Here is a 115,343-nt window from a genome sequence, read left to right as displayed (position 1 = left end):
CAAAACACAGGGGAGCTGTCCAAAGGACGGAGGGGTTAAATATACAAACAAAAATCCCTTCCTATCTTTTTACTCCCACCCCGAAGAAGTGTTGATACCCTCGGTAACGAGTGCAGAGAGGAATAGTACGATTACCGGACTTATGGCTATTTCGACGCCCTTCGATTTGATATATACTGTTAGAACTCGTGTATTTTGAAAGGTTTGTTACCAATTTGGGAAGCTAAGCGAGGAAACCCGCTATTGTACATTTTACCGGTCTTAAAGAGAACAAGACTTTCAGCACCGCTCAATAGGAACATATCGAGGAAGGTTTTCATATAGGCCGAAGTATCGGTCGTTTTGTATCTGATGTGAATCACTTTTCCGGGTATAATATAGGTGCGGGGTAGTGTACTCGCTTTTGCAAGGAAACGTTCACTGTCGGAGGTTACTAATATTTTGTAAAATTCGGGTAAAGTATCTATGAATTTTTTTAATTCGATATAGCATTGTTCTATTAGTAGCTTCTGTTCTCTGGAAGGAAGCATTTCGTCCATACCCTCTGAGTCTTTGAAATCACCGAGTAATTCGAGGAATCGGAAGGACGCGGCCACATATTTTTCGCCGATGTTTTTCTGATGTAAATCAATGAGCGATTGTAGTTTTTCGGAGGGTGTGAAAAGTTCTCTGAATAAGTTTGGAAACGCTTGGGTATGTATGATGCTGTTGGTGTAGATGTGATGTTGTAGATATTGAGAGTTTAGAACGGTATCGTCGAATATTTTTTTATCGATGATACTTTGTCTGGAAGCATGAATATTAGGCAATGTGTCGATGACTACGATTTTAGAGTCGGATAGAGAGTATTTGATTTTTTCTTGTTCTATAATCCAGTTAATTTTATTGGGGAGCAAGTATTCGGTCAATTCGAACGGATAGGTCCAGTTGATTTTGAAGTCGATGTGTTTTTCCTTGCATAAGGAGTAAATAGACAATATTCCCCGTAGCTTGTCTGCCAATCCAGGATTGTAAATGGTATTGTCTACCATTATGATTACGCATTTGTTCCCTGTATGAATGCATGGTGAGTCGCTTGTTCCCGTTGAATAACGTTGTTGCAATAAATCGATAAACCATCTTGCAGACTCCTCTTTCATCTTTTTTACGGTTTTGGAAGATGGAGATTTATAGACCGAGTTGCAATAGTTTAGAATACGATTATATATGGAGGTAAACATGAACTTGCAATTCTTATGAAATGATTGTTGGGTATACTTAATCATTGAAAATGGGTGTTTGTATCATATTGATTTTTCTTAGACAAATATATAATATTATATTTTAAAAGGGAACGACTTTCTATATAGTTTATAAAATCTATTAAATATTTTTATACGGGTTGTCTTGTTTTGAAAATATGTTTACATTTACAAATAAATTGTGAAATATAGTGCTATGAGACGGATAAATGCCATGGGAAAGCAAATCTTATTTTTATTGTTCATTTGTAGTATTTCTATTGTTCAAGCCGAGGAAAACCGTGTTATCGTAGGGGCTGAAAGAACGGCTGAATATTATCCTCTTTTGGAAGGAAAACGAGTAGCCGTTTTTTCCAATCATACGGGTATGATTGGTAATAGACATTTAGTAGATGTTCTGGTCGGAGAGGGTTTGAATGTGGTAACTATATTCTCTCCCGAGCATGGGTTTCGAGGAAAAGCCGATGCCGGAGAGCATGTGTCGGGGTCGATCGATCCTAAGACAGGAATAAAAATAAGTTCGCTGTATGATGGAAAATCAGGACGTCCGTCGGACGAATCTATGCGTATGTTCGATGTTTTGGTAGTCGATATTCAAGATGTGGGACTACGGTTTTATACCTACTATATTTCAATGGTTAAGTTGATGGATGCATGTGCCGAACATGGTCGTATGGTGATTGTTTTGGATCGTCCGAATCCTAACGGTCATTATATCGACGGGCCTATTCTTGATATGAAATATAAATCAGGAGTAGGTTGGTTGCCTATACCGGTAGTGCACGGTATGACTTTGGGAGAATTGGCTCGTATGGTAAACGGGGAGCGTTGGCTCTCCGAGGGTCGCATTTGTGATTTGACTGTGATACCGTGTAAAAATTATACACATCGAACTATGTATGAACTTCCCATTCCTCCTTCTCCTAATTTGCCGAATATGAAATCGATATATCTTTATCCGTCGACTTGTTATTTCGAGGCGACTCCGGTAAGTTTGGGCCGGGGAACCGATTGGCCGTTTCAAATTTATGGACATCCCAACATGGTAGGTTATACATTCTCTTTTACTCCTCGTAGTGTGCCGGGAGCGAAAAATCCTCCTTTGTTGAATAAGAAATGTTACGGTGTGGATTTGACTCGATTATCCAATGAAGAAATATGGGAAAAGGGTATTAATTTCGATTATGTGATAGATGCTTATCGCAACCTTAATTTAGGAGATCATTTCTTTCGCCCGTTTTTCGAGAAATTGATAGGTGTGGATTATGTACGTGAAATGATAAAGGCGGGGAAATCGTCCGAAGAAATAAAGGCTATGTGGCATGATGACGTAGAAAAATTCAGAGAGCAACGTCGTCCTTATTTATTATATGAAGAGTAATAACCATTAAATTTAATAAAAACAAATGACACCTGCTGTTGTCTTGATCGCCATTTTTGCTTATTTCATTGTGTTGTTCGGTATTTCCTATATAGTAGGACATAGAGCCGATAACCAGGGCTTTTTTGTGGGTAATCGTAAATCTCCCTGGTATGTTGTAGCTTTTGCCATGATTGGCTCTATGATTTCAGGCGTAACATTCATTTCGGTTCCGGGTATGGTTGCGGCCAGCGGCTTTTCCTATTTACAAATGGTTTTAGGTTTCGTGGTCGGACAGATACTGATTGCTTATGTGCTGGTTCCGCTATTTTATAAAATGAACTTAGTTTCCATTTATGAGTATTTGGAGAACCGGTTCGGCATGTCTTCCTATCGTACGGGAGCTTGGTTTTTCTTCATATCCAAGATGCTCGGTGCTGCGGTAAGATTGTTTTTGGTCTGTGTGGTTTTGCAGTTACTCGTTTTCGGGCCGATGAAGTTACCATTTCTTTTAAATGTAATTTTTACAGTTGGATTAGTTTGGCTTTATACCTTTCGAGGTGGAGTAAAGTCATTGATTTGGACCGATACGTTGAAAACCGTGTGTCTCATTGTTTCTGTCATATTGTGTATTTATTATATCGCTACCGATTTGCATTTGGACTTTGGCGGTTTATGGCAGACGATAAATCAATCGGATATGTCGCGCATGTTCTATTTTGACGATGTGGACGACAAGCGATATTTCTTTAAACAATTCTTGGCAGGGGTCTTTACGATGATTGCCATGAATGGTCTCGACCAAGACATGATGCAACGAAATTTGAGTTGCAAGAACTTCAAGGATTCTCAAAAAAATATGATAACTAGCGGTATTTCGCAGTTTTTCGTAATATCCCTGTTTTTGATGCTGGGCGTTCTTTTGTATGTATATGCCGAGATAAACGGCATTCAAGCTCCACAAAAGAGTGACGAATTGTTTCCTATGATTGCGACGCAAGGATATTTTCCTGTAATTGTCGGAATTTTGTTTGTCGTCGGACTTATATCCTCGGCATATTCGGCGGCAGGCTCGGCTTTGACCGCATTGACAACTTCGTTTACAGTCGATATTCTGGGTGTGAAAGGTAAAAGCGAAGACCAAGTTGTCAGGCTTCGTAAGCGAGTGCATGTGGGTATGGCCGTGGTTATGGGTATTGTGATTTTTGTTTTTAACTTGCTCAATAATACGAGTGTCATCGATGCCGTTTATATTTTAGCCAGTTATACCTATGGTCCTATATTGGGGTTATTTGCTTTTGGTATATTTGTAAAGAAGCAGGTAAAAGATAAGTACATACCATTGGTTGCCATACTTTCCCCTATTCTTTGCTTTATATTAGATCGGAATTCTCAGACTTGGTTCGGAGGGTATTCGTTCAGTTATGAATTACTGATATTGAATGCTCTGTTCACATTCATAGGTTTATTGTTCCTGATAAGGAAACAGACCCCTGGATCCACAAAATCATAAGGTGTATGAAGTACAGTATTTCCGGTATCATAATAGGGCTTGTTTCTCTTCTTTCATCTGTGTCTGCGGGCGAATGGATTCGTATCAATCAATTAGGTTATTTGCCCGAATCTCCTAAGGTAGCGGTATTTATGAGCGAAGGAAAAGCTGCTGTGGAAGAATATGTACTTGTCGAGGTGTTTACCGGGGAGATTGTGAAGCGGTTTGATAATCCGAAAAAGGCGAATACATGGGGACGTATGCAGTCTGTTTATCGTCTCGATTTCAGCGATTTTAAAACAGAGGGAACTTATGTGTTAAGAGTAGGGGAAACTATGTCTCCTCGGTTTGTCATAGGCAATCGGGTATATGACGGAACCGCCGATTTCATCTTGCGGTATATGCGACAGCAACGTTGCGGTTTTAATCCGTTCGAACAGGACAGTTGCCATATCCACGATGGGTATATCGTTTATCACCCGACGAGAAATGGCGAACGAATCGACGTTCGGGGAGGTTGGCATGATGCGAGCGACCAGTTACAATATGTCACCACATCGGCTAATGCTACCTATCAAATGATGTTTGCCTATTTGAAAAATCCGGAGGTCTATGGAGATGCGTATGATGCATACGGTTTACCCGGAGCAAACGGCATTCCCGATATTGTCGATGAGATTAAATGGGGGTTGGATTGGCTTAATCGTATGAATCCCTTGAAAGGCGAAATGTACAATCAAATTGCCGACGACCGAGATCACAAAGGCTTTAAATTACCCTCGCAAGACCATATAGATTATGGTTGGGGGAAAGGTACGGGACGTCCTGTTTATTATTGTTCGGGAAAGCCTCAGGTGCGAGGCGAGTTCTCCAATGCAACGACTGGTGTTGCCAGTACGGCTGGGAAATATGCATCTTGCTTCGCATTGGGAGCCGAGATATTGAAAGATTTTTATCCCGATATGGCCGATACTTTGCTTGTTAAAGCTCGTGAGGCCTATTGGCATGGAGCGAATAATCCCGGAGTTTGCCAAACAGCTTCGGTCGTTTCTCCATACATTTATGAGGAGTGTAACTGGACTGACGACATGGAATTGGCAGCCGTTCAATTATATGTATCTACGGGAGAAACCTCTTTTTTACAAGAAGCTGTCGAATATGGAAGATTCGAACCGGTTACACCGTGGATGGGAGCCGATAGTGCTCGTCACTATCAATGGTATCCTTTTATTAATTTAGGGCATTATCATTTGGCGAGTGTGAGCGATTCGCGCATAAGTAAGGAGTTTGGACGCAATTTGCGTAGTGGTATCGAACGAGTTTATGAACGGGCGCAGGGAAATCCTTTTTTGAATGGAATCCCGGCAATATGGTGTTCCAATAATTTGACAGTCGCTATGGCTACACAATGTCGCCTTTATCGTGAATTGACAGGTGATAACCGATATCGGGAGATGGAGTCCTCGTTGATCGATTGGTTATTCGGGTGCAATCCGTGGGGTACGAGTATGATTACCGAGTTGCCTTTATGGGGCGATTATCCCGTCGATCCGCACACGCCGTTAGTCGCTTTGGGTGTTGGTACGACGGTCGGTGGATTGGTCGATGGCCCCGTATATTCGTCCATCTTCGATAGTTTGAGGGGCGTTCGTTTGACGAGAAGAGATCCTTATGCCCGTTTTCAATCAGAGATAGTATATCATGACGATATACAAGATTACTCTACGAATGAACCTACGATGGACGGAACGGCCAGCCTCAGTTATTTGCTGTCATCTCTGCAAAAGGAGGGTATGAAATCTTGCGGATTGGATAGAAACGAGTATGCTTATGGAGGAATCGTCCGTACCGATGCCGAGAAGAAACAAATTTCGCTTGTTTTTACGGCTGCTGATAAGAGCGATGGTGCTCGGCGTATTTTAGAAGTTTTGGGAAAATGCGATGTGAAAGGTTCATTTTTCTTCACCGGCGAATTTTATGAGCGTTTCCCCGAGACTATACAGACTTTGTACAATACCGGACACTATGTAGGGGCTCACGGCGATGCGCATCTGTTATATTGTGCTTGGGAAAATCGGGACTCTACTTTGGTAAGTCAAGCACAGTTCGAGCAAGACATGTTAGATGTATATGCTCGCATGCGCAAATCTGGTATAGATGTATCGCGATCCAATCTGTTCATTCCTCCTTATGAATATTATAATGAGAAGATTTCAGCTTGGGCGAGAGGATTAGGGTTAAGGCTTGTGAATTTTACTCCCGGCACATGGACCAATGCCGACTATACGACTCCCGATATGAAGAATTATCGTAGTAGCGAGTCTATATACGATAGGGTAATGGAGGTCGAAAAACGCAATGGATTGAATGGTCATATTATGTTGTTTCATTTAGGAACCGATGACAAACGTACCGATAAGTTTTATGAGCGCTATCTCGAACGGCTTATTCGTGTATTGCAGAGAGAAGGATATACATTCGTCGCACTTCCCGAAGCCGTGGGAAAATAAAAGACGATTCGGAATTTTTATAAAAGAATTTGGTTCGTAGCGAATTTAGACCCATCTTTGCACCCGAAAAATAAGGAAAATCCTCATCGGAGGGTATTATAATGATAGTTGTAATGCCGGATAAGATGAATGGTGAAAATCATTCTCTTGTCCGGCTTTTTCTTAAAAGTGGTTTTATGAAAGAATTGGATTTGACGAAAGGGAGTGTACTCAAAACGCTACTTCAATTTGCCGTTCCTTTTTTGATTGCGAATCTGCTTCAAGCTCTTTATGGCGGAGCCGATCTGTTTGTAGTAGGGTGGTTCGACGATGCCGCCAGTGTCGCTGCCGTTGCCATTGGTAGTCAGGTTATGCAGACGATTACAGGGATTATTTTAGGACTGACCACCGGTACTACGGTCGTTATAGCTATGGCAACGGGTGCGAAGAATTATCGCGATGTCGTGACTTCTATCGGTACGTCCATTTGCCTATTTGCTTCGGTCGGTTTGTTCTTGACGTTGATTATGGTTGTTTCTCATAATTATATTGCTGTTCTCATGCACACGCCGGTCGAGGCCATGCGTGATGCAAAACATTATTTACTGATTTGTTCGATAGGCATTCCGTTTATTATGGGATATAACGTTGTATGCGGGATTCTTCGAGGATTGGGCGATTCGAAAACTCCGCTTTATTTTGTCGCTTTGGCTTGTGTTATCAATATCGTGTTTGATGTCGTTCTTGTCGGTTTTTGTCATTTGAGAGCGGCAGGAGCAGCGATTGCCACGGTATCTTCACAAGGCATTAGTTTTTTAACGGCACTCTGGTTCCTTCATAAACGAGGATTTCATTTCCCTTTTTCCCGTCGGGATATTCGATTAAGTCCTATTCTTTCTCGCCGGATTTTTGTATTAGGAGCGCCTATCGCTTTACAGGATGCTTTGGTGAATGTATCATTTTTATTGATAACCGTTATTGTCAATCAAATGGGTGTTATTGCTTCGGCAGCATTGGGAGTCGTCGAGAAAATTATCGTATTTGCCATGTTGCCCCCGATGGCCATATCGTCGGCAGTAGCTACGATGACGGCTCAGAATTATGGGGCGGGATTGTTGTTGCGAATGAAACGCTGCCTTTATTCGGGAATTGGTATGGCATTGATATTCGGGGTATCGGTCTGCGTTTATTCCCAGTTTTTGCCCGATACGCTAACCGGAATCTTTACAAAAGATCCGGCTGTAATTGCAATGGCTTCCGAATACTTGCGTGGATATAGTATCGACTGTATTATCGTCAGTTTCGTGTTTTGTATCAATTCTTATTTCAGTGGGCAGGGAAATTCGTTATTCCCTATGATTCATAGTATAATAGCGACTTTCGTTTTTCGTGTCCCGTTATCTTATCTGTTCGGGCAGATAGACTCGGCATCATTACATCTGATGGGATTTGCTCCTCCTATTTCGACATTTGTTTCGTTGCTGATTTGTATTTGGTATATCAGACGAACGAACTGTAAATTGGAGTATAAATTCCGATCGTTGTAAACGATAAAATCTATTTTAGATTTTCATTGGTTTGACTAAATCAGTTGAGAAATAAAATTTTAGTGAATTAATTGAGTGGTGGCAGTAACGATTTGGCAACCGTGCGAATTTCAGTGCTTTTGTGTTGCTATGCTGTCAAATAACTCTTCTAAATGCAAAGTTGGAACAAATGTTCAACTGCAATATCTCAATCGAAAAACTATATGCAGTCAATGTCAATTTGATAAGTATCATTAATCAGAATGTGGTTATAGTTTCGTGACACACATTGTTCTAAATTATACTCGTTTGTTTTTATTATCTCTCCCAAAATTACATCAGAAGACAATCGTTTTTCTATGATTTTTTCAAATCGCAGAATATCATCAAAATGGGTTTCTATATATTTGCTACTGAATATTAAGCAAACATATTTGATTTGCCGCAAATCTTCAAGAGAGAAATCTTTTTCCCAACCAAATGGAATATAGCATCCTTCGACAATTAGATTTTGGGAATTTTCAAGACAAGTTGTTATCATTTCCCGAACAATCGGCCATAAATATTCTGTCAGTTCCGCAGTGTTACTATCAGCGGAAAGTTTGCACTGCCCGCTTCTGATAAGACCCATTTTCAAATGGTCTATCGACAAATAGGGGTATTTATATCTTTCCAACAGCCTTTGTGCCAATAAGGTCTTCCCCGTATGGGTATCTCCTGCAATAAGAATAATCATAGATATGTTTTTTCTATAAAGTGAATGGGGATTTCTATCATAAACGTTCCAAAACCCATTCTGCGCGTTTTTGTGGAGTTAAAAATGGAACATCAACAGTGTTATAGCCAAATTTTTCATACTCTTTTTTCAATGCCCAAAATGTTCTTTCTGCTTCGTCTATATTCTGTTTTCGTTCCGAATCATTAACATAAATCTCTTTCCAAAAGGGAAATACGAACACTTTGATATTATAGCGGTATTTGTTTGCTGCATCTACCATTCCGCTTGTTATCGGAATTCCTATCAATCGTGCATAGCCTAATGTATCAATAATGCCCCTATCGAAAAAGCATGGCTTGTCCATGTGTATAAACTCTTCAAAATCAACGATGGAACGTAGCAGCATCAAATTGGAATATCTGACTGTATTATTCCATGGGACAGCATCACCATTTGTCCTAACCTGATTTTTGATAATATCTCTTGCTACTTCCCGTACCGTCATATATCCCATATTTTCCAATATATTCAGTACAGTTGATTTACCGCTACCCGGTCCACCTGTAAAAATATAATAATTTGCATTTCCTATAATTGCCATATATATTATTATTGTAATTTTTGGAATAAATGGTTGCTTTTCACATTGTAAAATTACACAAAAAGCCATATACAGGAGTAAAATCGTACATGCTTTATTATAGTTGTTCGCAAAATCTTCAGATTATATACTTCTGCCTTTTTCTATGGGTTTACTTATAGCGAAATTTTTCATACCGTTCCCTAAACTACTCCCCGATAGGTGTTCCGCCAATGTGTAACACAAGTTGTTTCGATATCGGCTTCCGCTTGACCTGTGCTGTTGTGTCCTTTACCATAAAACTCCGCTTGTATCAGTTCTTGATGGCGGTGGTTTACCTCCACACGGATTTTATCTATCGCAAGGTTGATTCTCTGCGCTTCGACGCTCTTACCCGAAGCACGGTTGTTTTTCACGTCCCACAACCGTGGGGAAACTTAAATTGTTTAATTTTGCCGTTCACTGTGATACGGCACATCAGAGGCAGATTGCCGTTGGGCTTTGTATTGGCTTTTTGTTGGCTCTGTCTTATTTAAAAAAATAAAGTGTAATTATCTATTTATCATATAATTATATTCGATTTGCTCAAATTTATTTTTTCGCTATGTGTCTATTTTATATGAAGCATTTTGTATTTTTGTGAAAAATGAGTGGAAAGAGAAGTCTGTATGGAAATAGAACTTAGAAATGAACGTTTCTCGGACTATCCCGAAACAGAAAATGTAGTTCGGGAGGCTTTTTGGAATCGTTATTCTCCCGGGTGTTACGAACATTATTTGATTCATATCATGCGGTATAGTCGGGCGTTTGTACCGCAGTTGGATTTTGTTGCCGTATTCGATGATAAGATCGTTGGGAATATAGTCTTTTTGAAATCGGTCATTCAAGCCGATACCGGAAAAGAATACGAGGTTTTATCTTTGGGGCCTATTTCGGTGTTGCCGGAATATCAGAACATGGGTATCGGGAAAAGATTGATCGACCATACTCGAAATTTAGCCAAATGTATGGGCTTTCGTGCAATCTTATTATGCGGGGATCCCGACTACTATTTGCGAAGGGGATTTGTGCCTGCCGAGACCTTAGGAATACGGACAGCAGACGACATGTATGCCGATGCGTTGCATGTGTGCGAGTTATATGAAAACGCATTATCCGATGCAAGAGGACGTTATATTGAAAATCCTGTATATAATATAGATGAATCTCAGGCTATTGAGTTCGATAAAAAATTTGAACCGAAAGAACTTGTTGTCGGGATTCCTTCTCAGAAACGCTTTGACCGAATAGTAGCCATGCGAAGAAAGGCTTGATTGGGAATTATCGTAGTTTTGAAATAAATGATGACGGTGTTTGTTTTGTAATTTTTGCGGAATCGATAAAAAAATCTTAAATTTGTATTTTTAATAGAAATACCTTTGAAACAGTTGCTCTATAAAATAGCGAGATATTTTCTGCCTGTACTATTCATTTCGTACATAGGCTGTATTTCGCTGTTCACACACTCGCATGTAGTCAATGGAGTGACGATTGTCCATTCTCACCCGTATAAACCGGGAACGGAACACGAACATACAACGGCTGAGTTTCAGTTGATACACATGTTGTCCAGTATCGAGACGGAGAATCCGTCGATGTGGGCTTTTGTATCGGTGATTTTGTTTTCTTATTGCAGCCGGTTGTTTTTCCCGTCCAGATATTTCTGTCTCATTTCCGAGAAATGGGGCGCTCATGGTTTGCGAGCTCCGCCCGTTTCGGTTCTGTAATATGATATATTTAGGAGAAAAGAGTTGTTGTCCTTATCTTATTTCAAGGTAGGGACAACAGATTGTATTTTATTATTTAGAATCGAAAAATGAAGAATTATATATTATTATGGGTATGCCTGTGGTGTGCCGGGCAGTTATGTGCCGAAACTGCCGTATCGAAATCTTTGGACATCAATATTGTCGGTCATGTATTGGATAAGAACACACGAGAACATTTACCGTATATTTCAGTTGTTTTGAAAGGTACGACTATCGGTGTAATGACCGATGCATCGGGTCACTATTTTTTGAAAAATTTGCCGGAGGGAGATTTCTTTCTCGAAACCTCTTCCGTAGGATATAAGACAGAGCGTCGTAAGGTTTCGCTGAGGAGAGGGACGACTTTGGAAATCGATTTTGAAATCGAAGAGGATGCCGTTGTTTTAGACGGGGTTGTCGTTTCTGCCAATCGTAGTGAAACCACACGCCAATTAGCGCCGACTTTGGTCAATGTTTTGAATATAAAGACGTTTGAAAATACCAACTCCAACTCTTTGGCACAAGGCCTTAATTTTCAGCCGGGTGTCAGGGTCGAGAACGATTGTCAAAACTGCGGTTTTCAACAAGTCCGTATAAATGGGCTCGATGGTCCGTATACACAGATATTGATGGATTCTCGTCCCATATTCAGCGCATTGTCGGGTGTATATGGGTTGGAACAGATTCCGGCCAATATGATAGAGCGAGTGGAAGTGATGCGGGGAGGAGGCTCTGCATTATTCGGAGCTTCGGCAATAGCGGGGACAATCAATATTATTACGAAGGAACCGTTGCGTAATAGCGGTTCGATAGCGCACAGTATCACTTCTATTGGTGGAAGCGGCGACTTCGACAATAGCACTTCGCTGAATGCTTCGCTCGTAACCGACAATAATAAAGCCGGTATTTACATTTTCGGGCAGAATCGTCAGCGAAGCGGTTACGACCACGATAACGACGGGTTCACAGAGTTGCCCGAATTAAAGGCTCAGACATTGGGCTTTCGCTCTTATTTGAAAACCAGCAATTATTCCAAACTAACGTTTGAATATCATCATATCAGTGAATATCGACGAGGTGGCGATCGCCTGAACCGTCCGCCGCACGAAGCCGATATAGCGGAGCAGTTGAATCATTCTATCAACGGAGGAGGTTTGAATTATAGCCTGTTTACTCCCGATGAAAAACATCGGGTTAATGTATATGCTTCGGCTCAGCATATCGGCAGGGACAGTTATTACGGAACGGAACAAAATCTTAACGCATACGGCGAAACGGAGGACTTGACTGTCGTGGCAGGTACTCAATACATATACAGTTTCGATAAATGTTTGTTTATGCCTGCCGATTTAACAGCCGGTATCGAATATAATTATGATAATTTGCGAGATGAGATGAAAGGGTATAATCGCAAGACTCGTCAAGAGGTACATACCGAGAGTGCTTTTTTGCAAAACGAATGGAAGAACGATCGTTGGAGTATCCTTGTTGGAGGACGGTTGGATAAACATAATCTGATAGATCATGTCATTTTCAGTCCGAGAGCCAACTTGCGTTTCAATCCTGTTAGAGATGTGAATTTGCGTTTAAGTTATTCTTCCGGGTTTCGGGCTCCCCAAACGTATGATGAAGATTTGCATGTTGCTGCGGTAGGAGGAGAAGCTACGATGATAAGACAAGCTGAGAATTTGAGGGAAGAAAAATCCCACAGTGTAAGTCTTTCGGCCGATATGTATCGTCGTTTCGGGGCTTTTCAATGTAACCTGTTGTTGGAAGGTTTTTATACTCGATTGAATCATGTTTTTGTTCTTGAAGAGATAGGGAAAGACGAAGAACACAATGCGGTGATAAAAGAACGACGTAACGGACAGGGTGCGGAGGTTGCAGGGGTGACGGTCGAAGGCAAGGTAGCCTATCTTTCTTTGGTGCAGTTACAAGCAGGTGTGACTTGGCAGAAAAGTCATTATACAAGGCCTGAAAAATGGAGCAAAGATAGTTCTGTTCCGGCAGAAAAGCGAATATTCCGTACCCCCGATTGGTATGGTTATTTTACGGCCACATATTCTCCGGTAAAACCTCTGAACATAGCTCTTTCGGGAACTTATACCGGTTCTATGATCGTCCAGCACATGAAAGGTTACATACCGAAGGATATAGCTGTAACTACTCCCGACTTCTTTGATATGAACCTGAAAATATCTTATGATTTTTCGTTGTATAAATTTATCACTTTGCAACTGAATGCTGGCATTCAGAATATTTTTAACGCTTATCAAAGAGATTTCGATCAGGGAAAGGAAAGAGATTCGGGTTATATTTATGGCCCCTCTATGCCTCGTAGCTATTTTGCCGGAGCAAAGTTGATGTTCTGAAACAATTTCTAATGTTTATAAACACTTAAAAGCCACAGTTTTGCTGTGGCTTTTATTTTTTATACAAGAGACATGTTTTGTAGGTGTTTGATTATTAGCTATATGTGTTAATGTAAAATTATAATTTAACAGATTTTGTTTAATCTATGTAATTTCTGAGTGGTAAATTATCTTTGCATTCAGAATAATTAACATAAGAGGGACCGCAAAAAATCTTTTGAATTTTAATATTAAATGAAATCACGGAGTGAATAAGTGTAATCACATAAAAAGGGGAATATTGCTAATCTTTTTGGGGATATTGCTTGTGAGCTTGGTTCAAGCTCAAGAATCCAAGTCCCCTATATTTTCATTTTCTAAGAGTTACCCGGATTATGTCGTTTTTTTACCCGAGGGGAAAATAGATTCGGTTTTTTATCATGCGCATTCTTCTATTATACCGGTTATATTTAAAGTGAATAAATACGATTTGTTCCCTAATAAACAATTGGATAGTATCGTCGAAGTGTTGAGCCGAGTACAAAAAGACGCTTCGGTACGTATAGCCTATCTTTGGATCGGAGGAAGCGCTTCTCCCGAGGGGCCTTCTAAATGGAACCATAAGTTGGGGGAGTATCGTTCGCAAGCGTTGGCGAAATATTTATCGAAAGAGACAGGATTTCCGAAGGATTTGATGAGGGTGGAAAATCTGTGGGAAGATTGGTACTCTTTTGAAGTTGCATTGAAGAATGGGGCAAAGATTCCCAATAAAGAAAAGGTTCTCGATATTTTGGGGAAAGAGAAAGACAATGAACGGAGAAAGTCGCAGATTATCGCTCTTGACAAGGGTTATACATGGCATAGAATTATTCGCGATATATTCCCTCCGTTCCGCAATGCACGTATGGCTATCGTATGTCATGAACGGCCTGAACGTATTCCGGTAAATGTCGAGAGGTTATCTTTCGACTATTCGTTGCCTGTAAGGGAACCGGTATCTTCGTTTCCGATGAATACGACAGAAAATCGAAGAAGAGTGATTGCCGTTAAGACCAATTTGTTGTTTGTCGCTGCGCTGACCGCCAATCTCGGTTTTGAGGCCGAGCTGTGGCCTCACTGGTCGATAGACCTTCCGGTATGGTATTCGCCTTACGATATTACATCGACTCGTAAGTTGCGTTTGCTGGCGGTTCAACCCGAAGTACGGTGGTGGCCGGGAGCGGTTATGAATGGTCATTTTATAGGGTTGCATACTCATGTGGCGGGGTTCAATGTCGCCATAAACGATAAGGCGCGTTATCAAGATCCTAACCATGCGCTTTGGGGTATGGGGCTGAGCTATGGATATGCCTTTTCATGGGGAAAGGACAATCGGTGGGGAATAGAGTTTAACATAGGAGTCGGTTTTGCCGAGTACGATTATGATGCCTATCGTAATCGCAGAAATGGCGCTTTATTTAAATCCGGTTCCGATGTCTATTGGGGAGTTACGCGTGCAGGAGTAAATCTGTCGTATAAATGGTCTTTCGCTCGTAGGAATAAGAAAAACAGATAGGAATAGAGATGAAAGAGTACGGTTTTCATATCATAGCGTTTGTTTGCATTGTGTCGTTATTCGTAACGGCATGTGACAAAACGATCCATCAATATCCCGAGTCGGAGAAAACATGGGTAATGGTGGAACTGAATGCCGATCGTACACCTCCTGTGTATTATAAAGAATTGACGTATGATGCTGAGGGTGAATCTTCGATAAATGATTTAGAACCTGTCCTTTCGGGAAATTACACAGCCGATGAGCGATTGTGTTTGCGCTTTGTTGTCGAGCTGTATAAAATGCCGGGGGCGACGGACGATGTGAATAAAGGCAATCTGGTAGAACGCCGTGAAATATCGGTAGAAAGATTGACAGACGCTCCGCAAGATACATTGTATTTCTGTTTGGCAGATGGAATTTATAAAGTGTTGGCATGGGCCGATTATGTGCCGAAGGAAGAGCCTGCCGACTGGCATTTCAGTACCGATAAACTCGATGCCGTTAGGGCGAATGTATCTCATAAACCGTTGGATAATCATCATAAAAATTCGGCTGCCGGGAATTGTGATTTTATAGTCGATTCGAGCCGAGATGATAAAGCAGGTCCGGTTAGGTTGTCGGGAAATGAGGCTTCTGGGGCAGCTGTCGATGGTCGTATGGTTTCGGTATATATGGAGCGAGCCTCTGGCCGTTTTCGGTTATGGGCTACCGATTTACAAGAGTTTAGAAAGAAAAGGAGTGCTGTGGACGATTTGCATATTAAAATCATATACAAGCAATATGTCAGTGTCGGATATAATGTGGGAACAGAAATGCCCAATGCTTTTGTCGAGACTCGTACAATGGAAACCGCTCCCACGACACTGACCGATGATGGAACGCTTCTTTTGGCTTATGATTATGTGCTTGCTTCGGATCGTCGGGAAGACCACGTGCTGGTAGATGTCTTTGTATACGATGGAAATGGGAAAGAAATAAATCATTACCAGAATATCGACGTACCTCTTTATCGCAATAGAGAGACCGTTATTAAGGGGCCGTTTTTGACAAAGACCATAGGAAGCGGCGATATCGGTATTGACGATGATTTCGATAATGAACATGTTGTGGTGATACCCGATTGAGAATATATTTTTAACCATTTTATATTATTTCATCATGAAAAAGAGTTATTATTTTTTAGCGGGAATGGCTTTGTTGGGACTGATGACAGGCTGTTCCAATGAATTGGACGAACCCGGGGCGAACCCGAACGGCGACGCAGTGCGTATCATGTTCGAAGCTCCCGAAGCCTTGCAGGTGACACGTGCGGTGACCGGTACGAATAGTGCACAAGGAGGATTGACAAACGTAGATTGGAGTAAGTACGATCTTCGTTATCAGGTGGCTGTTTATTCCGAAGATGGTGCGACATTGCTCGTTGCACCTCAGACTCAGGTAGTTGATACCTATGGACCTGTTTCCTTCGAATTTCGTCTTACGCCGAACAATACCTACAAATTTGTAGCGTGGGCCGATTTTGTAAAACAAGGAGAAACGTCCGATTTGCATTATAACACGTCCGATTTTACCGACATTTCGATAAAAGATGGGCTTGATGCTCAATTGAACGACGAGAGTAGAGATGCCTATTTCTTTATGAAAAATATCTCGGTGACACAAACGTTCGGTGAAGCCATGACTTTGAAACGCCCGTTTGCAAAACTTCGTGTGATTACCACCGATTGGGCCTCCGAAGGCATGGAGATGCCCGATAATTTCAAGGTCGCTTATCACGATTGTGTACGTTTCTCTGCTTTAAATGCTGTTACCGGCGAGGCTGTCGGTAGCGCCGATGCCGAAAGTTCGAAGGTTTATACCGCATCGATTATGCAAGATGAAACAGGTGATAAATTTTATGAAGGGGGATATGATGCTACTGCGAATAATCGTACGTTGGTAGTCGACTATCTCATTACTGGCGACGAGCAACGTGCCATACATTTCAGTTTGGAGATGTTGAAAGGAACAGCCTCGGTCGTTACAAAAGATTTTACAACCAATATACCCGTACAAAGGAATTATCTCACTACGATTTTGGGAAATCTGTTGACTGTGGGCGGAACGATAGATGTAGATATCCAAGAAGGTTTCAAGAACGAATGGATCGAGGGCGAAGAATGGTGGAACCCGGAGGAAATCACACCTTCTCAACCGGCTTACGATGAACAGACCAATACCTATTCGGTCTATACGAGAGAAGAGTTTGCTTGGCTGCCTACTCATATCGACGATATGCTTGCGGCTACCCCCGGTTTTACTTTGCGTATCTGCAACGATATAGATATGAGCGGTGTCGAGTGGAGCCCGATTTATCCCGGTTCCAGCGGTAGGACATATACGGTCGACGGACAAGGTCACACGTTGCGCAATTTTTCCATGAGCGGGAAGTTCGGGGCGGTCTATGAGTATAAGCTGGGTTCATTTGTTTTGGGTAGATATAATGCATATACCGGCGTATGGGGTAAATTCGACGGAATCATGAAGAACCTTACTTTCGAAAATATAACGATCAATGGTCTTGCCTATGCGGAGTTCCCGGTAAAAGATGTAGACGGAGAACCCGTCGATCACAGCAAAGAGTTCTCTTATTTTGCAGGGTGTATCGGTTATACCGGAGGTAATCAGTGGAGTATGAACAGCAAGTTCGAGAATGTACACGTCAGACACATACAGATTAAGTCGTCTGCTACTCCTTCTCAAAATCTCGGAGGTCTGGTCGGTTGGATTGGTTCAGGCGGAGGAAGTGCCGGGAATAGAGTCGCCGCTTTAAAAAACTGTTCTGCGACAGATGTACATCTCACGGGATATCAGGCCGGCGGTCTTGTCGGACAAGTGTTAGGCGATCGAGGCGTATCGTTTGACGATTGTCAGACGGAAAATGTCTATATACGTTATTCGAGTATTTCGTCATCATCAGGTTTTATAGGGAATATTGGCGACGGTGGAATTAACATCAGTTGGTCGGCAGCCATAGAAATCAATAATTGCAACCCGGCTCAAAACGTTTATTACATCAATGACAGAACCGGAGAGCCCAATACTACTTATAAACCTCAGAGTCCTTTCTACGGGCATAAAAACAGTGTCGATGTGGTAACGATTACTCCGGAGGAAACGACAGAACCGTAACGATCATCGGGAACAATTTTGTAACAGAATATTATTGTTTGGTAGAATCCAATATAGAAAATGGGGCTGTGTCAAGACATCGACACAGCCCCATTAAAAAAATGACAGTTTCTGACCACGCATACAGAAGTACTCTAAGCAAAAGGGTTAGAAGCTATTTGAATTGATATCTTTAATTTTCTCCTCCCCTGCGCAGTCATTCCCCGTAATGCTGAGGCGCGGCAGGGGAAATTCTGAAATAGGAATACCGCTTGCCTCTCTCAGAATCGCCCTTTATTGGGCTTTCCTCTCTGTATTGTCGCCATACTTCCTCTTCCTTTACTCGCAAAATGCGAATAGGTTTGGTTTTATTATTTGGTCATTAGTTTTAAAACGATATAGCCCCCGAATATTTGCAGAAGCATGCCGGGAATGCCTATTCGAAAATCTTGTATGGCGGTGAAAAAATTACCTGCAATAGCCCATTCTACAAGGCTCCCTGCTACTTGATAGGAGAGTACGACTCCTGTTAAGATGAGTAGAGAGACTTTCCCGAATCGATATGCGGCATATCCGGCGGCTGCGGCCAATAATATCGATTTGGAGAGAATCGCGGGTAGGACTTCGGGTAAAGGCATCCCGAACAGCATGGAGTTTATGAGGGGCGAGAGTACTGCCGTGAGCAACCCCACGCGCCACCCGTATTTATAGGCTCCGATAAGCGTGAAGAAATAGATGGGCAATAGCATGGGGCCACCCAGATGAATCGTATGACACAATTGGGGAAGAAGAATATTCCCCGCTATGAACAGGGCGGAAAAACCGTAGGTTCTCGCATTGTTATACTCTAAGGAATAGAGTTTTGCCGTGGTCGTTTGCATAGTCGTTTATTATTTATTGTTGTTAATCCAGTTTTACCAGTTCGTATTTTTGACTGCCCAAACCTATTTGTTCACCGTATTCCAACGTATGCATGCCGTGACGGGAATCGATACGTTCGATGAGGTGGATTTTTCCGTGGTCTTCCGATGCTCTCACCAAATCGGTACAGGCCTTGTCGAGAGCGACCGGGTCGAGTGATGCGAGGATACCTATGTCACCCATTTTCGGATCTTCGGGGGAGGCATCGCAGTCGCAATCCACAGATAGGTTATTGGCTACACTTATATAAATGATTTTCTCACCGCAATGTTCAGCCACCGATTTGGCGGCTTCGGCCATCGACTCCAAGAAATCGTCTTGTGCAGGCAGGTTTTCCCACGGGTTCCCTTTGGTTTTCCCGGCAGAATGTATCCATGCTTTTCCGGTAGATGAAGCGATGCCGATGGACATGTTTTTTATTGCTCCGCCGAATCCTCCCATAGCATGGCCTTTGAAATGAGAGAGGATTATGGTAAAGTCGTAGTTCGGGTAATGGGCTCCCACATAATTCTCTTTAAGGTGCTTACCGCCGTGTACGGGTAGGGCTGTTTCTCCTTCCGAATCCATGATGTCGACAGGGGCGATAGCCGTGAAACCGTGGTCGGCGGCAGCTTTCAGATGGCTTTCTGTGTCGGCTCTTCCACCCCCGTAGGCCGTGTTGCATTCGACGATCGTTCCGTTTACCTTCTGTACGAGGTCTTTGATAAGAGCCGGTTGTAAGAAGTTATGACCACCCGGTTCTCCGGTAGATAGTTTTACTGCGACTTTTCCGGTCGCTTTGCGGTTCAACGCTTCGTATATTTTCACCAAGTTTTCGGAAGAAATCTCTTTGAACATGTATACTTTGGGCTTTTCATTGTCCTTCTTGGAAAGTTGAGTTTCCGAATTTTGTGCGCGGGTGTTACAGCTTATCCCTATAAGGGCGGATAAGAAAGCGCATAGGGCGATATTGATGTACTTTTTCATATATGTGTGTGAATGAAAGAAATTAAAATTTTACGTTTATACCGGCCATGATTGTAGCTTTGGGCATGGGGTATCCGGCATTTATTTCGTATCGTTGTGCCAAGAGGTTTTCTCCACGTGCCCAAATGTCGAACCATTCGGTGACTTTGAATGACCCGTTGATGTTCCATAGTACGAAATCTTCGGTTTGAACATGGTCTACGTCTGTGTAGAGATTGGCTACATATTGGAGCCCGGTGGAGACAGTCCAGCGATTTTTGGAGAACATGGCTCCGGCGTAGAACTTATGTTCGGGTGCGCCGAGTACCGGATTGTCCATGTGCAGATAGCTGTAATTGGTTTCGACCGACCAATGGGGGTGAATACGGTAAGCAGCTTCCGCTTCGACTCCGGTGTTGTCTATTTTCCCGGTGTTCATGTTCAAGGGTGTCGCTCCCGCACGAGGCACGGCGACGATCAGATTTTTCCCGTCGATATAAAAAACGTTGATACCATACGACAGCCTTCCGTCGAGTAGACGTTGGGCGAAGGCCAGTTCGTAATTCCACATGGACTCTGGTCGAAGATCGGGGTTTTTGGGAGGGAACATATACATTTCCCGTATGGTAGGATAGCGAAATCCTTTGCCTGCACTTGCTTTCAATTCGATGGAGCCGGGTAAATGGAACGATAATCCCGCTTGTGGAATCCATTCCGTACCGATATGCGAATGGTGGTCGATACGGATACCGGCATCGAGGGTGAGCCAATGGCTGATGTCTTGCCGAAAATCGATATAACCGGCTATTTCGTGCTGTACCTTATCGACGATGTGTTCACGTTCTCCGTTTCGTTCACCTTCGACGTAACGGTTTTGTGCTTTGCCACCGAAGCGGTAGTAGTCAACTCCGGCAGTCAGGCGGTTGCCGGTAAAAAGCTGTGCGCTTTGATACCACGATATGCCCATCATGTCGTCGTGCGAGTCGAACCGGTATGGTTTGGGGTTATTCTTGTCATCGGGGTTGGCGGTATAACCGTCGTTGATCCAATGGTCTCCCCAGTTGTAGAAAAAGCTCACAGCTCCCGATGTGCGTTCGTAGCGGTTTTCTACGGCAACCGAGGTCATACCGCGGGTGATACTTTGGTCTGCGTCGATCATCGGGTCGGTTACCTCACCCGGTTGCGAAGCGTTGAAGTGGGTGACATTTACGTCGCCGCGGATATTCCAATAGGGAGAAAATTCATAACCCAGTTTGGCATATCCCCCGTATTGCTCGAATCCCATATTTCGGCGATGTCCGTCGGTTCGGTTGTACGAACCGCTTATCAGGCTGGTAAATCCGCCTTTTCGAATGCGGTTCGTGACTTCGCTCTGTAAAGTGTTGAACGAACCGTATCCTAAGTTGAGGTTGGTTTTTACTCCCTCTTCATGTAATTGGCGGGTAACGATGTTGATAACGCCCCCCATGGCGTTCGAGCCGTACAATACCGAGGCCGGTCCGCGCAAGACTTCCACTCGTTCGGCCATTAGCGATTGGTAAGCATCGGCGATAGGGTGTCCCATTAGTCCCATGTATTGGGGGTGTCCGTCGATGAGAACCATCAAGCGACCCGATCCGCTGCCTATTCCCCGTAACGACATGCCACCGGCCGCACCTCCCGATACACCGTAACCCATGATACCTCTGGCTGTGATGAATAGTCCGGGTACTTGTTGGGTAAGTATAGGGAGAATCGACGGTTGCATGCTCTGCTCGATTTGTTTACGGTCTATGACGGAAATCGTCATGGGCAGATGACGAATATCTGTCTCATTGCGAGTGCCGGTAACGACCACTTCATGGATTTGTATCGGGTCGATCAGTTTTCCATTTGAGGTTTTCGTTATATTTGGCAACGAGTCGGTTTGAGCCGATGCCGTTATTTCTCCTAATGCAAAAAATAAAAGTAAAAGTTTTGTCCTCATGCGTTTATATATTCTTCATCGTGTTCATGAAATCGTCTATCTCTGCGAGACAATCTTCCGGAGTTTCCAAATTTTTACAACGACTCTCCAACGGACACCAGCCGGTTCGGGTACGGTTGATAATGTATTCTGTCTCGATTTTGTATTCGGGTTCTATGCCGTGAGATTGAAATAAGGAGAGTGCCGGCCGACTGATGACACCGGCGAACACTTCTTTTACGCCTCCCAAGATCATCAAGGCCGCTGCGGCCTTTCCTATGACTTTGTCGGCAATGAATGATCCGTTGAGAAAATCCGGTTCTTCTTTCAATAATCGGTAAATATCTTTTACGCCTCGTTCGTGAAACAAGCGTATTTCGTGATTATTGCAAATAATGCAGGAACATTGTTCGGCAAAGAGCCGATTGATGATTTCTTGTTTTTTTTCGGTAGTCATTTTTATTACTGTGTTTAGAACCCGAACCGTTGAGCTGCCTGATGCATGGACTCTATGATTTTAACTCCGAACGGGCAACGGACTTCGCATGCGCCGCATTCGACACATTCCGAGGCATGGTGTGTGAGTGCCTTGTAATGTTCTCGCACGGTTTCGGGTATTTCTCCTTGTGCAACAGTTAAGTTATAAAATTTGTTCACGGCGGCAATATCTATTTTTGAAGTACAAGGTGAGCAATGACCGCAATACATGCAATGACCCTTCCACGAGAATTTCTCCAAGCCGGTCATTACGGCGGTATAGTCGCGTTCTTGTGGAGTGGCATGGCTCCAAGCGACTGCCTCGGCGATTTCTTCCCTACTTTTGCAGCCTACCATGACGGCTGCCACACCCGGACGCGTCAGTGCATATTCGATGGCCTGCACGGGTGTCATGGCCCGGCCGAAGGGGGAATTTTCTTTATTCAATAAGTCGCCTCCGCCATAAACTTTCATTACGTCGATACCCACGCCTTCCCTTTCGCACAAGGTATAGAATTGTTCCCGAACCGGGTCTATATTCTGCAAAGCGTTGGTATAACTTTCTTCTGCCCACAGCGTGTCGACATCTTCGTTGGGAGGTAGCAGGTCGTAACAGGGATTGATGGAAAATAAAACGACATCTATCAGCCCCGTTTTGACCGCCATGCTCGCCACGGTCGGATTGTGGCTGCTCATGCCGATGGCCCGTATCTTTCCCTCGGCTTTCAACCGTTGCGCGATTTCGATGATTTCGTGATCGAATACCGTGTGAAAATCTTTTTCGGCATCCACGTAATGTATCATACCGATGTCGAGATAATCGGTGCGCAGTTGTTTCAAAAGCGCTTCGAAAGAGGCTATGGTCTTTTGTGGGTTGCGGGTACGCAGGTATTGGTCGTTTTCCCATGTGGTACATAGGTGACCTTGTATGACGAAATTTTCTCGTCTTCCCTCTAAGGCAAATCCGATATGGCTCCTAAGGTCGGGATTCGAAGAATAGATATCCACGAAATTGATTCCGTTTTCTATGGCGAAATCGAAATCGGCCTTGACCTCTTCGGCGGTTTTGTGCATGAACCCTTCGCAACCAAGAGCGATGGTACTTACCCGGATTCCGGTTCTTCCTAATGTTCTATATTCCATAACGAGGCTTTAAAATTCTCTTCCTTGTTTCAGGTCTTCGACAAACTTGTCGATGCGTTGCATTTCTTCCGGGATATGAATGTTTTGCGGACAATGGTGCACGCATTGGTTGCACCCGATACAATGGTTGGCTTGGCGCAGTTTGGGAACACTTCGGTCATACCCGACAAGAAACGCCCGGCGGGCTTTGCTATAATTGGCATCTCGGGACGATGAAGGCATGTTTCCCTCGTTTATGCATTTATTGAAATGCAGCAGAATACCCGGAATATCCAGTCCGTAAGGACAAGGCATGCAATATTTGCAATCGTTGCACGGTATGGTCGGGTAACGCAATAATTGTTGTGCCGTCTCTTCCAGAAATTCTTTGTCGGCATCGCTCAGTGGATCGAGCGGACAAAACGTGCGCAGATTATCTTGCAGGTGTTCCATGTAAGTCATGCCGCTCAGTACGGTCAATACACCGGGAAAAGAGCCGGAAAAACGGAATGCCCATGATGCCACGCTCGATTCCGGTTTCCTCTGTTTCAGTTTGGCGGTTATGTGGTCGTGGACATTCGACAGGCGGCCGCCTAATAACGGTTCCATGATAATGGCGGGTATTCCCCGTTTCGATAATTCTCCATAGAGATATTCGGCGTTGGTGTTCCGTTCGTTTACTTCTTTGGCATGCTTCCAATCGACATAATTGAGTTGTATCTGTACGAAGTCCCATTTGAATTCATCGTGGCGGGAAAGAAGATAGTCGAATACCTTGATGTCTCCGTGGTAAGAAAATCCGAGGTTCCGTATTCGTCCGGCTTGTCGTTCGGCGAGGAGGAAATCGAGGACCCCGTTGTCGATGTAACGGGCGTTGAACTCCTGTAATCCGTTCCCCATGCCTACGCCATGCAGCAACAAATAGTCTATGTAGTTTACTTGTAGTTCTTTGAACGAATTGTGATACATGGCTATCGAAGCCTCCCGGCTCCAAGTCGAGGGTGCGAAATTCGATAGTTTCGTGGCGATGAAATATTTGTCTCTCGGATAGCGGCTGAGGGCGATTCCGGTAGCCCGCTCCGAGCGGCCTTTGCAATAGGCGGGAGATGTATCGAAATAATTTACTCCGTGGGCAATGGCGACATCGACCAGCTTATTGACAGTTTCTTGGTCTATATCGTCGCTGCTGTCTCTGGCGCTGTTGTTCGAGACGGTCGGCCAGCGCATGCATCCGTAACCCAGTAGAGATACTCGGTCTTGGGTCGATGGGTTTATCCGGTAGGTCATCTGGTCGGTGGGAATATCGGTTGTCGCCGTGTATGCCGATTCTTGTTTGTTTTTGCAGCCGGGAAGAAGGGTTGCCGATGTGACGGCAGCCGCACCACCCAATACTTTCAGGAAATCCCTTCTGTCTAAATTCTTGTTATGTTCGTTTTTCATTGCTTTTCGTTTTGGAGATTAGATGATACGATGGTGTTCGTGACCTTCTACATAGATTGCGCTGAACGGACGTGCCGGACACAGGTTTTCGCAAGTACCGCAACCGATACAGCGTTCCGTATTGATGACCGGGATCATTATGGTCTTGTCCTGTTCGCTGTTTTCGCGACCTCCTCTATGTCGGTGACGGCCGTGGAACGGAACCATTTGTATAGCTCCGACAGGACAATGTCGAGCACAATTCCCGCAATCTACTCCGTCGGTAAACGGTATACAATTTCTTTTCACCCACACGGCGTGGCCTATCTGTATGCTCGATTTTTCGGCAACGGTGATGGGGCGTATGGCCCCTGTCGGGCACACCTCCGAGCACTTGGTACATTCGGGACGGCAATATCCGCGTTCGTACGACATTTCGGGCTGCATGAAAGTCATCAGATTACCCGATGGCCGCAAGACTTGATTAGGACAAGCCGATATGCACAACTGGCATGCCGTACAATGCTGGGCTATGTTCGATGCGCTTAGCGAACCCGGTGGGGTAATGGGAGTGATTCGGTTGGGAATTTTTTTATCTTCGATGACCGCTAGACCTCCGTCTACTTTTTTCTCCTGAGCTTTCAATAAGGCAGTACCGGCCAACAATCCGGCGAACGAGAGGAACTCTCGTCTGGGATTTTCCTTTTTGTCTTCATGTGCTGGTTTGACAGATGCCGAAGTAGTCTTTTTTCGGGGAATGTATCGTATCGCTCCCTGTCTGCACTTTTCGATGCAATCCATGCAAGCCACGCAACGGCTGTAATCGATGAGGTGGTTTTTGGCATCGATGCACGAGGCTTTGCAGTTGCGGGCACACGATTGGCAACCGTTACATTTTGTCGTGTCGATAACGGGGCGGAAAAGAGAGAATCGGGACAATAGCCCCAGAACCGTACCCACCGGGCAAATCGTGTTGCAATAGGCGCGTCCGTTTTTCCATGCTAATATAAGTAACGAGACGAATGTGACGAGGGCAATGATAAAAGTGGGTATGCTTTTCAGCCACACGTCGGTGGAATAGAACGCGTAACTGTCGATATGCTCGGCAAAGTAAGCGAGTAAATTGTTTCCCCATTGATAGAGCGGAGCGAACAGATTGAATGCGATTCGTCCGTATGCGCTGTATGGAGCGATGAGGGCCGCAATAGCCGTGAATCCGGCAAGCAGGGCGACGATGAACAAGGCCAACATGCTGTAACGCAGCCATGAGATAGCCGGTGAATAACGGAATCGGTTCTTTTTCCGTTTACCCGATATCCACGAAACGATATCTTGGAATACACCGAGCGGACAGATTACCGAGCAGTAGACACGTCCGAACAATAAAGTGAGGATAACGAGGAATGCGACGACTCCTACGTTCAAAGCTAATACGGCCGGGAGGAACTGTATTTTAGCGAGCCACCCGAACCACAGATGCAGAGTCCCCGTGAAATCGAGGAATAATAAGGTGATTAGCGTGAAACAGATAGTCGCTGCGACTATCCTGATTTTTCTTAACATAAAGGTTTGTTTTTAGCTGTTAAATGACATATTTCGATAAATCTGTTGGGCATAGTACAGAAAATCGCTACGAAAATACACAAAGATTTTTTAATCTTTTTTGCTCATAATCAATAAAAAAGAGTTTGTTATATTCTTTTTTCCCTTCTCGATTTTCCATTTGCAATGGAAGAAATAAGACGATATGATTCGAAAAGTAACAGCCTATGGTGTAAATGTCGATTTTATAGGCATTCTTTTTTCCGAGCTTAGATCACCTTCATTTCAGAATACAAAGATAAATGGGAATATTAGTGATATATGTAGATAAATTACGGATAGTTGTACCAATTTTACAGATACATAGCAGCACCTTTCCCTTTGCGAACATACTCCTTTATTGCTAATGCAGAGTCCCCCGTAATACTACGGGACATAGCAAGGAGAGAAGGGATAATACTTTCGATAACGGGAACAGAGTGATGCATATCCCTCTCCCCCTGTGTTTCCGTTAGGGAATATAGGGGGAGTGCCCGTAGGGCGAGGGGGGGTGAAATAGAAAAATGTAGCCCACTCCTTCTGCTCATCGCAAATGAGATAGAGAGTTCCTTTTAACACCTCCCCTCTGCTCACGTTTAGCGCGATAGGGAGTGCCACGTGGTGGGAAAATATAGGGGGGATAAGTGTTTGAGTTTGGGTTACAGGCTGCTGGCGAATATCCCGACAGTAGCTATCGATTCCAATTCCAACAAATACTTTTTGGCTGTGAGCCCGCCTCCGTAACCGGTGAGAGACCGGTCGCTACCGATCACTCTATGGCAGGGAACGAAAATGGAGATGGCGTTTGCTCCGTTGGCATTCGCTACGGTGCGAACGGCGTTCGGTATGTCCAGTCGTTTGGCCATTTCACCATAAGAAAGAGTTTGTCCATAAGGGATTTCCAATAATTTGTGCCATACTTTTTTCTGGAAATCTGTACCGGTAAATAGTATGGGAATATCGAACGTTGTCCGCTCTCTTTTGAAATACTCGTCTAATTGTCGGGCGGCTTCTTGAATGATATCCGATTTCCCTTCTTTATAGTCCGCATTCAACAGGTTTTGTAATCTTTTGTCCACTCTGCCCTGATGTTTTTCTATCACCCAGTTGCAAAGGCAAAGTCGGTCTTCGTATGAACCGAGTATTAAATCCCCGCAAGGAGAGGGATAGTGTTGTGTTAGAATCACATGTTTTGTATTCATGATCGTTTCTTTTTAGAAGCTGTTTAAAATTTATTCCGAGACAGATTGAGACCTATGTTGAAGCAGATTGGAGTCCGAGATATGCAGTCAATAGCGGGCCATTGACAAAAATCAAGGGATTCTAGATGCGAGACTGGGGCTCAATATGGCCGGAACATACCCGCTTGCAATGATAATATGATTTCTCAATAAATTTAAAACAGCTTCTTAGTCGTTGCGTAATCTTTCATTCCTTCGATGGCTCCACCGGCTACCGCCCACAGGTATAGGCTGGCCACACTGCTGTAAGGCGAATAACGTCGGCGATATTTTTCAAACAGTTTACGGGTTATGTCGCGATGGTGATATACCATTCGCAGCCCTCTTTGAATGGCGAGGTCGCTATAACTTAGAATATCTGGACGTTGCATGGAAAATAACATGAGCATTTCGGCACTCCATATGCCTATCCCGTCGAGTTTTGACAAGCATTCGATGACCTCTTCGTCGGTCTTGTCGTAAAGCCCGTGAATGTCGAACTCTCCGTTCAATATCTTTGTGGTTGCGCGTTTAATGTAGGTCACTTTTTTGAATGAGATGCCAAAGCGTTGCAATTCTTCATCGGTCAGGCTTATGACTCTTTGGGGTGTAATTTCTCCTAATGAAGATTGTATTCGCTGCCAAATGGTCTCATGAGCCTTTGTTGAAATTTGCTGCCCTACGATGGAATGTACCAATGCTGCAAAAAGGTTCGGAATGACTCTCCTTTTTACCCAGCCTACCTTGTCTATGATTTCAGACAGGCGTTTGTCCCTCTGTTTCAAGTAAGTGAGTTCTTTTTCTCCGTATTGAAAATATTCTGTCATATCTGTTATTTTGTTGTCAAATAACGGTTGGAGTCTTCGGGGGCCTCTTGGCGGTCGTCTTTTGTATATTGGCGAATGACTTCGGCTACGGAAATTTTGTATTTTTCGAATAGCAAGTCGTGCCCTTTCTTTTGGCAGTTACGATGGTTCATCTTATTACGCCAATTGGAGGCTGCTTCTTCGTTTTCCCAAAAAGAGAGGCTGAGTAGTTTCCCCTCTTCGTTCAGACTTAGAAATCGTTCTACGCTGATGAATCCGGGCATATTTGTCAATTCGGATTTTAACATAGCTCCGAGTTGCAAGTAGGTTTCCTTATATTCTTTTTTAGGTGTTACTTCGAACAATACAGCGACTTTCGAAGAGGTTGTTAGGGGCGCATTTTCTTTTGCTTTCATCTTATTATCGATTTGAGGGTTTTATGTTAGGTAAAAATCCGGCGATGATACCCAATAGAGGCAGCAGTGTACTGACTTTGAAAATAAATTCTATACTCGTTTCATCGGCAAGCCAGCCGAAGAATGCGGAACCGATTCCTCCGAGGCCGAACATAAGTCCGAAGAAAATACCCGAGATCATTCCTACTTTATCCGGCTTTAAATCGGTAGCATAAACCAGTATGGCAGAAAAGGCCGATGCGATGATGAAACCGATGATAACGGCTATGACGAACGTCCAAAACAGATTGAGGTATGGCAGTACGAGTGTGAAGGGGGCTGCACCGAGGATAGAAAAGAGAATGACGTATTTTCGTCCGTACCGGTCGCCGAGGAACCCTCCGAGCAAAGTCCCTATGGCCAGTGCCGCGAGAAAAGCGAATAGGCAAAGTTGCGATTGTTGTACCGTGATGCCGAATTTTTCGATTAAAAAGAAAGTGAAATAACTCGTCATGCATGAGATAAAAAAGTATTTCGAGAATAGCATGATTACCAGAATAATCAGAGCATTGCGGATTGCTTTCTTACTCAAATTACAACTTGTCGTTTGTTGAGCTCGATGCGACATTCCGGTTTGGGAAAGCGTCAGCTTGTACCAATATCCTACCCGTACCAGTATGGCAGAGGCGAGCAATGCTGCGATTGAAAACCACCCGACGGCATGTTGACCGTAAGGAATAATAATCAATGCGGCGAGTAGTGGCCCGATGGCGCTTCCTCCGTTTCCGCCGACTTGAAAAATAGACTGGGCCAGACTTTTCCTGCCCCCCGATGCTATTTGCGCCACTCGGGATGCTTCGGGGTGGAATACCGAAGAACCGCAACCGATAATCGCGACAGCGAGGAGAATCAAGAAAAAGTTCGAGGCGAAAGCGAGCAGCAATAACCCCGTTAGGGTAAAACACATGCCAGCGGACAACGAATAGGGCTGCGGTCGGCGATCGGCATATTGTCCTACAAAAGGTTGGAAAACGGAAGAGGTAAGTTGGAATACCAGTGTGATGATGCCTATTTGTGCGAATGTAAACCCGAAATTATCTTTCAAGACAGGATACATGGCAGGGATAACCGATTGGATCATATCGTTCAATAGGTGGCAAAAACCCATGGCGAACAATATCGTATAGGCTGTACCTTTTTGGACATGGGGATGCCCTTTGAGTTTAATTAAAATGCTCTTCATCGGATTCCTTTTCTATGTTTACGTCCTTCCATAATAGTTTGGCCGCTCGCATGGCCGACTCTATATTCCCTGTTTCGATGTGGTGCAACAGCCTTTCATGCAGCGGTTGCGATTTCATAAGATAAGTGGTGTCCTCATAAATGTAGTCGTATCCGGAGGTAAGGTGAACCGTCATGCTGTGGTAAAGCTCGGACAATATCTCGTTATGCGTAGCTCGGGCTATCGAGTTATGAAAATTTATGTCGGCGGCGATACACCGTCCGACGTCGCCCGATTTTGCGGCTTCTCCTCTTTCTTGGATATATCGTTTCATATTTTCCAGATCGATCTTTGTTCTCCTTTGTGCGGCCAGTCGGGCAATGGGAGCCTCGATGATGTCCCGTACCTCCCGCAGTTCCTGTATGTCTGCTCGTTTCAATCGTTGGTGGAATGGTTCATTGGTTTCTGTAACGCTTTCCACGAAAGTACCCCGTCCCTGTTGTACACTCAGGTATCCCATGTTTACAAGCATTTTGATGGCTTCTCGTACAGTGGAGCGCCCTACGCCGAACAGCTTCATTAGCTCCGGTTCGGTAGGTAGCTTTTCTCCTTTGGTCAATTTCCCGTCGTTTATTTGTTCCCTGATTAGGGAGGAGACTTCCTCTGCGAGCGATTTCTTTTGAATGGTTGTATTTATATCCATAATAAGTCTTATGATAATATCATCTGATGAATTTTTGCGTTGGCAAACATACTTATTTTTTAGAAAACAAGAAAATAAAAAGTAAAATTTAACTCGGTTTTTCGATGTGTCGGTTCTCAAACTACTCCTTTTTGCGAGGGAAAAAATAACATTGATAACTCCTTATCTGCCGTTTCCCGTAGCATCATGGGGTTGGGTAGAATAGATATGGAAGGGGTCGCAGGGGGGAGGTATTGAGGTCTTTAAAGTCAAAAGAAATATCATATACGTGTCGTTAGCGGTGGTATGGTTTGGGAAAGAGACTGTTTATCCTATACACTATTCGGCTGGATTTGCCGTTTAATATATGTATAATAGCAAAACGAGTATCATGGAAAAACGACAGGAAGAGAGTTTGGTATGGCTCGATTGGGCCAAAGAATTACAGTTTATCGCACAAGCGGGTTTGACCTATTCAAAAGATCCGTTCGATTTGGAGCGGTTTCAACGAATACGCGAAATTTCGGCGGAGATAGTGAGTCGGCAGACCGGATTGTCTTTTGAACGAGTGACGGATCTTTTTTGTGGTGAGACCGGATTCCAGACTCCCAAACTCGATACGAGGGCTGCTATTTTTCAAGACGGAAAAATCCTGTTGGTCGAGGAGAGGGACGGTACGTGGTCGTTACCCGGAGGGTGGGTCGATGTGAACCAAACCGTCAAATCCAATACCGAGAAAGAGGTGCTCGAAGAAGCCGGGCTCGAAGTCGAGGCTGTCCGTCTGCTTGCTTTGCAAGATCGTAATCTCCATAACCGTCCGCCCTATGCCTATAACGTATGTAAAGCCTTTGTCTTGTGCGAAATCAAAGGCGGCTCGTTCCGTCCCAATATAGAAACACAGGGTAGTGCCTATTTCGCTTTGGACGAACTGCCGCCACTCTCTGAGGACAAAGTTACTCGCGAGCAAATCGTCCTCTGCTTCGAAGCCGTGCAAACTGACGATTGGGTAGTTCCTTTTGACTGATTTGAATAACGATTGGAATCCGTTTCCCGAGACTTCGTTTTTAGATGTCTTTCCCTTTTCCCGCTTTTTATCGGATAGGCCTCGGAGAGAATTAAGATTGGATCGTTTTCTTCAAATCTTATTTCTTTGTAATGTATTATAAAGCGTCGATAATACGAATCGCATTCAACGCATTTGGAAATCCTATGTAGGGAAGGCATTGTATCATCGCTGCGATTTGGGTGGCTTTGTCGTTTCCAGCCTTGATATTGCCCTTGCTGTGCGAATGTATTTGAGATTCGGCTCCGATAGCTGCTAATACACAAAGAGAAAGTAGCTCCCTTGTTTTGATGTCGAGTCCAGAACGGGTATAGAAATCGCCGAAACCTACTTCGGTGAGAAACCGAGGGAGACTTTCATTCATTTCGTCGGGTAAGTTACTAAATGTTCGGGCTATTTCGTCGCCGTATAGAGGGTATTGTATCTCTTTCCCTTTTTCGTATCGGTTGTCTTCATTCACCGTTCCTTGTGCTTCCAAAGGTAAAGGTATTCCTTTTTCTTGAAAGACTTCATTAATTGTCGAAATGGCATTCAATGTTTTGGGGAATCCGATAAATGGGGCGCATTGATAGATGGCTTCGCGCAATTCTATCGGAGATACTCCTACGTTGAGTGCCGCTGCTGCATGAGATTTCAACTGGGGGAGTGTTTGCATGGAGGCTAAGGTGACACACGTAATCATCTCGCGGGTTTTGTGGTCGAGAGAACCGGTTTCGAATACTTCGCCGAAAATGAATTTTTGAAGTATATCCATCAACTCGGGGTCACTTCCTTTTCCTGTGAGAGCTTCACCACCGAACAATCGGGTATAATTTTGTTTACATGTTTCTATTCTGTCCATCGTCGTATCTTTTTTATCGTTTTCAGCTTCGACACCAAATGCTAAGCTTAAAGATATTCCTATTATCAGAACTATTTTTTGTTTCATAACATAATCATTTAATTAAGGCGTTTTAGTGTTTGCAGCCATTTAACTACATCTTGACGATTGTCGTTTACATAACTGTCTCTGATTGCCAAACCTTCTGAGAAAGATGCATCGGGGCATAATTTCTTCATGTCGGAAATAGAATGCCCGAATCGGCCTCCTCCATGGGTCATGAAAGGAACGATGGTTTTTCCCGAGAAATCGTGTCTTTCCAAGAATGTAGCCATCGGTGGCGCTATGGTGCTCCACCAGTTGGGCGAGCCGACGAATATTATGTCGTATTTATCGAAATCTTGTACATCGTTTTTCAGTGCAGGGCGATGGTTGGTATTTATCTCTTTTTTAGCTTGATCCACGACTGAATGGTAGTCGGTGGGATAGGCTTCTTGGGGTTGTATTTCGAACAAGTCGGCTCCGGTCGATCGTGTAATTTGTTCTGCAACGGTACGGGTATTACCGCTGTGTGAGAAATAGACGACAAGTATTTTCTCATCGATCTCCTTTTTCTGAGCGGGAGTGGATAGGCATGTGAGCAACATCATGATTAATATTATTTTGTTCGTCATAATTATTTGATTGTTTATTAAGAAGCTGTTTTAAATTTATAGAGAAATAATATTATCATTGCAGGCAGGTATGTTCCGGCCATATTGAGCCCCTGTCTCGCATCTTGAATCCCTTGATTTTTTTCAATAGCCCGCTATTGACTGCATATCTCGAACTCCAATCTGCTTCAATATAGGCTCAATCTGTCTCGGAATAAATTTAAAACAGCTTCTAAATTTTTTCCCCGATTTCATAGGCTTCTTTCAAAATGGGTTTTCCTTCTATCTCTCCGATTTTCCATACCCCGGTTCCATAGATAATCCCTTTTTCACGAGCTCCTTCGAGACAGTCGAGAAATCCTCGGAATCCGTCAATCGTGCGTTCCATAGCCGGGATACTCGGTTCGGCGGCCGTTACGATAAAATAAAAATTTTTGTTTGTGATTTCTGTGTAACGGGCGCAACAACGGTCGATGAGGGTTTTCATCTGTGCACTCATCGTATAGAAATAGACGGGCGTTGCCATGACTATGACATCGGCGGCAATCATTTTTTCGATCACTTCGGCGGCATCGTCTTTTTGCGGACAAGGTTTGCCGTACATGCTACATATACCGCAACCTGTGCAGTAGTTTATGTGTTTGTCTTTTAGAAATATTTTTTCGACCGTGTGCCCGGCATCTTTACAGCCTTGTAGGAAAGCATCGCATAGGCGGTCGGAGTTGCCGCCTCGCCGCGGGCTTGAAGAAAGTATCAATACATTTTTGTTCATGTTTCTTTACCATTAGATTCGTGAGACAAAATTAGAAGGGAAATCGTAAGTGCTTTGTATATAGATTACAGATAGATATACCATTTTTACGGATTCGGGAGTTGAGGTATGAAACCTATTTGGAAAAGTATTAACTTTGTTTTCGTAAAACAGAGAATGACTGCGTTTCGTATGACTAAATATTTTTGAGAGTGTATTCTTTTTTTGTGGAATTTTGAAAGACAAACGATTATGGACGAGATTTTGAAACTTGACAATATATTCCAATATAACGATATGATGGGACAGGAAACTTTGCACCCGTTAGTCAGCGTTGTCGATTTTTCGAAATGCAAGCCTATGTTGCATTCTCTTCAACGGTTTGGTTTTTATGCTGTTTTTTTGAAAGATGTGAAATGTGGGGATATTCGTTATGGTCGGAATTATTATGATTATCAAGAAGGAACGCTTGTTTTTCTGGCTCCGGGACAAGTTGTAGGGATTGTCAATAATGGAGAATATTTCCAGCCTAAGGGCTGGGCTCTTTTGTTCCACCCTGATTTGATACGGGGTACTTCGCTTGTACGCGAGATGAAGAATTATACTTTCTTTTCTTATGAATCGAATGAGGCGCTTCATTTGTCGGAACAGGAACGAAAAGTAATTCTCGATTGTTTTCATAATATAGAGTCGGAATTGCAACATGCTATCGATAAGCATAGCAAGACATTGATTGTAAATAATATAGAATTGTTCTTGAATTATTGCGTTCGGTTTTATGACCGGCAATTTATTACTCGCAGCCATGTGAATAAAGATATTTTGACTCGCTTCGAGAATTTGTTGAACGATTATTTTCAATCGGAGAAACCTCAAATCATAGGGCTTCCATCGGTTCAATATTGTGCCGATTCCTTGCATTTGTCGCCTAATTATTTTGGTGACTTGATTAAAAAAGAGACCGGAAATTCTGCACAGGAGTATATACAAGCTAAGTTGATCGGAGTAGCGAAAGACCGTATTTTCGATACCAGTCTTTCGGTCAGTGAAATTGCTTATAGCTTGGGGTTCAAGTATCCACAACATTTCAGTCGTTTATTCAAGCAGAAAGTGGGTGTTACCCCTAATGAGTATCGCATGCGGAATTGATTTCCGGGATACTTTTTTATTGGAATTCGGTCGGAGGTTTTGAAATATTGATTTTGAGAATGGTTCGAAACAATTTGGACCTGTTTCTGAGCGAGGTTTTATTTACGTTTCTTTTTCCTTTTTCCTTTGGGATTGCCGGGCGTTGTTGCCTTTATCATTTTAGGTAATTGATTTTTTACCGGTCGGACGAGGGGGATTTGATGGGGCGATGTTTCTTTGACAATTGTCAGAGGATTGACTATTGTTAGATTACAAGGGTCTTGTTTTGGGTCGTTGTCAGGTATGGAATCTATGTTTTCGTTATCGCTGCGTGCCGATTGCTGTGTTGCCGAAGAGGCTTGTGTCGTATCGTTATGTTTCTTTTTGGAATCATATTTACGGGCGTAACGTTCGAGCGTGTTGATACAGCTCATCAGGGCTTTTACCTCTTGGGGTTGCAAAAGGGGATCGAGTTCGAGGAGTTGTGTGTAATATTGTAACAACACTTGATTACGCAGCAGTTCTATTTGCATTCGACTTGCCGATAGTTCTTGTTCAAATTGTTTTTCGAGATTTTCCATACCTTTGTTTTTGGTACAAAAGTATGTGACGGTATGTACGATTTTATGGCATGATTGAACAAAGTTTGAAAAGATCTCTTGTTTGTCAATTCTTTTCAACAGAGAGAAGAATGTATCAGGGGGTACTTGATATAGGTGGAATTGATGGGACTTAACCCCTCCGTCCTGCGGACACCTCCCCTATATTTTGCTGAACAAAACACAGGGGAGGAGGTTAAAAAAGCACGCCGATAGTGTCATACTAATCTTTCGCTGTTCTAAGAGTTAGACAAGGAGTATTGCGGCTCTCTTTTGTCGTGTGATTTTTGCCGGTAAGATAAAAAGTATTCAATCTTCTCCCCTGTGTCGCAAAGCAATATTTGATTGTATATATTAACCCCCTCGCCCTACGGGCACTCCCCCTATATTTTGCTGCGCAAAACACAGGGGGAGAGGTTGAGACGTATTCCCTTTTCGTTTCTGTTCCGATTTTATATGCGAAGCCCCGCAATGCTGCGGGACACGGCAGGGGAGGAGGACAAACACGAACAATCCCCGTTAATTATCGACAGAGCCGTTTTGGCGGGGTGGACATTTTTGGTGTTTAAAATAAAAAAGGCTGTTAATCGTAAGATTAACAGCCTTATGCAGTACCCGAAGGGGGTGTAACACCGTGAAAAAATGATATTAAAATCTGAATATAAGTGCAAGAAAATCAGATATGAAAATAATTTTGTATTATCTTATGTATTCAAATTTAAGATTATATTTTCATGTTTTTGGCTACCCTTTGGCTACCCAGAATAAAAAAATTCCTATATTTGTAAACAAAGGAATTTAAAAGAAATGGCTACTAAAAAAAAGTTGAGGAGCGATAATACATATATTATTAGTCAAGATACGACAGATAACCCCAAACTTGGGGCTAAGGTATTATCGGACGGTAGAGAAAGTTTGTTTCTCGATTATTATTTGGGGTATCAAAGAATATATAACGAAAAACTTGGCAGAGAAGTTACGAGGAAAGACCGGAAAAGGGAGCATTTGTCTTTGTACCTCTGGCAAGCACCGAGGACACCGATAGAGAGGCAACAGAATAAAGATACGTTGGAATTGGCAAAAAAGATAAGGTTTGAGAAGGGGCAGGAACTGTTAGAAATGACAGAAGGATATAGACTTAAAAGCAATAGAAAAGTAAATTTTTTAGACTATTTCCAGACATATATAGATAATTACACTAAGAAAGATATTAGAATGGTCCGGATTGCATTTGGGCGGTTTGTCGATTTTCTTAATGAGACACCGGAATATAACAAGTATAAGGATATGATTAGGCCAGATCAGATTACTAAGGATATGATTCTATCCTTTTCAGAGTATTTGCAAAGCAGGAGTGTCGGGGAGGGGGCGAGAAGCCTATATGCACGTTTTAAGAAAGTGATAAAACATGCAGTCGAGCATGGTGTAATGCGGATAAATCCGTGTTCCGGGATTTCTATAAAAGTAGATGACAGCCAACTAAGGAAAGAAATACTATCACAGGAGGAGATGCAACTTTTGATAAGCACAAAACGGGAAAATGAGAATCCCAATATAAGAAGGGCATTTATTTTTTGTCTCTACTGCGGTTTGCGATTTTGTGATGTTAAAGAGCTTACATTTGCCGATGTGGACTATTCTAATAAGCTGTTGAGGTTTGAGCAGAATAAGACAAAAGGACATAGTACTAAAAGCGGAGTTGTTATACCTCTTAACGATAGTTTGTTAAAGTTGATAGGTATGCCGGCAAACACCAATAGCAAGGACGATTTGATATTTCCTTTGCCGAGTTATGAAATGTGCTTAAAATCATTAAAACGTTGGGTAAAAAGAGCCGGTATCAATAAAAATATTAGTTGGCACTGTGCACGACATAGTTTTGCTGTCAATATCCTTAATAACGGAGCTAATATAAAGACGGTATCGAGCCTTCTGGGGCATAGTAGCCTACAAATGACAGAAAAGTATATGCACGCCATAGACAAGCTAAAACAAGACGCTATAAACAGCTTGCCGGAACTTGATATTTAATAAACTTATTTATACAGAACGATATGGAAAACAGGGAGTCAGAAGTTGATATGCGGCAGCTTTGCAAAGAGTATTATTCAAAGATTCTATTATTAGAAAAAAAAGGTTTTACACGTTGTTATTATAGGTTAGATGAAAATATAGTCTTTGTTAGAAGATTGTCTAAAATTGGATCAAAATTCTCGGATTTTGAAAATATAATCTTGGGGCAAATTCGCATTGAATATCAATTTGAACAGATAGAAAACAGCCCAATAGATTTAAAAACAAAGGCGGAAATTTTGTTTGCTATGAGTACAAAATCAAAGATGTATATAGAAAAGTATATAGATTATACGGGTTATGCATATATGAAATTTGGAATGCATGATCCTGTTAATGACTTGTATCATTATTTACAGGATATAAATACGAAAATTTATAAATGTTTGCGGAAAACAATGTGCCAAATAAGCATAATAAATGAGTATAGCAATTCAACTAAAATAACGGTTGATAAGGATAAGGATATTATGCTTATTGAGAACGAAGAATTAAAGGATATAATTGACATCGCATTTGATAAGGGGCTTATTGACAAAAATAACAATTGGTTAGCCACAAAACAATTACAAGATTACTTTTGCCAAGAGGTATCATCAAAATTGAATCTTTCAAAAAAATATTCAAACGGGAGTCCGACTACAAATTGGAACTTTTTTAAATTAAAATTTGGGTGGAAAAATTTAGGGAATGCAAGAAAAAGCTGGTTACAAATCAAGGGAATGGATGCACATGGTAGAGATGGAGATAATAATTTTTTACCACAAGGACATGATGTGGTAGATGATATTTTCAATGAATTGTGTTATACTTCCACAGAATAAACGTTAAAAATACTCTTATATACTGGTAGTAATAAGTAAGTTTTCTGTTTTTTTTGTGTGATTTTGGTTCAAAATGACTAAACACACCGGTGTGTTACCGGTGTGTTTTTTTATTTCTTATACCCTATATCTTTGCCTGTGTATTCATTGAATAGTGAGTGTAAGCCTATTTTGATGAATACGATTGGCAAAGACGGGATAGTCTTACACCTATACCCTGAAAGCCTTAATTCTCAAATCAAAAAAATATGAAAGAGAATACAAAGGAGGTTGCCGATTATATTGCGGCAAACATTATCAGTACTACAAAAACAGTATTGACAAGTGAAGAAGCAGCCCGGTACATGGGTATATCGATGAGTTATTTGTATAAGTTGACAATGGGGCGTAAAGTTCCTCACTACAAAAGCCCAACCGGTAAAATGTGTTATTTTAATAGATCCGAGCTTGAAGAGTGGATGCAGAGTAACCGGGTATCTACCGACGATGAGGTCGGGCAAAAAGCGCAAGAATATTGCATGAAAGGGGGTGTAAAATGATAACCCCCAATATTATCTATTATGCCCGTTTGTCGTTGGAGAGAAACGGCAGTAAAACACCTAAGTATGTGATTACGGCGACCGCCGGCAACTATGCGCCAATGGAGAAATTAAAAGGCCGTGACGGTCGTGTATCTATGTTCCTCGTGCCTAAGACGAGCTACAAATCAAGTGCGCCACAGATGAGGCTACAAGCCAAAGACAGCCTAAATTTTACAGGATTGAAGGATTATTTTATGGACGGTAAAATGAGCGGTTATGCGTATGGCTATGCCCCGACGGTGCGAACATACACTGTAAAAGGGAAAGAAAAGCCTAACCCGCTATATGGGCATGAAAACGACGGCTTTCTGTTCATAATCCACCAAGATGAGACCGCCACATCGGAAGCCGAGAAAATCATACCGTCGGAAATAGAGCTTATAGTGTTGGAGGGTGCAAAAGTGCTCATACCCTCGTATTGCAAGCAGTTATGTATGGGTGGTTTTAATGAGATTCTTAGTTATTTAAGGAAACAATCAAATGTATTATAATTATACAAGGCGATGAAAAGAAATGCAAAAACAATAGAAGAAACGAGCAAATACAAAATAGTTGTCGAGAACAGATTTGATAACATACCGCTCACCTTTAAGATATGGAAAAATAAGAATCTGAAAGAGCTGAAAATAGACGACGGATTTGCGAGGGCTGTCGGGTTTAACTCACTGGAAGATATGAAGGATAAGGTGGGTGAGAGCATTATAAAATCTATTGGATATTTCCCTGAATGGACGATTTTAGAGGAAGCGGATCCACTTAATAACATAGGATTGAATTAGAGCAACAAACCGGACAAATCGGACACTTAAAAAAAGGATATTATGAATAATAATTCAGACAAGGAAAACCCGAAACGAGATGCTTTTTCGTTCTTTTGGAGTTTCAAGGATGCTATAATGGGACTTGAAGATGAAAATGAAAAACTCGCCATTTATGAGGCTTTGACCGATTACGCCTTTCTAGGTATTGAGCCTACCGATTTAACCCCGATATGTAAAATTATTTGGAAGTTGGTAAAACCAAATATCGACTCATCGATTAAACGTTATGATGCCTGTGTAAATAACGGCAAAAAGGGAGCGGAATATGGTTCTTTGGGGGGTAGGCCAAAGAAGAAAAAAGAAACCCCAGAGGAAACCCCAAAGGAAACCCCAGAGGAAACCCCAAAGGAAACCCCTAAGAAACCCCTTAATAAGAATAAGGATAAGAATAAGGATAAGAATAAGGATAAGAATAAGGATTTAAAAGAAAATCTATGTATAGACATAGATGAAAGAAAAAATTTTCTTTCAACCACCGTCTCGGAAGATTTTTTGAAATTCAATAACTGGTTAAAGGAAAATTGCCCCTTTGTTTTGAAGGTGGCAACTCAAATGACGGAGAAACAGTATAACCAAATTTTGGGACAATACAGTAAAAAAGACCTTTGCGAGGTGCTTCAAAACCTAAACAACTGGAAAGATTTTCCCAAAAAGAGAACATCGGTATATATCAGTGTTATCGACGAACTGAAAAAGAAAGGAGGAAATAATGGGACTGCACGAGGATTCAAGAATGCTGTATGATACCGAATGCGAGAAGTTGGTATTGGGTACTATCCTGTCAAAGCCCGGAGAGCTTGAAGAAGTCCGGGAAATATTAACGGCGGATTGTTTTTATAATAGCCGCCATAGGGATATTTACAAAGCTATTTTGTCGGTATGCGACAGAGGCGAAGAAGTAAGCATGATTTCCGTATTGCCGGAGCTTCAAAAATCCGGATCGGAAATAAGCCCTTTTGAGTTGTCGGAAATATCCGGCCATATATCCGTGGATAACCTGTACCAATACGCAGCACGTTTATACGACCTTTCCCGGCGTAGAATGTTCTGGAAAATCGGGCAGTACCTCATCAAGGCCGGGACGGAGGAAAGCGAGGATATAGCCGACGTACTGAATCATGCAAAAAACAAATTGGATTCTGTTTTTGAAGATTCAACCGTGGAAATATACAAAGTCCGAGATACCATAAGACAGCTTTACGAGCAAATTAACAAGAACAGCAGCAACAACCACGGGATAACGGGAGATAAGACGGGGTTCTATCAGCTCGACGATAAAGGAGGGCTTCAAGGTTCCGACCTCATCATAATAGCGGGCGAGACCTCGCAAGGTAAAACCTCTCTTGCAACCTCGATAGCCTTACATGCTTCTGTTTCGGGTGGTAGAGTCGCTTTTTATTCCCTTGAAATGACAAAGTTGCAACTAACCGCCCGCCTCGCAGCAATGGAAAGCGGAGTTCCCTCGACCCAGATATTATACAGGAAGTTGGCAAGCGACCAAATAACCGATGTCGATCGAGGGGTATCTAAATTCATGAACGCAGAATTATATTTTGACGACAGAAGCAACAGCAACATAGACGCCATAATCAACTCTATACGGTCGATGAGGCGTAAATACAACATTACCGGAGCCGTAATAGATTATATCCAGATTCTTAACGTCAACATGAAAGGAGCCAACAAGGAGCAGCAAATGGGCGATGTGTCAAGAAGGCTTAAAAATCTGGCAAAGGATTTAGGGATTTGGATAATAGCCTTATCGCAGTTGAGCCGGGACAGGGCAAACCCTATACCGACAATACACCGTTTGAGAGATAGCGGGCAAATAGCAGAGGCGGCGGATTCCGTTATACTTGTTTACCGGCCGGAGCTAAACGAAACGACCAAAAAGATATACCCGGAACCTTTTTCCGATATAGACCCCAAAGGCACGGCGATGATAGACGTTTGCAAGGGTAGGAACACGGGAATAATCAAATTTATAGTCGGTTTTGACAGTCAAACCACAAAATTTTATCCTTTGTCGGAAATGCCGATGTTGGCAGACGGCAAAGAGGATAATATGCCGTGGTAATTAGATGAAGCGAAATAAGGCGATTTAAGAGCGTTTCTTTCCTGTTTGGTATAATTTATCGTTTTCAAGGAGAAACCTCCGCAAATCTAAAAAGAATAGGCAATAAGACGCATTTGTGATACAATTAAACATTCAAGCTATGGAAGTAATAAAAGAAGATTGCAATTACCGGATTGTCGTTAAGCGTTTGTGCGGCTATCCGATAACGTTCCGTCATTGGAAACGGGGCGATGTGGTTGAAATTAAGGTTGACGACAATTTTGCCAAAGCAAACGGTTATCAATCCGCTACACATTTCCTTGAAAATATACAATGTTTCAAGGAATATTTAACCCGAATAGGCCGAGTCCCGGAATGGGTTATAATAAGCCCGAAAGGGGAATTTTATTTTAGAGACATAAGCATGTTAAATTAACTAACCAAAAAAATAAAAAAATGAGAGAAAAAGAAATTCTTATCGGAGTAAAAATCCAAGTGAACAACGAGAAGGCAATACGGAAGATTGTCGAGAGTCAGAAACAAATCGACGAGCTCAAAAAAAAGCAGACGGAATTAACCGAGGCTTTCAAGGAGGGAGCGATTAGCGAGGAGGAATATAGAAAGGGAATGGAGGAATACCGTACCCAAATCGAGCAAAGCGCATTCAAAGTGCGAGCCCTACGGAAAGAGATACAAAACAACCTCCGAATCGAGGAAGAACAAAAAGGGTCGTTGAAACAACTGCGTGCGGCACTCTCGAACCTTACGGCCGAGTACGACCGATTGAGCCAAGCCGAGCGGGAAGCCACCAAAGGCAAGAGGCTTGAAGATAAGATAAACGGGGTAACCAAAGCGTTGAAAGGAGCGGAGGAGGAAACCGGTCGGTATTACAGGAACGTCGGCAATTATGACAATGCCATAAAGGAGGCTATCGGCTTAAATTCCGATTTTGCCAAAACCCTGTTTGAGATAGCGGAAGGCGGCACGGGGGCGACGACGAAGATAAAAGCCTTTGGCAAGACCCTTTTATCCCTCATCAAGAGCCCCTCATTTATGGCTGTCGCCGGCATTGTCGGTGTAGGCTCTGCCTTCAAATGGTGGTATGATTATAACGCCGGACTTGTGGAGGCAACCCGATTGACAAAGCAGCTGACAGGTTTGTCGGGGAACGAGCTAAAACAGTTCAGAAACGAGGTGCAAGCCATATCGGACACATTCGGGAAAGATTTCCGGGAGACACTGAACACGGCCAACGCCTTGACGAGACAGTTCGGCATATCTACCGATGAGGCTGTTTCCTTGCTGAAAGAAGGGCTTATCTCCGGTGCGGACGTATCGGGAGAGTTTTTACAAAACGTCCGTGAATACTCGACATTCTTCAAAGAGGCCGGATTGAATGCCGATGAATTTATAGCCATAGTCAGCCAGACGAACAAAGACGGCCTGTTTTCCGACAAGGGTATCGACGCAATCAAGGAGGCAACGATCCGTTTGCGGGAAATGACGACCGCCACGTCCACGGCGTTGGAAAATATAGGCTTAGACTCGAAGCAGGTACAAAAGGATCTTGTAAGCGGAAGCAAAACGATATTCGATGTTATCCGGGAAATATCGGCCAGACTTGGAGAGCTGCCGGAAAACTCCGCCGCCGTTGGAGCCGCAATAGCCGACATATTCGGAAGTCCGGGAGAGGATGCCGGGCTTCAATATCTGAAAACCTTGAAGGACATAGATACGAGCATGCAAACCGTGATGAAAAGCTCCGGCGAGCTCGGAGAATTGCAGAGGGCACGAATAGACTCTGAAATAGAGCTTCAAAACGCCATATCGGAGTTTGCAGACATAACCGGCGGCACGTTTGAGGCGCTGCAATCCAAGATAAAAACAGGTTGGAATGCGACTATGACGGACATAGTTAAAACAATTAACTCACAGATAAAAAGGGTAAAGGGAATGTTCGATTTTGTCGGGGGGCTCATAGACGGACTTAAAGGTGAGCCGACATTTACCATTCAAGAGCCAAAGGAGGAAGTCCTCAACGATACCGATCCGAACAGGTTAACACCTTCACAACAGGCGGCTCTGAATTCTCAAAATAAATGGAAGAAGAAGCAACAGGAAAACCTAAACCGTCAGGAGAGGGAAGAAAACGAGAAAAGAATGAAGATGTTACAGGAACGCCAAAAGAAAGAGATAGCCGCCTTGCGAGCCCTCAGAGACGCAGAAAACTCGCTCATCGAGGACAGTGCGGAAAAGCAGCGAGCCACCATAAACGCAAGCTATGACGACCAAATCGAGGACTTGAAAAGATACCTTGAAACCGAGGGCAATTTGACCCCCAAAGCCAAAGCCGCCGTAAACGAGACTATCGACCGACTGAATAAAAAGCGTACCGCCGACCTCGCTAAGGTGAATGAAAAGGAGATGAGGAACCAGTTGCAGCAAGAGGCCGACTACATACGGCAGAAACTCGAACTTTCCACGGAAGGCGATTATCAAGAGTATGATTTGAAAGCCAAGTTGCTCAAAAAGGAAATGGAGATAGAGCTATCCAATACCGAGCTTACGACCGAGCAGAAAAAGCTAATCGAGGAACGTTATCAAAAGAAGCTCGACGAAATGACATCGGAGCATGAGCGGGAAAAACAGGAGAAAGCCATGAAAGCATTTGAGCTCGAATTGTCCAACAGGTTGGCGGAAGCCAAGATAGCCGGAGAAGATGAGCTGCAAGTCGAGCTTGAAAATGCCAAGAAACGGCTTGATTCCTTACAGCAGTTAGAGGGAGAAAGCGATGCCGAGTTCAAAGCCCGACAACTTGAAGCCCAGCAGGAATATTTGGATGCCAAAGAGGAACTCGCCCAGAGGGAAATAGAGATAGAACAGGCGAAACTGGATGCGGCTTCACAGATTACGGGAGCTCTATCGGGTTTATTCGAGCAGCTCGGAGAGAGCAACAAGGCGTTTTTGATATTGTCAAAGACATTAGCCCTCGCCGAGATAGCCATAGAAACAGGAAAGGCAATCGCCAAACTGACATCGGCAAACGCATGGAAAGGAATAGCCGGTATAGCAGAGTCAGCCGCCGGAATTGTTCAAATTATCTCCAATATGACAACCGCTATCGGCATAATCAACTCGGCCAAGTTCGCCAAAGGCGGTCTTGTAGAAGGCCCCGGAACAGGGACGAGCGACAGCATACCCGCTATGTTGTCTAACGGTGAGAGCGTGATAACGGCGAGAGCGACCTCCATGTTTTCCCCGATATTGTCGTACATAAATCAAGCGGGCGGAGGTGCGCCTATTGTGGTGGAAAAGGGTAGCCAAGCAATGGGCGAAGATATGATTGCGAGGGCTGTCGCCAAAGGAATAAAAGGGATTCAACCGGTCGTTTCCGTAACGGAGATTAACAAGGTTGGCTCACTGGTTAATGTGGTAGAGAATTTGGGTGACAGGTAGAGAGTGAAAATAAGCCGTTTTAGGGTGTTTCTTTGTCTTGGTAAATCTACACGAGAACAAAGAAATGCTCTCAAACGGGCTAAAAGGCATATAAGGCAATGTTAAATTTAATAACAAGGATATGAAAGAGGAATTGTATATCAAGGGCGAAAGAGTCGATTTGAGCGACGATGAGATAACACTCAATTTCAAGAGCAATTTGTTGGGGGACATTTCCAAAATAACAGCCTCGAACAGCTATACGATAAAGCTACCGAGGACGAATAAGAATATACGGCTATTTGATTTTCCCGATGTTGCTGGGCATGAGAGTTACATGATGAGGGACTATTTCAATGCGGAGTATTACAGGAATGGACTCAAACTGTTCGACGCAAAAGCCGTTCTTATATCGTGTAGCGAATCCGGCTTTAATGTGGCCTTGACTTGGGGAATGAGTGAGAAATTTATTCAGCTCATGAACGATGATAAGAGCATACAGGAGTTTGCCGATATGGCTTTGCCGTGGAACAGCTCTACGACCTACGACAACGGACTGGTTGACGGTCAACTGTCACACGGTTATATCCGTCATAATGCGGGTATAGATGTGGATTCCAACCGAGACAAGATATTTATACACCCGTCCGTAAATTGCATGAGGCTGTTGGAAGAAATAGCCTCATATTACGGTATCGCAATGGATTGGGGAAGCTATAAGCAATATATAGAACTGTTGTACTTGCCCCTCATCTCCCAGAAAGCAAACCCCAAATACAATTGGTTTGAAGCGGAAATAACAGGAATTGACGAAGATACACAAGGGGTTCAGTTGAGGCAAGTAAATGCGATTCAGAATATACGGATTATCACGGGTAACGATTGGAATGATATATTTATTCGCAATACGAGTAACTGGAAAGATTGGGAGATGGATTTGTGTATATCGACGACCGCCCCTGCCGGTAAAAATGCGGTTGAAGTCATGATTTTTAATTCAACTCATGTTTTGGGTATATATTACCTTAAAGCCGATGAACTGGGCGTTTGCAGACATAAAGGCAGTATGCCTTTCAGATTGGAAGGATATAGCGATATTACGATACAAATAACTTCGATTTATAGATTAGGGACAATCAAAAGCTATGTGAAGATAACCGACCCGGATATAACCGAAGATGTTGCTTATGGAGGTGTTTACCCGATCGGCTCTAACCTGCCGGATATATCGGTAGTCGATTTTATAAAGCAAATATGTTGGTTGTTCGGTCTTTTTGCCATAAAAAGCGATATGGGAGTATCTTTCATACCGGTAGAAACGATAATAGATAACAAGGGAAATGCAGTCGATTGGAGTAAGAAATTAGTACCGACAGGGTGGACGGCCAAAGAGACCTCATACACGTTTGGGGACTTTGCACAGAAGAACTATTTCCGTTACGAGGAGAACGAGAACGCCAAGAGTGCCGACGGCTATATGGTTGTGCAAAATAAGACTCTCGACTATGAAAAAGACTTATTGAAACTTCCTTATACTGCCGGGGGTGACAATGGGGACATGAGAGCCGTTCCATATTTCAAATGGAGCGACGACGGTACGATCGTGGAGCTTGTTGATTGTGGAGACAGGATTATGCAGCTTGTAATCTCTTTTGATAGTCAAGGCAAGGAGGATGCCCGTTTAGACTTTTCAGACCTTAAATTTCAAAACCGGGTATCACGTTTCGGCTTGTCTTCTTATCAAGACCTCATCAAGTCGCCGTTTGTGATTAAGGACACATTCAGACTTACGGAGATAGATTTGAAAAACATCGATTACACGATACCTGTGTATATAGAGCGATATGCGGCATTTTTCGCTATTATCTCTATAAGGTCGCAGGGCGATTATTCAGAATGTGAATTGTTGAAGTTGTTATCGTAAACGATTGGAAATAATTAGAATAATGTGTATCTTTATAAAAAAATAGGGGTATGGAAAGAGGAAAATACAATGAAGTTAAAGATGAGGTGATAAGTTATATTCGGGAAGGCGATACCGTAAAAATGGCCTGTAAGAAAGCCGGTATTATTCGAGATACGTTTTATCGTTGGCAAAGGGATAAGCCGGAATTTGACGAGGCTTTGAAGAAAGCCAGAAAAGAGTTTCGTGAAACTATCGTTCAAACGTTGGAGCAATCACTTTGGAAGCGTGCTGCCGGTTATGAGGTTGAGGAGGTTAAAAACGAGTATAGGACTTTAAAGGACGGGAGTAAAGTGCTTGTAAAGTCAAGCGAAATAACGAAGCACTTCCCACCAGATACAGGCGCACTTATATTTGCTTTGACGAACTTAGACCCTGAAAATTGGAAAAACAAACAGGATAATAGGCTTTCTGTCGATGAGAGTGTAGGCGGATTTAAAATATCTGTTGTACACAGAGACGGTACGCCACCGATAGCCAACAGTGAAGATGACATCGCCGATTAGTCGGTTTGTTGTGAAATTTGTATATTTGTATTTAATTGTAATCTCTTTTTGCTAAACCAAGACCCCCCTTTTGTATGGTGGTGTAAGTGGAAACACGAGATCGGCGTTTTTTTCTCCTGCCATGTACGCCAAGCAATAGGGGGCTTTTTTTTGAGAATGTAATGAAAGTCCACGAATGTATGGAAATAAGCCGTCCTGTGTTGGAGGCGATGAGGCGTGTCGGGGTTAGGCTGGACGATGTTCGATACCTTGACATGTACAAACGTTTCTTATCGATGAAAAGGGATTGTTTGAAAGTAACGTATATCGCCGAGAAATTGAGCGAGGAATATAATATAAAGCCGAGGCAATTTTACTACATTGTAAAAAAAATGGAGTCCGTTATAGAGTGACTCGAATGTGATCTAATGGGGTGTGCTGAAAATTCAGCTAACCCTATGTTTTTGCCGTTTCTGTCGCTTCTATGGCGTTTTTACCTCTTTTCCGATATAGTTATCAAATAAATATAGAAACGCTCTTATAACGCAAATATTTGTGCTGTTTTTTAATACCCCTTTTTGGGGGATTTAAAAGGGCGTTTTTTTAATTCCGTAAAATCTACGGATTTAACATTAAGATTGTAACATGTTGATTATTAGTTTGCGGGGATTTTTCCTTTCTAACAAATGGAATATTTTAATATAAAATGTTGCCGGAAAACGGAATATTTTTTACACCTTTGTTACCGGCAAGCGGTAGAGTTTATAAATACCCTGTCGGAAATCCGAAAAAACTATGAATCAAATGTTTAATTATATACCTCATCAAAGATGTATTTTACATACCCCAAAAATGGTATATGTAAAAACATAATACCGGGGAAATGGGTATTTAAGGCTCCGCAAGTTTGTAAAATGGCTGAAAATCAATGTAAAGGATATTTTGCGGACACATCGATTCAATCTAAAACATGTTATAAAACATATTTACCTGTCTAATAGAAATGCAATCGGGCTAAATAATACGCATGAAATTGCGTGTTTATAACGGTCGATCGATGAGGGGTAAATTTATGGATATGGGCAAAGTGCGGAAAATCTTCCACACTATTTTACGCTCATTGATGAGGTATAAAAAAAAGGGTCTCACCAAAATTGGACATACCCCCTAAAATACCTCTGTGTTATATACCCTATTCTGTCTTTTTTATGGCTGCAAGAGCCTCTGACAAATACGATATATCCTTCAATGTAAATTCATACTGACTTAACAAATTAGACTCCCTACATTCAGCGATAAATTTAACTTCTCCCTTACCCTGTTGTAAGAAGGCTTTTAGTTTTTGTATATATTTTGTGCGTACAGAATTATATCCATACTCGTCGTTAATAGTTTCAAATTCCAAAATTTCCCCGTCGCTTCTCTTTGCTTTGAACTGGAATGTGTCTAAATAGCCTTTTACGGGGTGGTTCCTGTTGTATTCATACAAAGGTATGTGAATATTTGATTCATCGATTATAAACTCAACACCTAACTCTGAATTTGTAGTTGCTGAATTGCTAAATTTTCCGGTGCAACGGGTAAATACATATCCCTCTTTTGTCGGTTCTCCAAAGTCGTCAACGTAATATGAGACTTTCCAAATGCCATACTCGCCTTTGTCCTTGTTTATTTTGGGGAGTTCGTTTTTGGGGGAATCGGCTTGTTTTTGTTCCTGTTTGTCCGTTTGCGGGGTTGATGTACAGCTTATAAATGAAGCAAGCACCAACAAGAAGCATAATTTTTTCATGATACGATTTTTTTAGTTGAAATGAATGCTCAAATGTAATAAAAATCTTAATTCTCTTTAATTCAAATTCAGACAATACTATCCTACAATCGAGAGATACCGGCTTAAAGATTCTATTTCAGCCCGTATAACGACCTTTTGGAACTCTACCGGGTTGTTCTCCGTATGAGAGGCTTCCAATGCCTTGTAATAGCTTATTTTGCCCTCGTTGCTGCCTTTGAGATTTACCAGCGTATAACCGTTGCGGAGTAAGTATAGATTCATCAGAAGCCGAGATGTGCGCCCGTTCCCGTCTATAAACGGGTGTATGCGTACCAACTCATCATGAAGGTAAGCCGCAATGAGTACCGGGTGAATGCTTTGCTCCTCCATTTCGGCAAACCTTGTCATAAAAGCCTCCATTTGTGGTTGTATCAAATACGGCTGTGGAGGGACATGTGTACTTCCCGAAATCATAACAGGCACGCCCCGATAACGTCCGGCATTCTCTCTGTCTATTCCATGTAGCACAATAGCGTGTATTTCCTTTATTGTGCGCTCCGATATTTCCATACCTCCCTTTGCAAAGTCTTTTATGTAGTCTATCGCCTCAACGTGGTTAATCGCTTCAAGGTGTTCCCGCATTGACTTTCCGGCGATAGTAACTCCCTCGTTCACTACTAACTCCGTTTCTTGCAGTGTGAGCGTATTTCCCTCGATCCGGTTGCTTTCATAGGTGTATTCAATGGCAAACGCATTCTCTATCTTTTGCAGGGCATCCGGTGGTAATGGGCGCAGCCCCAACAAACGGGCTTTCAACGTGTCGCATTGAAGCAATAACTTTGTTATTTCCTCGTTCATGGCTTAATCTTTTGACTCGGTTACCTTTAACTTGGTTCCACATTTAGGGCAAACTATTGTATTACTTAGCTCGTCCGCAAAAAAATCCCCGACACTGCATCCTATTACATCGGCAATCCTTTGTAGCGTGTCGATAGTTGGATTATTGTTAATAGATTGAGATAATGCGCCACGAGTTATTGACTTGCCGTGTTTACTCTCCCATTCGTTCGCTATACGTTCAATAGTATAGCCATGCATTTTAATTACTGATTTAATATCCATAAAAATAATGTTTAGTTATTACTAACGGCAAAGATAAGTATAAATAATATATAATTTAGAAATAACTACTCAATAATTATAATTTGACATGGTTTAACTAAATGCTTGTTTTGTATTAAATATTAGTTAAAGCTAACGAATCGTTTGTCGGTCGTTAGTTTTAACTATACATTTGTACCAACAAAGTCAAACAAAAACAAACAAGGATATGAAAACGAAAATCGACAAATCGCAACTTTTCAAAATGGCATGGGTAATGTATAAACGCTCTATCTCGGTTCTCGGCCGTGAGTTCTGCCAATCGTTCAGTGCTTGTTTGAGGAATGCATGGTTTAAGATGAAAGCGGAAGCCCGCAAAGCCGAAAAAGAGGCTCGCCGGTTAATGAAAAAGTCGGAACCCGCACAAAAGCCCGAATCGGTTGTATTTGACGCAACAATGGAAAGAGGGATAACGGAGTATTACAGAAGCCAAAGCGGGCGTTATTGCGGAGATTGATACACCAAATACACGTGCTCTTCCAAAACAGCATGAGACGGTGGACCGGTCACTGGGGAAACAAAAACCGGTCCACTTTAATAGAGACCAACAAAATAAATAAAGATATGAGTACACGGAACAGAACACAATTAAGCGAGATTATGAGCCTTGCATGGCAGTTTGTAAAACGCAACGGATATACGATGTCGGAGGCTCTCAAAACGGCATGGGCAAATATGAAGTTAAAAGTACAAATGAAACATCGGATCGTTCGGTTTTATTTCCGCAAGGTAGACGGGACGATTAGAGAGGCATACGGGACACTGAAAGAGTCTATACTACCGCCGACACAGGGCACAGGAAGAAAGGCAAATGAGACGTTGCAAACGTACTATGACACCGAGAGACAGGAATATCGCTCTTTTAAGCGGGCGAACTTGGTAGAAGTATGCAGCTAAAAGGGGCGGTTTATTCGCTCCGGGGTTCCCTATCCCCTAAAATAGGGTTTACCCTTTTTTTATTTTTATGTAGGGATTGTTTTGCTTGCAAAAGTAACCCAGTCCGTCGATAGCGGACGTGTCCGGGAGGATTCCCGCTATTTCAAACATAGGTTAAACAATAAACTTTTTATTATATGGAAACAAATGAATTAAAACAGACCACCACCGTAGAGGATTTACTAAACACAAATGAACAATTAACACAGTCTTTAAGAGATGCTCTTATAGGAGCTGAACAATTCCGCAAGGAAGCAGAAAAGGAACGGGAAAGGGCAAATATGCTTGAAGATAGGCTATATCGTCAATCTGTGGCAGACGATAAGATTAAAAGGAAAATTGTAGATGATGATGAGGTAAAGAGTTTGCAACATCTATGTAAAAACATAAACAAGTACAATATTCAAAAGCTGTTAGAGCTGTTTGTTGAAATTGACAATCCGCAAGGTTGGTGCGAAGGGATAGCAAAAATTTCCATGATAATATCCGACCTTATTACCCGTAAGGCTCTTGAAAACGATGATGAGGAATATATATATCCGCCGGACTATGCAGGGGCATTTTACACTCTTAAAATACTATATGATGCCTTTTTAAGCATGGATAAAAAATATACACCAAAATCCTTTGATATTCAGTTTTTGGTAACAACCCAGTGCAGAGAATCTATTATTCAGTAAAATGTTCAGTCAATGGTGACCCCGTCGTCAATCCGGGCGGCGGGCACAATACACAGCGATGATATGGAGCATAATATTTTTAATATTAACATAGAGATACCGATGTTTATAATATATCGGCTCTCTATGGAGTTGCAAGACCCCGAACAGCTATTGCAAACGGTGATAGATGTAATTAAATACGCCTCATGTGGCATAAGCCCGGATAGGCTAATAGTCTCGCCGGAGCTGTGGGAATGGATAAAAACAGAGATAGCCAAATACAACTCTTTTCAATCGCCAATGTAAAAACATAATTTATTGATTATCAGTTTGAGCGGAATTTTTCGCCTTAACTAAAATACTGGTTATCAATTTGTGCTCAATTTTGAGAGAAAAGGATATTTTCAATATGCCCTTTTATTTTGTACATATATAAATGGCTTTGCCCTTGACCTCCCTGCACCATATCTGCCCTAATTTTGCCCTTAGATTTGCCCCTCATCGATGAGGCATAAAAGAAGGGGGTAGCCAAATTTGGACATACCCCCTCTTTCTAATACCAGACAAAAAAAGGATAACTAATAAGGACATACAAATATACAAATAATACTGAATAGCGCAGAACTTCATGCACTATTATGCAAATCTAAATAGGGGGAATTTCCCCTATTATTATATGATCTTCATAGGGGTATTACCTGTATGATAATCTTCTGCATACGTATATAAGAATGGAGATAAAACAGGGGGATAATGTGTCGATTTTGGCTACCCTTTGGCTACCTGTAAAAATAAATAGAGCTGAAAATCAAATGATTAACAGCTCTATACAGTACCCGAAGGGGGACTTGAACCCCCACAGCTGCAATAGCCAAAGGATTTTAAGTCCTTCGTGTCTACCATTCCACCATTCGGGCAGCCTTAGAGCGAAAAACGGGACTCGAACCCGCGACCCCAACCTTGGCAAGGTTGTGCTCTACCAACTGAGCTATTTTCGCAATTGCGAGTGCAAAGATAAAATGCTTTTTTGTTTTTGCAAAATTACGGCTCGAAAATCTAATGGAAAGTTTTATTTGAGACTTTCCCGCCCGATGGAGGGGAATTTTAAGTCGTGTTTTTGCTGTATTTCTTAACTTTTCTCCTCTTGTTTACATTAAAGCAGGGGTGGAGTTCTTAGCTAAAAGTCGATATCAACGGTATATTAACTGGCCTCCGGCTGAGCCATAGGGAGCTATATTGTAACTTTGCAAGAAATAACGACCGTCTTTTGCCGTCCCTGTCATGGGACCTCCTGTGGTGATGTCGTAGGTGGAACCGCATTTGGGGCATCTTAGGCAAAGATTGTTCTCGTCGAATTCGATTCTTATGTTGGAGTTGATTTCTACGGGACAACAGAGGTCGTAGACGTAGGGCACACCATGTTCGTTAGTAATAAGCATGAGCCCTCCGTATCCTGTGGCCGAAGATAGGGTGTAGGGAAATCCTGCCGGAATTTTCTGGTTGAGAATGAACCGGCGGTGTATGAAACTACCGCTTACACCGTATTGGTCCCACATGGCTTGGTTGGCAAATTCTACCCGGACGGCGGCAGCTGGGATGCGGTCGCGGTCGCCTCCGTCGCAGCTTGTAGCGATGATTGTGATAAGGAGGAGAATGAGAATGCTGCCTGTTCGTTTCATTTCAATATGTTTTCTATGAGTTCTATTTCGGACGGTGAGAGGGACAAATTGTCCACTGCATGCAAACTGTCTTTCAACTGGTCGAGGTTACGGGCTCCGATAATTACACTACCGATTTCTTTGCGGCGTAGTATCCAAGCGATCGCCAATTGCGATATGCTTTGTCCTCTTTGTTCTGCGATTGGCCGAAGGCGGGCTACCTTAGCGATTTTATCCGGAGTGACATCGGATTGTTTCAAGTAACCTTCGGGACGGGCTGCTCGTGAATCGGCCGGTATGCCGTTCAGATATTTGGAACTGAGTATGCCTTGTGCCAACGGGGAGAATGCCACTACCCCGATGCCTTTTTCCATACAAATTTGCAGGTGTTCTTTTTCTATGTGACGGTCGAACATGTTGTAGCGATCTTGATAGGCCAAACACGGAACGCCGGCATCGTGCAAGTAGTTCAAAGCATACAATAGCTTGTCGACCGGATATTTGGATAGTCCTATGTATAAGGCTTTGCCTTGCCGGACGATATCGACGAGGGCTTGCATGGTTTCATCGATGGGGGTAATTCCGTCGTATCGGTGGCTGTAAAAGAGATCGACATAGTCGAGGTTCATTCTTTTCAGGCTTTGGTCGATACTTGCCATGAGATTTTTGCGGGAGCTGCATCCTCCGTAGGGGCCGGGCCACATTTCGTGCCCGGCTTTCGACGTAATGAACATTTCGTCGCGATGTGCGGTGAAACTTTGTTTCATCATGCGCCCGAAGTTTTCTTCGGCACTGCCTGCCGGGGGGCCGTAGTTGTTGGCTAAATCGAAGTGGCATACTCCGTGGTCGAATGCATATTCGACCAATTCCAATCCGGTGGCATAACAGTCGGTGTTCCCGAAGTTGTGCCAAAATCCGAGGGATATGACGGGTAGTTGTATGCCGCTGTCTCCACATCGGCGATAAAGCATTCCGTTGGTATAGCGGTCCGGTTGAGGTTTATATTCCATAATTGTCGTATGTTTAGAAGCAGTTCGATTTACTGCTATGAAAAGCTCGTCTACGATAATTTATTAGCGACCCAAGAGTCGAGCTTCTGCCGCTTCGGTACGAGCGAAGTCGAAAGAGTCGATCGTTTTTCGCATGAGTTCCGTGATGCGGTCGTTACACAGATTACCGATGCTGCCTTCGTGGGTATGATGGATATGCTTGTCGGGGGAGAATTTCCCGGCTTCGATTTCCAATCCCACTTGTTTATAGGCATCTCGGAAAGGTGTACCTGTTTGTACTCGCCGGTTTACTTCTTCCACGCTGAACATATAATCATATCGTTTGTCGTCGAGAATATGCTCATTGACGGCAATTTGAGAAATCATGAGGTCGACCATGTCCAAGCACTCTTCCAATTCGTCGAACGAGGGTAGGAACAGTTCTTTAATGATTTGTAGGTCTCTGAAATAACCCGATGGCAAGTTATTGGCGATGAGTGTGATTTGATAGGGTAATGCTTGTAACTTGTTGCATTTGGCTCGTGTCAATTCAAAAACATCGGGGTTTTTCTTATGGGGCATGATACTCGAACCGGTCGTGAAGGTATCGGGTAATTTAATGAAGGCGAAGTTTTGCGAATTGTACAGACAGGCGTCGAATGCCAGTTTAGCGAGAGTCGCAGCAATAGATGCGATAGCGGAGGCTACGATACGCTCGGTTTTCCCTCGTCCCATTTGAGCGTACACGACGTTGTAATCCATCGTTTCGAACCCGAGGCTATCGGTGGTTTGCGTACGATTCAGCGGGAATGAAGAGCCGTATCCTGCGGCCGACCCTAACGGATTGCGGTTGCACACCCGGTAGGCGGCTTGCATGACGATGAGGTCGTCTACCAGACTTTCGGCATAGGCGGCGAACCATAGTCCGAAAGAGGAGGGCATAGCGACTTGCAAATGGGTGTACCCCGGCATGAGTACTTGTTTGTATTTCTCGCTTTGGGCGATGAGGGTATCGAATAGTTTCTCTGTCTTTTTTACGATATTCTGCAAGCGAGAACGGGTGAAGAGTTTGAGGTCGACCAATACTTGATCGTTACGGGAGCGTCCGCTATGGATTTTTTTTCCGATGTCGCCCAATTTGCGGGTTAATAAGAGTTCGACTTGCGAGTGCACGTCTTCGACACCTTCTTCGATTAAGAATTTACCGGTTTCGGTATCTCGATAGATGTTTCGTAACTCTTCGGTGAGTTGTTTCAGTTCCTCGGCGGTAAGCAACCCGATGGATTGCAACATGGAGATATGAGCCAGCGATCCCAGTATATCGAAAGGAGCCAAATATAAATCCATTTCCCGGTCTTTCCCGACTGTGAACCGTTCGACGTCCCGATCGACTTGTACCGATTTTTCCCAAAGTTTTTGCGCCATTCGAGTTACGTTTTTACTGTCAGATGAAAAAATTAAAATAACTTTTTATTCGTAGGGCAATATGACAAGCATATCGGCCATTTTATCAACACCTTCCTGCAATGGCTTGGAGACCATCGGCTTAATGAAAGGGTTAAGTTCTGCTTTGACCGTGATACGCGATGCCGTTTCGTTTTCTCCGGTTGAGACCAGCTGTATCCACAGATTGAGAGGAAGCGGGGAGTTTTCGGCTTCGAACTTTATCGTTTTATTGGGTTCCCGATCTATGATTCTGAAAGTGATAGATCCTATGGGGCTCACTTCGATAGAGAGGCTGTCCTTGTCGTAACCTGTAATTTTCAGCTTTTCGTTTCCGGGAGCATTCAAGGCTCCTTTGAACCTTTCGAGGTTGGAGAGGTCGGAAAGCAATTCAAAGACCCGCTCGGAGGAGTGGGCTATTCGTACCGTTTTACTTTCGAAACTTGTCATACCGAAGGCGTGTTGTTATTGGGACCTTGCCAGCTTGCCGGGTCTTTACGCCATTCCTGCAATGTTTCAAGGTCTTCGGGTTTGATATAGTTGGTTTCCAATGCGGTTTCGAGCATTGCATTATAGTTGCTCAATGTAATCAATTCGACTTGTGCCGATTTGAATTTGCGGGCCGCTACGGGGAATCCATAGGTGAAGATGGCGGCCATACCGATTACTTCGCAGCCTGCGTTTCGTATGGCTTCGACTGCTTTTAAGCTACTGCCTCCGGTAGAGATGAGGTCTTCGATGACAACTACTTTTTGACCGGGTTTTAAATTTCCTTCGATGAGGTTTTCCAAACCGTGGTCTTTCGGTGCGGAGCGTACATAAACATAAGGTAATCCTAAGGTTTCGGCGACAAGCGCCCCTTGTGCGATTGCTCCGGTGGCTACACCTGCAATGGCATCTACTTCACCGAAGTTTTCCATAATTACCCGGCAGAGCTCTACTTTAATAAACGTCCTGACTTCGGGGTAGGAGAGTGTTCTGCGATTGTCGGTATATATGGGCGAGTTCCAGCCCGATGCCCAAACGAAAGGATTTTCGGGTTGTAGTTTGATAGCACTGATTTTTAATAGTTTTTCAGCAAGTAATCGTTCTACCGTTTTCATGACGAATAATGTTTAGAATTTTAAAATACAAAGGTAAGAAAAATGGCAGATAAACGGTCGAATGGCAGGTGAAAAATATGAAAATATTTAGACACTGTTTTAAATTTATAGAGAAATAATATTATCATTGCAAGCAGGTATGTTCCGGCCATATTGAGCCCCTGTCTCGCATCTAGAATCCCTTGATTTTTGTCAATAGCCCGCTATTGACTGCGTATCTCGGACTCCAATCTGCTTCAACATAGATCTCAATCTGTCTCGGAATAAATTTAAAACAGCGTCTTATAGTACCGCAGCGAGTGTGAGACAGCTGATTCGGGGCTTCCCGTGGAGATAGAGTGCCTGTGCGCAAGCCAGAAGAGTCGCACCTGTGGTTACAACGTCGTCGACTAACAGGATATGCTTGTCGGATAAATCGAGCTCTGAGTCCGTTTCGTAAGCGGTGCGGGTGTCCAGCCAACGTTCGTAAATATTTTTCCCGGTTTGCGATTTAGTGTTTTGGGAGTGGTATAACCATTCTGTACAGACTTCGATTCCGGTGACTTGTTCGATTCCCCGAGCAATCCATTCGCTTTGATTGTATCCTCTGCGGCGTAATTTCGCCGGATGCAAGGGGACGGGAACCAACGCGTTTATGTCGTCGAAAAATCCGCTGTGCAGCAATTCGTTCGCGTAAATTTTCCCTAAGGTGAAACCGCATTGTTTTCCTCCGTGGTATTTGATGTGGTGTATGAGTTGCCGGGCGTTGCTCGGCGTGGAGAAAAAGAAAAATGCCGCACATTTTTCAATGGGAACTTTTCCGAGAAAAAGTTGTGCCATCGGGCTGAGCGGGTCGAGGTGATAACCGGTGCGCGGTAATCGATGCAAACAGGTGGTGCAAATGTTTTCTTCATTCCTGTTCAACGCCCGTTGACAGACCGGGCAGAGCCGGGGAAAGAACAAATCGATGAAATCTTTGAGGAGCGGGGGCGTTTTCATGATTCGATTTCTTTAAGGATGCGAAAAACTAATTCGGTTTCGAACCCTCGGGATGCGGCGAAACGAAGTAATTTGGAGCGTCGAACCTCGACATCTTCGTCGTTAATCGAACGAGATTTCTTTTCGAGCAGGTCGGCGAGGTGGGTCGTGTATGCTTCCTCGTCGATGAGAGATAAGGCATTGACGATGTCACTATTCCCGATTCGTTTCTGTTGCAGGGCATAACGGATTTTTATTCGTCCCCACCCGGAAAAACGGAATTTGTCTTTGGCTAAAGCAATGGCGTATCTTTCTTCATCGATGAATCTTTCTTGCACGAGTCGTTCGACGATTGTTCGGGCATCCGGCTCTCCGATACCCCATCGGGAGAGCTTTTCCCGTATGTCGGCTATACAGTGTTCCGATGAAGAGCAGAGGGCGGCCGCTCGGTGGAGGGCTTCGGGCGGAGTTAGTGTTTTAGCCATGTCGTATGGGTTTTATAGCAGAAACGAATCGATTTTTCTCATACAGGTCTTTGATGACTCTGATGTGCTTATATCCCGCTGCTTCCAACATACGGGCGCATGCTTCGCCTTGTGCCTCGTTGATTTCGAAGTAGAGCTTGCCTCCGGGGGATAAAAGCCGAACGCTGTCCATAGCTATTTTTTCATAGAACAGAAGAGGGCTTTCGTTCGGGACGAACAGGGCTATATGAGGTTCGTATTCCAGCACATTGGCACTCATGGACCGGCTCTCGCATCGGCGGATATAGGGCGGGTTACTGACGATGATGTCTAATGATTCCTCTGGTAGTTCTGATACATCGTAACGGAGAATATCCCGTTGAAAGAAGTTTACATGGGCATTGTGTTTTCGGGCGTTACACTGTGCAATTTCCAAAGCCTCTGTCGAGATGTCCCATGCCTCGACCTTGCTGTCGGGCAACGAGAACGCAAGAGTAACGGCAATACAACCGCTTCCGGTTCCCAAATCGGCTATGCGCAAGGGCTGACCGGAGTTTTCCGTTATAACGAGTCTTGTCAATTCTTCTGTTTCGGGGCGGGGAATGAGGGCTCCGGGGGCAATATCGAAACGCCGCCCGCAAAAATCGGTATATCCCAAAATGTATTGAATGGGTTCTTGCTGCGAGAGCCTGTCGGTTATACGTTCGATTTTACGGTGTATATCCTCGGATAAAATCGTATCTTTGTGCAGCAGAATATCGGTGGGGGTATAGCCGCACAGGGATTCGAAAATCATTCGGGTGAATCCGATGATTTCTCCGGGTGGATAGATTTCTCCCAGTTTGCGCCGTAACAGATCGATACTTTGTTGCATGGGTCGGTCGATATTTGTAAATCCATGCAAAGTTAAGAAACTGTTTTGATTTTTGGGAATAGATATTTCGTGCAGAAAAACTACACCGATCAAATCGGGCTTTAATTAAAAAAATCGGAATATGGATAAAACAGATATGGATGCCGTTTTCATGCGCCGTTGTTTGCAGTTGGCTTCTCTGGGTCGAGGACGCGTGTCACCCAATCCGATGGTGGGTGCGGTCGTCGTACATCGGGGGCGAATTATAGGAGAGGGGTATCATCGGTGTTACGGTCAACCGCATGCCGAGGTGAATGCCATAAATTCGGTGCGGGATGCAGGACTGTTGCCGGAATGTACATTGTATGTTTCTTTGGAGCCTTGTTCTCATTACGGGAAAACTCCTCCTTGTGCCGACTTGATTGTCCAAAAGAAGATACCGAGGGTCGTTGTCGGCTGCCTCGATCCGTTCCCGAAGGTGTCGGGGCAAGGTGTCGCCCGGTTGCGGGAGGCCGGTATAGAAGTTGTCACTGGGGTATTGGAAGAAGAATGTAAGGCATTGAACCGAACTTTTATGACCTGCCAAATCGATGAGCGTCCTTTCGTTACTTTGAAGTGGGCGCAGAGTCGGGACGGTTATATCGACCGGATTCGGAAACCGGGAGAACCTGCCATTCGGATTTCGGACGATGTTTCGTCTGTATGGGTGCATCGTTTGCGGGCCGAAGCAGATGCCATATTGGTGGGGACGAACACGGCAGTTGCCGATAATCCGTCGCTGACTACCCGTTTGTGGTACGGGCGTTCACCTTTGCGAATCGTTCTCGACGAACATGCCCGCGTTCCGTCTGGTTCGCACGTGTTTACAGATGGATTGCCTTCGCTCGTCATTACGGCGAAGGATACTGTTTATCCGGCTTTACCCGATTCTGTCGAAGTTATTCGCCTCCCTTTCGGGAAAGATTTAATACCCGGTTTGTTGAACGAACTATACCGTCGACGCATACAACATCTTTTGGTAGAGGGGGGGGCTGTATTGTTACAGTCGTTTTTAGATTCGGAATATTGGGACGAAACGAGAGTAGAAACCGGGCCGATGTTTCTGGGGAATGGAGTTGCCGCACCAGTCGTAAAGGGTATGCTTGTGTGCTCTGAATATTGTGGCAAAGCAAAAATAGACTGGTATGAAAATAGGTAAAAACGGATTATTTGCCGTGTCAATTATTCGGTTCGTCTAAAATGAAACGGCTATCTCTCTTTTTTTATTTATTTTTGAACTGGGAAATCGATGTATGTGAATCGGTTTATCCATAAATAATTATAATTATCGGTGTTTGTAGTGTACAAAGAAAAAAATGTTGCTAAATTTGCCGATTGTAACTGCAAACCTGTAACTCATATCAGTTAATGAAGAAGCAAAAAATATATTTTTTTCTGTGTATAGCGGCTTTATTTTTATCCGGCATTTCGTGTAATTCGACCGAAGATGATGTTATATCATATACTGTATCGGAGAGCGTACGGGTTTCCGGTTTTTCTTTGGCGGCCAATGACTCGGTGTTAGCTCATTTAGATACGATATTCTTTACGATAGACCTGAATAAAGGCCAGATTTATAATGCCGATTCTTTACCTGTCGGAACCGATGTTTCCGCATTGATTGCGAATATCTCGTTCGATAACGTCGCACAGGCTAAGATTTATATGGACAAAGGCGATCCTGCCAAGAACGATACGATAGACTACATTGCCAATCCTACCGATTCTATTGATTTTACGTCGAAAGTTTCGTTGGAGGTGACGGCTCAAAACGGTACGACCGTGAAGTGGTATTCCGTTAAGGTAAATGTCCATCAAATCGACCCCGACTCATTGTATTGGAATACCATGTTCGGCGTTCGGCCTTTACCGTGTGGCAGTCAGGCAACGGTCGATGCGCAAAAAGCCGTTTATTATAAAGGGAAAGTTCAATCTTTCATAGTCTCTAATTCGACTTGTACATTATATACGGCGGAAGACCCTTATGCCGACGACTGGACACCGCAGCCTTTGTCATTATCGTTTACTCCTGATTTGAAATCTTTACAAGCTACCGATGAGGCTTTGTATATGCTTTCGCAAACCGGCGAGCTATATCGGTCGGAAAATGGCGTCGATTGGGCTTCGACCGGGCAAACGTTTTATTCGTTGGTAGGAACGTGGAAGTCGAGACTGTTGGGTGTCGTGTCGGAGAACGGTGTTTATAAACACGATTGCTATCCTCGTCCTGCCGGATTTGTGCCTTATCCGACAGCTGCTAATTTCCCCATTACGGGCAGTAGCCCTATGGTGACATTCGTGTCGGAGTATGATTTGGATTCTCCCCAGTCCATTATGGTGGGCGGACGAATGGCCGACGATAATCTGACCGGTGCGACATGGGGATATGACGGTGAGGCTTGGGCTCAATTACAAGGCTCGATAAAACCGTGCGAGGGGGCCATTCTGTTTCCGTATTTCACTTTTACGACCAGTGAGTACTGGATAACGACGCAATACACATCGTGGATTGTGATCGGGGGGCGCGAGGCTGCCGGGGTAGCCGATTCGGTATATGTTTCGGTAAATAACGGCAATACGTGGAGCAAGGCTCCTCAGTCGTTGGCTATGCCTACCTATATCAATCCGCGGGCTTTTGCTTCGGTGATGGTTGTCGATGCGGACTTTACCTCTCGGAGCGCGGCTTCGTTGTGGAAGTTTATGCCTATTCGGAGGGTCCCGGCTATGTCGGTTACTCGTACGAGCGATTACCAGATTCCTTATATTTATATATTTGGAGGGGAAAATAACTCCGGTGATATTTATAATGAAATATGGCGAGGAGCAATCGGTAGGTTGAGATATCCGCCGATACCATAATGAGTGTTTTGAAGAAAAAAGATACTTTTCATCGGTTTATTTCGTTTTATGTATGTAGGCTCGTAAAAATGGCACACGCATGAAAAAAATAATTCCGATTATAGTGATAATAATGAGTAGTACAGCTGTTTTATCTGCACAGGATTTCCGTTATGATGCGGGGATAGCGGGTGGAATAAGTTGTTATATGGGCGATGCCAATCAGGTTTCGCCGTGGCATCGGCCGGGTGCTGCGATAAGCGGAGTGTTCCGTTTTTTGTTGAATTATCGGTGGGCTGTAAAGACCGATATTTCAGCCATGCAGTTTTCAGGCGATACCCGTGATTTTGACAATCGTTTCCCAAACGGAAGTGATTACTCGTTTGAGAGTTGGCAATATCGGTTGGGAGGACAGATAGAATTCAATTTCTTTAATTATGGAATGGGATATTCTTATCTGGGAACGAAACGGCTTTCTCCATATTTGTTGGCGGGGGTGGGAGTAGGATATTCGACTGTCGGAGGCGGTTATGTGAGTTTCGATGCCTCTTTGGGAGCCGGGGTTAAATATAAAATAGCTCCGAGATGGAATATAAGTTTGGAGTTTGCCATGCACAAAACGTTGGGAGACAGTTTCGACGGAAAGGCACTCGCAGATCCTTACCATATAGAAAGCAGTGTGCTGAAAAATACGGATTGGTTTTCGACGACTTTGTTTTCAATCACGTATGAATTCGGCCGTAAAAAAGAAATTTGTAACAACGATAATCGTTGAAAGAGGAATGACTTACGTAGAGCAGATAAATCTAACTCGTGTGCCCAAACACATTGCCATTATTATGGACGGCAACGGGCGTTGGGCTAAGGAGCGTGGGCTGGACCGTTCGGAGGGGCATCGCAAAGGTCTTGATGTCGTTCATGAGATAACGGATGCAGCTGCCGAAGTAGGGGTGCAATACCTTACTTTATATGCTTTTTCGACGGAAAATTGGAATCGTCCGCAAGCGGAAGTCGATGCTCTTATGGCTTTGGTCGTTTTTGGTATAGAGCGGGAAACTCCCGGAATGGTAGAGAAGGGAGTCCGTTTGTCGGTCATCGGCGATTTGGACCGCTTGCCATCTGATGTGAAAGCACGGTTATTGAAATGTATTCGTGATACGTCGGGAGGTGAGCGTATTGTTTTGAACTTGGCGTTGAGCTATTCTTCCCGATGGGAAATCGCTCGCGCGGCCCGGTGTATCGCACAGGAGGTTCAAAAGGGTAGATTGTCGGTGGACGACATTACGGAAACGACTGTCGATGAGTTTATGACAACTGTGAATATGCCTAATCCCGATTTGTTAATTAGGACGGGAGGAGAAATACGACTCAGTAACTTTTTGTTGTGGCAACTCTCGTATGCCGAATTTTATTTTACAGAAGAATACTGGCCCGATTTTACCGGCGAAAGCCTTTATAGAGCCATTGTCGAATATCAAGCCAGAGAACGTCGTTTCGGAAAAACGAGCGAACAACTATAAATGAAGAAAAAGAGATTGAAAATGCGATATTATATGCCTTTGAAAAGTTTGGCTGTTTTTTTGTTTTTGTCTTTTTGTGTGCAGGCTGTGACCGCACAGAATGAAGAGAAACTCGATACGATATATAATCCGAAGGTCGTTTATTCGGCCATTCCGCAGAAATATGAGATTGCCGGTATCACGGTTACCGGGGCTCCCAATTATGAGGATTATGTATTGATAGGTTACTCTGGGTTGGAAGTAGGACAGGTTATCGAAATACCCGGTAATGCCATTACCGAGGCTGCCAAAAAATTTTGGAGGCAAGGTTTGTTTTCCGATGTCGTGATTAAGTGGACGAAGGCTTATGGCAATAAGGCATGGCTCGAAATACAATTGAAACAACAACCGCGTATTTCGGAAATAAATTACCACGGGATTAAGAAAAGTGAGCGGGAAGATTTGGAAATGCGCTTGGGGTTGGTCAAGGGAAACCAGATAACTCCCAATATAGTGGATCGTGCCACGACGATTATCAAAAAACATTTCGAGGAAAAGGGTTTTAAGAATGCAGAGGTGAACATAAAACAGACCGATGACCTGACCCATGAGAACGAGGTGATCGTCGATATTTATGTGGATAAGAAAGAGAAAGTTAAGGTCCATAAGATATATATAGACGGGAACGAGGTTTTGTCGGATAGGAAAATAAAATGGGCTATGAAAAAAACCAATGAAAAGGGTAATTTGCTTCATTTGTTCCGAACGAAAAAGTTTGTCGAAGAGAATTATAAGAACGATAAAAATCTGATTATCGAGAAATATAACGAGTTGGGATACAGGGATGCCGCTATCGTAAACGACAGTGTGGTGCGGTATAACGATAAAACGGTAGATGTTTACCTGACAATCGATGAGGGAAAGAAATATTATATCCGAAATATAGACTGGGTAGGCAATACGATTTATCCGTCGGATTATCTTTCGGCTGTATTGGGTATGAAGCCGGGCGATGTTTATAATCAGAAAATGCTGAACAAGCGAACGATGGAAGATGAAGATGCGGTTGCCAATTTATATATGGACAGAGGATACCTTTTCTTCCAGTTGGTTCCTATCGAGGGCAATGTGCTGAACGACTCCATCGATTTGGAGATACGTTTGTTCGAAGGTCCGCAGGCCCGTATCAATAAGGTCGTCATCAATGGTAACGACCGTTTGTATGAGCATGTTATCCGTCGGGAATTACGTACGAAACCGGGAGAGCTGTTCAGTAAATCGGACTTGATGCGTTCTGCTCGTGAAATAGCTCAAACCGGACATTTCGATCCTGAGACAATGGATATAAAACCGGAACCGAACGAAGAAAATGGTACTGTCGATTTGGTTTATAATCTCGAATCGAAAGCCAACGACCAAATCGAATTTTCGGCCGGTTGGGGGCAGACGGGTGTTATCGGAAAACTTAGTTTGAAGTTTACGAATTTCTCCATCAAGAATTTGCTCAACCCTAAATCGTTTAAAGGTATCATTCCGCAGGGCGACGGGCAAACGTTTACGATCAGTGCGCAAACGAATGCACGTTATTATCAGCAGTATAGTATTTCGTTTTATGATCCGTGGTTCGGAGGGAAACGTCCGAACTCGTTCCAGTTCTCGGCTTATTATAGCCGTCAGACCGGTATCGAAAGTTCTTTTTTGAGCCGAAGCTACAACAGTTTATACAATAATTCTTTGTATGGAGGTTACTGGGGAAACAGCTACTTGGGTAACTCCTATTATGACGATTATTATCAAAATGCTTATGAAAATGCCTTAGACCCGAACAAGTCTTTGCAGATGATCGGGGTTTCCTTCGGATTCGGGAAACGTTTGGAGTGGCCCGATGACTATTTTACTTTTATGGCAGAATTGGGCTATCAGGCATATATTCTTAAAAATTGGGAGTATCTGTACTATATGCAGAACGGTACTTCTCACAGTTTTACGTTGGGATTGACGCTGGGTAGAAGTTCGATAGATAATCCCATTTATACACGTCGAGGTTCTCAATTTACGTTATCGGCTCAATTTACTCCTCCTTATTCATTATTCTCTAAGAAAGATTACAAGAGCCTCTATGAGAGTTCGTCGAGAGCCGACCGAGAAGAGTTATATCGCTGGATAGAATATTATAAAATAAAATTCAAGAGCCGTGTATATACCCCGTTGAATAACTCCGAAAAATATACACTCGTGCTTATGGGACGTGCCGATTTCGGATTGTTGGGGTCGTATAACAAGTATAAGCAAACGCCTTTCGAAACATTCCATGTGGGTGGCGACGGTATGACCGGGTCTTATACATATGCTACGGAAACAATCGGGTTGAGGGGCTATGATAACGGTGCTCTTACGCCCTATTCCGACGGTCGGGCTTATACCCGGTTCTCGATGGAGTTGCACTTCCCGTTCTTGTTGCAGCCTTCGTCTACGATATATGGTTTGGCTTTTGTCGAGGGCGGTAATGCGTGGACATCGCTCGAAAACTTCAATCCTTTCTCGTTGAAACGTTCGGCCGGAGTGGGCGTTCGTATCTTCTTGCCGATGATCGGATTGATGGGTATCGACTGGGCTTATGGTTTCGATAAAGTACAAGGAGAGAAAGGGGGTGGCCATTTCCACTTTATCTTAGGTCAGGAATTTTAATTTGTGAAAAAACAGATACGTTTGTGTTAAATGCTCTAAAAGGATAGCGCGATTTGGCAGAATCGCGCTATCTTTATTTTTTAGAAAGTGTTTTATGTTATATGGTTTATTGAAACGGGAATGTTTAATTAAATAGAATAACGATATGAAAAGAATAGTTCTTTTTGCGATGGCGGTATTAGGTTTTACTGCGTTGTCGGTAGCTCAGAAGTATGCTTTGGTCGATATGGAATATATACTCAAAAATATTCCTTCGTACGAAATGGCCAACGAACAGTTGAACCAAGTGTCTCAACGTTGGCAAAAAGAGTGTGACGACAAGGCGGCCGAAGCTAAAACAATGTATAAAAACTATCAATCGGATTTGGTATTTCTTACCGAGGAAATGAAGGTAAAACGAGAAGAGGAAATCCGTGATAAGGAGACGGAGGTCGTTGAATTGCGCCGTAAGTATTTCGGCCCTGAGGGCGAGTTGTTCAAAAAGCGCGAAAGTCTTATGAAGCCTATTCAAGACGATATTTATAATGCCATTAAGAAGATTTCGGAAGACAAAGGCTACATGATGGTTATCGATAGAGCTTCTTCTCCGAATATTATTTTTGCGTCGCCGAAGATAGATATTAGTAATGAAGTGCTCACAAAGTTAGGATATTCAAAATAAATGCTTACTTTTGTGCCATTATTCATAACTTACAGTATAGAAACAAAAAAATTATAGTATGATTAAGAAATTTCTTTTCGCCGCAGTGTGCATTTGCTCTTTGAGTTTTGTATCACAAGCGCAACAAGCCCTTAAATTCGGAACCGTTAACTCTCAGGAGATTTTTATGTTGATGCCAGAGAAGGCAACCGCCGAGCAAACTCTTCAAGATATTAATAAGAAATATGAAGATGAGTTTGTAAAAATTCAAGAAGAGTTTACGAAGAAGTATAAAGAGTATATGGCATTGGGCGATACGATTCCCGAGACGATACGTGCTCGTCGTATGCAGGAGGTTCAAGATTCCCAATCTCGTATCGAGAGTTTCCGGGAAATGGCATCTCAGGATATTCAAAAACAACAAGAAGCTCTTTTTGCTCCTATTCAACAGAAGTTGATGGATGCCATTAAGTCGGTAGGGGCAGAGGGTAAATTTACTTATATTTTTGATTTGGCTTATCCTATCGTTATTTATCAGGGAGCACCTAGTGAAGATGTGACTCCGTTGGTGAAAGCGAAATTGGGATTGAAATAATTATTCCCTCGTCGAGGGGTTGCGAAAAGGATGATAAGAACGTTATCATCCTTTTTCCATATTTATACTTCTAATAATGGATGCGACAAAAATACCTACGAATGTAGGTCCCATCGGAATTTTCGATTCGGGATACGGAGGTCTTACTATTCTCGAACAGGTGCGCAAAGGCCTGCCTCGATATGATTATCTCTATTTGGGGGATAATGCGCGGGCTCCTTATGGTACGAGGTCGTTCGAGATCGTATATGAATTTACTAAGCAGGCTGTATTTCATCTTTTCGACGAGGGATGCTCTTTGGTTATTTTGGCTTGCAATACGGCTTCGGCAAAGGCACTTCGTAGTATCCAGCAAAAAGATTTGCCTCGTCTCGCTCCCGATAAACGGGTTTTGGGGGTTATTCGTCCGACGGTCGAGTCGCTTTCCGAACTGTCGCGTACGGGGCATATCGGGATTTTGGCTACACCGGGTACGATACAGTCGGGCTCCTATGAGTTGGAGATAAAGAAGATGTATCCCGAATTCGTGGTATACGGACAGTCATGTCCCATGTGGGTTCCGTTGGTGGAGAACAACGAAGCACAAGGGAGGGGAGCCGATTATTTTGTTAAGAAATATATCGACGAACTTTTGTCGCAGTCCGATGAAATTGATACGATAGTATTGGGGTGTACCCATTATCCGTTGTTACTCGACAAAATTAGGGCCTATCTTCCTTCGTCTATTTCGGTAGTCTTGCAAGGTCCTTTGGTGACCGACAGGTTGGACGATTACTTGAAACGGCATCCCGAGATAGAGAGTCGTTGTTCGAAAGGGGGAGGTTGCCGCTATCTGACGACGGAATCGCCTCGAAAGTTTTCTGAGGCAGCGACCCTGTTTTTGAATGAGCCGGTAGAGGCTGAGCATATAGTGTTGGGATAAAATATAGAGTTTTGATTATGGCAAAGAAAGTGATACGATCGGATATTCGGGTCAATAAGTACATTAGTGATTCGGGATTTTGTTCCCGTCGGGAAGCCGATAAAATGATTGCCGACGAGCGGGTGACTATCAACGGAGAGTTAGCTACATTAGGTAGTCGGGTGGCCGAAGGCGATAAAGTGAAAATAGACGGGGAACCGTTGCATTTTATCCCTATGGAACAGCGGGAGTATAAATTGCGCCGTTACGGTTCTTCTCGTAAAGAGAAACTATCGGGAGCTGAAAATCCCGAGGCTGAAAAGAAGCAACGAGGGGGCCGAGAGAGATTTGCCAGTGGACAGGAGGAACTTCGTCCGAATCGTCGTTCTAAAAATTCGATGGTGAAGAAATCCGATGAGGCTCCGCATCAAGGAAGAAAGTCGAAGACTTATGCTCCGAAAAAAGTCGTGAAGGAAGGAGAGGAAAAGAGTAAGAATAGAACCCGAACCAAGTTGGTTCCGGGAAAAGCCTCTTCTGGTAATGTGAAAAAGAAAATTAAGTAGTTGAGAATGTTTTTTGGGGGGAGATATTAAACGACAATGGGCTGAATCGTAGATGTATCTTTTTTTGACCTCTTTCCTCGAAACTTCTTTTCCTTTGGTCTCTCACTTATACAGCTGCTTACACAGCACCCTGTAATGCTGTGGAATACGGTGGGTGCAGGGATATGTCCGATATAAACCGGCTGATGAGATGTCGTTTTCAACCCCTCCGTCACTACGTGCCACCTCCCCTATATTTTGCGTTGCAAAACACCCCGTAATGCTACTGGGCACGGCAGGGGAGGAGTTTCAGATTCCCACTCCAAAGCGATATGTAATCATTTGTTGTTCTAAATATCGATATTCTCACTTTTCAAAGAATAAAGGTGGAATGTGAAATGTCCTAAGATGTTGTGAGAGTAGGGGGGAGGGGATTGAAAGTGTCGCTTTGAACAGCCTTTTATCTCTTTGGAACTTTGAGGGTATTCTCCTTCTCCCTTGTGCTGCGAAGTGAATAGGGGGAATGCCCGCCGGGCGAAGGGGTTAAACCCTCAATCGAAAATCTTATGAAATCTTTTTTAACCTCTCTCCAAAGAGAACAGGAACGAAGTATTCGATAAAAGATTCATCGTTAAAATTCAAATCTACTCCCTCGAATTTTCTATTGAATTGGGTTTAGTATGACACTATCGGTGTTAACCCCCTCCTCTGTGTTTTGCAACGCAAAATATAGGGGAGGTGTCCGCAGGACGGAGGGGTTAGAAAATACTGGTGGTGGAGATGACATAGTCGAGACTCCTCTCTTTCTGCTCATCATAGATGAGATCCGGGAATGCCCGCAGGGAGAGGAGGTAAATCTATGATTCAGCCCGTTGTCGTTTGAAATGATTATGATTTATGCTAACCATTTGACGAGCAGATAACCTCCTCCCAACAGCCATATATACAATATAGCCGCTAAAAGAAATGGTTTGGCTCCTGCTTGTTTGAATTTTTCGAAATTGGTTTCGGCTCCCAAAGCTGTCATAGCCATTGTGAGCATAAAGGTGTCGAGGCTATTGATTCCGTCTACTACTGGAACGGGAAGCCAATCGAACGAATTGAATCCGATAATGGCAAGGAAACCGAATGCGAACCAGGGAATGGTGATTTTTCCTCGTTGAGTGGCAGTTGTATTTTTGTCTCCTTTGACTGCTTTTACGGCTCGGCGGGCTAAGGCAAAACTCATGATGAGTAAAACCGGGGCAAGGAGCATGACTCGAATCATTTTTACGATGATTGCCGAGTCGGAAATCTCTTTCCCCATCGCGTTACCCGCCCCTACCACGTGGGCTACTTCGTGTAAGGTAGAGCCGGTGTAGAGTCCCATTTGCTCGGGTGTGAGGTCGAATACTCCGGCTCGGTAAAGAATGGGATAAATGAACATCGAGAGCGTGCCGAAAATGACAACCGTCGAGACAGCAACTGCTGTTTTATGGGGTTCGCTTTTTACTACCGGTTCTGCACCCAAAACAGCAGCGGCTCCACAGATGGCGCTACCTGTGGCGGTGAGCAGGGCGAGGTCATTGTCCATCTTCAACAGTTTCCCCACCAAGATCCCCAATAGAATGGTGCAGGTGACGATAATCACGTCGATGAGTATGGCCGAGGCTCCTATGGCGATAACGCTTTGGAAGGTCAACCGGAATCCGTAGAGGACGATACCGGCACGAAGTACTTGTTTCGAGCAGAATTTTATGCCCGGAACCCATGTCTCGGGCAATCGGTTACGCAGGCTGTTGGCGTAGAGCATACCCAGTATGATGCCTACAATGAGGGGGCTGAGTGATAGATTTTTTATAAACTGGAATTCTGCAATGTAAAAGGCGGAGAATGAAAAAAGTACAATCAACAGAATACCGTGGAGGACATTTCCTTGTTTTTCGCTGAACATATCAAAATGAATTAAATTGTTTTTTATAATCGAGTCGGGGAAAATTTGCCGTTTGACACAGTTAATGCGGAATGCGATATATGTTCATTCCGGGTGTCGTTTCCCTTTTCGGACGCAAAGGTAGAGATTTCATTTCGAATATGGGATTTCTTTGTGGTTATCGGTTATAACCATAGGTTATTTCGATCATTGTACCGTGTTATCAAAAGACAAAGGGACTGCTAATCGGCAGTCCCTTTGCATGATGATTACGGAAAGACTATTCTTCCTCGTACCACTTGGAATACATCAGGTAGTTTTTGGCGATTTTTTGATTGATCTCTTTCGATTGTTCGGGGTCTACCATTTTGATGAATTTGGCCGGTGTTCCGCCCCAAAGCTCACCCGGTTTGATGACTGTCTTGCTCAACACGACCGATCCGGCGGCGACGATGGCTCCTTCGCCTACGACGGCATGGTCGAGAATTACCGAGCCCATGCCTACGAGGGCTCCGTCGTGTATGGTAGCTCCGTGTATGGTAACATTGTGTCCGATGGATACGTCGTCGCCGATTTCGATGGTGGATTTTTCGTATAGGGTATGTAATACCGATCCGTCTTGAATGTTAACCCGGTTGCCGATACGAATAGAATTGACATCGCCTCGCAAGATGGCTCCGAACCAGATACTACATTCGTCGCCGATAACGGTATCGCCGATGAGTGTTGCATTATCGGCGAGGAAACAGTCTTTACCGACTTTCGGGGTAAATCCCCGTACTGATTTTATAAGTGCCATGATTAGTTTATAATTTTATCTTGAATTAAATTGCTGTTGTTTTGCGGTGTAACCATTGTTGTTCTTCCTCGTCGAGCATCGGACTTAATCGGTCATAGACCATTTCGTGATAGCTGTTGAGCCACTCGATTTCTTTCTCGGTCATGATAGAAATATCGAGAGCCTCGGTATCGAAGGGGAAAAGGGTAAGAGTCTCGAACCGGTAAAACATGCCGAATTCATTTTCGTAATCGGGCACTGTCAAGACTAAATTTTCACAACGTATGCCATATTCGCCGGTACGGTATAATCCCGGTTCGTTAGAGGTAATCATGCCCGGCATGAGAGGCGTGGGATTTTCTTCGAGGCGTATGTTTTGCGGTCCCTCGTGGACATTGAGGAAATGCCCGACTCCATGACCAGTCCCGTGCAAGTAGTTGAGGTGATCGTCCCATAGGAAATGGCGGGCGAGGGCATCGAGTTGGGCTCCGCGCGTACCTTGTGGATAATGACAAGTGGCGAGAGCGATATGCCCTTTCATTACCAGTGTGAAGTCCCGCTTTTGGCGAGGGGACAGATTGCCTAACGATACGGTGCGAGTGATGTCGGTAGTCCCGTCGAGATATTGCGCCCCTGAGTCGATGAGCAGGAATCCCTTGCGAGAAATGATCGCATTGCTTTCGGGTGTCGCCGAGTAATGGACAATGGCCCCATGCTCGTTGAATCCGGCGATAGTGGCGAAACTTTCTCCTACATAAAGACTTTGTTGCGAACGGAACTCTCGCAGTTTCTCGGCAACTGTTATTTCGGTTACTTTGCCGCTGTCGATATTTTTTTCTAACCAACGGAAGAATCTAACCAATGCTACACCGTCGCGTATCATTGCCTCGCGTGTTCCGGCGAGCTGAGTCTCGTTTTTGATACTTTTCAGTAGAGCGATAGGCGATTGGCCCGATACGGGTATGGCATGCAGCTTATTTAATAAGGTGTAATTGATTTTGTTGGTGTCTACGAATACTTTTTTCTCTGCCGGTAGAGCTGCTACGAAGTCGAAAATGTTTTCATAGGGCATTATTTCTACGCTATTTTTTTGCAGGTATTGGCAGACCGTATCGTTGATTTTGGCTTTGTCGATAAAAAGAATACGCCGGGAGTCGTCTATGTATGCATAGCAAATGACGACCGGGTTGCATTCTACGTCGGTTCCCCGTATGTTAAATGCCCAAGCAATTTCGTCCAATGCTGCCAGTAACAGAGCATCGGTTCCTGCTTGGCGTACTTGCTCCATAATTCGGGCCATTTTATCCGAGATGGATTCTCCGCTGTACTTTTCATCGTGAATAAAGGCTTCGTTTTTGGGAATCGATGGGCGTTTTTCCCAAATGGAGTCGAACGGAGTGAAATCGGATACGAATCGGAAGCCGTGGCTCTCGAAGTTTTGTTTCATCGCAGCGGCTTTCGATGCCCCGAACAGTGTGCCGTCGATGGCAATGGTCGCACCTTGCGGTAGAGTGGTCAGTAGCCATTGCTCGATGGTGGGAGTGTCGGGCAGTCCTTCTTTAAAAAGTTCGAACCCGGAATCTTCCAGTTGTTGAGCGGCTTGGAGGAAGTACCGCGAGTCGGTCCATAATCCGGCTTGATTGGTTGTGACGACCGCAGTTCCAGCCGATCCGTCGAATCCGGAAATCCAAGTTCGTGCCGCCCAATGGCTGGCATAGTATTCGCTTTGATGCGGGTCGGTTCCCGGTATGATGAAAGCTGTAATACCGGCTTTGCCCATTTCGTCACGCAGGGCTTTGAGTCGGGGTAATGTCGATTTACTCATAATCTGAATGTTTAGAGTTATTGTCGATAAATATTTATCAACCGTGTGTAAAGGTAACGATATTTAGTAAAATAAGAAGATAAAAGGCTGTGAAAATATTGGAATAGAAAGATGGATATAATCGTGCCGATTTTGTGTAAAATTTATTTTCGAGTATATTTTAGCGGTCGAAAGTTTTGTTAATCACAAAACAATCTATAATTTTGCACCGCAATTTATTCAAAAGAAACAAATAAACTAATTTCTAAATAATTATGATTATAGTTCCAGTAAAAGAAGGCGAAAACATCGAGAAGGCTTTGAAAAAATTCAAACGGAAATTTGAAAAAACAGGTGTAGTTAAGGAATTGCGTAACCGTCAGGCATTTGAAAAACCATCTGTTACGAACCGCAAAAAAATGATGCGTGCTATCTACATTCAGAAACTTCAACAGATAGAAGATTAATTTTTTTGTTGTTGGCAAATATTGGATTTTTCAAGAATTTCCTTTATATTCGTAGCGTAAGTTAAAAGCTACGAGAATATGCCGATCGAATCGTTTTTAGAATATATCCGGTATGAGAAGAATCTTTCTACTCATACCGTATTGTCATATAGAAACGATTTGTTTCAGTTTAAAAAGTTCCTTGAAACCGAGTGTGATGGTATTGAGATGCAAAAGGTAACCTCCGATTGTATTCGCGAATGGGTGGCTCTTTTGTCGGAAGGAGGAATGTCGGCTCGTAGTATTTGCCGTAAGATTTCTTCTTTGAGGGCTTTTTACCGCTATCTTGTGGTGCAATCGGATATTCAGGAAAGCCCTGTGAAAAATATTCCTTTGCCTAAGGTACATAAGAAAATGCCGGTTTATCTTCGGCAGGACTCCATGAATGAGCTTTTCGACGATGTGTCGTATGGCGAAGGTTTCGAGGCGGTCCGTAACAAACTTATTATCGCTATGCTTTATCATACGGGTATGCGCCGAGCCGAATTGATAGGGTTGAGGGATACCGATGTGCGTGAAGGAGAGATAAAGGTGACGGGAAAAAGGAATAAACAGAGGCTGATTCCGTACGGAGAGGAATTGTCGCAGATGATTGCCGGTTATCGGCAGGCTCGTAAAGAGTCGTGTGGAGATGATTGTGGCTTCTTTTTCGTTCGGGAAAATGGGGAACCGTTATATCCGCAGTTAGTTTATCGGGTAGTCAATGGGTCTTTGTCGAAAGTTTGTTCGCTCGATAAAAGAAGTCCGCATGTATTGCGTCATACATTCGCGTCGGCCATGCTGAATAACGGGGCAACTCTCAATAGTGTCAAGGAACTGCTCGGACATCATTCATTAGCTTCAACCGAGGTATATACACATATAACGTTTGAAGAACTAAAACAAAGTTATAACCAGGCTTTCCCGAAAAGAAAGTCATAAAAAAGGAGGAAATATGGAAATCCGTATTCAAGCGATTCATTTCGATGCATCAGAAAAGTTGGAAAAATTTATTCAGAAAAAAGTTTCTAAATTAGAACAATATTACGATGGAATTATAGCCGTCGAAGTTTCTTTGAAAGTGGTAAAACCGGAAACGGCACAGAACAAAGAGGCTGGAATTAAGGTTCTTGTTCCGAGAAATGAGGATATGTTTTCCTGCAAGGTTGCCGATACCTTTGAAGAGGCGGTCGATATGGCCGTCGAGGCTCTCGTTAAGCAGCTTCTGAAAACCAAAGAAAAGATGCGTGAAAAGTAAAAAAAATGTACTGATATTTTTGTAATTTAAAATTAATGCCTAAATTTGCACCCGTTTCTCACCGACTCAATCTTTGATAAACGGGTGCATTCTTCTGAAAAGGAAAGATGTGTGTGGTAGAGGGGTGAGATGTAAATTTAAGGTCTTGTAAAGGCTAATATAAGGGCAAATACCAGAGTGGCCAAATGGGGCAGACTGTAAATCTGCTGGCTTACGCCTTCGGTGGTTCGAATCCATCTTTGCCCACAAAAAAATGCGGAAGTAGCTCAGTTGATAGAGCATCAGCCTTCCAAGCTGAGGGTCGCGAGTTTGAGCCTCGTCTTCCGCTCCAAGAATGAATGCCAATGTAGCTCAGCGGTAGAGCACTTCCTTGGTAAGGAAGAGGTCACGGGTTCAAGTCCCGTCATCGGCTCAAGTTTTTAGAAAGCTAATCATTTATAAAATAATACAAAGCTATGGCAAAAGAACAGTTTCAACGTACCAAACCACACGTAAATATTGGTACTATCGGTCACGTAGACCACGGTAAAACGACCTTGACCGCCGCTATCACTACGGTTCTTGCAAAAAAAGGTCTTTCAGAATTGCGTTCTTTCGATTCTATCGATAACGCTCCTGAAGAAAAAGAACGTGGTATTACCATCAATACCTCTCACGTAGAATATGAAACTGCAAATCGTCACTACGCACACGTAGACTGTCCGGGTCACGCCGACTATGTGAAGAACATGGTAACTGGTGCTGCGCAGATGGACGGTGCTATTATCGTAGTTGCAGCTACCGATGGTCCTATGCCTCAGACTCGTGAGCATATTTTGTTGGCTCGTCAGGTGAACGTTCCTCGTATCGTTGTGTTCTTGAACAAATGCGATATGGTTGACGATGAAGAGATGCTCGAACTCGTTGAAATGGAAATGAGAGAATTGCTTTCAGCATATGAATATGACGGTGACAATACTCCTATTATTCGCGGATCTGCATTGGGCGCATTGAATGGCGAAGCTCAATGGGAAGAGAAAGTGATGGAGTTGATGGATGCTGTCGATAATTGGATTCCTCTGCCTCCGCGCGATGTTGATAAACCTTTCTTGATGCCTGTTGAAGACGTCTTCTCTATTACGGGTCGTGGTACTGTTGCTACTGGTCGTATCGAGGCAGGTCGCGTAAAAGTGGGTGATGAAGTTCAAATCCTCGGTTTGGGAGCAGATAAGAAATCGGTTGTAACCGGTGTTGAAATGTTCCGTAAGATTCTTGACGAAGGCGAAGCTGGTGATAACGTTGGTTTGTTGCTCCGTGGTATCGACAAGAATGAAATCAAACGTGGTATGGTTATCTGCCACCCGGGACAGGTTAAACCTCACTCTGAATTCAAAGCTCAGGTTTATATCTTGAAGAAAGAAGAAGGTGGTCGTCACACTCCTTTCCACAACCACTACCGTCCTCAGTTCTACATTCGTACGCTCGACGTAACGGGTGAAATCACTCTCCCCGAAGGTGTAGAAATGGTAATGCCGGGTGACCACGTTACTATCAATGTGAAACTTATCAACCCGGTTGCTTGCGACAAAGGTTTGCGCTTTGCAATCCGTGAAGGTGGCCGTACGGTAGGTTCTGGTCAGATCACAGATATTTTGGACTAATTCTATAAAGGGTTAGTTTTGATGAAACTACAAAATCAGCCTCTTTGTGGGGCTGATTTTATACGGGTCTAGCTCAGTTGGTAGAGCACTGGTCTCCAAAACCAGGTGTCGGGAGTTCGAGTCTCTCGACCCGTGCAAAATTTAGTGAAACAATGAAGAAATTGAAAATACTTGCCGATATCCAAGATTCTTATAACGAATTGGTACATAAGGTTTCTTGGCCTACCAAGTCGGAGTTGGCAAATAGTGCTGTGGTGGTTATGTTTGCTTCCCTTATTATCGCTATAGTCATATTTGCAATGGATCAATGTATTGACAAAATCATGCACCTTATTTACGGAGGTCTTTAATTAGGGAGGTAAATCAATGTCTGAAGAAAAAAAAGGCTGGTACGTTTTGCGTGCCATAAGCGGAAAAGAGAACAAGGTCAAAGAAGTTCTTGATGCAGAAATCAAGAATACTGATCTTGGCAATTATGTATTTCAGGTCTTGATACCTACCGAAAAAGTTTACACCGTACGTAACGGGAAAAAGGTGGTAAAGGAGAAAAATCTTTACTCGGGTTATGTTTTTGTCGAAGCCATTTTAGTAGGTGAGGTTGTTCATCATTTGCGTAATACAACGAATGTGATTGACTTTTTGGGCGGAAAATCCAATCAGCCGGAGCCTTTACGGCCTTCGGAAGTTAATCGTATGTTGGGCGCAGTCGACGAGATGCAGGAGGTGGGTGACGAACCGGCCGTTGTATATCATGTCGGTGAAACGGTAAAAGTAAACTATGGTCCGTTTAACGGATTTAGTGGAATTATCGAGGAGGTGAACAACGAGAAAAAGAAACTGAAAGTAATGGTTAAAATTTTTGGTCGCAAGACTCCGTTGGAGTTGGAAAATTCGCAAGTAGAGCGGGAGTAATACAAGAGGTTACGCGCTTGTATGAACCCTCGGTATTTTAATAATATCAAAATTAAAAACAATGGCTAAAGAAATTGCTGGACAGATCAAATTACAGATTAAAGGTGGTGCAGCAAACCCCTCTCCTCCCGTAGGACCTGCATTGGGTTCTAAGGGTATAAACATCATGGAGTTTTGCAAGCAATTCAATGCCCGTACCCAAGACAAAGCTGGTAAAGTATTGCCGGTCGTAATTACCTATTATAGCGATAAATCTTTCGATTTTGTCGTTAAGACTCCTCCCGTAGCTATTCAAGTTATGGAAGCTGCCAAAGTAAAAGGCGGTTCTGCGGAGCCTAACCGTAAAAAAGTGGGAGAGATTACTTGGGAACAGGTAAAAGTAATCGCCGAGGACAAATTGGTCGATTTGAACTGTTTTACGGTAGAATCGGCGATGAAAATGGTTGCTGGTACAGCGAGAAGTATGGGTATCACCGTAAAAGGGGAATTCCCGGTAAATAACTAATAAACTTCAATTGAAATGGGTAAACTGACAAAAAATCAAAAGTTAGCTTTAGCAAAGATTGAAGCAGGGAAGGCCTACTCACTCGGCGAGGCATCTCAATTGGTAAAAGATATTACTTATACCAAATTCGATGCATCGCTTGATATTGATGTACGCTTAGGCGTTGATCCTCGTAAAGCCAATCAAATGGTAAGAGGTGTCGTATCGTTGCCTCATGGAACGGGTAAACAAGTGCGTGTGTTGGTACTTTGTACTCCCGATGCCGAAGCTGCCGCAAAGGAAGCCGGAGCCGATTACGTAGGATTGGACGAATATATCGAGAAGATCAAAGGCGGTTGGACCGATATCGACGTAATCATTACGATGCCTGCTATCATGGGTAAGATCGGTGCTTTGGGACGTGTATTAGGCCCTCGTGGTTTGATGCCTAATCCTAAGAGCGGAACTGTGACTCCCGATGTCGCTAAAGCTGTAAAAGAAGTAAAACAAGGAAAAATCGATTTCAAAGTCGATAAGAATGGTATAGTACATGCCTCTATAGGTAAGATTTCGTTTACTGCCGATCAGATTCGCGATAATGCGAAAGAATTTGTTTCGACATTGATAAAACTGAAACCTACTGCTGCTAAGGGTACTTATATCAAGAGTATTTATCTTTCGAGTACAATGAGCCCGGGTATCAAGATTGATCCTAAATCAGTTGACGAGATCTAAAACAAGGAATTATGAGAAAGGAAGATAAAGGCACTATTATTGCGCAAATAGCAGAAACTGTAAAGGAGTACAGCTGCTTCTACCTTGCAGAAACTGCAACGTTGAATGCTGAAAAAACAAGCAATTTACGTCGTGCATGTTTCAAAGAAGGTATCAAAATGATGGTTGTTAAGAACGCTTTGTTACACAAGGCACTGGAAGGGCTTGATACCGATTATTCGCCCTTGTATGGTTCTTTGAAGGGTTCTACAACGATGTTCTTTGCAAATGTTGGCAATGCACCTGCAAAGCTGATTAAGGAGTTTAGAAAGACTTCTGAAGATTTGGTTCTAAAAGCCGCTTATGTAGAAGAAGGGTTTTATATCGGAGCCGATCAGCTTGATGCACTTGTTGCTATCAAGAGCAAAAACGAACTTATTGCTGAGGTTATCGCCCTCTTACAATCTCCTGCAAAGAATGTTGTATCGGCTCTTCAGTCAAGTGGTTCTACCTTACATGGAGTATTGCAGACTCTATCAGAAAGATAAAATTTATACAAAAAACATTATTACGAATAATAACATTTAATTCATACAAAAATGGCAGATTTGAAAGCTTTTGCAGAACAATTAGTTAACTTGACCGTAAAGGAAGTAAACGAACTTGCTCAAATTTTGAAAGACGAATATGGTATTGAACCTGCTGCTGCAGCTGTTGCTGTTGCTGCTGCTCCTGCCGCTGGTGGAGCTGCTGCTGAAGAAAAAACATCTTTCGATGTTGTTTTGAAAGCTGCTGGTGCAAATAAACTTGCTATCGTTAAATTGGTGAAAGAACTCACCGGACTTGGCTTGAAAGAAGCAAAAGACCTTGTAGACGGTGCTCCTAACAACATCAAAGAAGGTCTTGCTAAGGCTGATGCTGAGGCTTTGAAAAAACAATTGGAAGAAGCTGGAGCAGAAGTTGAACTTAAATAATACATCTGTTAATCAGAGAGTTTGGTTAAGAATCATCTCACTCGGTGATTCTTAACCTTTTTGTGTATATATTTTTAATTAAGTTCACTTAATCCCTTTTATAAATGTCTTCTACAATAGGTAAACCACGCGTAAATTTCGCTTCAATTAAGAATCCGCTTCCTTATCCGGATTTCCTTGAAGTTCAGTTGAAGTCATTTCAAGACTTTTTGCAACTCGACACCCCGCCTGAAAAAAGAAAAAACGAAGGACTTTTCAAGGTATTTGCCGAGAATTTCCCCATTGCTGATACACGCAATAACTTTGTCCTCGAATTTTTGGACTATTATATCGATCCGCCGAGATATACGATTGAAGAATGTCTCGAAAGAGGGTTGACTTACAGCGTACCGTTAAAGGCCAAATTGAAATTATATTGTACCGATCCCGATCATGAGGATTTCGCTACGGTAATTCAAGACGTTTATTTAGGTCCTATCCCTTATATGACTGCTAAGGGTACGTTTGTTATCAATGGGGCCGAACGTGTTGTCGTTTCACAGTTGCACCGTTCTCCGGGCGTGTTCTTCGGACAAAGTATACACGCTAACGGTACAAAACTTTATTCGGCACGTATTATTCCGTTCAGGGGCTCTTGGATTGAATTTGCCACTGATATAAACAACGTGATGTATGCCTATATCGACCGGAAGAAAAAGTTGCCCGTTACTACTTTGTTGCGTGCGATTGGTTTCGAGACCGATAAGGATATTCTCGAAATATTCGGTTTGGCAGAAGACTTGAAAGTCTCCAAAGCAAGTTTGAAAAAAGCCATTGGCCGCAGATTGGCGGGTAATGTCGTTAAGGCTTGGGTGGAAGACTTTGTAGACGAGGATACCGGTGAGGTCGTTTCTATCGAACGTACCGAGATTGTCATTCCTCGTGAAACTGTCCTTGAAGAATCGCATATTGCCGATATTATCGAATCGGGTGTCCAAAATATCTTGTTGCATAAAGAGGATAGCAACACGTCGGATTACTCGATTATATTCAATACGTTGCAAAAGGATTCCAGCAACTCGGAAAAAGAAGCCGTGTTGTATATTTATCGCCAATTACGTAACGCCGAGCCTGCCGATGATGCCAGTGCCCGCGAGGTGATTACCAACCTTTTCTTCTCGGAGAAACGTTACGATTTGGGAGAAGTAGGACGTTATAGAATAAACAAGAAATTAAATCTTTCTACCTCGCCCGATGTGAAGGTGCTTACGAAAGAGGATATCATCGAAATTATCAAATATCTCATCGAGTTGATTAACTCGAAGACCGATGTCGATGATATAGACCATTTGAGCAACCGTCGTGTGCGCACGGTAGGAGAACAATTATATAATCAGTTTGGAGTGGGGTTGGCTCGTATGGCGCGTACCATTCGTGAGAGAATGAATGTGCGGGATAACGAGGTGTTTACTCCCATCGACTTGATTAATGCAAAGACGATATCGTCTGTTATCAATACATTCTTCGGGACGAACGCTTTGTCGCAGTTCATGGATCAGACGAATCCGTTGGCCGAAATTACTCACAAGCGTCGTATGTCGGCCTTGGGTCCCGGCGGTTTGTCTCGCGAACGCGCCGGTTTCGAGGTCCGTGACGTGCACTATACGCACTATGGACGTCTTTGTCCTATCGAGACTCCCGAAGGACCTAATATCGGTTTGATCTCGTCTCTTTGTGTATATGCTAAGATTAACGATCTGGGCTTCATCGAAACTCCGTATCGGAAAGTAGAAAATGGGAAAGTGGATTTGTCGCCCGAGGGTGTGGTGTATTTGACCGCCGAAGCCGAGGAAAACTTGGTGGTAGCGCAGGGTAATGCTCCGTTGAATGACGACGGCACATTTGTTCGCAATCGGGTAAAATCTCGTTTGGAGGCCGATTTCCCCGTCGTTTCGCCCGATCAGGTGAATTTGATGGACGTGTCGCCTACTCAGATAGCTTCTATCGCGGCATCGTTGATTCCGTTCCTCGAACACGATGATGCGAACCGTGCGTTGATGGGGTCGAACATGATGCGTCAGGCAGTTCCTTTATTGCGTCCCGAAGCTCCTATTGTGGGAACAGGTATCGAGGGGCAGTTGATTCGCGATTCTCGTACGCAGATTACGGCCGAGGGCGATGGTGTTATCGAGTTTGTCGATGCCACTACGATTCGTATTCGCTACGATCGTACGGAAGATGAAGAATTTGTAAGTTTTGAAGATTCCGTAAAAGAATATATCATACCCAAGTTCCGTAAGACGAACCAGAGTACGACTATCGATTTGCGTCCTATCTGCCACAAGGGAGACCGGGTTAAAGCCGGAGATATTCTTACTGAAGGTTATTCCACCGAGAATGGCGAGTTGGCTTTGGGACGTAACCTCAAAGTCGCATTCATGCCGTGGAAAGGATATAACTACGAGGATGCTATCGTGTTGAACGAGCGTGTCGTTCGTGAAGACATTCTTACTTCGGTTCACGTTGATGAATATTCGTTGGAAGTGCGTGAAACCAAGCGCGGTATGGAGGAACTTACTTCCGATATTCCCAATGTAAGCGAGGATGCTACGAAAGACCTCGATGAACGTGGTATTATTCGTATCGGAGCTCAGGTTAATCCCGGAGATATTATGATCGGTAAGATTACTCCGAAAGGAGAATCCGATCCTTCTCCCGAAGAAAAATTGCTTCGTGCGATTTTCGGTGATAAGGCCGGCGATGTGAAAGATGCTTCCTTGAAAGCTACTCCTTCGTTGAAAGGTGTCGTTATCGGTACGAATCTATTCTCTCGTGCCATTAAAAAGAAAAAATCGAAACTCAGCGACAAAGCCATTCTTCCGAAACTCGACGAGGAATATGAAGAAAAGATGAACGGTTTGAAAGCCATTCTCATCGATAAGTTGCTTGTTTTGACACAAGGTAAGGTTTCTCAGGGTGTGAAAGATTTCATGGGAACCGATGTCGTGTCGAAGGGAACGAAATTCACTCAGGCTGTTCTGAATAAAATCGATTATACGACGGTACAGGTAAGCAAGTGGACGACCGATGCCGCTAAGAACGAATTGATACGCGCTACTATCATCAATTATTTGAAGAAGTATAAAGAATATGATGCCGAGTTGCGTCGTAAGAAATTCGATATTTCTATCGGAGATGAACTTCCTTCTGGTATCGTGCAAATGGCCAAAGTGTATATTGCCAAGAAGCGTAAGATAAGCGTGGGCGATAAGATGGCCGGACGTCACGGTAACAAGGGTATCGTTTCGCGTATCGTTCGTCAGGAAGACATGCCTTTCTTGGCCGACGGAACTCCGGTCGATATCGTTTTGAACCCGTTGGGTGTGCCTTCTCGTATGAACTTGGGACAGATTTTCGAGACCGTTTTAGGTTGGGCTGGAGCCGAGTTGGGAGAAAAATTTGCGACTCCGATTTTCGACGGGGCGAGCCTTGATGATTTGAATACTTGGACCGATAAAGCCGGGCTTCCTCGTTATGGTAAGACCTATTTGTATGACGGTGGCACAGGCGAGCGTTTCGACCAGCCGGCTACGGTGGGGGTAATCTATATGCTGAAACTGGGTCACATGGTCGAAGACAAGATGCATGCCCGTTCCATCGGTCCGTACTCTTTGATTACGCAACAGCCTTTGGGTGGTAAAGCACAGTTCGGTGGTCAGCGTTTCGGAGAAATGGAGGTTTGGGCTCTCGAAGCCTTCGGTGCTTCTCATGTTTTGCAGGAAATCCTGACGATCAAGTCGGACGACGTGGTTGGACGTTCGAAAGCCTATGAGGCAATCGTTAAGGGCGAACCCATGCCGACACCCGGTATTCCCGAGTCTCTGAATGTGTTATTGCATGAATTGAGAGGTCTTGGTCTTAGCGTCAACTTAGAATAAATAAAATCCAATGGCCAGACTGTCGCAGAAATGTGACAGTCGGCCAATAACTCTTTATACATTAAAAACATATGGCTTTTAGAAAAGATAACAAAATAAAGAGTAACTTTTCGAAGATTTCGATCGGTTTGGCTTCGCCCGAAGAGATTCTGGAAAATTCGAGCGGTGAGGTCTTGAAACCCGAAACCATCAATTACCGTACCTATAAACCTGAGCGGGACGGTCTTTTCTGCGAACGTATATTCGGACCTGTAAAAGATTACGAGTGTCATTGCGGAAAATATAAACGTATTCGCTACAAAGGTATCGTGTGCGACCGATGTGGTGTGGAAGTAACAGAGAAAAAGGTGCGCCGCGAACGCATGGGGCATATACAGCTCGTTGTTCCGGTAGCTCATATCTGGTATTTCCGTTCGTTACCCAATAAGATTGGGTATTTGTTGGGATTGCCCAGCAAGAAATTGGACGCTGTTATCTATTATGAGCGTTATATTGTCATACAGCCGGGACCTCAATCGGACTTGGCTACTTACGATTTGCTTTCCGAAGAGGAATATTTGAACATCATGGATTCACTTCCTCGTGAAAATCAGATGCTCGAAGATACCGATCCGAATAAGTTTATCGCTAAGATGGGAGCAGAAGCTATCTACGATCTGCTTTCTCGTTTGGATCTCGATGAGCTGTCTTACGATTTGCGTCATCGTGCCAGCACCGATGGCTCTCAGCAACGCAAAACCGAGGCTTTGAAACGGCTCCAAGTCGTTGAGTCGTTCCGGGCTTCGAAGGGTAGGAACCGGCCCGAATGGATGATTTTGAAAGTCATACCGGTTATCCCGCCCGAATTGCGTCCGTTGGTTCCTCTCGATGGCGGTCGTTTCGCGACTTCCGATTTGAACGATTTGTACCGTCGGGTGATTATCCGTAACAATCGTTTGAAACGATTGATGGAGATCAAGGCTCCTGAGGTTATTCTTCGAAATGAAAAACGTATGTTGCAGGAGGCTGTGGATTCTTTGCTCGACAACTCTCGCAAGTCTAGCGCAGTGAAAACCGAGGCTAATCGTCCGTTAAAGTCTCTTTCCGATAGTTTGAAAGGTAAGCAAGGACGTTTCCGCCAAAACCTGTTGGGTAAACGTGTCGATTATTCTGCGCGTTCGGTTATCGTCGTAGGTCCCGAATTGAAAATGCACGAATGCGGTCTGCCCAAAAATATGGCGGCCGAATTGTATAAACCGTTTATTATCCGTAAACTTATCGAGCGTGGTATCGTTAAGACGGTAAAATCGGCTAAGAAAATCGTCGATCGCAAAGAGCCTGTGGTATGGGATATCCTCGAACATGTGATGAAAGGACACCCCGTGCTGTTGAACCGTGCCCCGACGTTGCACCGTTTGGGTATTCAGGCGTTCCAGCCCAAAATGATCGAAGGTAAGGCTATCCAGTTGCATCCGCTCGCTTGTACGGCATTTAACGCCGACTTCGACGGTGACCAGATGGCTGTTCACTTGCCTCTCGGAAACGAGGCAATTCTTGAAGCTCAACTGTTGATGTTGGGTGCTCATAATATCTTGAATCCCGCCAATGGCGCACCTATCACTGTGCCTTCGCAAGATATGGTTTTGGGATTGTATTATATTACCAAACTTCGTCCGGGTTCGTTGGGTGAAGGACTGAAATTCTATGGTCCCGAAGAAGCCGAAATCGCTTACAACGAAGGTAAAGTTTCGTTGCACGCTCCGGTATCGGTCGTTGTGAAAGATGTCGATAAGGACGGTAATATCATCGAGCACATGGTCGAGAATACTTCGGTGGGTCGTGTATTGGTTAATCAGTATGTGCCTCAGGAGATCGGCTATGTCAATGAAATCCTTTCTAAGAAATCGTTGCGCGATATTATCGGTAAGGTGATTAAAGTTTGCGGTGTGACACGTTCGGCTCAGTTCCTTGACGATATCAAGAACTTGGGTTACTACATGGCATTCAAGGGAGGTTTGTCCTTCAATTTGGGTGATGTGCTCGTTCCGCCCGAAAAAGAGACTTTGGTTGCCGAAGGTAACGCCGAGGTGGAACAGATCATGAACAACTACAACATGGGTTTCATCACTTATAACGAGCGTTATAATCAGATTATCGATACATGGACTCACGTAAATTCTCGTCTGTCCGATATTTTGATGAAGCAACTTTCTGCCGACAATCAAGGATTCAATTCGGTATTCATGATGTTGGATTCGGGAGCTCGTGGTTCTAAGGACCAGATTCGTCAGTTGTCGGGTATGCGTGGTTTGATGGCCAAACCCCAAAAGTCGGGAGCAGAAGGCGGTCAGATCATCGAGAACCCTATTTTGGCAAACTTCAAAGAGGGACTTTCCGTGTTGGAATACTTTATCTCTACGCACGGTGCTCGTAAAGGTCTTGCCGATACGGCATTGAAGACAGCCGACGCCGGTTATTTGACCCGTCGTTTGGTCGATGTAGCTCACGATGTCATTATCCATGAAGAGGATTGCGGTACATTGCGCGGTTTGGTTTGTACCGAGATTAAGAATAACGAGGAGGTCGTAGCTTCTTTGGGTGAAAGAATATTAGGACGTGTGTCTGTTCACGATGTAGTGAATCCGTTGACTAACGAGATATTGGTTCACGCCGGTGAAGAAATTACCGAAGTTATTGCCAAGAAGATAGAGGATTCTCCTATCGAACAGGTGGAGATTCGTTCGGTTCTGACGTGCGAATCGAAGAAAGGTGTTTGTGCTAAATGTTACGGACGTAACCTTTCTAATAACCGCATGGTTCAAAAAGGCGAGGCTGTGGGTGTAATTGCCGCGCAGTCGATCGGTGAGCCGGGTACACAGCTGACATTGCGTACGTTCCACGTCGGTGGTATCGCTTCGAATATTGCGGCTGTATCGAGCGTTACATCTCGTTACGAGGGTATTTTGGAGATAGACGAACTTCGTACGGTAGAAAATGTATCCGATAGCGGTACAAGAGTACAGATTGTCGTAGGTCGATTGGCCGAAATGCGTATTATCGACCCGAATACGAAAATGGTGCTCATGACTGCCAATATTCCCTATGGATCAAAACTTTTCTTCAATAACGGCGATACCGTTAAGAAAGGCGATATGATTTGCGAATGGGACCCCTTCAATGCGGTAATTGTTTCGGAGGTGGGCGGTAGAGTCAACTTCGAAGCCGTGGAAGAAGGTGTTACTTATCGTGTAGAATCGGACGAACAATCTGGTTTGAAAGAAAAGATCATTATCGAATCGAAAGACCGTACCCGTGTACCGTCGGCACAAATTCTCGATGAAGCCGGGCAGGTAATCAAGAGTTATGCTTTGCCTGTGGGAGCTCACTTGATGATTGAAGACGGCGATAGGATTAAAACGGGAGATGTATTCGTTAAGATACCTCGTGCGGTCGGTAAAGCCGGTGACATTACCGGTGGTCTTCCTCGTGTAACCGAGTTGTTCGAAGCACGTAACCCGTCTAATCCGGCTGTCGTTTCTGAAATCGACGGTGAGGTGATCTTCGGGAAAGTGAAACGTGGTAATCGTGAAATCTCTGTGGTTTCCAAGACGGGTGAGACGAAGAAATATTTGGTTCCTCTTTCCAAACAAATATTGGTACAAGAGAACGATTACGTGCGTGCCGGAACTCCGCTTTCCGATGGAGCCGTTACTCCTTCCGATATCTTGGCCATCAAAGGTCCTACGGCTGTACAGGAATATATCGTGAACGAAGTTCAAGATGTGTACCGTATGCAGGGTGTGAAGATTAACGATAAGCACTTCGAGGTGATTGTTCGTCAAATGATGCGTAAGGTTCAAATTCTCGATCCGGGCGATACTCGATTCTTGGAACAACAGATTGTCGACAAGCGAGACTTCATGGACGAAAATGACCGTATTTGGGGTAAAAAAGTCGTTACCGATCCGGGCGATTCTCAAACGTTGAAAGCCGGACAGATCGTTACGGCGCGTAAATTGCGCGATGAAAATTCGGCTTTGAAACGGAAAGACTTGAAGTTGATACAGGTGCGCGATGCAATTCCTGCTACTTCCGAACAGATTCTGCAAGGTATTACCCGTGCAGCCCTGCAAACATCGAGCTTTATGTCGGCCGCTTCTTTCCAAGAGACGACAAAAGTGCTCAACGAGGCTGCTATCAATGGTAAGGTAGATACGTTGGAAGGTATGAAAGAAAACGTTATCTGCGGACACTTGATTCCTGCCGGTACGGGGCAACGTGAGTTTGACAAACTCATTGTCGGATCCAAAGAGGAATTCGATCGTGTTTTTGCCAATCGTAAGAATGTAACTGATTTTTCTAATTAATAAGAGAGAAGAAGAATACTTTAAGCAGGGGAGCGATTTTGTGGTCGCTCCCCTGCTTTTTTTATTTCGCTGACGGCCGTCCTATTACTTTACATATGGTTTATTAGAAAATCCGTGGAAGTAAACGTGCATTTTAGCGATGCTTTTTTATCGATAAACGTATCCCGATCTTTTCGGCGAAAGATGACATGGTATTTTGTTTGTAGAGTTAATCCCTTGTCCTGAGGACACTTCCTCTATATTTCTTTGCCGTTCTTGCTCCTTCTTCCCCCTGCCGTGTCCCGCAGTATTATATGGTGCTCTGCATTATCGGTATGGGGAAGATACTGGAAGAAACAGTAATTCCTGAGGAGAGGAATGGTGTATAAAAGAGTAATTTCCATTAAATATTGATATAGGAGTATGATATTTCTATGAACGCCTTTGTAAATATCCTATATATCCATTTTTTACATAGTAGTGTCGCTTTTTATAAGCTAGGAAGGAGAATAGTGTATCTAAAATGCTTAAAAGAGAATGCAAATACCGATACTGTTTTTTTGTAATAATAAACCCGTCTAACCGAGTGTGAAGAATCGGTTAGACGGGTTTATTGAAGTATATCGCAATGATTATTGTTTGATAATCATGCGTGTTTCTTGGGCTATTTTTACGATATAGTAGCCATTGGCCAATTGTGATACATCGACTGTCGCTACGTTTTGGTCGCAGAATGATTCGGTTTGCATAACGAGTGCGCCACTGACGGCATAGATGCTTATTGTACCGAGAGGCTCGGCCGATTCGATAGTAATCGTCGTGTGAGCAGGACTGGGGTAGATAGCCATTTCATTTTCTTTTTTTACCGATTCTACACCAGACGATACAGAGGAGTGTAATGAGATATTGGGTAAATAGGCATCCATTTTTAGTGCTTGTGAGAAATCAAAGGCTGTCATGTCGTCACTGTAAGCGAGTTGTCTTCCTTCTCCTTTTCTTCCATACCAACTGAGGAAGTAGGACGGTGCTTGGGTCTCGGAAACAGTCATTATACATATATTTCCACCGGTATAGTCAAATTCTGTATCGAGCATAATAGGCAATTCTTTATCACCGTTGTCTACTTTCAGTTCTCCATCAAATACAAGTTTGAATTCTGATAACGCAATAGGATCTATGCCGTCGAATGTAGCCTTTTCGGTGTTAGCCATATAGATTTTACTATGGAAACCTTCCACTTCGTTTGTTCCAAATACCGAAGGATAGTATTTGATTGCCGAAATAGAGCCGGCTTTGCCTCCTATTTCTTGTTGGGTGTAGATGGTTTGTGCGGTACCGTGGGTTTTTCTCACGTTGAACGGATAGCTTGGCGATACCGATTTCCCATCGGTGATGTCTATCCAGCTGCCACTGCCTAGAACCAATACGTGGATAGGCTCGGTTTGGTCATTTTCAGGGTTTGCATCATTTTCGATCGAGACTTTTGCGGATAGATCGGTCGATATAGCATTTTGGGGTGTCCAAACTATTTGGCAAACAGATTTTTGCAATGCTTCGAGGGGATCGGTTTGTATAGCGGCAGCCAATTCTTTTCCTTCTTTGTCGATCAGTGCAACTTTGAAATTATCGGCCGTTTCGACACCGTTGTTTCGAACAACTACACTGTAAATGGATTCTGAGCCGATTTGAGGGGTCTCGGTTCCCGAAATGGAAACTGCCATAAGGTCGACAAGCGGTTTTTCCAATACACTGAATCCGTGAAGCTCAAACATTACCGCATTACAAACATGGAAAGCTATGTAATAATCGCCTGTTTCTTGAACCGAGAAAATCAAGCTCTTTTCTGTAACACCTTGAACCGCTGCGTTTGAGTATTCTTCCAATATGACGGTTTGGCTGGACGGTTCCGTGCTTTTGCCGATGGTTACAGTGTAGTTGATAGGAAAGATTTCGCCTTGCCCGTTGATTTTATAGTCGATGGCATAATGCTTTCCGGAGGTCAGCCGGATAGGCACGGAAGCTATCCAATCATCGGCCTTTGTTGATGGATTTAGAATTTGAGAGGGGAAATAACGCCAAGCGTGGGTTCCGTTTCCATAGATTTGATGAGCGAATGTAAATCCGTCTTTATCGTTGTCGGAGGTTGTCCATAAGTTCAAGCCGTTGGTCGAACTGAAATCTCCGTTATAGGGTAGAGTATCGATTGCCGGGCCGGATACTACGGCGTTTGTATTGGTGGGTATGCCTTCTCCGGCCGATGTTACAGCCGTAATTTTATAGTAATATCCATGGAGCTCGGTAATCGTTTTATCTGTGAAATAGGTGTTGTTCAAGTTTTCGTGCAAAGTGACAGAGTCTGGGTAGCGAACAACTTTGTAAGTCAAGTTTTCACTGTCGAACCAACCTCCGTTCGCTCCAACGGCCGGTTTCGTCCAACTGACATTGATTTCATAACCATTGCCCGATTTCTCGGCTTTCGCCTCGTTTACCGCTCCCGGAATGTCGGCTCCCACAAAATGGCTGTCGGTATATGCGGCCGGACCTTCACCCTCGTTGTTCGATACAACGGCTTTATAAACGTAAGTACCCGCTTCCATTCCAGAATCTTGATAGGTCATTGTCTCATTATTGGTACAATTGGTGAATGTTTTGATAAGGTTATCATTACGATAGATATTCACGCTGAATCCATCGGGCAGAGTGCTGCCTCCGAATGTTTGAGAGGGGTTTGTCCATTGTAAGAGGCATGTTGTCGCACCTGCCTCGCCCGGTATTGCCGAGAATGAGGTTACTGCGGACGGAGCCCCGTTTGCGATATTTTGGGGGTCGATGTATAGCCCTACGACTTCTAAATTGTTACCTAATTTCCCAACGAAATTGTAGCCATAGAAATATTCTTCTTCATAAAATGTGAAGTTTGCAAGGAATCCATTGGGAGAGGTAAGACCATTTGTTTGTATTTCATTAAATCCGGCCCACCATAGTAATCCGTCTTTGTCGAAAGTCATCGATTGCAAGGCGGTAGGCAGTTGTTCGGCATACCCCGTTTCTTCTGCAAGTTCTCCGGAAAGTTTTGATAGATTCCACAATGTGCCACCACTGCTTAAAGCCACGAGTTGCCCTTCTGGACTGGCGGCTAATGTATAAAGCATTTCATAGTCCTGATAACCGATTAGTGTAGCCTCACCGGTGGCTTTATCGAGGGTGAACAATCCGAATGGAATGTCTATTTCTCCATCTTCACCTTCTTCGGCAGCGGTAATGTCGAAAGCCAGCGCATAGATGTTTTGGGTGGTGGCATCATAGGTCATATCCATGACCATGTGCGCTTGCACGGTCGGACATGGAGTAGTCTGCGATCGTAGAGACATTTTTGGTGGAGATGTCCATTTTCAACAATGAGTAGCATACCAATCCGTCATCGGCTGCTATCATATAGTAGGTGCCGTCAATGCAGACTGCCGCCCTGATGAAACGGTCGATTTCAAACTCTTCGCTGACATTGGTAGGGTCGGAGGTCTTGAATTTGACCAATTTTGAACTAAACTCTCCTTCTCCGGAGCTAAGTGGTACCCAACCGTAGGCTGTTGAACCGCTGGTCGTGGCCGATACTGTGTTTATACCCCAAAGTAAAACACTGATTGCTAAAAGTAAATACTTTTTCATTCTTTTTGAATATTTCTTCTAAGACAGGTTATAAAAGATATTAAATAAAAATTAAAAAAAAAGAGTCTGCCTCCCCTGTTGGTTTAGATATTCATTAGGCTCTTTCTTGTTTGTATATTTGCTGCAAATATAGTAATTTGCTACAAATATTTGAAAATTATGTTCTTTTTTTGCTTTTTTTTGAAAAGAATGATGGAATGAGAAGGTCTGTTTGTGAGAGTTTGAGTGTCTTTTTTTGTTTGATAGTTGATCGTCTTGCTTGGTGGAAAACTTTTTAATGGAATCCTTAAAATCCCTTCATTATTCTATAATAGGAGATTTGTGCCACATTGCAATTTTTTGCGGTATACCGGTTGGAGATAGCGGTAGGTTGCCGATGGCTGTGTGGGTTTAGCGGTCTCCCAAAATGTGGTTAATATATAGATTGCGATTGGACAATGTTATGAATGGTTCTATTTCATGGGATACCATCATGATGGTTGTTCCGTTACTCGATAAATCCCGTAGAATCTCGAACATACGGTTCCCGAATTGACGATCTATATAAGATGCCGGTTCGTCCAATATTAACATTTCCGGCTTAGAAATAAGAGCTCTCCCGAACAAAGATCGTTGGAGTTGTCCTCCCGATAACACCCCGATGGGTTTATTGCGCAAAGCGGTTATACCCATGAGGTCGAGCATTTCGTCTATTTCTTTTTTAGAGTCAAATTTTGTATTTCCCTTTTGGGTGTTACCCATAAGGCCCGAAGCTACTACTTCTTCTACGGTAATGGGAAATCGGCTGTCTATGCTGTTTTTTTGAGGCAGGTAACCCATATCTAATGAAGATACGGGCTCTCCTTGTCTGAAAAAGGTTATTTGTCCCTTAGTCGGACTCTGTAATCTGAGAATCGTACGCAGCAATGACGTTTTTCCCCCGCCGTTAGGGCCGGTAATCAAAAGAAAATCGCCTTGATAAATATCCAGATTTATATCTTCGAGGATATTCTTGTCTGTATAAGAGAGCCATACGTTTTCTATGGCTATTATTTTATTTTCCAGCAATGGCATCGGTTATATGTAAAAGTTCTTCGCTCCAATTATAGCTAAGCGGGTTAATAGGAACTACCTTCGCATTTATTTCAGATGCGAATGATTCGGCTTGTTTGGCATCGAATTCTTGTTGGATAAATATAACTTTCACGTTGTTTTCGCGTGCTATGTCTATGGCTTTTTTCAAATAAAAAGCAGACGGTTCTTTTCCGTTGTATTCCAAACTGAGCTGGTGCAGGTTGTAGTCTTTGGCCAAATAGCTGAGAGACGGATGATATATGGCGAACATAGTTCCGCTGACCGGTGAGAGCCGTTCGGTCATGACGGAATCTACTTGATTTATTTCGTCGAGCAGTTCTTCGTAGTTCTTGCGAAATACTTTTTCTCCGTCGGGATCGATACTAACAAACGCTTCGTACATGTTTCGGGCGATGATGCGCACATTCTTGGGTGAACTCCATGTGTGCGGATCGGCATCGAAATGATGGTGGTGTACATCGGCATCGTTGTGCTCGTGCGTACCTGAAAGTATATCGATACCTTCGGAAGTATCGAATATTTTCATATTCGGATTGTTCTGTTCCAATTTATCCATCCAAGCAAGTTCGAAGCCTATGTGCCCGATTTTGAAATAGGCGATACTTTTGCCCAAATGAACCAGATGAGACGGAGAGGGATCGTAGGCCTCGGGGTTACTGCCGGGAGGAACGATACAGTTAATATTGAACCGGTCTCCTGCAATTTTTTCAGCAAAATATTTCTGAGGTTGTATAGTTACCGTGACAATTTTCTGCTCTTTGTTTCCAGTAGTACATGCTACTGCAATAAATATTAGCAGTATACTCGTGCAATATTTCAGAAAAGAATGATTTTTCATAATAAAACGTTTTGCCTCACGGCATATTTTTGTACAAAAATAATATAATGTTGTTAAGAAACCATCTTTTCGTTGGATTTTAATATATTAAATTTCATTTTTAACATTTTACATATCAAACTTTTTTCAGATTGGAGAATATGTTATTCGACACCGTAAACCTTTTGATGGATTCGAGATGCGACAGTATCGAAAACTTGATTTAGATCTATCTTTCCAAAAGACATAAGGTATAGTTCTAACGGTTGTTTTTCAGGAGAATATGGCGGTTGGGTATATGAACGTGTACATAAAACGAAACCTAATCGTTCGTAAAAGCGTATTCTCCGTTGACTGATATTGTCTAATGGTTTTTCTACTTCGAGAACTGCCGGATTGTTAATGCGTTTTAGCAATTCGGTCATGGCAGTCGCTCCATAGCCCGATCCTCTGCAACTGCTGTCTACGGCGAAGTGTTCGACATAGGAAAAGTCATTCCATTCCCAATAAGAGATAAATCCGACTGCTTTGTTTTCATCAGATAGAAGAACGATGAAAAAATTGTCGTTTTCTTCGAGCAGCCGTATCACCTCGGAAAAATCTCTCCTTTCGTCTAGGGGAAAAGATTCTGTATAAATACGTTCTATGAATTTTAAAGAGTTGCTATCGTTTGCGTAAACTTGTGAAATTTGTATCATATATCGATTTGATTAAATTTTATACAAATATAGCGAAAGGTGGGAGCAGAGGCAAACGAAAATCGTATTTCCGGCTTGGCTATGCCGAACCTTCATAGTACAAATATACAAAAAGATAAGAGTAGGATAAAATGAATCTGTCCATTTTTTATTCGGATCGTATCCTATGTTCTGTAAGTATGAGCAAAGGGTAAGTAGAGAAAAAGACGAGTCAGTTTTTTACCGAACCACCTGAGGTTTCGCTCGATATATAGAGAGTGTAATTTGTAAAAGTCCCGGCGCATGCTTACAAATTGTAATTCCTTTTATTTGAAGATGTTGCCGAAAAATAATTGTTAGAGTAAATTCATACAAAATTAACATGTTCATTAGATGAATAGTGTAAATTTATTACTATCTTTGCAAAATAAATAATAAAACAGTTGTAAAAAATCGTAAACAGACCATGGGACATCATCAATTGGACGAGTTGGATTACAAAATTCTTAAACTTGTAGCCTCGAACGCTCGGATACCATTTCTCGAAGTTGCAAGGGAATGCAATGTATCGGGGGCCGCTATTCATCAACGGGTACAAAAATTGACGAATTTGGGGATTCTTAAAGGATCGGAATACATAATAGATTCAAATAAAATAGGATTTGAAACGTGTGCCTACATGGGCTTTTATTTGAAAAATCCGGGTGATTTTTCCCATGTAGTGGAAGAGTTGCGTAAGATTCCCGAGGTAGTGGAATGCCATTTTACGACAGGACAGTATGATATGTTTATTAAATTGTTCGCACGTAATAATCAGCATTTACTTGAAATTATTCATACGAAATTACAGCCTATCGGTTTATCTCGCACCGAGACGTTGATTTCGTTTCGAGAAATTTTTAGACGTCAGCTTCCTATCGAAGAGGTAGAAGATCTGGATTAAAATAGAGATTGGATAAGAGATTACCCGGCTTTCTTTCCTTCTGGAAGAAAGCTGGGATTAATTTTAACGGGTATGGATAGAATGGAGCAGATGCTTGCTTTTGCCCGAAACTGTGCGAAGGAAGCCGGTAAAATACAACTTTCTTATTTTAGAGGTAATCACTTGCATATCGAGACCAAGTTCAATATGCACGATGTGGTTACGGTCGCAGATAAAGAAAGTGAACGTTATATCATAGGCGAAATAAAGAGGGCTTATCCTGAACATGCTATATTGGGAGAAGAGAGTGGTATGCATGCGGGAGATTCGGAGTATTGTTGGGTGATCGATCCTTTGGACGGAACAACCAATTATAGTCAAGGTCTGCCTATATTTACAGTCTCTATTGGTCTCCAATGTAAAGGTGAAACTGTTTTAGGGGTGGTCTATGCTCCGTATTTGAACGAGCTGTACGAGGCTTGTAAAAGCAAAGGAGCTATGTTGAACGGGCGTTCTATTCATGTTTCAGGAAAGAATGACACTCAGGAGTCTGTTGTTTCTACCGGATTTCCCATAGATAAGGATCGTAATCCCGATAATAATCTCGACAATCTGGCCCGTATTTTACCAATGGTTCGCGGGGTGCGTCGTCAAGGATCGGCAGCATTTGATTTATGTTGTGTCGCTGCCGGAATCTTGGATGGATATTGGGAATTCAATTTGCATTTGTGGGACGTTTGTGCCGGTATATTGATTGTAACCGAGGCCGGGGGTACGGTTCGTTCATTCCGGGAGGATCGTAATGTTTCTATTGTGGCGGGGACTCCTGCTATCGTCGAGCAATTATATTCTCGATTGTCCGACAAGCCGGGGAAGATATGTCTTTAAATGAATTACTGCTGCGCTTTTTCATTATTCCGGGCACTATTTTGCGGCTATTTTTGTATTTTTGCAATAGATAATACGAAAGCAAGCGTATTTTGATGAGCCGTTGAAATGTTAGAACTATATATATGAAAGAAATTGTTGTCAGTGGAATCCGTTCCACGGGAAATTTGCATTTGGGAAATTATTACGGAGCATTGCGTAATTTTGTCAAAATGCAGGAAGAGTCGAAATACAATAGTTATTTTTTTATTGCCGACTTACATGCCCTCACTACGCATCCCGATCCGAAAACTCTGCATGAGAATGTTCGGAATATCCTTTGCGAATATTTGGCTGCCGGTCTTGATCCTGAGAAATCGACCTTGTTCGTACAGAGCGATGTACCTGAAATTTCCGAAATGTATTTGTTAATGAATATGCACGTAGGTATCGGAGAGTTGATGCGGACGGCTTCATTTAAAGATAAGGCTCGTAAACAGTTGGGAATAAAGACCAATAACGATGAGGATATAGAGCACGAGATTATAGGAGGTAATTCTAACAAACGGGTGAATGCCGGTCTGCTTACTTATCCTACTTTAATGGCTGTGGATATTCTTATTCAGCATGCTAATTATGTGCCGGTGGGGAAAGACCAAGAACAGCATTTGGAGTTGACACGCCGTTTTGCTCGTCGATTTAATTCTACTTATGGTGTCGAGTATTTTACCGAACCTCAGAATTTCAATTTCGGCAGCGACCCTATAAAAGTTCCGGGACTCGATGGATCGGGAAAAATGGGTAAGTCGGAAGGCAATTGCGTTTATTTGGTGGACGATGAAAAGACTTTGAGGAAAAAGATTATGCGGGCGGTAACCGACGAAGGTCCGCAAGTACCCAATTCCCCCAAAGCTGAACCTGTGGAAAATCTGTTCACTCTTCTTAAAATCGTATCTGCTCCCGACACGGTAGCTTATTTCGAAGAGAAATACAATACCTGTGAAATTCGTTACGGCGATTTGAAGAAGCAGCTGGCCGAGGATATTCTTAAAGTCACTTTGCCGATTCGGGAACGTTTTTTGGAGATACAAAACGATGAGGCCTATTTGGCTCGGGTTGTGAAGATGGGAGCCGAGAAAGCTCGCGAAAGCGCATCGAAAACATTGCGAGAGGTTCGTGAAATCATGGGATTCAAACCTTTCTAAATTAGCGGTTATGGAACATCACCACCATCATCATGTTCACCCGACACCCGATATGCAGAAATTGAATCGGTCGTTTATCGTCGGTATCGTATTGAATATTGTTTTCGTGTTGGCCGAAGCCGGTGCAGGGTTTTATTATGATTCGTTGGCCTTGTTATCCGATGCGGGTCATAACCTGAGCGATGTCGTGAGCCTTGTGTTGGCGATGTTCGCTTTGCGGTTATCGATGGCTAAACCTTCTTTGCAATATACCTATGGATATAAGAAAAGTACCGTATTGGTTTCGCTATTGAATGCTGCCATTCTGTTTGTTGCCGTTGCCGTTATTTTGTATGAAAGTATCGAGAAGTTCAGTAATCCTACTCCCCTCGACGGTGGTGCGATCGCATGGGTAGCAGCGATAGGCATCGTTATCAATGCTTTTACGGCCTATCTTTTCTTTGCCGACAAGTCGAAAGATTTGAATGTCAAAGGAGCTTACTTACACATGGCGGCAGATACTTTGGTATCGGTTGGAGTGTTGGTTTCGGGGATTGTTATCAAATATACGGGGTGGAATGTCATTGACCCGATAATAGGTATCGTGGTGGGGCTTGTGATTCTTTATTCCACATGGCATTTGTTACAAGAGAGTTTACGACTCGCTCTCGATGGAGTGCCCGAAGGAATCGATATACAGAAAGTGGAAACCGTTCTATCGTCCGATCCAGATGTCCTTAATGTACATCATCTGCATATTTGGGCTATCAGTACGACTCAAACGGCATTGACAGCACATATCGTTGTGAAAGATATTACGCACATGCACGAGGTAAAACACCGATTGAAACACGATTTACAGGATTTGGGTATCGAGCATGCTACTCTCGAATTGGAACTGAAAGAAGAACATTGTGACGGACATTGCGACTGTTGCGAAGAGCAGCAAGGATGCGATAGCGATACACAACCTTATCTATAAAGATTTGCACGAAGAACGTATAGGTGGAGAAAAGTTGTTGTCGATATACGGCTTTTCTCCACTTTCGTTTTATGGCCTATAATTTATAGATGCCTCCCGGTAAGGCTTTTACTACACCTTTAAATTCCAGTTCCAGCAGTATGGAAAGCAGTTGTGACAAGGGTTGGTTCAGGTCGACGGTCATACGGTTTATCTGTCCTTCTCCCTTTTGCGTCAGGTAGTTCGTAACAACTTGCTCTTCGTCGGTGAGCTCCGGAAAAAACGAGCGTTGCACGGCTTGTTTCCGTGGGGCGTTCCAGCACATGGCTTCGACGAGGTCGTCGGCCGAGGTTATTAAGGCTGCCCGATTCCGGCGTATCAGGTGGTTACACCCGGCTGACGATTCGGATTGTATGCTTCCCGGTAGAGCGAATACATCACGGTGGTAGCTTTCGGCTATACCGGCAGTGATGAGTGCCCCGCCTTTTTCCCTCGATTCCACGATGACAACGGCATCGGCGAGTCCGGCGACAATGCGGTTGCGGGCGACAAAAAATGCCGGATGCATACGGTGGTAGCCGGTATATTCGGTGAGCAACCCTCCGTGCGATACCATTTCTACGGCTGTGGAACGGTGGTTCGCCGGATAGATGTGATCCAATCCATGTGCAAGGACTGCGATCGTGTTTAAGCCATGTCGCAGGGCACAACGGTGGGCGCAAATGTCGATTCCATACGCCAATCCGCTGACGATAACCAGTTGAGGAAAATATTCCGATAAATCCCGAATCAGGGTTTCACAGAAATCTTTACCGTATTCGGTCGCCCGGCGCGTTCCCACGATACTGATTATTTTAGAAGAGTTTAAATCGGCATTACCCCGATAATAGAGCAAGGGTGGGGCATCGATACAATCGAGTAACCGTTGGGGATAATTCGGCTCTGTGAAATAGAGAGGTTCGATGTTCCCTTTTCGGATAAATTCCATTTCCTTGCGGGCTTCCTGTAAGGCTGTTTGCCGGTTGTCTTCGTGAAGAATCCTTCCCTTTATCCCGGTAATTTTTTGTAGTTGGGATTCCGGTAATTCAAAGAAAGTTTCGAGGCTTTCGACCGTTTCATGAATGTGCTGGGCGAGGGCTTTGTTTATTCCTTTTAATCGGGATAATGCAATACGATATATCACCTCTTGTTCCATAACGGCTTGAATGAGAAAAAGGGTTATTGCAGATACTTCTCGAAATAAGGGAGAAATTCTTCACCTCGGCTTATTCGTCCGTTTACGGTACAGACTGTTTCCACGACAGCTTTGATGCATGTTTCTCCCGAAGTCTTGTAAATATCTTGATAAAAGACATATTTGATGCCTGCCCTGCGCATGTATAATTTGCTGATGAATTTGTCGCGGCTGCGGAGCGGTGTTTTATAGTTTATTTCGATGCGATTGACTACCGGATCTACACCTCTCTCGTGCATTTCGATAAATGAGATTCCAGATGATGCTAAAAATTCATGACGGGTATGTTCGAGGTAGTGTTGGTAGATGGCATTGTTAACGATTCCTTCCATGTCGCATTCGTAGTCGCGCACTTGCATCTCCAATTCAAAAATATATTCCATAACTAGTTTTCCATTGATGGTTTATGTAAATACCGTGCAAGCAGGGAGCGAAAGCAGACACTCTCGATCGTACCGAAAGTTTATTTTCACCTCCCGATGCAAAGATAATATAAACAAAGGGTGAAACCAATTAATTGGTTCACCCTTTGTATCCTTTATCTTCTCGAACGGTGTTTCGGTGCGATACCTTATAATTTCCAACCGGCAATTTGAGTTTGTATATCCCAGAGATGAGCATACAATCCGTGGTTATTCAGAAGGTCTTCGTGTCTGCCTTTTTCTACAATGCGACCTTCATCGAGAACGACTATCGTGTCGGCGTTACGGATTGTTTTGAGACGGTGAGCGATAACAATGACAGTACGACCAGCTATCAGGGTGTTAATGGCTCGTTGTACTTCCACTTCATTCTCTGGGTCGAGCGAGGCAGTCGCCTCGTCGAGCAATACGACGGGAGCATCCTTCAAGATGGCACGAGCGATACTGAGGCGTTGTTTTTCTCCTCCTGACAAAGTACAACCTCCTTCACCTACCATCGTATCGTAACCTTTGGAAAGCTTCGTGATAAATTCGTGACATTGTGCTTTCTTGGCAGCTTCGATAATTTCTTCGTCGGTAGCATCATTTTTCCCGAATCGGATATTGTTGCGAATCGTATCTTGGAATAGATAAACATCTTGGAAAACCATAGATATATTTTTCATAAGGGATTCGGGCTCTAATGTAGATAAGTCTTGCCCACCCATTGAAACAGTACCTTCCCCAGGATCATAGAATCGGGCACAGAGTTTCATCAAGGTGCTTTTTCCACTGCCCGACGGTCCCACGAGTGCGGTTAGGGAACCTTGTTTCAAAGTGAGGTTAATATGGTGCAGAACCTTTTTATCTTGGTAAGCAAAAGATACATTATGAAATTCAATGTCACCGCCGTTGGGAGCGGGTCTATCTCCTTTCATTTCGGGTTCTTTCATTAAATTTAATATGCGTCCTCCGGCAATGGAAAAATAACGAAATTCGGCGAAGTTTGTCAAGGCAGAAGTCAGTGGGTCGAATACCCGTGAGCCGACGACCAGAAAAAGGACGAAAGTGGTTAGCAAGAGTTCTCCTCCAATAAGAAGGTAGGTTCCGCACAGGATCATTAAGGTTAGTCCGGCTCGGACGATTGTGATAGAGAGCATGATGAACGGGCCCAACAAGGCTTCTTGTCGTATGCAGGCTTTTCGTAAATCGGAGAACGCTTTGCGTAATCTGACGAAGCGATCGCCTAAAAGATTATAAGCTTTCATGACCCGAATACCTTGTAGATATTCTTCCATGCGGTTGCCTGCGTTTATTTTCGCTTCTATCTGTTTACTGCTGAGCCGTTGTTGTAATTTTGTACTGAGCCATAAGATCAGAATGGCTACGGGAAGAGCTATGAACATAGCTACCGACATGCGCCAATTTATCCAGAGGAGAGACAGGAAAGCCAGTACAGGCATGACAAGAGCACCCATTAGTTGAGGCAGATGATGGGATATGCCGGTTTCGGCCATGGTGAAGTCGGTGATAATCATAGAGGACAGGTCGCCCGGATCACGGCGAGATAGAAATCCGAGTGATAATTTGCGCAAGTGTTCTGCCAGAGCGATGCGTCCGTCGGCACTCATGGCATAGGCTTCACGGAAGTTCGCCCGGTAGGAGGCTCTTTCGGCCGCTACCATGACGGCTACATATATGACGAGTATACCGGAAATTGTCCATAATCGAGTGGTATCGAGTGGTGTACCGTTCCCGTCGAAAGCTCGGAAAATAACGTCGATAGCTTCGATAGAGAGGCAAAAGGGTATGATATTTACCAAATTGGATAATATGGTATAGCCAACGGGCTTTTTCAAACGATCCGGTTGGCCGATGGTTATATTTTGAATAGCGTTCATGATTTACTGAATTTTTTGTGCGATTACACAGATATTTTCTTTATTTCTACGGTGTGTGGTGATATTTGAGAATCCGCACCGGGCAAGACAGGACTCTAAATCTTGGGCAGAATGGACGACCATGCCGTCGATACGGCTTGTCCATGTTTCGTCGGAGGGGTCGCTAGCTTCGCAGCAGATAAGGAAGAGTCCTCCATTTTTCAAAACCCGGTGTACTTCGTTGAAAGTTTTTTGCAGATTTCCCCAAAAATAGACGGTCTCAAAAGCAGTAATCAGATCGAACGTTCCTTTCTCATAGGGTAGGTTCATTACGTTTCCCTGCGAGATAAAGCAACGAGTATTCAGCAGTTTCTTGATTTCCTTTCGAGCGAATTTTACGCTTTCGGAGGATATATCGATACCGTATATTTTCCCTTGCGGACAGAAGTCTGCCATGCGTTTCAGATTCGCTCCACCTCCGCACCCGATATCGAGTATCGTCCAGTCGGATTTCCATTCTATTTGGGAGAGCCCCCAGCGGGAGAGTGAAGCATGTCCCTTGTTCATACCTCGTAGAATTATTCTACCGAAGAACCCTTCGGGCATACGGGTATTTTGTAGTATAGAGTTGATTATGTTTTTCTTTTTCATATTCTTGTGAATGTTATGTTAAGCTTTATATTCGGTTTTTAATTCCCATTGGAATGCATCGGTGTATGCTTCCCACATCTGTCGGTAAACTCCCGGTATGGAGCTAAGCTTTTGATGTGTACCGATTTGCGCTATCGAGCCCTCTTTGAGTACGACGATTTGTTGAGCCGATACGATGGACGATAATCGGTGAGCTATGATGATGACGGTTTTGTTTTTGATGAGGTGTTGCAAGGCTTGTTGCATCTTGTATTCATTTTCGGGGTCGGCAAAAGCCGTAGCTTCATCGAGTACGAGAATGGGTGCATTTTTCAGTATGGCCCGTGCCACGCAGATTCTTTGCGCCTCACCGCCCGATAGAAATACTCCTTTGTCGCCAATGCGGGTGTCGTATCCGTCGGGCAGATTTGAAATGAACTCATGACATTGGGCGGCACGAGCGGCGGCTTCTACTTGTTCTCGGGTGGCATTGGGTGAACCTACGGCTATATTTTCATACAATGTATCGTAAAAAAGGAATGTATCTTGGAAGACGAAAGATATAAGATTCATTAATTCCTCGGTTTTGATGTTTCTCACATCGACTCCTCCTATGTAGATACCGCCTTCGCCGACGTCCCAAAATCGGGGTATGAGGCTGGCGACTGTACTTTTCCCTGAACCAGACGGCCCGACGAGTGCTGTGATTTCTCCTTGTGACGCTTTGAAAGAAATATGACGTAACGCCTCTGTGCGAGTGGCTTGCTCTTTGCTCTCATAGGAGAAACTGACATCTCTGAATTCGATGTCATAACTTTGGGGAGTTTGGGGTAAGGTTGTTTCTGGAACGGGTTTTTCGTCGAGTATTCGGTCTATGCGTTTTACTCCTTCGTCGATTTCGCGAGTACCTCCTCCTAGAAACATTAATTTATATACCGGTGAAGTTACACCGGGTCCCATGATGATGAAAAATAGCCATACGGCGGCCAGTGCGATATTGTGTGGTTGGTTACTGATGAGTAGCAGACCGACGGGGATAATAAGCGAGACGATGGAGTTTAACAACACGGTGAAAGTGATCATGCCTGGTTCGTATGTATCGCAAACTTTCAATGCCCATTTTTTATATCCTTGAATTTCGTCGTGGAATTGTCGGAAGGATTTTACGCTCTGTCCGAATATTTTCACGACGGGTATACCTCGTACGTATTGTACAGCCGATGCGCTCATACGCTCCTGTGTGTCAAAATAGTTGGCGGTAAATGTTTTTGCAGTTTTGCCCATGAAGTTGATGTATTGTAATCCAATGCTTAATACGATACAAGCAAGACAAATTGCAGCTAACCAACCGTTGAGTGAAAAGAAAATAACAAACATGAAAATTACGGTTACCGCGACGTTTACCATGTCGGGAATCGTATGGGCTATGAAGGATTCTATTTTCTCGATATTTTGTTCTATTGTCTTTTTGATAGCACCTGTGGAGGTATCGCTGAGAAATCCCAGGGATAATTTCCCGATATGTTCGGATAGTTTTACACGCAGTCCGTATAAGATGCGAAAAGCAGCTACGTGTGATGCCATGAGTGATGCATAGAGTAGTATCAATCCGATGATTAATCCTCCAAAAGCTATCCACCCCCAGTATATGAGTAAATCGCTGTCGATTGAACCTAGATTTCCTGCTTTCGATAGGAGTTCGTTGAGAATTTCATATATCGACCAATAAGGTACGAGCATACACAAAGCACTGATTGCCGACAATATACCGGATAATATCAGTAAGCCTTTTCGCTCACCTGCTATTTGAAATAGACGGGCAAGTCCTTCTTTCTTTTTATTTGGTGTCATGTGAATCGAGTTTTTGAGTTAATGGTTGATCTCTTTTGTACTTCCCTGCCGGAAAAATGGGAAGCTATGTTATGGAGAACTGCCTTCACTTGTTCTTCATAGAAATACATGAGTACGCCCTCGATGATAAAAATGAAATCACAATCGGGGTGTTGTGTTTTCAAACACTCTAACCATTTTGTTTCTAATAAAGAAGAAGATATATAGGTATCGTATTCCGGTTCGGGAATCAATTCTCGTCTCAAAGAGATTACTTCGGGTAAATCCAGTTCGTAATATTTTGTCGGATCGTTTTCCCGATGAATGCGTTGGCAACGTGTATCTAATCCACAACCGACGTTGACTACAATCGGTCGGGAATGGTTATCGATAAATCGGCGGACAGCATCGTCGAAATACCTACCTCTTACGACACAACCTACTTCGCTCAGTTTTGCTCCGTCGAATTTGGAATAATCGTATTCGATGCAGGCGATTAATTGTTCCGCCATTTTGTCTTTTAGAATCGCATCTTTTCGCCTACTTTCTTTTGCCCGCATATAAAGTGGAATAAGCAGTGTTTCGGCTACAATGTTTTTGAACTCGTATTTTCTTTTCATATTCTTATTTGTTATTTTCAAAAACGAACAATATTCAAAATCATTCAAGAAAAGAGAGAACCTATCCTTTCATAAGCTCTCTCCACCCGGTTGTACTGAAAATCATGTATTCTGTTATTATTTGTTCTATTTCATCGGAGACCTTTTTATGCATGATTAATTCTTCCAGCATGGTGAACATCCAAACGGTATGCAGGTGAATCGTGAATTCCGATATGTTTATATTTAGTTCAGGGTGTTTTATTTTCATGTTTCGAAAATATTCTTTGACGACTTCGGTCGAACGGTCGGCAAAATCTCTTTTATAATTTTCTAAGGAAGTCCCTTGCGAACGAAATAAAAGCAGGAATAACAGATTACGATATTTTTTGATTAACGATATGTATTCGGCTATGACAGCCCGGAGATAGTGTTCGGTATACATTTCCATGATGTCAGATCCGCTTTTTCCATGATGTTTGTCTAACATGATTTCAAAATCATTGATCACGGGTTGTACGAGTTCGCGAAAGATATCTTCTTTGCTGTTATAGTAGTTGTAAATATTACTTAACCCTACATGGGAGTCGTCGGCGATTTCACGAATGGTGACTTTGGAATAGCCTTTGGCATAGAATAGGGGCAAAGCAGCATTTAGAATGTTTTGTCGGATATGTTCTTTGGCTATTTGCATAAATGTTTTAGTACTTATTTTGTGAAGCAAAGTTAGATTTCCGTTAAAGGAGTATCAATACCTAAAAATTGGGATTTCTGTCAGAGTTTGTACGTTTTTGTACGAGTATGTTTGATTCTAATATTTCTTATATTATTTTTACGCATTGATGTGAAGATGATGTTATGCGTAAATTGTTGAGTGTTATTATTGTCTATTTGGTGGGCTGGATACCTATGTTCCCGTGTACTTCGGCCGTGGTTTCGGGGCGGGTAACACCCGACGGGCGTCCGTTGTTGTGGAAACATCGCGATGCATCGGATTTGAATAATCGTATCGTTCATTTCGAAGCAGAAGGAGGAAAGTTGGAATTTGTCGGACTTGTGAACGGGGTCGATACGATGGCCAACGAAGTGTGGGCCGGGTATAATACTTCTGGATTCGCTATCATGAATACGGCTTCATATAATCTTAAAAACGATACTTCATCGTTGTCCGACCGAGAAGGGGTTGTGATGAAACAAGTGTTGGGCGAGTGCCGTACGGTAGAGGATTTCGCCCGGTTACTCGATTCTCTTCCTCGTCCGATAGGGGTGGAGGCTAACTTCGGTGTGGTCGATGCTTTGGGTGGAGCAGCCTATTTCGAAGTGAATAGTTACGAGGTATTCCGTTATGACGTAAAAGATAGTCCCGACGGTTATCTGCTTCGTACCAATTATTCTGTATCTGGGAGGCCGAACGAAGGTTATGGTTATGTCCGTTACGATAATGCCGCCCGGTTGTTTTCACGTGCTACCTCCGAGCGCAGTATTACGCCCGAATGGATTACAGGCATTTGTTCCCGCTCGTTTTATCACACTTTGTTGGGAAGGGATTTTACGACCGATACATGGGTAGTCGATCAGGATTTCATACCTCGTCGCAGTACATCGGCTTCTGTTGTCATCGAAGGTGTGAAATCGGGAGAGTCTCCTGTATTCACTACCATGTGGACGATGTTGGGGTATCCTCCCTGTTCGGTCGTGTTGCCGGTGTGGATCGGCTGCGAGTATGGTGTTCCGACCCTGCTGCAAGGGTCGGAAGATTCTGTGCGCTCTCCGTTGTGCGAGTGGTCGAACCGATTGAAAAATAAAGTGTTTTCTTTGGAAAGGGGTAGCGGCCCGCATTATTTGCATATGGCTTTGCTTTATAATCCCGAAGGTAACGGATATGCCCAAAGATTGTTATCGCTCGAAAAAGAAATATACGCCGAGGGGCGAATCGTGTTGGACGAGGCTCGTCGGAAGGGAGAGTGGGACAACGAGCGTGTCGGCAGTTTGCTCGGTATCGTCCAACAAAAAATCGTTACACTTTTCGGGCAAATTTTGAAATGAGAAGTACGAATGTACTTTTTCCGTCCTCGGGTTATGGATTGGTAAAATGATATTAATGCTGAGGCATCGATGTCATCAATGTTTCGAGGCGGCCTATCAACTCGTTCCCCAAAGCGGTTTTATCTTCGATGTGCTTGCAGACCATCTTGACGAAGGCATCGTTCTCAAATTCGCCCCGAACCTGTTCAAAATCGAAATCCCGCTGCCGGGTAGAACCGTCCACACCGAATCCGATACGGGAAATCATTGAAAATTCTTTGCGGGCATCGTCATAGAGCATTCGGTCGAGCGACACAACGGCTTCGTTCCATTGCCGTACGATTCGGATAATATCTCCGGGGGACAGACGGTCGACTGTTTTTCCATACCAACGGGGCATTATCGAACAAACCCATGTCCATTCCATGTCGTAGTAACGCCGATGCATGGCTTGGAAGAAAGATTCGGTTTCTTCTAACGTGGAATCGGGATTACCGACGATACGGTCTATTTCGTCTTTAACAGCCTGCTTGGGTACAATCAATCCCGACAGATCTATCCATTCGCCATCTCCGAGGAGGTCGGTCGGTTTCAACCGGTCGTGCAAATCGTTCAGATCGGAGAACGGAGCTCCTTCAAGTCGTTTGATGATCGAGTTACCCATGAATTTATGGACAGCGAGGGTGTACAGGTCTATTCCTTTGTTGAGGGAACTGTTCTTGATCGTAGTGCTTTGGAAGGAGTAACATTCCGACGTTTCACCCGATGTCTGTTTCAATCCCTGTAATGTGTCGATGCCTTGCAGCATCTTTTGTATGGTGTAGGGACTGAGCAGATTGAAGTTGATACAATCGAGCTTGTCGGGGTCGGTGCGCTTGTCTCGCTTGGGCCACTTTTGTGCGTCGCGTATCGTTCCCACGCTTTTGAGATTCGCACCGGGAACGAGATAAGAGCGATTTCCGTGTTCTATCAGGTAGGAAAACGGCATGCCCGAAGTATCGGGGTGATTGACATGGCGTCCCATGATGAGGGAAAATGCACCTACTTTGGCCGGCCACAGGATATACGAGTCGCTGGTCGTTTTCGAGCCCCGTTCGACGACTCCTTGATGGATAGGGCCGAGTTTGTACATGTGGTTGCTTTGGTTCGACCCGCTGCCTGCGTTCAGGAAAGAAAACATTCCGGCGATGAGCAAACTCGATTTGTGCATGGTGACCGTGTAGGGGCCGGCAAAGATAGCACACGCTTCGCCGTTTTCGCTTTGGCAGTTGCTGAAAAAGAGCGAATCGTGAGCCGAGAAAAGATGGGTGAGGTGGCAGGCTTGTCCGATGAAACAACGAGACATTACTACACCGTCACTTATATGGGCTCCCGAACTGACGATGAAATCTTCGGCCGTAACATTCGGCCCGATGTATACCGGAGCTTCTCGGTTGCTGTTGATACTACCGTTTTCGAGTCTCGATGTCCCGTCTATCTGGCAGTAATCTCCGATACAAACATTTCGTATAGTTCCTGTATTGACGATGTGTACGCCGTTGCCTATTTTCCCGTAGCAACTCTTTTGTGCGAGGGAATATGCCTCTATCATTTCTCGAAGGCGGGCTATCAGGTCGGGGCGATGCCGATACATGGCGATGATGTAGGCCAGTTGTGCCGACAGCCGATTGTAAATGGGGACTTCCCGACCTCCTGTCTCGTTCAATACAGATACTTCGGTATTATTCCCGAAACAGCTTTCGCCTTCGGTGAGAATGAGGTTTACATTTTGTATGAAACAGTCGCTTCCTATCCGGTAATTGGCTATATAGTTGGGAATGTTTTCTATCAATGAGTTGTTCCCTATCGAGCAATTGTGCAAGGTGACGTGGTGGAGTCCCGTTTTTTTCTTTAATCCACCCGGAAGCTCCATCTCTTTTTCGAATATCCCCAGCTCGATTTCCCCGGAAAAACGGGTGTGGGTAATATGATCGGGAGAGAACCCTTCGACTACATTTATTTTCGACCAGTCCTCGGCCGTACAAAATTGAGTCGTGAGTTGATTGATTTCTGCAATATTGAGTTTACGGTAATTCTTCATCGGACAAATTTTGTAAAAGGCCGGAGGGTAGCCCGGTTATGGATTCAGGATTCTTCGTCGGTCGTTATTTCGTCGTAGTGTTGAAACAGGAAATCGTTGTAAGGGAACCTCGTCGTATGTATCTCTTTCACCCGTTGGTAAAGCAGCGTTTTCAATTCGTCGATGTTCTTTTTCTCTTTGGCCGATATGAAAATGCAGTTGTCGTGCATTTTTCCCATCCACGTTTCTTTCCATTCGTCGAGCGTAATGTTTTCCCTCGTTTTCGGGGTGAGGTCGTCGGCCGCTTTTTCCACATAGGAAAATGCATCGATTTTATTGAACACGAGTATCATGGGTTTGTCGGTGGAGTCGCAGACTTCCTGTAAGGTTTTATTGACTACTTCTATTTGTTCTTCGAAAGCCGGATGCGAGATATCCACGATGTGTAGCAGGAGGTCGGCTTCCCGCACCTCGTCGAGTGTCGATTTGAACGAATCGACCAGATGGGTAGGCAGTTTGCGGATAAATCCTACCGTGTCGGAGAGCAGAAAGGGAAGGTTGTCGACAATCACTTTGCGCACGGTCGTATCGAGCGTGGCAAAGAGTTTGTTCTCTGCAAAGACTTCCGACTTGCTTAACAGGTTCATCAAAGTCGATTTTCCTACATTGGTATAACCGACTAATGCTACTCGTACCAACTTCCCCCGGTTTTTCCGCTGGATGCTTTTTTGTCGGTCTATGCTTTTCAGCTCCTCTTTCAAGTGAGAAATCTTATCGAGAATGATACGCCGGTCGGTCTCTATTTGAGTTTCGCCGGGTCCACGCATGCCGATACCTCCTCGTTGTCGTTCGAGGTGAGTCCACAGCCGGGTGAGTCGGGGCAACAGATATTGGTATTGTGCCAGTTCTACCTGACGTTTGGCATTGGCAGTCTGTGCCCGTTTGGCAAAAATATCGAGAATGAGACTGGTGCGGTCGAGTATTTTCACTTGCAATTCCCGTTCGATATTTTGTACCTGTTTCGACGACAAGTCGTCATCGAAGATGACCATGCCTATTTCGTTTTCTTCGATGTATGCTTTTATTTCGGACAGTTTTCCCGACCCGACGAAAGTGCGGGAATTAGGCGTGTCGAGTCGTTGAAGGAATTTCTTCACGGGCAACGCTCCGGCAGTTTCTGCCAAGAAGGCCAGTTCGTCGAGATATTCGTTTGCTTTCGCTTCGTTTTGGGTGTTGGTGATCAATCCCACTAAAACGGTGCGTTCGGTTTCTTCTTGGGTTAAAATAAATTCTTTCATTCTATATGTTTACAAAGACGTACTCCAAAAATAATGTTTTTTCTTACCTCTTTGTTTTTATCGGAGTTTAATTATTAAATAGTTTTTCTATCGTGATGATCTGATAGTCGTAGAAATTGTGGGTGGCACTGTCGGCCGTGGCCGCTCTTTTTTGCTTGTATAACGCCAAAACTTTTTTGAGCGCACCGGTCATGTAAGGAGCCATATCGGCCGACGATAGGGCTGGCCCCATGTTGATACGGGTGAACGATTGCTCTTCCGAATCGTGATGACGGCAAAGGGCGTGGCTGCAAGGGAACGCTTCGCTTTCGAGGTCGATGTCGTCGGTGAAGTCTAAATTTCTTATCCCCGATGAAGCCGGTTTCAGCGACGAATAGCGAATGAATTGATTGATGGTCTCGCTTTGCAAGTCGCGTTCGATGTTGTTCAATTTACGCCCCTGATAAGTCGTTTTAAATACTTCGGCGATCAAATCGTTGAGGTAACTGTCTAGCGTGTAATTTTTCACGGGGTCTATGATACCGCCTTCCTGAATGCGGAACAGCACCGTGGGGTTGACAAGGTAGGCCGGAATATAACGGTGAACCGAACTGGCATAGTTGGTGGGTGCATTGATTCGTTGCATTAAATCGGCCGGCATCAACCAGTCTCGATAGGTGCGTACTTGGTTCAAAATCCACCGCATGGCTTTTTTCTGCGTAGCTTTGTCCAGATAAGTGTAGGGTAGTTCATTCTCTCCTTGTCTCACTTCTTTGAAGAGCACACCGCCTATATAGGGAGTGACGTGTCGCAGGTGACGGTTGTATTGTTGTACGATAGCGGCATATTGCTCTTGAATCGTAGTGAAATCTTTACCCTCGTCGAACAGCCATTTTTCGAAATTTTTCATAATGATTTTGAGGTTGGAAACCGCCATTTCTCCTGCGCGGAAATGATCGTTTCCCAAATCTTCGGTCTGGTCTGTCGGGTCGTAAGCTCCGGGGAACTGTTGTGCTCCGAAAGTGTACATGGGATCGTCCTTTTTCTCTTCGATCCACTTATCCAATGTAGGGATTTCGTCTTTCGGTGTTTTTGCATCGGGTATGAGACGATATCCCCAGTTGATAGCGTAAATGTCATAGACGCCGAGAATGGGCGGCGTGAGCCGTACTCCTCTTTCGTAGTCGCCGGGTTGTGCCACGAAGTTGTTACGGGCATAGTCCATGATACTGGGCGTGGTTCCGTATTTTTGCGTGAACGAAGGACTGCGCAGCGAGTCGATAGGGAAGGAGTAGCTGGCCCCCATATTGTGCATCAGTCCCAGTGTATGACCTATTTCGTGCGAAGCGACGTAGCGTAAAGATTCGCGCATGACATCGTTGTCGAAGGTTTCCTTTCTCACCCGTTTATCCACAGCTCCTGTCTGGGCGAACCGCCAGTTGTGAACGAGAGAGATTACGTTGTGATACCAGATGACATCGGCTGTCAGAATTTCGCCGCTGCGGGGGTCTACATAACTCGGACCCATAGCGTTGGCGATGTCGGTCACGGCATATTTCACACAACTGTACCGCATGTCGTCCGGGTCGAAGTCCGGGTCGTCTTTGGGATAGTCGCGTGCAATAATGGCATTTTTGAAGCCGGCGGCTTCAAATGCCGTGTTCCAGTCTTCTACGCCTTGTTTTACGATGTCCCTCCATTTATCGGGGAAGGCACTGTCCACGTAGAAAACAATGGGTTTGGCCGGTTCTACGAGTTCACCTCTGAAATAGGCTTCGCGGTCTTCCTCTTTCGGTTCGAGACGCCAGCGATGTACATATTTGGTGTAGTCTATACGATCTTTGTCGCTGGAATAGATATTCTTACCGCTCGAAAAGAATCCTACCCGACGGTCGTAGATACGCGGTGTCATAGGTCGTTCGGGAAGAAGAACCAACGAGCGATGCATAGTGACGGTGCAATTATTGTCGCCGGTAAAGCTCAATACCGAACGGATTTCACTGTTTTGAGGAAAACTCTTTGCCCCTAAGATATAGGAATTGGCGGCCGTGTAGGTTCCGGTTTTTATTTTGGAAGAGCTGCCGGGAGTCGGAGTAGGCATAGGGCTGATGATTTTTTCATTGCCTTTGAAAAAATCACTCATGTCGACTACCACGTCTTTCCCGTTTTTGGCAGAGATTTTAAATGCTTTGATAATAGGGTCTCCAAAATTTTTGTCAAAAGATGCCGCTATGGGGTCGTTCTCGTCGATGATGTTCCGGTGCTGAACGAGGTGCATGAAGAGCGACTGTTCGTTTTTGCTGAATCGTATCATGAACGGATTGGTCGTCATTTCGCCGGCGACGAATATTTTGGGATCGGTCGTGGCGGCTACACGGCTCGACAACAGGAACGTGCGGTTCATCAACGAGTCGGGTACTTCGACCAGCAGTTTGTTGTCATTCGTAATGTGTAGCGTGAACATACCCTTTTGAGTCTTAGCTCCTTTGATGAGCTTTTCGTATTTCGACTCTTTGGCAGTCGTGTCTTTTACCTGTTCTTTCTTATCATTTTTCTTACTTTTCTTTTTGGCATAACATGTCTCGGGATTTGCGCCTGCGATGATAGCCGTCGCAAGAATGGCCCATAGCAATTTCTTCATATACTTGTTTTTTTGTGAGTCTGTTTTATAATGGCATACTGCGCAAAGATAATATAAACTTTGTCCAAAACCAAGCCTATTTGCAAACGGCTAATTGAAACTCGTATCGGCTGTTTTTATGAGAAAAGGAAGAGGAAGCGGTGAAAAGCTGTCTTTATGTAAGAAAAATAGATTTACAGAGTGTATTCGTTAAGTGCGATATTGTATTTTTTTAAGATGGTTTCGGGGTTATACGACAGTTTGGCTTCACGTAGGCCGGCATCCCCTGCATCGTCCTCTCGGTTGATGTATTTCACTTCGGGGTGTTTTTCGGCCATTTGCGCCGAATAGAATTGATTGATGGCTTCGTATACCCCGGCCACTTCCTTACGGGCTTTCTCGATATGGACGATAAGCGTGTCGCCTATAACTTCGCCGATAGAAAATGCTACGATTTGTCCCGATACCCGCAGAGCGCCTCCTTCAAATTTCAGTTTTTCATATTCGTGCAATACTTGAACCACTTTGCTTTCTTCGTACGTGAACAGCAAACTATCTTTTTGATATTCTTGTTTGTAGGTCTCGAAAAAAGCTGTTATTTCCGGGAGGTTCTGCGATGTGATCATCTCGTAGCGATAATCGGGGTAGGTGCTTTTGAATTTGTTTACTCGGTTGCGCTTTTTGTTAAAACGGTGTCCGACTAATGTCGCAAGGTCTACGGCATTGTATAGGTAGTCTCCCCAGTCGGGCAATTCGGTTATCGGGCAGCCGTAAAGTTGTTGAAATTCCAGTGCGGCCGGTTCGGGTACGGCCGACAAAATGAACGGGACGTTGTGTCGGCAGCAATACTCTTTCAGTAACGGTAAGGATTCTTGCAGATTCAATTTGCCGACGGGTACGGCAAAAGCCGTGTTTTGCAAATTGTCTTCCTCTCCTCCTTTGATAAACAGCGTATCTTGGGAAATACAATATTCGTAGCCGAAATAATCTACCCACATGTAGATGCCGCCGATCGAGAAGTCGCAGGTGCGGTAACATTGTCGGTGCAGGAAGGGTTCGATTTCGGAAAGAGAGTCCAGTGTAATGGGTTTGAAAACAAGATTATGTTCGCTTTCTTTCGAGAGCTTTGGCTCGGGCATAGTGCCAAGTCGGTTTGTATCCATGAGTGTGAATTTTGTTTTTTCGTGCGAAGGTAGAGCCGGCAAAACCGCAGCTTATGTTCGCATTTTTTCGGTGCAAAAGTATATAATTTTTATAGGTGTATATTTATAAACAATTTATTTTGTCTTTTGGTTTCAGAAAATTAAAATTATTCGACAATCTTTTTTATAAAAGTTACCTGTTGGTTGAATTAGATTAGAGAATATTTTATCTTTCCAATCGGACGATGATTAACGAAATTGACATATTGCATGAACGTCAATGCTGCGATTTTACCAGCCATGCGGGTAAAGAGGCCG

The 115,343-nt window shown here is 43.7% G+C and carries 102 protein-coding genes, 6 tRNA genes and 3 pseudogenes; 58 read left to right on the top strand and 53 right to left on the bottom strand.

What is annotated here, in order from left to right:
• Positions 1-179: 179 nt before the first annotated feature.
• The gene (locus NBH06_RS13200; RefSeq protein WP_250794762.1) at positions 180-1,265 is read right to left on the bottom strand and encodes a hypothetical protein; all 1,086 of its coding nucleotides are present in this window, start codon (positions 1,263-1,265) and stop codon (positions 180-182) included.
• Positions 1,266-1,455: 190 nt separating this feature from the next.
• Between NBH06_RS13200 and NBH06_RS13195 the strand changes: the two genes are divergently transcribed.
• From NBH06_RS13195 to NBH06_RS13180, 4 genes are all read left to right on the top strand, one after another.
• On the top strand, positions 1,456-2,622 hold the full coding sequence (locus tag NBH06_RS13195) for an exo-beta-N-acetylmuramidase NamZ family protein (protein ID WP_250794766.1): 1,167 nt from the start codon (positions 1,456-1,458) through the stop codon (positions 2,620-2,622).
• Between the two features lie 25 nt (positions 2,623-2,647).
• Positions 2,648-4,114 (top strand): sodium:solute symporter, encoded by a 1,467-nt coding sequence (locus NBH06_RS13190; protein WP_250794760.1) that lies wholly within the window; start codon positions 2,648-2,650, stop codon positions 4,112-4,114.
• Between the two features lie 5 nt (positions 4,115-4,119).
• Positions 4,120-6,603 (top strand): bifunctional glycoside hydrolase family 9 protein/polysaccharide deacetylase, encoded by a 2,484-nt coding sequence (locus NBH06_RS13185; RefSeq protein ID WP_250794758.1) that lies wholly within the window; start codon positions 4,120-4,122, stop codon positions 6,601-6,603.
• Positions 6,604-6,779: 176 nt separating this feature from the next.
• Entirely contained in the window at positions 6,780-8,129 is a 1,350-nt protein-coding gene (locus NBH06_RS13180) for an MATE family efflux transporter (RefSeq protein WP_250794756.1), read from the top strand.
• A gap of 199 nt (positions 8,130-8,328) precedes the next feature.
• Here the strand turns inward: NBH06_RS13180 and NBH06_RS13175 are convergent, their stop codons facing one another.
• The 3 genes and pseudogenes from NBH06_RS13175 to NBH06_RS13165 all read right to left on the bottom strand — a co-directional run.
• Positions 8,329-8,844 carry a glutathione S-transferase family protein gene (locus NBH06_RS13175; RefSeq protein ID WP_250794754.1) on the bottom strand — a complete coding sequence of 172 codons (516 nt, stop codon included), beginning with the start codon at positions 8,842-8,844 and terminating at the stop codon, positions 8,329-8,331.
• A gap of 37 nt (positions 8,845-8,881) precedes the next feature.
• Positions 8,882-9,427: an AAA family ATPase gene (locus tag NBH06_RS13170; RefSeq protein WP_250794752.1), complete on the bottom strand. Its 546-nt coding sequence runs from the start codon at positions 9,425-9,427 to the stop codon at positions 8,882-8,884.
• Between the two features lie 275 nt (positions 9,428-9,702).
• Positions 9,703-9,938, bottom strand: a pseudogene (locus tag NBH06_RS13165) (Arm DNA-binding domain-containing protein); the annotation flags it as partial.
• 136 nt (positions 9,939-10,074) lie between these two features.
• Between NBH06_RS13165 and NBH06_RS13160 the strand changes: the two are divergent.
• The 6 genes from NBH06_RS13160 to NBH06_RS13135 all read left to right on the top strand — a co-directional run bounded on the left by NBH06_RS13160 (position 10,075) and on the right by NBH06_RS13135 (position 18,252).
• On the top strand, positions 10,075-10,719 hold the full coding sequence (locus tag NBH06_RS13160) for a GNAT family N-acetyltransferase (protein WP_250794750.1): 645 nt from the start codon (positions 10,075-10,077) through the stop codon (positions 10,717-10,719).
• A gap of 105 nt (positions 10,720-10,824) precedes the next feature.
• Complete coding sequence (locus NBH06_RS13155) at positions 10,825-11,172, top strand: DUF8478 family putative metalloprotein (protein ID WP_229066125.1); 348 nt, start codon at positions 10,825-10,827, stop codon at positions 11,170-11,172.
• 89 nt (positions 11,173-11,261) lie between these two features.
• Positions 11,262-13,565, top strand: a complete 2,304-nt coding sequence (locus NBH06_RS13150) for a TonB-dependent receptor (protein WP_250794749.1) — start codon at positions 11,262-11,264, stop codon at positions 13,563-13,565.
• 454 nt (positions 13,566-14,019) lie between these two features.
• Positions 14,020-15,099 (top strand): DUF3575 domain-containing protein, encoded by a 1,080-nt coding sequence (locus tag NBH06_RS13145; protein WP_250794748.1) that lies wholly within the window; start codon positions 14,020-14,022, stop codon positions 15,097-15,099.
• 8 nt (positions 15,100-15,107) lie between these two features.
• Positions 15,108-16,205 (top strand): DUF6562 domain-containing protein, encoded by a 1,098-nt coding sequence (locus NBH06_RS13140; RefSeq protein ID WP_195330318.1) that lies wholly within the window; start codon positions 15,108-15,110, stop codon positions 16,203-16,205.
• A gap of 34 nt (positions 16,206-16,239) precedes the next feature.
• A complete protein-coding gene (locus tag NBH06_RS13135; RefSeq protein WP_250794746.1) occupies positions 16,240-18,252 on the top strand; it encodes a DUF6562 domain-containing protein in 2,013 nt (670 codons plus the stop codon).
• Between the two features lie 350 nt (positions 18,253-18,602).
• On the opposite strand, the gene NBH06_RS13130 is transcribed toward NBH06_RS13135, so the two are convergent.
• The 12 genes from NBH06_RS13130 to NBH06_RS13075 form a co-directional block, all read right to left on the bottom strand.
• Positions 18,603-19,112: an ECF transporter S component gene (locus NBH06_RS13130; protein WP_250794744.1), complete on the bottom strand. Its 510-nt coding sequence runs from the start codon at positions 19,110-19,112 to the stop codon at positions 18,603-18,605.
• Positions 19,113-19,134: 22 nt separating this feature from the next.
• Positions 19,135-20,118, bottom strand: a complete 984-nt coding sequence (locus NBH06_RS13125) for a DUF362 domain-containing protein (protein ID WP_250794743.1) — start codon at positions 20,116-20,118, stop codon at positions 19,135-19,137.
• A gap of 22 nt (positions 20,119-20,140) precedes the next feature.
• On the bottom strand, positions 20,141-22,063 hold the full coding sequence (locus tag NBH06_RS13120) for a TonB-dependent receptor (RefSeq protein WP_250794741.1): 1,923 nt from the start codon (positions 22,061-22,063) through the stop codon (positions 20,141-20,143).
• Between the two features lie 4 nt (positions 22,064-22,067).
• A complete protein-coding gene (locus tag NBH06_RS13115; protein WP_008862441.1) occupies positions 22,068-22,499 on the bottom strand; it encodes a DUF1893 domain-containing protein in 432 nt (143 codons plus the stop codon).
• Positions 22,500-22,513: 14 nt separating this feature from the next.
• Positions 22,514-23,662 (bottom strand): aldo/keto reductase, encoded by a 1,149-nt coding sequence (locus tag NBH06_RS13110; RefSeq protein WP_250794739.1) that lies wholly within the window; start codon positions 23,660-23,662, stop codon positions 22,514-22,516.
• A 9-nt stretch (positions 23,663-23,671) separates the two neighbouring features.
• Positions 23,672-25,081: an aldo/keto reductase gene (locus NBH06_RS13105; protein WP_250794737.1), complete on the bottom strand. Its 1,410-nt coding sequence runs from the start codon at positions 25,079-25,081 to the stop codon at positions 23,672-23,674.
• Positions 25,082-25,099: 18 nt separating this feature from the next.
• Complete coding sequence (locus NBH06_RS13100; RefSeq protein ID WP_250794735.1) at positions 25,100-26,623, bottom strand: 4Fe-4S binding protein; 1,524 nt, start codon at positions 26,621-26,623, stop codon at positions 25,100-25,102.
• A 677-nt stretch (positions 26,624-27,300) separates the two neighbouring features.
• The gene (locus NBH06_RS13095; RefSeq protein WP_250794764.1) at positions 27,301-27,846 is read right to left on the bottom strand and encodes a methylated-DNA--[protein]-cysteine S-methyltransferase; all 546 of its coding nucleotides are present in this window, start codon (positions 27,844-27,846) and stop codon (positions 27,301-27,303) included.
• 191 nt (positions 27,847-28,037) lie between these two features.
• Positions 28,038-28,688, bottom strand: a complete 651-nt coding sequence (locus NBH06_RS13090; protein WP_250794734.1) for a DNA-3-methyladenine glycosylase family protein — start codon at positions 28,686-28,688, stop codon at positions 28,038-28,040.
• A 5-nt stretch (positions 28,689-28,693) separates the two neighbouring features.
• The gene (locus NBH06_RS13085; RefSeq protein ID WP_021892331.1) at positions 28,694-29,083 is read right to left on the bottom strand and encodes an antibiotic biosynthesis monooxygenase family protein; all 390 of its coding nucleotides are present in this window, start codon (positions 29,081-29,083) and stop codon (positions 28,694-28,696) included.
• A gap of 4 nt (positions 29,084-29,087) precedes the next feature.
• Positions 29,088-30,305 (bottom strand): MFS transporter, encoded by a 1,218-nt coding sequence (locus NBH06_RS13080; RefSeq protein WP_250794732.1) that lies wholly within the window; start codon positions 30,303-30,305, stop codon positions 29,088-29,090.
• On the bottom strand, positions 30,286-30,987 hold the full coding sequence (locus tag NBH06_RS13075; protein WP_250794730.1) for a FadR/GntR family transcriptional regulator: 702 nt from the start codon (positions 30,985-30,987) through the stop codon (positions 30,286-30,288). The genes NBH06_RS13080 and NBH06_RS13075 overlap by 20 nt, the downstream gene beginning before the upstream one ends.
• A 370-nt stretch (positions 30,988-31,357) precedes the next feature.
• Between NBH06_RS13075 and NBH06_RS13070 the strand changes: the two genes are divergently transcribed.
• Positions 31,358-31,990, top strand: coding sequence for an NUDIX hydrolase N-terminal domain-containing protein (locus tag NBH06_RS13070; protein WP_250794728.1), 633 nt, complete (start codon positions 31,358-31,360; stop codon positions 31,988-31,990).
• 136 nt (positions 31,991-32,126) lie between these two features.
• Here NBH06_RS13070 and NBH06_RS13065 read toward each other — a convergent pair whose 3' ends face one another.
• The 3 genes from NBH06_RS13065 to NBH06_RS13055 form a co-directional block, all read right to left on the bottom strand.
• Complete coding sequence (locus NBH06_RS13065; RefSeq protein ID WP_250794726.1) at positions 32,127-32,957, bottom strand: carboxymuconolactone decarboxylase family protein; 831 nt, start codon at positions 32,955-32,957, stop codon at positions 32,127-32,129.
• A gap of 11 nt (positions 32,958-32,968) precedes the next feature.
• On the bottom strand, positions 32,969-33,523 hold the full coding sequence (locus NBH06_RS13060) for a flavodoxin (RefSeq protein WP_250794724.1): 555 nt from the start codon (positions 33,521-33,523) through the stop codon (positions 32,969-32,971).
• A gap of 211 nt (positions 33,524-33,734) precedes the next feature.
• Positions 33,735-34,274 (bottom strand): flavodoxin family protein, encoded by a 540-nt coding sequence (locus NBH06_RS13055; RefSeq protein WP_021892322.1) that lies wholly within the window; start codon positions 34,272-34,274, stop codon positions 33,735-33,737.
• A 231-nt stretch (positions 34,275-34,505) separates the two neighbouring features.
• Between NBH06_RS13055 and NBH06_RS13050 the strand changes: the two genes are divergently transcribed.
• Positions 34,506-35,402, top strand: a complete 897-nt coding sequence (locus tag NBH06_RS13050; RefSeq protein WP_195330289.1) for a helix-turn-helix domain-containing protein — start codon at positions 34,506-34,508, stop codon at positions 35,400-35,402.
• Between the two features lie 98 nt (positions 35,403-35,500).
• On the opposite strand, the gene NBH06_RS13045 is transcribed toward NBH06_RS13050, so the two are convergent.
• On the bottom strand, positions 35,501-35,962 hold the full coding sequence (locus NBH06_RS13045) for a hypothetical protein (protein ID WP_250794722.1): 462 nt from the start codon (positions 35,960-35,962) through the stop codon (positions 35,501-35,503).
• An 825-nt stretch (positions 35,963-36,787) separates the two neighbouring features.
• Between NBH06_RS13045 and NBH06_RS13040 the strand changes: the two genes are divergently transcribed.
• The 12 genes from NBH06_RS13040 (at position 36,788) to NBH06_RS12985 (ending at position 48,631) form a co-directional block, all read left to right on the top strand.
• Entirely contained in the window at positions 36,788-38,011 is a 1,224-nt protein-coding gene (locus NBH06_RS13040) for a tyrosine-type recombinase/integrase (protein ID WP_250794720.1), read from the top strand.
• A gap of 23 nt (positions 38,012-38,034) precedes the next feature.
• Entirely contained in the window at positions 38,035-38,877 is an 843-nt protein-coding gene (locus tag NBH06_RS13035) for a hypothetical protein (protein ID WP_250794718.1), read from the top strand.
• A 248-nt stretch (positions 38,878-39,125) separates the two neighbouring features.
• Positions 39,126-39,416 carry a helix-turn-helix domain-containing protein gene (locus NBH06_RS13030; protein ID WP_250794716.1) on the top strand — a complete coding sequence of 97 codons (291 nt, stop codon included), beginning with the start codon at positions 39,126-39,128 and terminating at the stop codon, positions 39,414-39,416.
• Positions 39,413-39,949 (top strand): hypothetical protein, encoded by a 537-nt coding sequence (locus tag NBH06_RS13025; protein WP_250794713.1) that lies wholly within the window; start codon positions 39,413-39,415, stop codon positions 39,947-39,949. The genes NBH06_RS13030 and NBH06_RS13025 overlap by 4 nt, the downstream gene beginning before the upstream one ends.
• Positions 39,950-39,961: 12 nt before the next feature.
• Positions 39,962-40,237 (top strand): hypothetical protein, encoded by a 276-nt coding sequence (locus NBH06_RS13020; RefSeq protein WP_250794711.1) that lies wholly within the window; start codon positions 39,962-39,964, stop codon positions 40,235-40,237.
• A gap of 42 nt (positions 40,238-40,279) precedes the next feature.
• On the top strand, positions 40,280-41,023 hold the full coding sequence (locus NBH06_RS13015) for a DUF6291 domain-containing protein (protein ID WP_250794709.1): 744 nt from the start codon (positions 40,280-40,282) through the stop codon (positions 41,021-41,023).
• A complete protein-coding gene (locus tag NBH06_RS13010; RefSeq protein ID WP_250794707.1) occupies positions 40,989-42,356 on the top strand; it encodes a replicative DNA helicase in 1,368 nt (455 codons plus the stop codon). The genes NBH06_RS13015 and NBH06_RS13010 overlap by 35 nt, the downstream gene beginning before the upstream one ends.
• A gap of 139 nt (positions 42,357-42,495) precedes the next feature.
• Positions 42,496-42,771, top strand: coding sequence for a hypothetical protein (locus NBH06_RS13005; protein WP_250794705.1), 276 nt, complete (start codon positions 42,496-42,498; stop codon positions 42,769-42,771).
• 20 nt (positions 42,772-42,791) lie between these two features.
• Entirely contained in the window at positions 42,792-45,791 is a 3,000-nt protein-coding gene (locus NBH06_RS13000; protein WP_250794703.1) for a phage tail tape measure protein, read from the top strand.
• A gap of 121 nt (positions 45,792-45,912) precedes the next feature.
• Entirely contained in the window at positions 45,913-47,694 is a 1,782-nt protein-coding gene (locus NBH06_RS12995; RefSeq protein WP_250794701.1) for a hypothetical protein, read from the top strand.
• A 50-nt stretch (positions 47,695-47,744) separates the two neighbouring features.
• Positions 47,745-48,239 carry a terminase small subunit-like protein gene (locus NBH06_RS12990; RefSeq protein WP_250794699.1) on the top strand — a complete coding sequence of 165 codons (495 nt, stop codon included), beginning with the start codon at positions 47,745-47,747 and terminating at the stop codon, positions 48,237-48,239.
• Between the two features lie 161 nt (positions 48,240-48,400).
• A complete protein-coding gene (locus NBH06_RS12985; protein WP_250794697.1) occupies positions 48,401-48,631 on the top strand; it encodes a hypothetical protein in 231 nt (76 codons plus the stop codon).
• A 779-nt stretch (positions 48,632-49,410) separates the two neighbouring features.
• Here the strand turns inward: NBH06_RS12985 and NBH06_RS12980 are convergent.
• The 3 genes from NBH06_RS12980 to NBH06_RS12970 all read right to left on the bottom strand — a co-directional run bounded on the left by NBH06_RS12980 (position 49,411) and on the right by NBH06_RS12970 (position 51,111).
• On the bottom strand, positions 49,411-50,007 hold the full coding sequence (locus NBH06_RS12980) for a hypothetical protein (RefSeq protein WP_250794695.1): 597 nt from the start codon (positions 50,005-50,007) through the stop codon (positions 49,411-49,413).
• Between the two features lie 78 nt (positions 50,008-50,085).
• Positions 50,086-50,847, bottom strand: a complete 762-nt coding sequence (locus NBH06_RS12975) for a Fic family protein (RefSeq protein ID WP_250794693.1) — start codon at positions 50,845-50,847, stop codon at positions 50,086-50,088.
• Between the two features lie 3 nt (positions 50,848-50,850).
• Positions 50,851-51,111 (bottom strand): helix-turn-helix domain-containing protein, encoded by a 261-nt coding sequence (locus NBH06_RS12970; RefSeq protein WP_195632609.1) that lies wholly within the window; start codon positions 51,109-51,111, stop codon positions 50,851-50,853.
• 208 nt (positions 51,112-51,319) lie between these two features.
• Here NBH06_RS12970 and NBH06_RS12965 point away from each other — a divergent pair, with 208 nt between their 5' ends.
• The 4 genes from NBH06_RS12965 to NBH06_RS12950 all read left to right on the top strand — a co-directional run bounded on the left by NBH06_RS12965 (position 51,320) and on the right by NBH06_RS12950 (position 53,054).
• Positions 51,320-51,607, top strand: a complete 288-nt coding sequence (locus tag NBH06_RS12965) for a hypothetical protein (RefSeq protein WP_250794684.1) — start codon at positions 51,320-51,322, stop codon at positions 51,605-51,607.
• Positions 51,608-51,714: 107 nt separating this feature from the next.
• A complete protein-coding gene (locus NBH06_RS12960) occupies positions 51,715-52,047 on the top strand; it encodes an SH3 beta-barrel fold-containing protein (RefSeq protein ID WP_195632606.1) in 333 nt (110 codons plus the stop codon).
• Between the two features lie 176 nt (positions 52,048-52,223).
• Positions 52,224-52,766, top strand: coding sequence for a hypothetical protein (locus NBH06_RS12955; protein ID WP_250794681.1), 543 nt, complete (start codon positions 52,224-52,226; stop codon positions 52,764-52,766).
• Between the two features lie 102 nt (positions 52,767-52,868).
• Complete coding sequence (locus NBH06_RS12950; RefSeq protein ID WP_250794678.1) at positions 52,869-53,054, top strand: hypothetical protein; 186 nt, start codon at positions 52,869-52,871, stop codon at positions 53,052-53,054.
• 527 nt (positions 53,055-53,581) lie between these two features.
• Here NBH06_RS12950 and NBH06_RS12945 read toward each other — a convergent pair.
• The 10 genes from NBH06_RS12945 to prmC form a co-directional block, all read right to left on the bottom strand.
• A tRNA-Leu gene (locus NBH06_RS12945) sits at positions 53,582-53,665 on the bottom strand.
• Positions 53,666-53,673: 8 nt separating this feature from the next.
• Positions 53,674-53,746: transfer RNA gene (locus NBH06_RS12940), tRNA-Gly, on the bottom strand.
• 192 nt (positions 53,747-53,938) lie between these two features.
• A complete protein-coding gene (locus NBH06_RS12935; RefSeq protein WP_250794676.1) occupies positions 53,939-54,427 on the bottom strand; it encodes a hypothetical protein in 489 nt (162 codons plus the stop codon).
• Entirely contained in the window at positions 54,424-55,416 is a 993-nt protein-coding gene (locus NBH06_RS12930) for an aldo/keto reductase (protein ID WP_250794674.1), read from the bottom strand. The genes NBH06_RS12935 and NBH06_RS12930 overlap by 4 nt, the downstream gene beginning before the upstream one ends.
• Before the next feature lie 63 nt (positions 55,417-55,479).
• Positions 55,480-56,820, bottom strand: a complete 1,341-nt coding sequence (gene argH, locus NBH06_RS12925; RefSeq protein WP_250794672.1) for an argininosuccinate lyase — start codon at positions 56,818-56,820, stop codon at positions 55,480-55,482.
• A gap of 45 nt (positions 56,821-56,865) precedes the next feature.
• Entirely contained in the window at positions 56,866-57,288 is a 423-nt protein-coding gene (locus NBH06_RS12920; protein WP_021892311.1) for an SRPBCC family protein, read from the bottom strand.
• Entirely contained in the window at positions 57,285-57,941 is a 657-nt protein-coding gene (pyrE, locus tag NBH06_RS12915) for an orotate phosphoribosyltransferase (protein WP_008862394.1), read from the bottom strand. The genes NBH06_RS12920 and pyrE overlap by 4 nt, the downstream gene beginning before the upstream one ends.
• A gap of 282 nt (positions 57,942-58,223) precedes the next feature.
• A complete protein-coding gene (locus NBH06_RS12910) occupies positions 58,224-58,919 on the bottom strand; it encodes a ComF family protein (protein WP_250794669.1) in 696 nt (231 codons plus the stop codon).
• Positions 58,916-59,383, bottom strand: coding sequence for a regulatory protein RecX (locus NBH06_RS12905; protein ID WP_250794666.1), 468 nt, complete (start codon positions 59,381-59,383; stop codon positions 58,916-58,918). The genes NBH06_RS12910 and NBH06_RS12905 overlap by 4 nt, the downstream gene beginning before the upstream one ends.
• Positions 59,376-60,236, bottom strand: coding sequence for a peptide chain release factor N(5)-glutamine methyltransferase (prmC, locus tag NBH06_RS12900; RefSeq protein ID WP_250794664.1), 861 nt, complete (start codon positions 60,234-60,236; stop codon positions 59,376-59,378). The genes NBH06_RS12905 and prmC overlap by 8 nt, the downstream gene beginning before the upstream one ends.
• 121 nt (positions 60,237-60,357) lie before the next feature.
• Here prmC and ribD point away from each other — a divergent pair, with 121 nt between their 5' ends.
• The 9 genes from ribD to NBH06_RS12855 all read left to right on the top strand — a co-directional run bounded on the left by ribD (position 60,358) and on the right by NBH06_RS12855 (position 69,978).
• Positions 60,358-61,413, top strand: coding sequence for a bifunctional diaminohydroxyphosphoribosylaminopyrimidine deaminase/5-amino-6-(5-phosphoribosylamino)uracil reductase RibD (gene ribD, locus NBH06_RS12895; RefSeq protein WP_250794662.1), 1,056 nt, complete (start codon positions 60,358-60,360; stop codon positions 61,411-61,413).
• Between the two features lie 209 nt (positions 61,414-61,622).
• Positions 61,623-63,113, top strand: coding sequence for a DUF6242 domain-containing protein (locus NBH06_RS12890; RefSeq protein ID WP_250794659.1), 1,491 nt, complete (start codon positions 61,623-61,625; stop codon positions 63,111-63,113).
• Positions 63,114-63,192: 79 nt separating this feature from the next.
• Positions 63,193-63,867, top strand: a complete 675-nt coding sequence (gene porG, locus NBH06_RS12885) for a type IX secretion system protein PorG (RefSeq protein ID WP_008862388.1) — start codon at positions 63,193-63,195, stop codon at positions 63,865-63,867.
• A 7-nt stretch (positions 63,868-63,874) separates the two neighbouring features.
• Positions 63,875-64,612 (top strand): undecaprenyl pyrophosphate synthase, encoded by a 738-nt coding sequence (gene uppS / locus NBH06_RS12880; protein ID WP_008862387.1) that lies wholly within the window; start codon positions 63,875-63,877, stop codon positions 64,610-64,612.
• A gap of 33 nt (positions 64,613-64,645) precedes the next feature.
• Complete coding sequence (locus NBH06_RS12875) at positions 64,646-67,279, top strand: BamA/OMP85 family outer membrane protein (RefSeq protein WP_008862386.1); 2,634 nt, start codon at positions 64,646-64,648, stop codon at positions 67,277-67,279.
• A gap of 145 nt (positions 67,280-67,424) precedes the next feature.
• The gene (locus NBH06_RS12870; protein ID WP_195330273.1) at positions 67,425-67,940 is read left to right on the top strand and encodes an OmpH/Skp family outer membrane protein; all 516 of its coding nucleotides are present in this window, start codon (positions 67,425-67,427) and stop codon (positions 67,938-67,940) included.
• A 58-nt stretch (positions 67,941-67,998) separates the two neighbouring features.
• On the top strand, positions 67,999-68,514 hold the full coding sequence (locus NBH06_RS12865) for an OmpH/Skp family outer membrane protein (protein WP_008862384.1): 516 nt from the start codon (positions 67,999-68,001) through the stop codon (positions 68,512-68,514).
• Positions 68,515-68,590: 76 nt separating this feature from the next.
• On the top strand, positions 68,591-69,436 hold the full coding sequence (gene murI, locus NBH06_RS12860) for a glutamate racemase (RefSeq protein WP_250794657.1): 846 nt from the start codon (positions 68,591-68,593) through the stop codon (positions 69,434-69,436).
• A gap of 17 nt (positions 69,437-69,453) precedes the next feature.
• Positions 69,454-69,978, top strand: a complete 525-nt coding sequence (locus NBH06_RS12855) for a S4 domain-containing protein (protein WP_229036939.1) — start codon at positions 69,454-69,456, stop codon at positions 69,976-69,978.
• Between the two features lie 874 nt (positions 69,979-70,852).
• Here NBH06_RS12855 and NBH06_RS12850 read toward each other — a convergent pair.
• The 3 genes from NBH06_RS12850 to NBH06_RS12840 form a co-directional block, all read right to left on the bottom strand.
• Positions 70,853-71,890 carry a YeiH family protein gene (locus NBH06_RS12850; RefSeq protein WP_250794655.1) on the bottom strand — a complete coding sequence of 346 codons (1,038 nt, stop codon included), beginning with the start codon at positions 71,888-71,890 and terminating at the stop codon, positions 70,853-70,855.
• Positions 71,891-72,149: 259 nt separating this feature from the next.
• A complete protein-coding gene (locus NBH06_RS12845; protein WP_195330263.1) occupies positions 72,150-72,668 on the bottom strand; it encodes a gamma carbonic anhydrase family protein in 519 nt (172 codons plus the stop codon).
• A gap of 25 nt (positions 72,669-72,693) precedes the next feature.
• Positions 72,694-74,472 (bottom strand): aminopeptidase P family protein, encoded by a 1,779-nt coding sequence (locus NBH06_RS12840; RefSeq protein WP_250794653.1) that lies wholly within the window; start codon positions 74,470-74,472, stop codon positions 72,694-72,696.
• Positions 74,473-74,726: 254 nt separating this feature from the next.
• Between NBH06_RS12840 and rpsU the strand changes: the two genes are divergently transcribed.
• From rpsU to rpoC, 16 genes are all read left to right on the top strand, one after another.
• On the top strand, positions 74,727-74,918 hold the full coding sequence (rpsU, locus tag NBH06_RS12835) for a 30S ribosomal protein S21 (protein ID WP_008862378.1): 192 nt from the start codon (positions 74,727-74,729) through the stop codon (positions 74,916-74,918).
• A gap of 78 nt (positions 74,919-74,996) precedes the next feature.
• Complete coding sequence (locus tag NBH06_RS12830; protein ID WP_250794651.1) at positions 74,997-75,878, top strand: tyrosine-type recombinase/integrase; 882 nt, start codon at positions 74,997-74,999, stop codon at positions 75,876-75,878.
• Between the two features lie 13 nt (positions 75,879-75,891).
• Positions 75,892-76,194, top strand: a complete 303-nt coding sequence (hpf, locus tag NBH06_RS12825) for a ribosome hibernation-promoting factor, HPF/YfiA family (protein ID WP_008862376.1) — start codon at positions 75,892-75,894, stop codon at positions 76,192-76,194.
• A 163-nt stretch (positions 76,195-76,357) separates the two neighbouring features.
• Positions 76,358-76,440 (top strand) — tRNA-Tyr (locus NBH06_RS12820).
• A 9-nt stretch (positions 76,441-76,449) separates the two neighbouring features.
• Positions 76,450-76,525 (top strand) — tRNA-Gly (locus NBH06_RS12815).
• A gap of 9 nt (positions 76,526-76,534) precedes the next feature.
• Positions 76,535-76,606, top strand: a tRNA-Thr gene (locus NBH06_RS12810).
• Between the two features lie 43 nt (positions 76,607-76,649).
• Positions 76,650-77,834: an elongation factor Tu gene (gene tuf, locus NBH06_RS12805; RefSeq protein WP_021890943.1), complete on the top strand. Its 1,185-nt coding sequence runs from the start codon at positions 76,650-76,652 to the stop codon at positions 77,832-77,834.
• A 62-nt stretch (positions 77,835-77,896) separates the two neighbouring features.
• Positions 77,897-77,969, top strand: a tRNA-Trp gene (locus NBH06_RS12800).
• Positions 77,970-77,986: 17 nt separating this feature from the next.
• On the top strand, positions 77,987-78,184 hold the full coding sequence (gene secE / locus NBH06_RS12795; protein WP_008862374.1) for a preprotein translocase subunit SecE: 198 nt from the start codon (positions 77,987-77,989) through the stop codon (positions 78,182-78,184).
• Positions 78,185-78,200: 16 nt separating this feature from the next.
• Entirely contained in the window at positions 78,201-78,746 is a 546-nt protein-coding gene (gene nusG / locus NBH06_RS12790; protein WP_008862373.1) for a transcription termination/antitermination protein NusG, read from the top strand.
• Positions 78,747-78,807: 61 nt separating this feature from the next.
• Positions 78,808-79,251 (top strand): 50S ribosomal protein L11, encoded by a 444-nt coding sequence (gene rplK / locus NBH06_RS12785; protein ID WP_155013188.1) that lies wholly within the window; start codon positions 78,808-78,810, stop codon positions 79,249-79,251.
• A 15-nt stretch (positions 79,252-79,266) separates the two neighbouring features.
• Positions 79,267-79,965, top strand: coding sequence for a 50S ribosomal protein L1 (gene rplA, locus NBH06_RS12780; protein WP_008862371.1), 699 nt, complete (start codon positions 79,267-79,269; stop codon positions 79,963-79,965).
• An 11-nt stretch (positions 79,966-79,976) separates the two neighbouring features.
• Positions 79,977-80,492 (top strand): 50S ribosomal protein L10, encoded by a 516-nt coding sequence (gene rplJ, locus NBH06_RS12775; RefSeq protein WP_008862370.1) that lies wholly within the window; start codon positions 79,977-79,979, stop codon positions 80,490-80,492.
• 51 nt (positions 80,493-80,543) lie between these two features.
• Complete coding sequence (rplL, locus tag NBH06_RS12770) at positions 80,544-80,918, top strand: 50S ribosomal protein L7/L12 (RefSeq protein ID WP_008862369.1); 375 nt, start codon at positions 80,544-80,546, stop codon at positions 80,916-80,918.
• Positions 80,919-81,022: 104 nt separating this feature from the next.
• On the top strand, positions 81,023-84,835 hold the full coding sequence (gene rpoB / locus NBH06_RS12765; protein ID WP_008862368.1) for a DNA-directed RNA polymerase subunit beta: 3,813 nt from the start codon (positions 81,023-81,025) through the stop codon (positions 84,833-84,835).
• A gap of 71 nt (positions 84,836-84,906) precedes the next feature.
• Positions 84,907-89,181 carry a DNA-directed RNA polymerase subunit beta' gene (gene rpoC / locus NBH06_RS12760; protein WP_250794649.1) on the top strand — a complete coding sequence of 1,425 codons (4,275 nt, stop codon included), beginning with the start codon at positions 84,907-84,909 and terminating at the stop codon, positions 89,179-89,181.
• 611 nt (positions 89,182-89,792) lie between these two features.
• Here the strand turns inward: rpoC and NBH06_RS12755 are convergent.
• From NBH06_RS12755 to NBH06_RS12735, 5 genes are all read right to left on the bottom strand, one after another.
• Positions 89,793-92,531, bottom strand: a complete 2,739-nt coding sequence (locus tag NBH06_RS12755) for a T9SS type A sorting domain-containing protein (protein WP_250794647.1) — start codon at positions 92,529-92,531, stop codon at positions 89,793-89,795.
• Complete coding sequence (locus NBH06_RS12750; protein ID WP_250794645.1) at positions 92,461-92,826, bottom strand: hypothetical protein; 366 nt, start codon at positions 92,824-92,826, stop codon at positions 92,461-92,463. The genes NBH06_RS12755 and NBH06_RS12750 overlap by 71 nt, the downstream gene beginning before the upstream one ends.
• Before the next feature lie 390 nt (positions 92,827-93,216).
• Entirely contained in the window at positions 93,217-93,879 is a 663-nt protein-coding gene (locus NBH06_RS12745; protein ID WP_250794643.1) for a metal ABC transporter ATP-binding protein, read from the bottom strand.
• Positions 93,860-94,738 carry a metal ABC transporter solute-binding protein, Zn/Mn family gene (locus NBH06_RS12740; RefSeq protein ID WP_250794641.1) on the bottom strand — a complete coding sequence of 293 codons (879 nt, stop codon included), beginning with the start codon at positions 94,736-94,738 and terminating at the stop codon, positions 93,860-93,862. Before NBH06_RS12740 ends, NBH06_RS12745 begins: the two co-directional genes overlap by 20 nt.
• A 143-nt stretch (positions 94,739-94,881) precedes the next feature.
• Positions 94,882-95,415: a GNAT family N-acetyltransferase gene (locus NBH06_RS12735; protein WP_250794639.1), complete on the bottom strand. Its 534-nt coding sequence runs from the start codon at positions 95,413-95,415 to the stop codon at positions 94,882-94,884.
• A gap of 445 nt (positions 95,416-95,860) precedes the next feature.
• On the opposite strand from NBH06_RS12735, the gene NBH06_RS12730 reads away from it, so the two are divergent.
• From NBH06_RS12730 to NBH06_RS12715, 4 genes are all read left to right on the top strand, one after another.
• On the top strand, positions 95,861-96,337 hold the full coding sequence (locus tag NBH06_RS12730; protein ID WP_008862361.1) for an Lrp/AsnC family transcriptional regulator: 477 nt from the start codon (positions 95,861-95,863) through the stop codon (positions 96,335-96,337).
• 72 nt (positions 96,338-96,409) lie between these two features.
• Entirely contained in the window at positions 96,410-97,204 is a 795-nt protein-coding gene (locus NBH06_RS12725) for an inositol monophosphatase family protein (RefSeq protein ID WP_250794638.1), read from the top strand.
• Between the two features lie 125 nt (positions 97,205-97,329).
• Positions 97,330-98,388, top strand: coding sequence for a tryptophan--tRNA ligase (gene trpS, locus NBH06_RS12720; protein WP_008862359.1), 1,059 nt, complete (start codon positions 97,330-97,332; stop codon positions 98,386-98,388).
• Positions 98,389-98,398: 10 nt separating this feature from the next.
• The gene (locus tag NBH06_RS12715; protein ID WP_046415536.1) at positions 98,399-99,349 is read left to right on the top strand and encodes a cation diffusion facilitator family transporter; all 951 of its coding nucleotides are present in this window, start codon (positions 98,399-98,401) and stop codon (positions 99,347-99,349) included.
• A 76-nt stretch (positions 99,350-99,425) separates the two neighbouring features.
• Here the strand turns inward: NBH06_RS12715 and dprA are convergent, their stop codons facing one another.
• The 7 genes and pseudogenes from dprA to NBH06_RS12680 all read right to left on the bottom strand — a co-directional run bounded on the left by dprA (position 99,426) and on the right by NBH06_RS12680 (position 106,596).
• Positions 99,426-100,523: a DNA-processing protein DprA gene (dprA, locus tag NBH06_RS12710; RefSeq protein WP_046415537.1), complete on the bottom strand. Its 1,098-nt coding sequence runs from the start codon at positions 100,521-100,523 to the stop codon at positions 99,426-99,428.
• Positions 100,524-100,546: 23 nt separating this feature from the next.
• A complete protein-coding gene (locus NBH06_RS12705; protein ID WP_046415539.1) occupies positions 100,547-100,945 on the bottom strand; it encodes an acyl-CoA thioesterase in 399 nt (132 codons plus the stop codon).
• Between the two features lie 188 nt (positions 100,946-101,133).
• Positions 101,134-102,864, bottom strand: coding sequence for an ABC transporter ATP-binding protein (locus NBH06_RS12700; protein WP_046416106.1), 1,731 nt, complete (start codon positions 102,862-102,864; stop codon positions 101,134-101,136).
• A gap of 3 nt (positions 102,865-102,867) precedes the next feature.
• Positions 102,868-103,494 (bottom strand): class I SAM-dependent methyltransferase, encoded by a 627-nt coding sequence (locus tag NBH06_RS12695; protein WP_008862354.1) that lies wholly within the window; start codon positions 103,492-103,494, stop codon positions 102,868-102,870.
• 18 nt (positions 103,495-103,512) lie between these two features.
• Positions 103,513-105,324, bottom strand: a complete 1,812-nt coding sequence (locus tag NBH06_RS12690; RefSeq protein ID WP_046416107.1) for an ABC transporter ATP-binding protein — start codon at positions 105,322-105,324, stop codon at positions 103,513-103,515.
• 38 nt (positions 105,325-105,362) lie between these two features.
• A pseudogene (locus tag NBH06_RS12685) lies at positions 105,363-105,923 on the bottom strand (class I SAM-dependent methyltransferase); the annotation flags it as partial.
• A 61-nt stretch (positions 105,924-105,984) separates the two neighbouring features.
• A complete protein-coding gene (locus NBH06_RS12680; RefSeq protein WP_008862351.1) occupies positions 105,985-106,596 on the bottom strand; it encodes a TetR/AcrR family transcriptional regulator in 612 nt (203 codons plus the stop codon).
• A gap of 164 nt (positions 106,597-106,760) precedes the next feature.
• Between NBH06_RS12680 and NBH06_RS12675 the strand changes: the two genes are divergently transcribed.
• The gene (locus NBH06_RS12675; RefSeq protein ID WP_250794636.1) at positions 106,761-107,948 is read left to right on the top strand and encodes a carcinine hydrolase/isopenicillin-N N-acyltransferase family protein; all 1,188 of its coding nucleotides are present in this window, start codon (positions 106,761-106,763) and stop codon (positions 107,946-107,948) included.
• A gap of 52 nt (positions 107,949-108,000) precedes the next feature.
• Here the strand turns inward: NBH06_RS12675 and NBH06_RS12670 are convergent, their stop codons facing one another.
• The 5 genes and pseudogenes from NBH06_RS12670 to NBH06_RS12650 all read right to left on the bottom strand — a co-directional run.
• Positions 108,001-110,007 (bottom strand): DUF4954 family protein, encoded by a 2,007-nt coding sequence (locus NBH06_RS12670; RefSeq protein ID WP_250794634.1) that lies wholly within the window; start codon positions 110,005-110,007, stop codon positions 108,001-108,003.
• A gap of 44 nt (positions 110,008-110,051) precedes the next feature.
• Positions 110,052-111,284 (bottom strand): GTPase HflX, encoded by a 1,233-nt coding sequence (gene hflX, locus NBH06_RS12665; protein WP_008862347.1) that lies wholly within the window; start codon positions 111,282-111,284, stop codon positions 110,052-110,054.
• A 67-nt stretch (positions 111,285-111,351) separates the two neighbouring features.
• Positions 111,352-113,904, bottom strand: coding sequence for a zinc-dependent metalloprotease (locus NBH06_RS12660; RefSeq protein ID WP_250794631.1), 2,553 nt, complete (start codon positions 113,902-113,904; stop codon positions 111,352-111,354).
• Positions 113,905-114,077: 173 nt separating this feature from the next.
• The gene (locus NBH06_RS12655) at positions 114,078-115,046 is read right to left on the bottom strand and encodes a DUF2156 domain-containing protein (RefSeq protein ID WP_250794629.1); all 969 of its coding nucleotides are present in this window, start codon (positions 115,044-115,046) and stop codon (positions 114,078-114,080) included.
• A gap of 188 nt (positions 115,047-115,234) precedes the next feature.
• A pseudogene (locus NBH06_RS12650) lies at positions 115,235-115,343 on the bottom strand (IS982 family transposase); the annotation flags it as partial.

It is taken from the genome of Barnesiella sp. B2-R-119 (assembly GCF_023656675.1).
GTDB lineage: Bacteria > Bacteroidota > Bacteroidia > Bacteroidales > Barnesiellaceae > Barnesiella > Barnesiella intestinihominis.
This window is presented reverse-complemented; position numbering and strand designations above follow the sequence as displayed.

What these genes read in the sequence shown, in the direction of transcription:
- NBH06_RS13200 (WP_250794762.1), bottom strand. Translation starts at nt 1,265, where the DNA reads ATGATTAAGTATACCCAACAATCATTTCATAAGAATTGCAAGTTCATG.
- NBH06_RS13195 (WP_250794766.1), top strand. Translation starts at nt 1,456, where the DNA reads ATGGGAAAGCAAATCTTATTTTTATTGTTCATTTGTAGTATTTCTATT.
- NBH06_RS13190 (WP_250794760.1), top strand. Translation starts at nt 2,648, where the DNA reads ATGACACCTGCTGTTGTCTTGATCGCCATTTTTGCTTATTTCATTGTG.
- NBH06_RS13185 (WP_250794758.1), top strand. Translation starts at nt 4,120, where the DNA reads ATGAAGTACAGTATTTCCGGTATCATAATAGGGCTTGTTTCTCTTCTT.
- NBH06_RS13180 (WP_250794756.1), top strand. Translation starts at nt 6,780, where the DNA reads ATGAAAGAATTGGATTTGACGAAAGGGAGTGTACTCAAAACGCTACTT.
- NBH06_RS13175 (WP_250794754.1), bottom strand. Translation starts at nt 8,844, where the DNA reads ATGATTATTCTTATTGCAGGAGATACCCATACGGGGAAGACCTTATTG.
- NBH06_RS13170 (WP_250794752.1), bottom strand. Translation starts at nt 9,427, where the DNA reads ATGGCAATTATAGGAAATGCAAATTATTATATTTTTACAGGTGGACCG.
- NBH06_RS13160 (WP_250794750.1), top strand. Translation starts at nt 10,075, where the DNA reads ATGGAAATAGAACTTAGAAATGAACGTTTCTCGGACTATCCCGAAACA.
- NBH06_RS13150 (WP_250794749.1), top strand. Translation starts at nt 11,262, where the DNA reads ATGAAGAATTATATATTATTATGGGTATGCCTGTGGTGTGCCGGGCAG.
- NBH06_RS13140 (WP_195330318.1), top strand. Translation starts at nt 15,108, where the DNA reads ATGAAAGAGTACGGTTTTCATATCATAGCGTTTGTTTGCATTGTGTCG.
- NBH06_RS13135 (WP_250794746.1), top strand. Translation starts at nt 16,240, where the DNA reads ATGAAAAAGAGTTATTATTTTTTAGCGGGAATGGCTTTGTTGGGACTG.
- NBH06_RS13130 (WP_250794744.1), bottom strand. Translation starts at nt 19,112, where the DNA reads ATGCAAACGACCACGGCAAAACTCTATTCCTTAGAGTATAACAATGCG.
- NBH06_RS13125 (WP_250794743.1), bottom strand. Translation starts at nt 20,118, where the DNA reads ATGAAAAAGTACATCAATATCGCCCTATGCGCTTTCTTATCCGCCCTT.
- NBH06_RS13120 (WP_250794741.1), bottom strand. Translation starts at nt 22,063, where the DNA reads ATGAGGACAAAACTTTTACTTTTATTTTTTGCATTAGGAGAAATAACG.
- NBH06_RS13115 (WP_008862441.1), bottom strand. Translation starts at nt 22,499, where the DNA reads ATGACTACCGAAAAAAAACAAGAAATCATCAATCGGCTCTTTGCCGAA.
- NBH06_RS13110 (WP_250794739.1), bottom strand. Translation starts at nt 23,662, where the DNA reads ATGGAATATAGAACATTAGGAAGAACCGGAATCCGGGTAAGTACCATC.
- NBH06_RS13105 (WP_250794737.1), bottom strand. Translation starts at nt 25,081, where the DNA reads ATGAAAAACGAACATAACAAGAATTTAGACAGAAGGGATTTCCTGAAA.
- NBH06_RS13100 (WP_250794735.1), bottom strand. Translation starts at nt 26,623, where the DNA reads ATGTTAAGAAAAATCAGGATAGTCGCAGCGACTATCTGTTTCACGCTA.
- NBH06_RS13090 (WP_250794734.1), bottom strand. Translation starts at nt 28,688, where the DNA reads ATGACAGAATATTTTCAATACGGAGAAAAAGAACTCACTTACTTGAAA.
- NBH06_RS13085 (WP_021892331.1), bottom strand. Translation starts at nt 29,083, where the DNA reads ATGAAAGCAAAAGAAAATGCGCCCCTAACAACCTCTTCGAAAGTCGCT.
- NBH06_RS13080 (WP_250794732.1), bottom strand. Translation starts at nt 30,305, where the DNA reads ATGAAGAGCATTTTAATTAAACTCAAAGGGCATCCCCATGTCCAAAAA.
- NBH06_RS13075 (WP_250794730.1), bottom strand. Translation starts at nt 30,987, where the DNA reads ATGGATATAAATACAACCATTCAAAAGAAATCGCTCGCAGAGGAAGTC.
- NBH06_RS13070 (WP_250794728.1), top strand. Translation starts at nt 31,358, where the DNA reads ATGGAAAAACGACAGGAAGAGAGTTTGGTATGGCTCGATTGGGCCAAA.
- NBH06_RS13065 (WP_250794726.1), bottom strand. Translation starts at nt 32,957, where the DNA reads ATGAAACAAAAAATAGTTCTGATAATAGGAATATCTTTAAGCTTAGCA.
- NBH06_RS13060 (WP_250794724.1), bottom strand. Translation starts at nt 33,523, where the DNA reads ATGACGAACAAAATAATATTAATCATGATGTTGCTCACATGCCTATCC.
- NBH06_RS13055 (WP_021892322.1), bottom strand. Translation starts at nt 34,274, where the DNA reads ATGAACAAAAATGTATTGATACTTTCTTCAAGCCCGCGGCGAGGCGGC.
- NBH06_RS13050 (WP_195330289.1), top strand. Translation starts at nt 34,506, where the DNA reads ATGGACGAGATTTTGAAACTTGACAATATATTCCAATATAACGATATG.
- NBH06_RS13045 (WP_250794722.1), bottom strand. Translation starts at nt 35,962, where the DNA reads ATGGAAAATCTCGAAAAACAATTTGAACAAGAACTATCGGCAAGTCGA.
- NBH06_RS13040 (WP_250794720.1), top strand. Translation starts at nt 36,788, where the DNA reads ATGGCTACTAAAAAAAAGTTGAGGAGCGATAATACATATATTATTAGT.
- NBH06_RS13035 (WP_250794718.1), top strand. Translation starts at nt 38,035, where the DNA reads ATGGAAAACAGGGAGTCAGAAGTTGATATGCGGCAGCTTTGCAAAGAG.
- NBH06_RS13030 (WP_250794716.1), top strand. Translation starts at nt 39,126, where the DNA reads ATGAAAGAGAATACAAAGGAGGTTGCCGATTATATTGCGGCAAACATT.
- NBH06_RS13025 (WP_250794713.1), top strand. Translation starts at nt 39,413, where the DNA reads ATGATAACCCCCAATATTATCTATTATGCCCGTTTGTCGTTGGAGAGA.
- NBH06_RS13020 (WP_250794711.1), top strand. Translation starts at nt 39,962, where the DNA reads ATGAAAAGAAATGCAAAAACAATAGAAGAAACGAGCAAATACAAAATA.
- NBH06_RS13015 (WP_250794709.1), top strand. Translation starts at nt 40,280, where the DNA reads ATGAATAATAATTCAGACAAGGAAAACCCGAAACGAGATGCTTTTTCG.
- NBH06_RS13010 (WP_250794707.1), top strand. Translation starts at nt 40,989, where the DNA reads ATGGGACTGCACGAGGATTCAAGAATGCTGTATGATACCGAATGCGAG.
- NBH06_RS13005 (WP_250794705.1), top strand. Translation starts at nt 42,496, where the DNA reads ATGGAAGTAATAAAAGAAGATTGCAATTACCGGATTGTCGTTAAGCGT.
- NBH06_RS13000 (WP_250794703.1), top strand. Translation starts at nt 42,792, where the DNA reads ATGAGAGAAAAAGAAATTCTTATCGGAGTAAAAATCCAAGTGAACAAC.
- NBH06_RS12995 (WP_250794701.1), top strand. Translation starts at nt 45,913, where the DNA reads ATGAAAGAGGAATTGTATATCAAGGGCGAAAGAGTCGATTTGAGCGAC.
- NBH06_RS12990 (WP_250794699.1), top strand. Translation starts at nt 47,745, where the DNA reads ATGGAAAGAGGAAAATACAATGAAGTTAAAGATGAGGTGATAAGTTAT.
- NBH06_RS12985 (WP_250794697.1), top strand. Translation starts at nt 48,401, where the DNA reads ATGAAAGTCCACGAATGTATGGAAATAAGCCGTCCTGTGTTGGAGGCG.
- NBH06_RS12980 (WP_250794695.1), bottom strand. Translation starts at nt 50,007, where the DNA reads ATGAAAAAATTATGCTTCTTGTTGGTGCTTGCTTCATTTATAAGCTGT.
- NBH06_RS12975 (WP_250794693.1), bottom strand. Translation starts at nt 50,847, where the DNA reads ATGAACGAGGAAATAACAAAGTTATTGCTTCAATGCGACACGTTGAAA.
- NBH06_RS12970 (WP_195632609.1), bottom strand. Translation starts at nt 51,111, where the DNA reads ATGGATATTAAATCAGTAATTAAAATGCATGGCTATACTATTGAACGT.
- NBH06_RS12965 (WP_250794684.1), top strand. Translation starts at nt 51,320, where the DNA reads ATGAAAACGAAAATCGACAAATCGCAACTTTTCAAAATGGCATGGGTA.
- NBH06_RS12960 (WP_195632606.1), top strand. Translation starts at nt 51,715, where the DNA reads ATGAGTACACGGAACAGAACACAATTAAGCGAGATTATGAGCCTTGCA.
- NBH06_RS12955 (WP_250794681.1), top strand. Translation starts at nt 52,224, where the DNA reads ATGGAAACAAATGAATTAAAACAGACCACCACCGTAGAGGATTTACTA.
- NBH06_RS12950 (WP_250794678.1), top strand. Translation starts at nt 52,869, where the DNA reads ATGTTTATAATATATCGGCTCTCTATGGAGTTGCAAGACCCCGAACAG.
- NBH06_RS12935 (WP_250794676.1), bottom strand. Translation starts at nt 54,427, where the DNA reads ATGAAACGAACAGGCAGCATTCTCATTCTCCTCCTTATCACAATCATC.
- NBH06_RS12930 (WP_250794674.1), bottom strand. Translation starts at nt 55,416, where the DNA reads ATGGAATATAAACCTCAACCGGACCGCTATACCAACGGAATGCTTTAT.
- argH (WP_250794672.1), bottom strand. Translation starts at nt 56,820, where the DNA reads ATGGCGCAAAAACTTTGGGAAAAATCGGTACAAGTCGATCGGGACGTC.
- NBH06_RS12920 (WP_021892311.1), bottom strand. Translation starts at nt 57,288, where the DNA reads ATGACAAGTTTCGAAAGTAAAACGGTACGAATAGCCCACTCCTCCGAG.
- pyrE (WP_008862394.1), bottom strand. Translation starts at nt 57,941, where the DNA reads ATGAAAACGGTAGAACGATTACTTGCTGAAAAACTATTAAAAATCAGT.
- NBH06_RS12910 (WP_250794669.1), bottom strand. Translation starts at nt 58,919, where the DNA reads ATGAAAACGCCCCCGCTCCTCAAAGATTTCATCGATTTGTTCTTTCCC.
- NBH06_RS12905 (WP_250794666.1), bottom strand. Translation starts at nt 59,383, where the DNA reads ATGGCTAAAACACTAACTCCGCCCGAAGCCCTCCACCGAGCGGCCGCC.
- prmC (WP_250794664.1), bottom strand. Translation starts at nt 60,236, where the DNA reads ATGCAACAAAGTATCGATCTGTTACGGCGCAAACTGGGAGAAATCTAT.
- ribD (WP_250794662.1), top strand. Translation starts at nt 60,358, where the DNA reads ATGGATAAAACAGATATGGATGCCGTTTTCATGCGCCGTTGTTTGCAG.
- NBH06_RS12890 (WP_250794659.1), top strand. Translation starts at nt 61,623, where the DNA reads ATGAAGAAGCAAAAAATATATTTTTTTCTGTGTATAGCGGCTTTATTT.
- porG (WP_008862388.1), top strand. Translation starts at nt 63,193, where the DNA reads ATGAAAAAAATAATTCCGATTATAGTGATAATAATGAGTAGTACAGCT.
- uppS (WP_008862387.1), top strand. Translation starts at nt 63,875, where the DNA reads ATGACTTACGTAGAGCAGATAAATCTAACTCGTGTGCCCAAACACATT.
- NBH06_RS12875 (WP_008862386.1), top strand. Translation starts at nt 64,646, where the DNA reads ATGCCTTTGAAAAGTTTGGCTGTTTTTTTGTTTTTGTCTTTTTGTGTG.
- NBH06_RS12870 (WP_195330273.1), top strand. Translation starts at nt 67,425, where the DNA reads ATGAAAAGAATAGTTCTTTTTGCGATGGCGGTATTAGGTTTTACTGCG.
- NBH06_RS12865 (WP_008862384.1), top strand. Translation starts at nt 67,999, where the DNA reads ATGATTAAGAAATTTCTTTTCGCCGCAGTGTGCATTTGCTCTTTGAGT.
- murI (WP_250794657.1), top strand. Translation starts at nt 68,591, where the DNA reads ATGGATGCGACAAAAATACCTACGAATGTAGGTCCCATCGGAATTTTC.
- NBH06_RS12855 (WP_229036939.1), top strand. Translation starts at nt 69,454, where the DNA reads ATGGCAAAGAAAGTGATACGATCGGATATTCGGGTCAATAAGTACATT.
- NBH06_RS12850 (WP_250794655.1), bottom strand. Translation starts at nt 71,890, where the DNA reads ATGTTCAGCGAAAAACAAGGAAATGTCCTCCACGGTATTCTGTTGATT.
- NBH06_RS12845 (WP_195330263.1), bottom strand. Translation starts at nt 72,668, where the DNA reads ATGGCACTTATAAAATCAGTACGGGGATTTACCCCGAAAGTCGGTAAA.
- NBH06_RS12840 (WP_250794653.1), bottom strand. Translation starts at nt 74,472, where the DNA reads ATGAGTAAATCGACATTACCCCGACTCAAAGCCCTGCGTGACGAAATG.
- rpsU (WP_008862378.1), top strand. Translation starts at nt 74,727, where the DNA reads ATGATTATAGTTCCAGTAAAAGAAGGCGAAAACATCGAGAAGGCTTTG.
- NBH06_RS12830 (WP_250794651.1), top strand. Translation starts at nt 74,997, where the DNA reads ATGCCGATCGAATCGTTTTTAGAATATATCCGGTATGAGAAGAATCTT.
- hpf (WP_008862376.1), top strand. Translation starts at nt 75,892, where the DNA reads ATGGAAATCCGTATTCAAGCGATTCATTTCGATGCATCAGAAAAGTTG.
- tuf (WP_021890943.1), top strand. Translation starts at nt 76,650, where the DNA reads ATGGCAAAAGAACAGTTTCAACGTACCAAACCACACGTAAATATTGGT.
- secE (WP_008862374.1), top strand. Translation starts at nt 77,987, where the DNA reads ATGAAGAAATTGAAAATACTTGCCGATATCCAAGATTCTTATAACGAA.
- nusG (WP_008862373.1), top strand. Translation starts at nt 78,201, where the DNA reads ATGTCTGAAGAAAAAAAAGGCTGGTACGTTTTGCGTGCCATAAGCGGA.
- rplK (WP_155013188.1), top strand. Translation starts at nt 78,808, where the DNA reads ATGGCTAAAGAAATTGCTGGACAGATCAAATTACAGATTAAAGGTGGT.
- rplA (WP_008862371.1), top strand. Translation starts at nt 79,267, where the DNA reads ATGGGTAAACTGACAAAAAATCAAAAGTTAGCTTTAGCAAAGATTGAA.
- rplJ (WP_008862370.1), top strand. Translation starts at nt 79,977, where the DNA reads ATGAGAAAGGAAGATAAAGGCACTATTATTGCGCAAATAGCAGAAACT.
- rplL (WP_008862369.1), top strand. Translation starts at nt 80,544, where the DNA reads ATGGCAGATTTGAAAGCTTTTGCAGAACAATTAGTTAACTTGACCGTA.
- rpoB (WP_008862368.1), top strand. Translation starts at nt 81,023, where the DNA reads ATGTCTTCTACAATAGGTAAACCACGCGTAAATTTCGCTTCAATTAAG.
- rpoC (WP_250794649.1), top strand. Translation starts at nt 84,907, where the DNA reads ATGGCTTTTAGAAAAGATAACAAAATAAAGAGTAACTTTTCGAAGATT.
- NBH06_RS12755 (WP_250794647.1), bottom strand. Translation starts at nt 92,531, where the DNA reads ATGTCTCTACGATCGCAGACTACTCCATGTCCGACCGTGCAAGCGCAC.
- NBH06_RS12750 (WP_250794645.1), bottom strand. Translation starts at nt 92,826, where the DNA reads ATGAAAAAGTATTTACTTTTAGCAATCAGTGTTTTACTTTGGGGTATA.
- NBH06_RS12745 (WP_250794643.1), bottom strand. Translation starts at nt 93,879, where the DNA reads ATGCCATTGCTGGAAAATAAAATAATAGCCATAGAAAACGTATGGCTC.
- NBH06_RS12740 (WP_250794641.1), bottom strand. Translation starts at nt 94,738, where the DNA reads ATGAAAAATCATTCTTTTCTGAAATATTGCACGAGTATACTGCTAATA.
- NBH06_RS12735 (WP_250794639.1), bottom strand. Translation starts at nt 95,415, where the DNA reads ATGATACAAATTTCACAAGTTTACGCAAACGATAGCAACTCTTTAAAA.
- NBH06_RS12730 (WP_008862361.1), top strand. Translation starts at nt 95,861, where the DNA reads ATGGGACATCATCAATTGGACGAGTTGGATTACAAAATTCTTAAACTT.
- NBH06_RS12725 (WP_250794638.1), top strand. Translation starts at nt 96,410, where the DNA reads ATGGATAGAATGGAGCAGATGCTTGCTTTTGCCCGAAACTGTGCGAAG.
- trpS (WP_008862359.1), top strand. Translation starts at nt 97,330, where the DNA reads ATGAAAGAAATTGTTGTCAGTGGAATCCGTTCCACGGGAAATTTGCAT.
- NBH06_RS12715 (WP_046415536.1), top strand. Translation starts at nt 98,399, where the DNA reads ATGGAACATCACCACCATCATCATGTTCACCCGACACCCGATATGCAG.
- dprA (WP_046415537.1), bottom strand. Translation starts at nt 100,523, where the DNA reads ATGGAACAAGAGGTGATATATCGTATTGCATTATCCCGATTAAAAGGA.
- NBH06_RS12705 (WP_046415539.1), bottom strand. Translation starts at nt 100,945, where the DNA reads ATGGAATATATTTTTGAATTGGAGATGCAAGTGCGCGACTACGAATGC.
- NBH06_RS12700 (WP_046416106.1), bottom strand. Translation starts at nt 102,864, where the DNA reads ATGAACGCTATTCAAAATATAACCATCGGCCAACCGGATCGTTTGAAA.
- NBH06_RS12695 (WP_008862354.1), bottom strand. Translation starts at nt 103,494, where the DNA reads ATGAAAAAGAAAAACATAATCAACTCTATACTACAAAATACCCGTATG.
- NBH06_RS12690 (WP_046416107.1), bottom strand. Translation starts at nt 105,324, where the DNA reads ATGACACCAAATAAAAAGAAAGAAGGACTTGCCCGTCTATTTCAAATA.
- NBH06_RS12680 (WP_008862351.1), bottom strand. Translation starts at nt 106,596, where the DNA reads ATGCAAATAGCCAAAGAACATATCCGACAAAACATTCTAAATGCTGCT.
- NBH06_RS12675 (WP_250794636.1), top strand. Translation starts at nt 106,761, where the DNA reads ATGCGTAAATTGTTGAGTGTTATTATTGTCTATTTGGTGGGCTGGATA.
- NBH06_RS12670 (WP_250794634.1), bottom strand. Translation starts at nt 110,007, where the DNA reads ATGAAGAATTACCGTAAACTCAATATTGCAGAAATCAATCAACTCACG.
- hflX (WP_008862347.1), bottom strand. Translation starts at nt 111,284, where the DNA reads ATGAAAGAATTTATTTTAACCCAAGAAGAAACCGAACGCACCGTTTTA.
- NBH06_RS12660 (WP_250794631.1), bottom strand. Translation starts at nt 113,904, where the DNA reads ATGAAGAAATTGCTATGGGCCATTCTTGCGACGGCTATCATCGCAGGC.
- NBH06_RS12655 (WP_250794629.1), bottom strand. Translation starts at nt 115,046, where the DNA reads ATGGATACAAACCGACTTGGCACTATGCCCGAGCCAAAGCTCTCGAAA.